This window comes from Tenacibaculum ovolyticum DSM 18103, assembly GCF_000430545.1.
Taxonomy (GTDB): Bacteria; Bacteroidota; Bacteroidia; order Flavobacteriales; family Flavobacteriaceae; genus Polaribacter; species Polaribacter ovolyticus.
Genome location: NZ_KE387164.1, coordinates 32,807 through 148,149 on the forward strand (window position 1 = coordinate 32,807; position 115,343 = coordinate 148,149).

At 29.9% G+C, this 115,343-nt stretch carries 105 protein-coding genes and 1 tRNA gene (1 of these 106 cut by a window edge); 61 read left to right on the forward strand and 45 right to left on the reverse strand.

All coding sequences use genetic code 11. The features are described 5' to 3' along the window. Window positions 1–712: 712 nt before the first annotated feature. The 4 genes from H518_RS0114875 to H518_RS0114890 form a co-directional block, all read right to left on the reverse strand. Window positions 713–1,390, reverse strand: a complete 678-nt coding sequence (locus tag H518_RS0114875; protein ID WP_028889803.1) for a response regulator transcription factor — start codon at window positions 1,388–1,390, stop codon at window positions 713–715. Continuing rightward, window positions 1,356–3,326: a tetratricopeptide repeat-containing sensor histidine kinase gene (locus H518_RS0114880; protein ID WP_028889804.1), complete on the reverse strand. Its 1,971-nt coding sequence runs from the start codon at window positions 3,324–3,326 to the stop codon at window positions 1,356–1,358. The genes H518_RS0114875 and H518_RS0114880 overlap by 35 nt, the downstream gene beginning before the upstream one ends. Window positions 3,327–3,372: 46 nt before the next feature. Then, complete coding sequence (locus H518_RS21180) at window positions 3,373–3,525, reverse strand: hypothetical protein (protein ID WP_155995244.1); 153 nt, start codon at window positions 3,523–3,525, stop codon at window positions 3,373–3,375. Between the two features lie 239 nt (window positions 3,526–3,764). Continuing rightward, window positions 3,765–4,295, reverse strand: a complete 531-nt coding sequence (locus tag H518_RS0114890; protein WP_028889805.1) for an RNA methyltransferase — start codon at window positions 4,293–4,295, stop codon at window positions 3,765–3,767. Between the two features lie 214 nt (window positions 4,296–4,509). Here H518_RS0114890 and mutS point away from each other — a divergent pair, with 214 nt between their 5' ends. The 5 genes from mutS to H518_RS0114920 all read left to right on the forward strand — a co-directional run bounded on the left by mutS (window position 4,510) and on the right by H518_RS0114920 (window position 10,058). Then, window positions 4,510–7,119 carry a DNA mismatch repair protein MutS gene (gene mutS / locus H518_RS0114895; protein WP_028889806.1) on the forward strand — a complete coding sequence of 870 codons (2,610 nt, stop codon included), beginning with the start codon at window positions 4,510–4,512 and terminating at the stop codon, window positions 7,117–7,119. A 79-nt stretch (window positions 7,120–7,198) separates the two neighbouring features. Continuing rightward, window positions 7,199–8,524: an MATE family efflux transporter gene (locus tag H518_RS0114900; protein ID WP_028889807.1), complete on the forward strand. Its 1,326-nt coding sequence runs from the start codon at window positions 7,199–7,201 to the stop codon at window positions 8,522–8,524. A gap of 32 nt (window positions 8,525–8,556) precedes the next feature. Then, window positions 8,557–9,324 carry an enoyl-CoA hydratase/isomerase family protein gene (locus tag H518_RS0114905; protein WP_028889808.1) on the forward strand — a complete coding sequence of 256 codons (768 nt, stop codon included), beginning with the start codon at window positions 8,557–8,559 and terminating at the stop codon, window positions 9,322–9,324. A gap of 2 nt (window positions 9,325–9,326) precedes the next feature. Beyond that, a complete protein-coding gene (locus tag H518_RS21185) occupies window positions 9,327–9,500 on the forward strand; it encodes a hypothetical protein (RefSeq protein WP_155995245.1) in 174 nt (57 codons plus the stop codon). Window positions 9,501–9,608: 108 nt separating this feature from the next. Continuing rightward, entirely contained in the window at window positions 9,609–10,058 is a 450-nt protein-coding gene (locus tag H518_RS0114920) for a 6-pyruvoyl trahydropterin synthase family protein (RefSeq protein ID WP_028889809.1), read from the forward strand. Between the two features lie 163 nt (window positions 10,059–10,221). On the opposite strand, the gene pth is transcribed toward H518_RS0114920, so the two are convergent. From pth to H518_RS0114935, 3 genes are all read right to left on the reverse strand, one after another. Continuing rightward, window positions 10,222–10,788: an aminoacyl-tRNA hydrolase gene (gene pth, locus H518_RS0114925; RefSeq protein ID WP_028889810.1), complete on the reverse strand. Its 567-nt coding sequence runs from the start codon at window positions 10,786–10,788 to the stop codon at window positions 10,222–10,224. Window positions 10,789–10,875: 87 nt separating this feature from the next. Continuing rightward, window positions 10,876–11,472: a 50S ribosomal protein L25/general stress protein Ctc gene (locus tag H518_RS0114930; RefSeq protein ID WP_028889811.1), complete on the reverse strand. Its 597-nt coding sequence runs from the start codon at window positions 11,470–11,472 to the stop codon at window positions 10,876–10,878. 26 nt (window positions 11,473–11,498) lie between these two features. Continuing rightward, window positions 11,499–12,440, reverse strand: coding sequence for a ribose-phosphate pyrophosphokinase (locus H518_RS0114935; protein WP_028889812.1), 942 nt, complete (start codon window positions 12,438–12,440; stop codon window positions 11,499–11,501). Between the two features lie 123 nt (window positions 12,441–12,563). Between H518_RS0114935 and H518_RS0114940 the strand changes: the two genes are divergently transcribed. After that, window positions 12,564–12,645, forward strand: a tRNA-Leu gene (locus tag H518_RS0114940). Window positions 12,646–12,916: 271 nt separating this feature from the next. Then, window positions 12,917–15,199: a catalase/peroxidase HPI gene (gene katG, locus H518_RS0114945; RefSeq protein ID WP_028889813.1), complete on the forward strand. Its 2,283-nt coding sequence runs from the start codon at window positions 12,917–12,919 to the stop codon at window positions 15,197–15,199. A gap of 95 nt (window positions 15,200–15,294) precedes the next feature. Here katG and H518_RS0114950 read toward each other — a convergent pair whose 3' ends face one another. The 6 genes from H518_RS0114950 to H518_RS0114975 form a co-directional block, all read right to left on the reverse strand. Beyond that, a complete protein-coding gene (locus H518_RS0114950; RefSeq protein ID WP_028889814.1) occupies window positions 15,295–16,407 on the reverse strand; it encodes an NTP transferase domain-containing protein in 1,113 nt (370 codons plus the stop codon). A gap of 54 nt (window positions 16,408–16,461) precedes the next feature. Continuing rightward, window positions 16,462–16,935, reverse strand: coding sequence for a cyclic pyranopterin monophosphate synthase MoaC (moaC, locus tag H518_RS0114955; RefSeq protein WP_028889815.1), 474 nt, complete (start codon window positions 16,933–16,935; stop codon window positions 16,462–16,464). Window positions 16,936–17,115: 180 nt separating this feature from the next. Further along, window positions 17,116–17,406 carry a GIY-YIG nuclease family protein gene (locus H518_RS0114960; protein WP_028889816.1) on the reverse strand — a complete coding sequence of 97 codons (291 nt, stop codon included), beginning with the start codon at window positions 17,404–17,406 and terminating at the stop codon, window positions 17,116–17,118. 224 nt (window positions 17,407–17,630) lie between these two features. Beyond that, the gene (locus H518_RS0114965; RefSeq protein WP_028889817.1) at window positions 17,631–18,848 is read right to left on the reverse strand and encodes a molybdopterin molybdotransferase MoeA; all 1,218 of its coding nucleotides are present in this window, start codon (window positions 18,846–18,848) and stop codon (window positions 17,631–17,633) included. A 341-nt stretch (window positions 18,849–19,189) separates the two neighbouring features. Next, entirely contained in the window at window positions 19,190–20,182 is a 993-nt protein-coding gene (moaA, locus tag H518_RS0114970) for a GTP 3',8-cyclase MoaA (RefSeq protein ID WP_028889818.1), read from the reverse strand. 68 nt (window positions 20,183–20,250) lie between these two features. Beyond that, entirely contained in the window at window positions 20,251–22,020 is a 1,770-nt protein-coding gene (locus H518_RS0114975; protein WP_028889819.1) for a MutS-related protein, read from the reverse strand. A gap of 75 nt (window positions 22,021–22,095) precedes the next feature. Here H518_RS0114975 and uvrC point away from each other — a divergent pair, with 75 nt between their 5' ends. Continuing rightward, a complete protein-coding gene (gene uvrC, locus H518_RS0114980) occupies window positions 22,096–23,892 on the forward strand; it encodes an excinuclease ABC subunit UvrC (protein ID WP_028889820.1) in 1,797 nt (598 codons plus the stop codon). Then, a complete protein-coding gene (locus H518_RS0114985; protein ID WP_028889821.1) occupies window positions 23,889–26,078 on the forward strand; it encodes a patatin-like phospholipase family protein in 2,190 nt (729 codons plus the stop codon). The genes uvrC and H518_RS0114985 overlap by 4 nt, the downstream gene beginning before the upstream one ends. Before the next feature lie 56 nt (window positions 26,079–26,134). Here H518_RS0114985 and H518_RS0114990 read toward each other — a convergent pair whose 3' ends face one another. The 6 genes from H518_RS0114990 to H518_RS0115015 all read right to left on the reverse strand — a co-directional run bounded on the left by H518_RS0114990 (window position 26,135) and on the right by H518_RS0115015 (window position 35,539). Continuing rightward, window positions 26,135–27,673, reverse strand: coding sequence for an Rne/Rng family ribonuclease (locus H518_RS0114990; RefSeq protein ID WP_028889822.1), 1,539 nt, complete (start codon window positions 27,671–27,673; stop codon window positions 26,135–26,137). A 297-nt stretch (window positions 27,674–27,970) separates the two neighbouring features. Further along, window positions 27,971–28,279 carry an HU family DNA-binding protein gene (locus H518_RS0114995; protein ID WP_304442567.1) on the reverse strand — a complete coding sequence of 103 codons (309 nt, stop codon included), beginning with the start codon at window positions 28,277–28,279 and terminating at the stop codon, window positions 27,971–27,973. Between the two features lie 195 nt (window positions 28,280–28,474). Further along, complete coding sequence (locus H518_RS0115000; RefSeq protein WP_028889824.1) at window positions 28,475–29,713, reverse strand: DUF4302 domain-containing protein; 1,239 nt, start codon at window positions 29,711–29,713, stop codon at window positions 28,475–28,477. A gap of 5 nt (window positions 29,714–29,718) precedes the next feature. Continuing rightward, window positions 29,719–30,612, reverse strand: a complete 894-nt coding sequence (locus H518_RS0115005) for a zinc-binding metallopeptidase (protein ID WP_043707101.1) — start codon at window positions 30,610–30,612, stop codon at window positions 29,719–29,721. Between the two features lie 18 nt (window positions 30,613–30,630). Next, the gene (locus H518_RS0115010) at window positions 30,631–32,199 is read right to left on the reverse strand and encodes a RagB/SusD family nutrient uptake outer membrane protein (RefSeq protein WP_028889826.1); all 1,569 of its coding nucleotides are present in this window, start codon (window positions 32,197–32,199) and stop codon (window positions 30,631–30,633) included. A 19-nt stretch (window positions 32,200–32,218) separates the two neighbouring features. Continuing rightward, complete coding sequence (locus H518_RS0115015; RefSeq protein WP_028889827.1) at window positions 32,219–35,539, reverse strand: SusC/RagA family TonB-linked outer membrane protein; 3,321 nt, start codon at window positions 35,537–35,539, stop codon at window positions 32,219–32,221. A 230-nt stretch (window positions 35,540–35,769) separates the two neighbouring features. Here H518_RS0115015 and mutY point away from each other — a divergent pair, with 230 nt between their 5' ends. From mutY to gldD, 4 genes are read left to right on the forward strand one after another with little or no spacing between them, the layout of a single operon-like run. After that, complete coding sequence (gene mutY, locus H518_RS0115020; RefSeq protein WP_028889828.1) at window positions 35,770–36,813, forward strand: A/G-specific adenine glycosylase; 1,044 nt, start codon at window positions 35,770–35,772, stop codon at window positions 36,811–36,813. 39 nt (window positions 36,814–36,852) lie between these two features. Beyond that, complete coding sequence (locus H518_RS0115025; RefSeq protein WP_028889829.1) at window positions 36,853–37,284, forward strand: single-stranded DNA-binding protein; 432 nt, start codon at window positions 36,853–36,855, stop codon at window positions 37,282–37,284. A 19-nt stretch (window positions 37,285–37,303) separates the two neighbouring features. Next, on the forward strand, window positions 37,304–38,632 hold the full coding sequence (gene gldE, locus H518_RS0115030; protein ID WP_028889830.1) for a gliding motility-associated protein GldE: 1,329 nt from the start codon (window positions 37,304–37,306) through the stop codon (window positions 38,630–38,632). After that, window positions 38,625–39,176, forward strand: a complete 552-nt coding sequence (gene gldD / locus H518_RS0115035; RefSeq protein ID WP_028889831.1) for a gliding motility lipoprotein GldD — start codon at window positions 38,625–38,627, stop codon at window positions 39,174–39,176. The genes gldE and gldD overlap by 8 nt, the downstream gene beginning before the upstream one ends. A gap of 1 nt (window position 39,177) precedes the next feature. Here the strand turns inward: gldD and H518_RS20000 are convergent, their stop codons facing one another. The 3 genes from H518_RS20000 to H518_RS0115050 all read right to left on the reverse strand — a co-directional run bounded on the left by H518_RS20000 (window position 39,178) and on the right by H518_RS0115050 (window position 41,038). Beyond that, window positions 39,178–39,441, reverse strand: a complete 264-nt coding sequence (locus H518_RS20000; protein ID WP_043707104.1) for a hypothetical protein — start codon at window positions 39,439–39,441, stop codon at window positions 39,178–39,180. A gap of 3 nt (window positions 39,442–39,444) precedes the next feature. Next, window positions 39,445–40,461, reverse strand: a complete 1,017-nt coding sequence (locus tag H518_RS0115045; protein WP_028889832.1) for a COX15/CtaA family protein — start codon at window positions 40,459–40,461, stop codon at window positions 39,445–39,447. Window positions 40,462–40,546: 85 nt separating this feature from the next. Next, window positions 40,547–41,038, reverse strand: coding sequence for a cation transporter (locus H518_RS0115050; RefSeq protein WP_240472527.1), 492 nt, complete (start codon window positions 41,036–41,038; stop codon window positions 40,547–40,549). Window positions 41,039–41,127: 89 nt separating this feature from the next. On the opposite strand from H518_RS0115050, the gene H518_RS0115055 reads away from it, so the two are divergent. Beyond that, window positions 41,128–42,000: a DMT family transporter gene (locus H518_RS0115055; RefSeq protein WP_028889834.1), complete on the forward strand. Its 873-nt coding sequence runs from the start codon at window positions 41,128–41,130 to the stop codon at window positions 41,998–42,000. A 55-nt stretch (window positions 42,001–42,055) separates the two neighbouring features. On the opposite strand, the gene H518_RS0115060 is transcribed toward H518_RS0115055, so the two are convergent. Continuing rightward, window positions 42,056–44,104, reverse strand: coding sequence for a M16 family metallopeptidase (locus H518_RS0115060; protein WP_028889835.1), 2,049 nt, complete (start codon window positions 44,102–44,104; stop codon window positions 42,056–42,058). A gap of 23 nt (window positions 44,105–44,127) precedes the next feature. After that, window positions 44,128–45,441 carry a M16 family metallopeptidase gene (locus H518_RS0115065; protein WP_028889836.1) on the reverse strand — a complete coding sequence of 438 codons (1,314 nt, stop codon included), beginning with the start codon at window positions 45,439–45,441 and terminating at the stop codon, window positions 44,128–44,130. A 207-nt stretch (window positions 45,442–45,648) separates the two neighbouring features. Between H518_RS0115065 and rplU the strand changes: the two genes are divergently transcribed. The 4 genes from rplU to H518_RS0115085 all read left to right on the forward strand — a co-directional run bounded on the left by rplU (window position 45,649) and on the right by H518_RS0115085 (window position 49,603). Continuing rightward, a complete protein-coding gene (rplU, locus tag H518_RS0115070) occupies window positions 45,649–46,134 on the forward strand; it encodes a 50S ribosomal protein L21 (RefSeq protein WP_028889837.1) in 486 nt (161 codons plus the stop codon). A 23-nt stretch (window positions 46,135–46,157) separates the two neighbouring features. Further along, entirely contained in the window at window positions 46,158–46,418 is a 261-nt protein-coding gene (gene rpmA / locus H518_RS0115075; RefSeq protein ID WP_026776612.1) for a 50S ribosomal protein L27, read from the forward strand. Window positions 46,419–46,951: 533 nt separating this feature from the next. Further along, window positions 46,952–47,686 (forward strand): LytR/AlgR family response regulator transcription factor, encoded by a 735-nt coding sequence (locus H518_RS0115080; RefSeq protein ID WP_028889838.1) that lies wholly within the window; start codon window positions 46,952–46,954, stop codon window positions 47,684–47,686. Between the two features lie 3 nt (window positions 47,687–47,689). Further along, window positions 47,690–49,603, forward strand: coding sequence for a tetratricopeptide repeat-containing sensor histidine kinase (locus H518_RS0115085; protein ID WP_028889839.1), 1,914 nt, complete (start codon window positions 47,690–47,692; stop codon window positions 49,601–49,603). Here the strand turns inward: H518_RS0115085 and dinB are convergent. The 4 genes from dinB to trhO are packed head-to-tail and all read right to left on the reverse strand — an operon-like array spanning window position 49,600 to window position 53,248. Next, window positions 49,600–50,682, reverse strand: a complete 1,083-nt coding sequence (dinB, locus tag H518_RS0115090) for a DNA polymerase IV (protein WP_028889840.1) — start codon at window positions 50,680–50,682, stop codon at window positions 49,600–49,602. The two genes, H518_RS0115085 and dinB, sit on opposite strands and share 4 nt — an antisense overlap. Before the next feature lie 52 nt (window positions 50,683–50,734). Next, a complete protein-coding gene (locus H518_RS0115095; protein WP_028889841.1) occupies window positions 50,735–50,965 on the reverse strand; it encodes a ferredoxin in 231 nt (76 codons plus the stop codon). After that, the gene (locus H518_RS0115100; RefSeq protein ID WP_028889842.1) at window positions 50,965–52,212 is read right to left on the reverse strand and encodes a peptidase U32 family protein; all 1,248 of its coding nucleotides are present in this window, start codon (window positions 52,210–52,212) and stop codon (window positions 50,965–50,967) included. The genes H518_RS0115095 and H518_RS0115100 overlap by 1 nt, the downstream gene beginning before the upstream one ends. Before the next feature lie 4 nt (window positions 52,213–52,216). Then, window positions 52,217–53,248 carry an oxygen-dependent tRNA uridine(34) hydroxylase TrhO gene (gene trhO / locus H518_RS0115105; RefSeq protein WP_028889843.1) on the reverse strand — a complete coding sequence of 344 codons (1,032 nt, stop codon included), beginning with the start codon at window positions 53,246–53,248 and terminating at the stop codon, window positions 52,217–52,219. 226 nt (window positions 53,249–53,474) lie between these two features. Here trhO and H518_RS0115110 point away from each other — a divergent pair, with 226 nt between their 5' ends. Further along, window positions 53,475–54,464, forward strand: coding sequence for an aspartate-semialdehyde dehydrogenase (locus H518_RS0115110; RefSeq protein ID WP_028889844.1), 990 nt, complete (start codon window positions 53,475–53,477; stop codon window positions 54,462–54,464). 80 nt (window positions 54,465–54,544) lie between these two features. After that, window positions 54,545–55,198 (forward strand): HD domain-containing protein, encoded by a 654-nt coding sequence (locus H518_RS0115115; RefSeq protein ID WP_028889845.1) that lies wholly within the window; start codon window positions 54,545–54,547, stop codon window positions 55,196–55,198. A 331-nt stretch (window positions 55,199–55,529) separates the two neighbouring features. Here H518_RS0115115 and H518_RS0115120 read toward each other — a convergent pair whose 3' ends face one another. From H518_RS0115120 to H518_RS0115130, 3 genes are read right to left on the reverse strand one after another with little or no spacing between them, the layout of a single operon-like run. Next, window positions 55,530–56,312 (reverse strand): enoyl-CoA hydratase/isomerase family protein, encoded by a 783-nt coding sequence (locus H518_RS0115120; RefSeq protein ID WP_028889846.1) that lies wholly within the window; start codon window positions 56,310–56,312, stop codon window positions 55,530–55,532. 3 nt (window positions 56,313–56,315) lie between these two features. Then, complete coding sequence (locus H518_RS0115125; RefSeq protein ID WP_028889847.1) at window positions 56,316–57,728, reverse strand: sensor histidine kinase; 1,413 nt, start codon at window positions 57,726–57,728, stop codon at window positions 56,316–56,318. A 59-nt stretch (window positions 57,729–57,787) separates the two neighbouring features. Beyond that, window positions 57,788–58,939, reverse strand: a complete 1,152-nt coding sequence (locus H518_RS0115130; RefSeq protein ID WP_028889848.1) for a DNA polymerase III subunit — start codon at window positions 58,937–58,939, stop codon at window positions 57,788–57,790. Between the two features lie 122 nt (window positions 58,940–59,061). Here H518_RS0115130 and H518_RS0115135 point away from each other — a divergent pair, with 122 nt between their 5' ends. The 3 genes from H518_RS0115135 to H518_RS0115145 all read left to right on the forward strand — a co-directional run bounded on the left by H518_RS0115135 (window position 59,062) and on the right by H518_RS0115145 (window position 62,114). Next, window positions 59,062–59,286, forward strand: a complete 225-nt coding sequence (locus tag H518_RS0115135) for a FeoA family protein (RefSeq protein WP_028889849.1) — start codon at window positions 59,062–59,064, stop codon at window positions 59,284–59,286. 3 nt (window positions 59,287–59,289) lie between these two features. After that, window positions 59,290–61,395, forward strand: a complete 2,106-nt coding sequence (feoB, locus tag H518_RS0115140; protein ID WP_028889850.1) for a ferrous iron transport protein B — start codon at window positions 59,290–59,292, stop codon at window positions 61,393–61,395. Window positions 61,396–61,610: 215 nt separating this feature from the next. Then, window positions 61,611–62,114, forward strand: coding sequence for a DUF3575 domain-containing protein (locus H518_RS0115145; RefSeq protein WP_028889851.1), 504 nt, complete (start codon window positions 61,611–61,613; stop codon window positions 62,112–62,114). 61 nt (window positions 62,115–62,175) lie between these two features. Here H518_RS0115145 and brnQ read toward each other — a convergent pair whose 3' ends face one another. Then, window positions 62,176–63,468, reverse strand: coding sequence for a branched-chain amino acid transport system II carrier protein (gene brnQ / locus H518_RS0115150; protein ID WP_028889852.1), 1,293 nt, complete (start codon window positions 63,466–63,468; stop codon window positions 62,176–62,178). A 77-nt stretch (window positions 63,469–63,545) separates the two neighbouring features. On the opposite strand from brnQ, the gene H518_RS0115155 reads away from it, so the two are divergent. Both H518_RS0115155 and upp read left to right on the forward strand, forming a co-directional pair. After that, the gene (locus H518_RS0115155; RefSeq protein WP_028889853.1) at window positions 63,546–64,325 is read left to right on the forward strand and encodes an alpha/beta fold hydrolase; all 780 of its coding nucleotides are present in this window, start codon (window positions 63,546–63,548) and stop codon (window positions 64,323–64,325) included. A 36-nt stretch (window positions 64,326–64,361) separates the two neighbouring features. Beyond that, complete coding sequence (gene upp, locus H518_RS0115160) at window positions 64,362–65,015, forward strand: uracil phosphoribosyltransferase (protein WP_028889854.1); 654 nt, start codon at window positions 64,362–64,364, stop codon at window positions 65,013–65,015. Between the two features lie 2 nt (window positions 65,016–65,017). Here upp and H518_RS0115165 read toward each other — a convergent pair whose 3' ends face one another. After that, entirely contained in the window at window positions 65,018–65,920 is a 903-nt protein-coding gene (locus H518_RS0115165) for a DUF6427 family protein (RefSeq protein ID WP_028889855.1), read from the reverse strand. Between the two features lie 42 nt (window positions 65,921–65,962). Between H518_RS0115165 and H518_RS0115170 the strand changes: the two genes are divergently transcribed. From H518_RS0115170 to H518_RS0115210, 9 genes are all read left to right on the forward strand, one after another. Beyond that, window positions 65,963–66,181 (forward strand): DUF6341 family protein, encoded by a 219-nt coding sequence (locus tag H518_RS0115170; RefSeq protein ID WP_028889856.1) that lies wholly within the window; start codon window positions 65,963–65,965, stop codon window positions 66,179–66,181. Window positions 66,182–66,193: 12 nt separating this feature from the next. Continuing rightward, a complete protein-coding gene (gene trmB, locus H518_RS0115175) occupies window positions 66,194–66,865 on the forward strand; it encodes a tRNA (guanosine(46)-N7)-methyltransferase TrmB (protein WP_028889857.1) in 672 nt (223 codons plus the stop codon). A gap of 515 nt (window positions 66,866–67,380) precedes the next feature. Then, a complete protein-coding gene (locus H518_RS0115180; protein ID WP_028889858.1) occupies window positions 67,381–67,713 on the forward strand; it encodes an MGMT family protein in 333 nt (110 codons plus the stop codon). A 102-nt stretch (window positions 67,714–67,815) separates the two neighbouring features. Continuing rightward, the gene (locus H518_RS0115185) at window positions 67,816–68,946 is read left to right on the forward strand and encodes an Mrp/NBP35 family ATP-binding protein (RefSeq protein ID WP_028889859.1); all 1,131 of its coding nucleotides are present in this window, start codon (window positions 67,816–67,818) and stop codon (window positions 68,944–68,946) included. A gap of 9 nt (window positions 68,947–68,955) precedes the next feature. Continuing rightward, window positions 68,956–69,192, forward strand: a complete 237-nt coding sequence (locus H518_RS0115190; RefSeq protein WP_028889860.1) for a NifU family protein — start codon at window positions 68,956–68,958, stop codon at window positions 69,190–69,192. Between the two features lie 175 nt (window positions 69,193–69,367). Further along, window positions 69,368–70,423: an NAD(P)/FAD-dependent oxidoreductase gene (locus H518_RS0115195; protein WP_028889861.1), complete on the forward strand. Its 1,056-nt coding sequence runs from the start codon at window positions 69,368–69,370 to the stop codon at window positions 70,421–70,423. A 3-nt stretch (window positions 70,424–70,426) separates the two neighbouring features. Next, window positions 70,427–70,768 carry a hypothetical protein gene (locus H518_RS0115200; RefSeq protein WP_028889862.1) on the forward strand — a complete coding sequence of 114 codons (342 nt, stop codon included), beginning with the start codon at window positions 70,427–70,429 and terminating at the stop codon, window positions 70,766–70,768. A 10-nt stretch (window positions 70,769–70,778) separates the two neighbouring features. Continuing rightward, entirely contained in the window at window positions 70,779–71,114 is a 336-nt protein-coding gene (locus H518_RS0115205; protein WP_028889863.1) for a 2Fe-2S iron-sulfur cluster-binding family protein, read from the forward strand. An 11-nt stretch (window positions 71,115–71,125) separates the two neighbouring features. Next, window positions 71,126–71,932 carry a formate/nitrite transporter family protein gene (locus H518_RS0115210; protein ID WP_028889864.1) on the forward strand — a complete coding sequence of 269 codons (807 nt, stop codon included), beginning with the start codon at window positions 71,126–71,128 and terminating at the stop codon, window positions 71,930–71,932. A 194-nt stretch (window positions 71,933–72,126) separates the two neighbouring features. On the opposite strand, the gene H518_RS0115215 is transcribed toward H518_RS0115210, so the two are convergent. The 5 genes from H518_RS0115215 to H518_RS0115240 form a co-directional block, all read right to left on the reverse strand. Further along, on the reverse strand, window positions 72,127–72,675 hold the full coding sequence (locus tag H518_RS0115215; RefSeq protein ID WP_043707105.1) for a flavodoxin: 549 nt from the start codon (window positions 72,673–72,675) through the stop codon (window positions 72,127–72,129). Between the two features lie 2 nt (window positions 72,676–72,677). Beyond that, window positions 72,678–73,343, reverse strand: a complete 666-nt coding sequence (locus H518_RS0115220; RefSeq protein ID WP_028889866.1) for a class I SAM-dependent methyltransferase — start codon at window positions 73,341–73,343, stop codon at window positions 72,678–72,680. A gap of 15 nt (window positions 73,344–73,358) precedes the next feature. Beyond that, a complete protein-coding gene (locus H518_RS0115225; protein ID WP_028889867.1) occupies window positions 73,359–75,404 on the reverse strand; it encodes a PepSY-associated TM helix domain-containing protein in 2,046 nt (681 codons plus the stop codon). Continuing rightward, complete coding sequence (locus H518_RS0115230; RefSeq protein ID WP_028889868.1) at window positions 75,404–75,706, reverse strand: hypothetical protein; 303 nt, start codon at window positions 75,704–75,706, stop codon at window positions 75,404–75,406. The genes H518_RS0115225 and H518_RS0115230 overlap by 1 nt, the downstream gene beginning before the upstream one ends. Window positions 75,707–76,156: 450 nt before the next feature. After that, on the reverse strand, window positions 76,157–78,562 hold the full coding sequence (locus H518_RS0115240) for a TonB-dependent receptor (RefSeq protein WP_028889870.1): 2,406 nt from the start codon (window positions 78,560–78,562) through the stop codon (window positions 76,157–76,159). 390 nt (window positions 78,563–78,952) lie between these two features. Here H518_RS0115240 and H518_RS0115245 point away from each other — a divergent pair, with 390 nt between their 5' ends. The 12 genes from H518_RS0115245 (at window position 78,953) to H518_RS0115300 (ending at window position 95,284) form a co-directional block, all read left to right on the forward strand. Continuing rightward, entirely contained in the window at window positions 78,953–81,283 is a 2,331-nt protein-coding gene (locus tag H518_RS0115245) for a TonB-dependent receptor (protein WP_028889871.1), read from the forward strand. A gap of 31 nt (window positions 81,284–81,314) precedes the next feature. Then, on the forward strand, window positions 81,315–82,532 hold the full coding sequence (locus tag H518_RS0115250) for a DUF4374 domain-containing protein (protein WP_028889872.1): 1,218 nt from the start codon (window positions 81,315–81,317) through the stop codon (window positions 82,530–82,532). Window positions 82,533–82,774: 242 nt separating this feature from the next. Next, window positions 82,775–83,932, forward strand: a complete 1,158-nt coding sequence (locus H518_RS0115255; protein WP_028889873.1) for a homogentisate 1,2-dioxygenase — start codon at window positions 82,775–82,777, stop codon at window positions 83,930–83,932. Window positions 83,933–84,187: 255 nt separating this feature from the next. Further along, window positions 84,188–85,351 (forward strand): 4-hydroxyphenylpyruvate dioxygenase, encoded by a 1,164-nt coding sequence (gene hppD, locus H518_RS0115260; protein ID WP_028889874.1) that lies wholly within the window; start codon window positions 84,188–84,190, stop codon window positions 85,349–85,351. Window positions 85,352–85,519: 168 nt separating this feature from the next. Then, window positions 85,520–86,440 carry a tryptophan 2,3-dioxygenase family protein gene (locus tag H518_RS0115265; protein WP_028889875.1) on the forward strand — a complete coding sequence of 307 codons (921 nt, stop codon included), beginning with the start codon at window positions 85,520–85,522 and terminating at the stop codon, window positions 86,438–86,440. 103 nt (window positions 86,441–86,543) lie between these two features. After that, on the forward strand, window positions 86,544–87,317 hold the full coding sequence (locus H518_RS0115270; protein WP_028889876.1) for a DUF3108 domain-containing protein: 774 nt from the start codon (window positions 86,544–86,546) through the stop codon (window positions 87,315–87,317). Between the two features lie 99 nt (window positions 87,318–87,416). Then, complete coding sequence (locus H518_RS0115275) at window positions 87,417–88,700, forward strand: peptidoglycan DD-metalloendopeptidase family protein (RefSeq protein ID WP_028889877.1); 1,284 nt, start codon at window positions 87,417–87,419, stop codon at window positions 88,698–88,700. A 2-nt stretch (window positions 88,701–88,702) separates the two neighbouring features. Next, window positions 88,703–90,271, forward strand: coding sequence for a glucose-6-phosphate isomerase (gene pgi, locus H518_RS0115280; RefSeq protein WP_028889878.1), 1,569 nt, complete (start codon window positions 88,703–88,705; stop codon window positions 90,269–90,271). Window positions 90,272–90,407: 136 nt separating this feature from the next. After that, window positions 90,408–92,975 (forward strand): TonB-dependent receptor, encoded by a 2,568-nt coding sequence (locus tag H518_RS0115285; RefSeq protein WP_028889879.1) that lies wholly within the window; start codon window positions 90,408–90,410, stop codon window positions 92,973–92,975. A 98-nt stretch (window positions 92,976–93,073) separates the two neighbouring features. Further along, entirely contained in the window at window positions 93,074–93,484 is a 411-nt protein-coding gene (locus H518_RS0115290; RefSeq protein WP_197474526.1) for a hypothetical protein, read from the forward strand. Window positions 93,485–93,547: 63 nt separating this feature from the next. Beyond that, window positions 93,548–94,276, forward strand: a complete 729-nt coding sequence (locus tag H518_RS0115295) for a lysophospholipid acyltransferase family protein (RefSeq protein WP_028889881.1) — start codon at window positions 93,548–93,550, stop codon at window positions 94,274–94,276. A gap of 27 nt (window positions 94,277–94,303) precedes the next feature. Then, complete coding sequence (locus H518_RS0115300; protein ID WP_028889882.1) at window positions 94,304–95,284, forward strand: acyl-ACP desaturase; 981 nt, start codon at window positions 94,304–94,306, stop codon at window positions 95,282–95,284. A gap of 85 nt (window positions 95,285–95,369) precedes the next feature. On the opposite strand, the gene H518_RS0115305 is transcribed toward H518_RS0115300, so the two are convergent. Next, on the reverse strand, window positions 95,370–96,182 hold the full coding sequence (locus H518_RS0115305) for an amidohydrolase (RefSeq protein ID WP_051263802.1): 813 nt from the start codon (window positions 96,180–96,182) through the stop codon (window positions 95,370–95,372). 48 nt (window positions 96,183–96,230) lie between these two features. Here H518_RS0115305 and H518_RS0115310 point away from each other — a divergent pair, with 48 nt between their 5' ends. Further along, the gene (locus H518_RS0115310) at window positions 96,231–98,987 is read left to right on the forward strand and encodes a PD-(D/E)XK nuclease family protein (RefSeq protein ID WP_028889884.1); all 2,757 of its coding nucleotides are present in this window, start codon (window positions 96,231–96,233) and stop codon (window positions 98,985–98,987) included. A 189-nt stretch (window positions 98,988–99,176) separates the two neighbouring features. Here the strand turns inward: H518_RS0115310 and H518_RS0115315 are convergent, their stop codons facing one another. From H518_RS0115315 to H518_RS0115330, 4 genes are all read right to left on the reverse strand, one after another. Next, window positions 99,177–100,052, reverse strand: a complete 876-nt coding sequence (locus H518_RS0115315) for a nuclear transport factor 2 family protein (RefSeq protein WP_051263803.1) — start codon at window positions 100,050–100,052, stop codon at window positions 99,177–99,179. A 107-nt stretch (window positions 100,053–100,159) separates the two neighbouring features. Next, window positions 100,160–100,732: a Crp/Fnr family transcriptional regulator gene (locus H518_RS0115320; RefSeq protein ID WP_028889886.1), complete on the reverse strand. Its 573-nt coding sequence runs from the start codon at window positions 100,730–100,732 to the stop codon at window positions 100,160–100,162. 229 nt (window positions 100,733–100,961) lie between these two features. Then, window positions 100,962–101,498: a GNAT family N-acetyltransferase gene (locus tag H518_RS0115325; protein ID WP_028889887.1), complete on the reverse strand. Its 537-nt coding sequence runs from the start codon at window positions 101,496–101,498 to the stop codon at window positions 100,962–100,964. 47 nt (window positions 101,499–101,545) lie between these two features. Then, the gene (locus H518_RS0115330) at window positions 101,546–101,968 is read right to left on the reverse strand and encodes a molybdenum cofactor biosynthesis protein MoaE (protein ID WP_028889888.1); all 423 of its coding nucleotides are present in this window, start codon (window positions 101,966–101,968) and stop codon (window positions 101,546–101,548) included. 119 nt (window positions 101,969–102,087) lie between these two features. Here H518_RS0115330 and H518_RS0115335 point away from each other — a divergent pair, with 119 nt between their 5' ends. From H518_RS0115335 to H518_RS0115345, 3 genes are read left to right on the forward strand one after another with little or no spacing between them, the layout of a single operon-like run. Continuing rightward, window positions 102,088–103,275 carry a phosphoglycerate kinase gene (locus H518_RS0115335; RefSeq protein WP_028889889.1) on the forward strand — a complete coding sequence of 396 codons (1,188 nt, stop codon included), beginning with the start codon at window positions 102,088–102,090 and terminating at the stop codon, window positions 103,273–103,275. Window positions 103,276–103,298: 23 nt separating this feature from the next. Continuing rightward, complete coding sequence (locus H518_RS0115340; protein ID WP_028889890.1) at window positions 103,299–103,901, forward strand: hypothetical protein; 603 nt, start codon at window positions 103,299–103,301, stop codon at window positions 103,899–103,901. Between the two features lie 19 nt (window positions 103,902–103,920). Further along, window positions 103,921–104,961 carry an NADP(H)-dependent aldo-keto reductase gene (locus H518_RS0115345; protein WP_028889891.1) on the forward strand — a complete coding sequence of 347 codons (1,041 nt, stop codon included), beginning with the start codon at window positions 103,921–103,923 and terminating at the stop codon, window positions 104,959–104,961. 123 nt (window positions 104,962–105,084) lie between these two features. Here the strand turns inward: H518_RS0115345 and trpS are convergent, their stop codons facing one another. Then, window positions 105,085–106,053, reverse strand: coding sequence for a tryptophan--tRNA ligase (gene trpS / locus H518_RS0115350; protein ID WP_028889892.1), 969 nt, complete (start codon window positions 106,051–106,053; stop codon window positions 105,085–105,087). Between the two features lie 104 nt (window positions 106,054–106,157). On the opposite strand from trpS, the gene H518_RS0115355 reads away from it, so the two are divergent. Beyond that, window positions 106,158–106,949 (forward strand): lysophospholipid acyltransferase family protein, encoded by a 792-nt coding sequence (locus H518_RS0115355; RefSeq protein ID WP_028889893.1) that lies wholly within the window; start codon window positions 106,158–106,160, stop codon window positions 106,947–106,949. Then, entirely contained in the window at window positions 106,921–107,562 is a 642-nt protein-coding gene (gene trhA / locus H518_RS0115360; protein ID WP_028889894.1) for a PAQR family membrane homeostasis protein TrhA, read from the forward strand. The genes H518_RS0115355 and trhA overlap by 29 nt, the downstream gene beginning before the upstream one ends. A 2-nt stretch (window positions 107,563–107,564) precedes the next feature. On the opposite strand, the gene H518_RS0115365 is transcribed toward trhA, so the two are convergent. Beyond that, window positions 107,565–108,035, reverse strand: a complete 471-nt coding sequence (locus H518_RS0115365; RefSeq protein WP_028889895.1) for a CYTH domain-containing protein — start codon at window positions 108,033–108,035, stop codon at window positions 107,565–107,567. Between the two features lie 91 nt (window positions 108,036–108,126). Between H518_RS0115365 and recO the strand changes: the two genes are divergently transcribed. The 9 genes from recO to H518_RS20615 form a co-directional block, all read left to right on the forward strand. Next, window positions 108,127–108,849, forward strand: coding sequence for a DNA repair protein RecO (gene recO, locus H518_RS0115370; RefSeq protein ID WP_028889896.1), 723 nt, complete (start codon window positions 108,127–108,129; stop codon window positions 108,847–108,849). A 3-nt stretch (window positions 108,850–108,852) separates the two neighbouring features. Further along, on the forward strand, window positions 108,853–111,315 hold the full coding sequence (locus tag H518_RS0115375; protein WP_028889897.1) for a TonB-dependent receptor: 2,463 nt from the start codon (window positions 108,853–108,855) through the stop codon (window positions 111,313–111,315). A gap of 11 nt (window positions 111,316–111,326) precedes the next feature. Beyond that, window positions 111,327–111,599 (forward strand): DUF3817 domain-containing protein, encoded by a 273-nt coding sequence (locus H518_RS0115380; protein ID WP_028889898.1) that lies wholly within the window; start codon window positions 111,327–111,329, stop codon window positions 111,597–111,599. 167 nt (window positions 111,600–111,766) lie between these two features. After that, complete coding sequence (locus tag H518_RS0115385; protein ID WP_028889899.1) at window positions 111,767–111,961, forward strand: hypothetical protein; 195 nt, start codon at window positions 111,767–111,769, stop codon at window positions 111,959–111,961. Between the two features lie 48 nt (window positions 111,962–112,009). Then, window positions 112,010–112,720 carry a GLPGLI family protein gene (locus H518_RS0115390; protein ID WP_028889900.1) on the forward strand — a complete coding sequence of 237 codons (711 nt, stop codon included), beginning with the start codon at window positions 112,010–112,012 and terminating at the stop codon, window positions 112,718–112,720. A 258-nt stretch (window positions 112,721–112,978) separates the two neighbouring features. After that, window positions 112,979–113,692 (forward strand): GLPGLI family protein, encoded by a 714-nt coding sequence (locus H518_RS20610; RefSeq protein WP_051263804.1) that lies wholly within the window; start codon window positions 112,979–112,981, stop codon window positions 113,690–113,692. A 274-nt stretch (window positions 113,693–113,966) separates the two neighbouring features. Next, the gene (locus tag H518_RS0115400; RefSeq protein WP_028889901.1) at window positions 113,967–114,212 is read left to right on the forward strand and encodes a hypothetical protein; all 246 of its coding nucleotides are present in this window, start codon (window positions 113,967–113,969) and stop codon (window positions 114,210–114,212) included. Between the two features lie 68 nt (window positions 114,213–114,280). After that, window positions 114,281–114,931: a GLPGLI family protein gene (locus H518_RS20010; RefSeq protein ID WP_262509226.1), complete on the forward strand. Its 651-nt coding sequence runs from the start codon at window positions 114,281–114,283 to the stop codon at window positions 114,929–114,931. Between the two features lie 11 nt (window positions 114,932–114,942). Further along, window positions 114,943–115,343, forward strand: the 5' portion of a protein-coding gene (locus H518_RS20615) for a GLPGLI family protein (RefSeq protein WP_051263806.1). Its footprint extends 349 nt past the window's final position; the window shows 401 of its 750 coding nt (coding positions 1–401); it begins with the start codon at window positions 114,943–114,945; its stop codon lies off the right edge, out of view.

Here is a 115,343-nt window from a genome sequence, read left to right on the forward strand (position 1 = left end):
TTTTTAAATAAAAAAAACCTTCTAGAAATGTCTAGAAGGTTAATTTTCCCTTAAATATCATTTTCGTTATATCCCCATATCTTCGAAACTTGATGCTACAAATGTATAATAGACTTTTTATTCAGAAAAGGGGATTACCGCAAAAAAACATGTGGATTACCGCATAATGCCTTGTTTGTTAATTTTCTAAATAAAAAAAACCTTCTAGAAATGTCTAGAAGGTTGATTTTCCCTTAAATATCATTTTTCGTTATATCCCCATATCTTCGAAACTTGATGTTACAAATATATAATAGACCTTTTGTTTTAAAAAGGGGATTACCGCAAAAAAAAGTGTAGATTACCGCATAACGTATTGTTTATTAGTTTTTTAAATAAAAAAACCTTCTAGAAATGTCTAGAAGGTTAATTTTCCCCTTAAATATCATTTTTCGTTATATCCCCATATTTTCGAAAACTTGATGCTACAAATGTATAGTAGGGTTTTCGTTTTAAAAAAGGGATTACCGCAAAAAAAAGTGTGGTTTTCTGTATTTTGATAAGTATTCATAAAGTAAATAAACCTTCCAGAATTAACTGAAAGGTTTATTTTAATTTCTCTTTTTTTTTAGAATTTCCCCAGAATGTTTTAGCATTCTTAGGCAAAGATATAGCTAGGTTTTCGGGTAGGAAAAGGGATTACCGCAAAAAAAAGTGTGGTTTTCCGCAAAAATTAATCTAAAATACCTAACTCCTTGGCTTTTAGAACCAAGTCTGTATTGTTATGTGCTTGTAAATCGGTACGAAGTTTTGCAAGTTTACCTTCTATAGATCGTACCTTAACTAAAGTTCCATCTGCTTTTTTTATAAATCCTTCTAAGTTGTTTATTTTAGCGTGTTTAGGTAGTTCTTTTAATATCTGAATAGCAATGTCATCCATTTGAATTTCTACCAAAGCTCTTTTTAAAAGTTTTTGATGTATTTTATGTGTGTAATACACTTCACCTTTTAGCATTTTTTGTATTGCAAACGTTAATTCGTCTGTATTACAATTTCCTTTTAAAATATAAGCAGAAGGGTTTAAATTGTGTATAACATTAAACACACGGTTAGTTTCTGAATGACCAGTAATTACCCCTGTTTTAATATCAATTCCCTCTTGTTGAATTGCTTTTATTAAGGCTTCACCACTGTCTAAAATTACATTACCATCATTATTATCGAAACTTAAATCGGTAAAAAGAATATGAAATGGCGTGTCGGCAAGATTTGATTTTATTTTTGATAGTGCTTCATCACAAGAATTTACTGTTTCTATGTGTAAATTGTCAATATCTTTCAGGTAAGAAAGAATACCTTCAAGAATTAACTGATGGTCATCGACTAATAGTATTTTTGTTTGTCCAGGCATTTAAGGGGATTTGAATACTGGTTTTAGTTCCGTTACCTACCTCACTTTTAATATCTAAAGAGCCGCTTAGCTCTTCAACACGTTCTTGCAGGTTCTGTAAACCAATTCCTTTTTTACTAATATTGGCGTCGAAACCGATGCCATTATCTGTAATGCTCAAAAGTACATAATTTTTCTGTATAGCAAAATCGATGACTATTTTACTAGCTTTAGCGTGTTTTTTACAGTTTTGTACACTCTCACGAGTGCTTAAGTATAATAATCGTTTAATGGAATCATTTATGGTAATCCAATTATATTCTTGTAAACCACTTACTTTTATTCTAAAATCGAGTTCAAAATAATCACTCACTAAATTAATTATTTGATCTCTAAAAGAAACTTTATCAAAACTAATACTACTTAATTGATGTGATAGGTTACGAACATTCTCTTTAACAGCATCTAATTTTTGAGCCTCTTCTAATAAATTCGATTTTTCTAATTTTTGATGTAATAAACGTAAGTCTCCAGCTACTTCATCATGTAGTGATTTAGCAATCTGTTGACGTTCATGTTCTCTAGCCTCAATTCTTTCTAACTGTGCTCGGTATAATAATTTTTTTCTTCTGAAAAAGAAAAACAAAACACTTACTCCAAATAATAGTAACCCACTTGCGGCTGCTAGCCATCCAATAGTTTGTTGTTGTTTATGATACACTATTTCTACTTGTTTTTTTTCGTTTTCAGATTTTAAAACAACGTTCTCTTTTTCTTTTTTATCAGTTTCATACCTAATTTTAGCAAACTGATTTTTTAATTGACGCTCTTTATCAAATAAGCTATCATTAAGTTTAATGTATTGTTGTAAATATTTTTTTGATTGCTCTCCTTTCGTTAATTCTGAAAGATTTTCTAAAGCTTCTAGCCATTTTTTATTGTTATGGGTTTGTTTGGCGTATTTTAAAGCCTCGTTTGAATGAAAAAGTGCTTTTTTATTTTGATTTAGATCTTTGTAGTAATCTGAAATGTTTATATGTGTAAGGCTTCCATCGCTAATGTTGTTTATTTTTTCTCTAATTTTTAAAACTTCATTATATTGTTTTAAAACATTTGTTTTATTGCCTAGTAAAAAATTACTAGCGGCTAAATTTTCTAATAAAAAAGCATATTGTATTGGGTATTTTTCTTTAATACTGTCAAAAGTTAACCCTTTAAGGAAATATTGAATAGCTTTTTTGTGTTGGTTTGAGTTTTGGTAAAGAAACCCTAAATTATTTATAATATATAAATAACCAATGTCATTTTTGTTTAAGTTGTTATATTTTAGTGATTTATTGTAGTACTCTAAAGCAGTATTTTTTTGTTTCAATTCTTCAGAAACAATGCCTAAAATGTTATATGTTATTTCTAGATATTTAAAAGACTTTATAGGTTCTAAATATTTAAGTGCTTCTATTGAACTAATTTCACTTCCTAAATAATCTTTTGCTTCTCGTTGTAAATTTGCAATACTTAATAAGCGACGCCCAACTGCTAACGAATCATTAAGTTGTCTAGAGATATTTTTAGATTGATGATAATAATAAAAAGCACTATCAACGTTTACTAAAATTTTTTGTTCTAAAGCTTTGAAATGTAGGTGTTTTGCTAATAAAGTTGAGTCCTTCGTTTTTATATAGAGCTTACTAATATTTTTGTTAACAAAACTAAGGTCATCTATTAGATTGTTATAAAAGGAGTGAACACCTAATTGAATATTAGTTTTTCTTATTAAAGAGTCGACATTAGATTTTTTTGCAAAAAAAACAGCTTTTTTAAGGAAAGTGGTTTTTTTAGTATTATAAAAATTGTCTGATTTTTTTAAATAAAAGAAAACAGAATCTATATCTTCATTTTGTGAATAAGAAGATTGTAAAAAGAAACATAAGAAAGAGGAAAGAAAAAATTTAAGCATAAAAATAAAAACACCTTGTTTTTAAACAAGGTGTTATAGTGTAAGTTTATTTACCATCACCGCCTTGACTTCCAGTACCACCACCAGTATTTGGATCGTCAACGATAATGGTAGGGTCATCACCATCATCATTTAGGTTGATTGGACTTGGATTAGTTGGTTCAGGATTGTTTGGTTCAGGAGTTAGTGACATTTCCACTTTTTGTAATTTTTTGTCTTCCATAGTTAATAGAGTTTTAATTAAAATTTTTAGTGGGGGAGTTAATTTAGATCCCTAAAATAAAGGGTTTATCGGAGAACAACAAAAAATTAGCTAAATTTTATATTAATTTAATGTCGTAATATTTTTTTTATCATAACTAAAATGAAGGTAAATTACTTGCTTTATAGTTATAAATGAATAGGTTGCTTGGCTCATTTTTTACTTCAAATAGTTACTTACGAAGTGATTTTATTAAATAAATCCCAAAGCACGATTCCACAACTTACTGATATATTTAAAGAATGTTTGGTACCTAATTGAGGTATTTCAATACAATAATTAGCAGCTGAAACTATTTCTTGTTGTACACCTTTTACCTCGTTTCCCATAACTACTGCATATTTTTGGTTCGGTTCTGGAATGAAATTATTTAGCATAGTACTATTTTCTGCTTGTTCGATCGCTAAAACTTTAACGTTATCTTTTTGTAGTTTTTCAACCAAATCAATTGTGTTTTTGATATGTTCCCAAGCAACAGACTCTGTAGCACCTAAAGCTGTTTTATGAATTTCTTTATTTGGTGGCGTAGCAGTAATTCCGCACAAATATATTTTTTCAATTAAAAAAGCATCCGAAGTTCTAAAAACTGATCCTACATTATTTAAACTACGAATGTTATCTAGTATTACAATAATGGGTGTTTTTTTAGTTTCTTTAAACTCGTTAACTGTAATTCTACCTAACTCATTATTCTTTAGTTTTCTCATAATACTTCAAATTTCAGTTTTATTTTGTCATTGAAAGGCACTAAGAAAGTTGTTGTTATTCTAAATAAATAAATTATTTCGTGACTTTTCCTCGTAATGACGAGTCTTTTGTGCTTTTATTTAAAAAAACAAACAGTGCTACCGTTTATTAAAAACAGTAAATGACTAACTACTTTTTTCTATCTTCGCAAAACTAATTTAAAAATCTTAAAAATTGGCAAAAACAAAGGCAAAAAAGGTAACTCCATTGATGCAACAATACAACGGAATTAAAGCGAAATATCCGGATGCAATGTTGCTTTTTAGGGTAGGTGATTTTTATGAAACCTTTGGAGAAGATGCGGTAAAAGCATCTGAGATTTTAGGAATTGTTTTAACAAAAAGAGGTGCTGGTAGTGAAAGTGAAACTGCTTTGGCAGGTTTTCCGCATCATTCACTAAATACCTATTTACCTAAGTTAGTAAAGTCTGGTTTACGAGTTGCTATTTGCGATCAGTTAGAAGACCCTAAAATGACAAAAACGATTGTAAAACGAGGAGTTACTGAGCTAGTTACTCCAGGTGTTGCCTTAAATGATGAGGTATTACAATCGAAATCTAATAATTTTTTAGCCGCAGTACATTTTGGTAAAAAAATAGTAGGAGTTTCATTTTTAGATGTTTCAACCGGTGAGTTTTTAATTGCCCAAGGAAACGAAGAGTATATAGATAAGCTTTTACAAAATTTTTCACCTACTGAAGTTTTAGTTGAAAAGAAAAATAAACAACGATTTTTAGAATTGTTCACAAATCGTTTTCATACATTTTATTTAGAAGATTGGGTTTTTCAAAAAGAGTATGGAAATGAATTACTGAGTAATCATTTTAAGGTTAAAAACTTAAAAGGGTTCGGTGTTGAAGAGTTAGAACAAGGTATTGTTGCGGGTGGTGCAGCGATGCATTATTTATCAGAAACGCAACATAATAAAATTGAACACATACAATCGATAAGCAGAATTGCCGAAGATAACTATGTGTGGATGGATCGTTTTACGGTTAAAAACCTAGAATTATACGGAGGTAACTCAGTAAATTCAGTGTCTTTATTAAATATTATTGATAAAACAATTTCTCCTATGGGAGGAAGGTTGTTAAAACGTTGGTTGGCCTTACCGTTAAAAAACTTAGAGGAGATTCAACAGCGTCATGAATTGGTAAAGTTTTTAATAGATAACGATGCTTTTTTAGAAACAGTAATTTATCAATTAAAACAAATTTCTGATATTGAGCGATTAATATCGAAAGTGGCAACGGGTAAAGTTTCACCAAGAGAAGTAGTTTTACTAAAAAACTCATTAAAAGCAATTCTTCCAATAAAAGAAGCGGCCGGGAAAAGTAAAAATAAAACAGTAAAAGAAATAGGAAAGCAATTACATGATTGTAAATTATTAATTGATAAAATTATTGAATCTGTTTTAGAAGAAGCGCCTGTTAATATAAATAAAGGAAATGCTATTGCGGCTGGAGTTTCTACTGAGCTTGATGAATTAAGAAATATTTCTAATTCAGGAAAAGAATATTTAGATAATATGTTAGCTCGTGAAATTGAGCGCACAGGGATATCAAGTTTAAAAATTGCTTTTAACAATGTGTTTGGTTATTATATTGAGGTTAGAAACAGGTATAAAGAAAGCGTTCCTGAAGAATGGATTCGTAAACAGACATTGGTGAATGCCGAACGTTATATTACTGAAGAGTTAAAAGAGTACGAAACTAAAATTTTAGGAGCAGAAGAGAAAATTCAACAATTAGAAGCTGATATTTTTGCAAAATTAGTCCAGTTTATTATTGGTTTTGTAAAACCAGTACAAGAGAATGCTCAGAATGTTGCTAAAATAGATGTGCTATTATCGTTTGCAACTTTGGCGATGGATAATAATTATGTGCGTCCGATAATGGATGATAGTACAGATATAGAAATTAAAAACGGACGTCACCCAGTAATAGAAAAACAATTACCAATTGGCGAAGAGTATATTGCGAATGATGTTGTTTTAAACCGTAATCAGCAACAGATAATTATGATTACAGGACCCAACATGTCTGGTAAATCAGCAATTTTGCGTCAAACTGCATTAATTGTTTTATTAGCACAAATGGGAAGTTACATACCAGCACAGAATGCAAGAATTGGTATTGTGGATAAAATTTTTACTAGAGTTGGTGCGAGTGATAATATTTCGATGGGAGAATCTACTTTTATGGTAGAAATGAATGAAACTGCTTCTATTTTAAATAATATTTCAGAACGTAGTTTGGTGTTGTTAGATGAAATTGGTCGTGGTACTTCTACTTACGATGGTATTTCTATTGCTTGGGCTATTGCTGAGTATTTACATGAACATCCATCAAAAGGAAAAACATTATTTGCAACACATTATCATGAGTTAAATGAAATGACAACTACATTTAAGCGAATAAAAAACTTTAATGTATCTGTGAAGGAATTAAAAGATAGTATTATTTTCTTACGTAAGTTAGTTGCAGGAGGTAGTAATCATAGTTTTGGTATTCATGTAGCAAAATTAGCAGGAATGCCAAATATGGTAATTCATAGAGCACAAAAAATTTTAAAACAATTAGAAAAAAATAATGCTCAGAAAGAGGTTAAAGAAGTTTTAAAAGAAACACAGCATGAAGAAATGCAAATGAGCTTTTTTCAATTAGATGATCCTTTGTTAGAAGATATTAAAGAAGAAATTTTAGCTACAAATATTGATACACTTACGCCTATTGAAGCTTTAATGAAGTTGAACGAAATTAAGCGAATGTTAGTGAAAAAATAATAGATTTCTTGTTGTGAGCAAGAGTGAATTATTGTTAATAAATTTCGACACCTAATCGAATTATTATAAAGCTTGTTATATGCTACAAGATATAAGTTTTAAAAAAATTAATAAACTAGCTTTTCCTGCTTTAATCGCAGGAGTTGCAGAGCCTTTATTATCTACTACAGATTTAGCGATTGTAGGTAATGTAAATGTGAATGCCACCGAAAGTATTGCTGCAATTGGTATTGTTGGCGCTTTTTTGTCGATGCTTATTTGGGTGTTTGGGCAAACACGTAGCGGAATTTCATCTATTATTTCTCAATATATAGGAGCTAATAAATTAGATGAAGTTAAAAATTTACCAGCTCAGGCTATTGTAATTGTATTAATAACGAGTTTGTTTATTTTAGGGATTAGTTACCCTTTTACAAAAGAAATATTTCAGTTTTATAATGCTTCTGGTACTATTTTAGAATATTCGATTGAGTATTATAAAATACGTGTTTTTGGTTTTCCGTTTACACTATTTGTAATTGCAGTTTTTGGTACTTTTAGAGGATTGCAAAACACCATGTATCCAATGTTAATTGCTATTATTGGTACTGTTGTAAATATCTTGTTAGATATTGTTTTAGTATATGGTGTTGAGGGGTATATTACAGCAATGAATATTAAAGGAGCTGCTTATGCGAGTGTAATTGCACAAGTTGTTATGGCAATTGTAGCAGGATATTTATTATTAACTAAAACACAAATATCATTAAAATTTACTTTGCCTTTTAATAAAGAAATTCGAAGGTTTATAACAATGATTTTAAACTTATTTGTGCGTACCATAGCTTTAAATACTGCATTGTATTTTGCAACGTCTTATGCGGCATCTTACGGAAAAGAATATATAGCTGCCTATACAATTGGGTTTAACCTATGGTTAATGGGGGCTTTTATGATTGATGGGTATTCATCTGCAGGAAACATATTGTCGGGTAAATTATTAGGGGCAAAGTCATATACTGCTTTAGTGAAACTAGGAAATAACTTAATTATTTACGGACTCGCTTTTGGAGCAGTTTTAGCACTTTTCGGATTTTTGTTTTATGATTATATAGGAAGTATTTTTATAAAGGATCAACAAGTTTTGGAAGAGTTTTATGCTACTTTCTGGATTATCCTTGTAATGCAGCCTATTTGTTCTATTGCCTTTATTTATGATGGAATGTTTAAAGGGATGGGAGAAATGAAATATTTACGAAATGTATTATTGTTATCTACAGCATTCGTATTTATTCCAGTTCTATTAATTTTGGATTCTTTGGGTTATAAGTTATATGCGATTTGGATTGCTTTTTTTGCATGGATAATAGCTAGGGGAATTCCTTTAATTCTTAAATTTAGAAATACGTTTTTATCTCGCTCTTAAAAAGAGTAATTTTGAAAATAAAATAAGTAACAATGAGCACAACCAGAGAAAACGGAAGTTTATACACTCATATTGATAATAAGATTGCGATAGTTGAATTTGGGCATCCAGCAAGTAATTCATTTCCGAGTGAATTGTTAGGACGTTTAGCAAATGAATTTGATGGGTTATCAAATAATGATGATGTAGCTATTGTTGTGTTAAAATCAGAAGGTGATCGTGCCTTTTGTGCAGGAGCTTCTTTTGATGAGTTAGTTGCAATTGATACTCTAGAGGATGGTAAACAGTTTTTCGCTGGTTTTGCAAATGTAATTAATGCAATGCGTCGTTGTTCTAAATTAATTGTTGGTAGGGTACAAGGTAAAACTGTTGGTGGTGGTGTTGGTTTAGCAGCTGCTTGTGATTATGTTTTAGCAACAGAGCACGCTTCTATTAAGCTTTCTGAGCTTACTATAGGTATAGGGCCATTTGTAATTGAACCAGCGGTAAAACGTAAAATTGGTGTTAGTGGTTTAGCGGAATTAACATTAGATGCTACTAGTTGGAAAAATGCGTATTGGGCAAAGGAAAAAGGTTTATATGCACGCGTTTTTGAGTCTATTAGCGATTTAGATAAAGAATTACCTATTTTTACAGAGAAATTAGCCTCTTATAACACAGAAGCATTATCTGAAATGAAAAAAGTGTTGTGGAAAGATACTGAACACTGGCAGAAGTTATTGGCAGAGAGAGCAGAAATATCAGGTAAATTAGTATTGTCTAATGCTACTAAAAAGGCGTTAGCAAAGTTTAAAAAATAAATATGTTTTTAATTCAAGATATAAAAGAGACTCAAAGTTATAAAGCAGGGTATGAAGTCGGGAAATGGATTTATCATAATCCGACACTTTCTATCCTTATAGGAGTTGTTCTTTCTGTAGGTTTCGTTTGGTTATTAACAAAAATTGTAAAACAAATTCGTACTTTCGGCGAATAATAAGATATAAATTATGGGAGGAGATTATTTATTTGCCATTTTAGCAGCAGGAGTAGCAATAGTGTATTTTTATAATAAATATAGAAGTAATAAAAAATTTAAAAGATAGTGAGCAATATTAGAATTACAAAGCAATTTTCTTTTGAAACAGGTCATGCCTTATATGGATATGACGGAAAATGTAAAAATGTTCATGGTCATAGTTACAAACTATCTGTAACTGTTATAGGACAACCTATTGCTGATGCATCAAACGTAAAATATGGGATGGTTATTGATTTTACAGATCTTAAAAAGGTTGTAAAAGAAGAAATTGTTGATGTTTTTGATCATGCAACAGTGTTTAATCAGAATACACCGCATGTTGAGTTGGCTAAAGAGTTAAAAGATAGAGGGCATCATGTTATTTTAGTTGACTATCAGCCAACTAGTGAGATGATGGTAATTGATTTTGTAGAAAAAATTAAGAATAGACTTCCTGAAAATATTAAGCTTCATGCCATTAAACTACAAGAAACAGATTCTAGTTTTGCAGAGTGGTTTGCTTCTGATAATTAAATAATCTTTAATATTTTTTAAATTACTTTGTAATATATAGTTAAGTTTATGTACTTATTAGTGTAAACTATATAATTATGAAAAATCTATTTAAAATATTTGTAAAATTTTACAAATGCGAAATAAGAACGTTTAATAAAATATTGGGGATAAAATAAATATATTATTTTCCATTAAAATCGTTCATTGTATTGGCCATTCCAGCTGTAATAAAAGAAGTAATTGCTTTAACTGATGTTGGAATGCGCTCAATCATTTCACTTTCTTCATCTTTACTCCATTGTCCTAGTACATAATCTACTTGACGACCTCTACCATAATCTGCACCAACACCAAAACGAAAACGAGGGTATGCACCTGTGTTAAATTTATCCTGAATATCTTTTAATCCGTTATGTCCACCAGAACTTCCTTTTGGTTTTATACGTAGTTTACCAAAATCAATATTTAAGTCATCTGTAATTACTAATAAATTTTCTACCTGAATATTTTCTTGCTGCATCCAATACATAACGGCCTTTCCGCTTAAATTCATATAAGTACTAGGTTTTAAAACAATTACAGTTTTTCCTTTAACTTTTAATTTGGCAACGTCTCCTAGCTTTTCAGTTGTAAAGCTAGCATCATGTTCTTTTACAAAAGCATCTACCAGTTTAAAACCTATATTATGGCGTGTATTATCATATTTTTCGCCAATATTACCTAATCCTACAATTAAAAATTTTTTCATAAACTCTTTTTTTGTGATGTTTTAAAATACAAAAATAAAAAAGCGTTACAAAAAATGTAACGCTTTTATAAATTATGTGTGCAAAGATTATTCTGCAGCAGCTTCTGTAGTAGCTTCTTCAGTTTCTTCTTCTGCAGTAGCATTACGAGAAGTTCTTACTTGAACAACAACAGTGTTGTCTGGGTGTAAAAATGTATAGTCATCATTAAATAAAGATGATATAAATAATTTATTTCCAATTTTTAAACCTGAAATATCAGCAGTTAAAAAATCTGGTAAATTAGCTGGTAATGCTTTTACTTTTAATTTACGGTTGGTAAAACGTAAAGCACCTCCATTTAAAACACCAGGAGAAGTTCCTGCTAATTTTACTGGAATATTCATTGTTACCATTTTGTCATCAAATAACTGATAAAAATCTACATGTATAATTCTATCTGTTACTGGGTGAAATTGAATGTCTTGTAAAACAGCACTATATTTTTTACCATCGATTTCAATCGAAGCAGTAAATACGTCTGGAGTAAATACTAAAGGCTTGAACGATTTTTCTTCAGCTGAAAAGTGAACAGGCTTGTCTCCTCCGTATAATACGCAAGGAACCTTTCCAGCATTACGTAAGGCTTTAGTTGCTTTTTTACCTACGCTTTCTCTTTGTGATCCGTTGATTGTAATTGATTTCATTACTTCTTTTATTTATTAAAATTTATTTACATTAAAAATTGTCCGCTAATAGATGTATTGTCATGCACTTTATGCATTACATCAGCGAATAAAGTGGCGCAAGTTACTACTTTTATTTTAGATACACTCTTTTTCAAAGGAATTGTATCTGAAACAATTAGTTCGGTTAATTGCGAATTTTGAATTCTTTCATATGCATCACCAGAAAGTATTGGGTGTGTACAAATTGCGCGTACACTTAAGGCACCTCTTTCTATCATTAAATCGGCAGCTTTGGTAAGAGTTCCTCCTGTGTCAATCATGTCATCAACAAGAATTACATTTTTACCCTTTACATCACCAATTAACTCCATATGAGAAATAATATTGGCTTTTTCACGTTGCTTATAACAAATTACAACATCGCTTTCTAAATATTTAGAATAAGCATATGCTCTTTTTGACCCTCCCATATCAGGAGAAGCAATAGTAAGGTTGTCTAATTTTAAGCTTTTTACATATGGTAGAAAAACTGTAGAGGCAAATAAATGATCTACCGGCTTTTCAAAGAAACCTTGAATTTGATCTGCATGTAAATCCATGGTCATAATTCTAGTTGCTCCCGCAGCTTCTAGTAATTTAGCTACTAATTTAGCTCCAATAGCTACACGTGGTTTATCTTTTCTGTCTTGACGTGCCCATCCGAAATAAGGCATTACAGCTGTAATGTGTCTAGCAGATGCACGTTTTGCAGCATCACACATTAATAGCATTTCCATTAAATTATCTGCTGATGGAAATGTTGAACCAACAAGAAATATTCTTCTTCCTCGTATAGATTCTTCAAAAGCAGGTTGAAATTCACCATCGCTAAAATGTGTTGTTTTTACATTACCAAGTTCTACACCGTATTCTTTAGCAATTTTTTCTGCTAGTTCGATACTTTGGGAACAAGTAAAAATTTTTGGGCTTAATTGATCTATAGCCATTTGTAAAAAAGGTATTTATAGTTAGTGTTGTTGAAAGGGCAAAAGTAAAACTATTTTAAGAGTTTAAAACTTATTTTAATTGAATTAATTAAAATATTTTATAAATTCGCAAACCTAAATTATGCTCGAGTGGTGGAATTGGTAGACACGTTGGATTCAAAATCCAATGTCGCAAGACGTGCGGGTTCGATTCCCGCCTCGAGTACAAGAAAAGCTTCAACAATTAGTTGAGGCTTTTTTATTAGGGTTTAATTATCTAAAGAATCTTATAAGTACCAATAAATTTATTCTACAATTAAAAAGAGTATCACTTTTTTATTTTTCGTAAAAACTATAATCGTTATCGATTTTTTGATACGCATTAAAAAGATAAACGAATATTCACAATATACCGTTATAAGTTATTTCTATTTAAAAAACTATAGTCATCACTTTATCTTATTTAAATTTGTAGCAGAACTTAATCTATTTAAAAAATGAAGAAATTATATTTAGCAGTAGCAGCGGTAAGCTCTTTGCTTTTTTCTTGTAACAGTGAAAAAAATCACATTGAAGGAAAAGAAAAAGGAAAATGTCCATTTGGTTTTGACAAGGGGCATAAAAAAGAACAAATTACACAAACTAAATCTAATAAAGATTGGTGGCCAAACAAACTTGATCTAGATGTTCTAGCACAAAATTCAGCATTGTCAAATCCAATGAAAAAAGACTTTAATTATGCTGATGAGTTTAATAAGTTAGATTATGCCGAATTAAAGAAAGATCTTACAAAGTTAATGACAGAATCTCAAGATTGGTGGCCAGCTGATTATGGTCATTATGGGCCGTTATTCATTCGAATGGCTTGGCACAGTTCAGGAACTTATCGTACGGGAGATGGAAGAGGAGGAACACGTATGGGGTTACAGCGTTTTGCGCCACAAAATAGTTGGCCAGATAATGGTAATTTAGATAAGGCAAGAAGACTATTATGGCCTATAAAGCAAAAATATGGTAAAAAGATTTCTTGGGCAGATTTAATTATTTTAACAGGAAATGTTGCTATTGAATCAATGGGTTTAAAAACAATTGGTTTTGCAGGAGGAAGAGAAGATGTATGGGAGCCTCAAAAAGATATTTACTGGGGTTCTGAAGCAGGATGGTTAGAAAGTAGACGATTAGATAAAGAGGGTAAATTAGATTTAGAAGTTGAAAATCCTTTAGCTGCTGTACAAATGGGATTAATTTATGTAAACCCTGAAGGACCAAACGGAAAACCAGACCCGGTTGCTTCTGCAAAGAATATACGAATATCTTTTTCTAGAATGGGTATGAATGACGAAGAAACGGTAGCTTTAATAGCAGGTGGACATACTTTTGGGAAAACTCATGGTGCAGGCCCAGCAGAAAATGTAGGAGCATCTCCAGAAGCAGCAGGCATTGAAGAGCAGGGATTAGGTTGGAAAAGTAGTTATAAATCTGGTAAAGGAAAAGACGCTATTACTTCAGGTTTAGAAGTTGTTTGGACACCTACACCAACAAGATGGAGTCATGCTTTTTTAAATACATTATTTGATAATGAATGGGAATTAACTAAAAGTCCTGCAGGAGCTCATCAATGGGCTGCAAAAGGTGTAGGGGAAGTTTTTCCAGATGCTTTTGATAAAAATAAAAGACATAGACCAACAATGTTAACTTCTGATTTAGCATTGAAATTTGATCCTGATTATAAAAAAGTATGTCAAAATTTTATAGACAATCCATTATCTTTTGATGAAGCATTTGCAAAAGCTTGGTTTAAGCTTACGCACAGAGATATGGGGCCAAAATCAACATACTTAGGTTCGGCATTTCCACAAGAAAACTTTATTTGGCAAGATCCAATTCCGACACAAAAGGATAAATTAATTACTAAAACGGATATTAAAACACTTAAAAAAGAAATTCTTAATTCAGGAGTTCCTCATAATCAGTTGGTAGAAACAGCATGGGCGTCAGCATCATCTTATAGAGGTTCTGATAGAAGAGGTGGAGCTAATGGCGCACGTATTCGTTTAGAGCCACAAATTAATTGGGAAAGTAATAACCCAACGCAGTTAAAAAAAGTATTAGCTGTTTATGAAGCAATTCAATCTAAATTCAATAATACTTCTAAAGATATAAAGGTTTCTATTGCAGATTTAGTTGTTTTAGGAGGTTCAGCAGTAGTTGAAGAGGCTGCTAAAAAAGCTGGTTTTTCAATAGAGGTACCTTTTAGTCCAGGAAGAATGGATGCAACACAAGAGCAAACAGATGTTGCTTCGTTTGATGTTCTAGAGCCAATGGCAGATGGATTTAGAAATTATCAAAAGAAAAAATATACACTTACAACTGAAGAGTTATTAGTAGATAAAGCACAATTATTAACTTTAACTGCTCCAGAAATGACAGTTTTGGTTGGGGGTATGCGAGCATTAAATGTGAGTTATAATGCTTCTAAAAAAGGTGTTTTTACTACAAAAACAGGTGTTTTAACGAATGATTTCTTTGTAAATCTTTTAGACATGAATACTTATTGGACTCCTATTGCTGAAGATAAAATGGAGTTAGAGGGTAAAGATAGAAAAACAAATGTAGTTAAATGGACAGCTACAAGAGCAGATTTAATTTTTGGGTCTAATTCTGAATTAAGAGGTTTGGCTGAGGTGTATGCAAGTGATGATGCAAAAGAAAAGTTTGTAACAGATTTTGTTACTGCTTGGGTTAAGGTTATGAATTTAGATAGATTTGATTTAAAATAGAAAAGTAGTTAGTGTTTAATACCTATATCATATTAAAAATTTTAATGTGATATAGGTTAATTATTTCTATTAGTTAGAAATATATACGATTAGGTTTATATACTCTTTTTAATTTCTCTAGAAGCAGTTTCAAACTCTTCTGGAGTATTTATATTCCTGATAAAATCATCATCAATTTCTACAATTTTAACGTCAGAATTAATTAGCATTTTACGAGGGCAAGAATAGCCTTGTGCTAAATATTGTAATAATTTTCCGTAAGCTTTAGGTTCGTATATGGTAATTAGTGGTTCTGGAAATTCTTTTCCTTTTCCTTTAATAGTGGTTGCTACTTTACTAGGGTCTCTATTTTCTAATAAAAGTTTAATAATTTCTTCGTTTACAAAAGGAACATCAGTTGCTATTACTAACCATGCAGTATTAGGATTTTGTTGAAAAGCAGAACAAATTCCTCCAAAAGGACCTAGATTTAAAAAGGCATCATGAATTTCATTGTCTTTTTCTGAGGGCTGTTGAATAGAAAAAAAAGTAGGTAATGAACACACCTCTAATAACTCTTTTACGTGCTCTTTTTGAGGTTTACCAAAGTAGTTTAATTCAGATTTGTCAGTTCCCATTCGAGTACTTTTACCTCCAATTAACACTAAACCGTTTATAGGTGCAATATGTTCTTTAATTAAACTTTTTATATGATTTGTGATTTTTTCAACCTGATCAATAGTATAAGAAGTTATGTTTTTAATATTAGGGAATTTCTCTGTTAAACAATCAAAATATGGAGTGTCTTTATTTAATTTTATGACGAACTGAATATTGGTAAGTTGCTCTAAGCGTTTTATTACTGAAGCTTCTTTTTCTTCATCTAAAATTAAAATTTGTTTAGCTCCTTGATAGTGATTCCCGTTAATAAATAGAAAATCATGATTGTAAAATTGTAATCGCTGTTCGTATTTGTTTATAGGTGAATTTGTATTTATTTGAAGATTCCCTTCATGATGAAAGGTGTATTCAGAGAATGTGCTTTGTGAAACATTTTTAGCATGTGAAGCATCAAAATATCCAAGGTTATAATTTGATAATTTACTAGAAACGGTAGTAACTAAATCAGCTATAATACCACATTTTGTTCCTAGAATAGCTACTTCATTAGGCGCAAAATTATCGTTGTGCTTTTTTGAGATGTTTGCGTGTTTTTGATGTTTCTTCATTTTGCTTTTTTTGTGTTTGTAGTATCTTAAATTTCCTTTTTTTGGGTAGTGAAGTTAGATTTTAATATCAGATTTGCCACCAGTTTTTTCTACTAACTTAATGTCTTTAATTACCATTTTTTGACTGATAGCTTTACACATGTCGTAAATAGTTAAACAAGTAGCTGAAGCACCTGTTAAAGCTTCCATTTCTACACCAGTTTTTCCTTCGATAGTTACTTCACAAAACACTTCTACATGTTCGTTGTCAATAATATTTATATCAATATCTACTCCGTTAATTAATAAGGGATGACACATAGGAATAATATCTGAAGTTTTTTTCACTGCTTGGATACCAGCAATAATAGCAGTTTGAAAAACAGGACCTTTTTTAGTTATTAAATCTTCATTCTTAAAGTGAGAAATAATTTCTAAACCTAAAAACATGGTTGCTTTTGCGATTGCAGTTCGTTTCGTGATTTTTTTATCAGAAACATTCACCATTTTAGGCTGGTTTTGTTCGTTTATGTGGGTGAAATTGTTCATTTAATTTTTATATCAAGTGAGTTAAAAATAAATTTTGATAGAATACTAGTTCTTGATACATTTTTATTTCCATTATCATTTCAATAAAACCACTCGAACTGACAAGTTGTATTTTAATATGATATTGTCACATCGAGTGAATTTGATGTCTGGCAGGAAAATCAAATTTGTATCGAGATATTATTTAAACTTCTTCTTTGCTAAATTAGGAAGTTTTTCGAATTCATTATTTATTAAAGCTTCTTTTTTAATTTTTGACCATTTTTTTAGTTGTTTTTCTTTTTCAATAGCTAGTTCTGCATTTGTAAACCCACAATAAAAAACCAATTCTAATGACCTTCTTTTAAAAGTGTAACTCTCTGGGTGTTTTCCTTCTTTATGTTCGATTAATCGTTGTTTAATGTCAGAAGTAAAACCGGTATAATATGAATTATCTGAACATTTTAATATGTAAACGTAATAAAGGTTCATAATTGATTATTAAATAGTTCTCGATACACTTTTATTTCCATTATCATTTCAATAACATTACTCGAATTGACAAGTCATTTTGTTATGCTGTTTATTTTTTATTAAAATGTTTTCAATCTTATTGATTACTTACTATTTGCTTTCGATACAAATTAACAATTCGAATTGTCATTTCGAGTGAATTTGATGTCCGATAGGAAAATTAAATTAGTATCGAGAAGTTATTATTTATATCTTATTACAGGAAAAACAGCTCCTGATTTAAATTCAATTTGTTCTGTTTTGGGGATTTCTATAAAACCATCTGCCTCTACTAAACTAACTAAGTCCCCTGAGCCATTCCCTTTTATTGGAGTTGCTGTTAAATGTCCGAAACGATAACTTAATTTAACTTGTAAAAAGTACGTTAAATTTGATTTAAATATAATATCGTTAGCCAAAATAGCTGTTTCTTCATGTTGTTTTATGCCAACAGATTTATAATACCAAGGGTAAAAATAGGCCAAACAGTTTACAAATGCTGAAACTGGATTCCCAGGAAAAGCAAAAACGATAGCTTTTTTATTTTTCTCACTAATACTTAAAGGCGTTGCGCGCCCGAACCAGAATGGTTTCCCTGGACGTTGTGCTACTTTATGAAATAACTTTTCAACCCCTAATTCAGCTAATACTTCAGGTAAAAAGTCGAACTTTCCTTTGCTTACAGCTCCGCTAAATAAAAGTACATCATATGCTGTTAAGTAACCTGCTATTTTTTCTTTTAGAATAGCTTTATTATCAGTTATGTGAGCAGTTTCTGAAGGAATATTTAATTTATCTAATAACGAAACAAGTGTGTATACATTAGATCTTCTAATTTGAAAATCTAAAGGAATTTCGTTTACAGTTACGAGTTCATCACCAGTAGATACAATCATTACTTTTGGTTGTTTTGCTACTTTTATGGTTGATTTTCCTACAGTAGCAATCACTCCTATTTCTGCAGGAGAAATAACGATATTCTCTTTAATTAAAAGATCACCTTGTTGTTTGTCTTTTCCTTTCGTATGAATATTCTGCTTGTCATTAATGCTGTTAACAGTAATAGTTGCAATTCCGTTTTTTATAGTAACGTCTTCATATCTAATTACAGTATCACAATTATTAGGTAATACTGCACCTGTCATTACCTCAATACAGTTTTCTGAAGTTTGCATAGTTAATTGCTTGCTTCCAGCGGGTTGAATTCCTTCAACCTTAAAACTTCGTTGTCCGTTTTTAAAATGGATGTAGTTAATTGCAATTCCGTCCATAGCAACGCGATCGAAAGGAGGGAAATCTCTATCGGCAACAATAGTTTCTTTTAAAATACGCCCAACAGATTCTATAAATGGAATCTCTTCTACTCCAAAATCCTGTGAATTTTGTAATATTATGTTTTTTGCTTCTTCTACTGAAATCATTATATGAAAAGGTCTAAAAAGTTGTATCTAAAAAAATAAAAAACTAGTAGTAAAAATAGTACAATTAGGTTGTTGATAAACCTATTATTTTTAGAGTGTTTTATTATTATAAATAATAAGTAAATAACTAATAAAATTAAAGGGGAATAATTAAAAGAAAAATCAATATACCATAATTCGGAAACTCTAGAAGCTCCTGCTCCTGACCCCCATATTAAAAAGAAAATAAGTTGGTTTAGAAATAATAAAGCTATTGATAGAATACATAGTAAAATTGTTTTATAAGTGACTATTGACCAATTGATTTTAATTTGTAGTTGTTTCATTATGACTTATAATATTTACCCACCAATAGTACTCATACTTTCACTTACGCTTCCTTTTTTACGATTTGCTTCGGCAATAAAACCATTTTCAGGTTTCTCTTTTATAAGTGATAAAAAGAGTTCTTTTAAGTCGTTATTACTTGCTCCATTACGAATAAAGTCTCGTAAGTTAAAAACTCCATCATCAAACAAACAATTTTTAAAAGTACCTGTTGATGTTACTCTAATACGATTACAATCATTACAAATGGTACGTGTAAAAGCAGGGATAATACCTATAGTTCCTTGATGGTTTTTTATTGAGAAATTACGTGATGTAGATGATTTTTCTGAGATTATATTTTCTACGTTATATTTAGATTTTATTTCTGCTATAATTTTGTTGTAATTCCAGTTTTCTTGAATTTCTCGTTGCCCTTTTCCGTTAAAAGGCATTTCTTCAATAAAACGAACGGCAATTTTTTTGTTTTTTGTTAAACCAACAAAATCATTAATTTCATTGGTGTTAAACCCAGATTGTACAACTACATTTAGTTTTAAATTCAGTGAACTTTGTTCTAATAATTCAAATGTTTTATATACTTCAGGAAAAACATCGCGACGTGTAATTTTAGCAAACTTATCAGCATGTAAACTATCAATACTTAAATTGATATTTTTAACTTTTTCTAGTTTTTCTAACGTTTGTATATGTTTAGAAACTAATGCTCCGTTTGTAGTTATATTAATTTCATCTAACAAATCGTTATATGATAACATTTCTAAAAACGACATAAAATCTTTACGAGCAAAAGGTTCGCCACCTGTTAAGCGGACTTTGTTAACTCCTAGTTCGGTAAGTACGCGAATAAGGCGATACATTTCTTTGTAGGTAAGTAATTCTTTTCTAGGGACAATATCAATACCATGGGCAGGCATACAATACTGACAACGAAGGTTGCAGCGATCGGTTACAGCTAGTCGAACATAACTGATTTGTCTACCAAAATTATCAATAAGTTTACTCATATAACAAAGATACGGTTTAATGAATCAACTATTTCCTGCCATTTATCATAGTTTGCTAAAAATAAAACCTAAATAATTTCCATTTTTTGTAGTAAAAAGGAAGCATTCATATTTTTACAAACCCCGTTTTTCATTTTATAATCAAAATGCAATTCATTATCTATAATTTCGGCATCAAAATAATAGTTTTCAATGGTCGAATATTCTGTTGCTAAATCGCATAAACTTACATCGTGCGTAGCAATAATTCCTGTAGATTGTGATTTATTGAGTTTTTCAATGAATTTTTTTGAACCAATTGCTTTATCCTTGCTGTTTGTACCTTTTAAAATTTCATCTAAAATGATAAAATAATTTTCAGTTTTAATTTCGTTTACAATAAATTTTAAGCGTTTTAATTCAGCATAAAAATAAGATTCATCATCGCTCAACGAGTCTGAAGTTCTCATGCTTGTAATTAGTTTTGTAGGATTGTATATTGCTTTTTCAGTACAAATTGGTAATCCAGTATTCGACATTACAATTGCTAATGAAATAGCTCTTAAAAAAGTACTTTTCCCAGCCATATTTGCTCCTGTAACGATAAAAAAATGTTCATTATCTATTACAAAATCGTTATCTATTCTTTTTGTAGCATCTAATAAAGGGTGTCCTAGGTTTACAGCATTTAAAACTGCTTTTTCTTTGGTTATCGTAGGGAAAATATAGTTGGGCTTGTTAAATACAAAATTTGCTAATGAATTTTGTGCGTCAAAATATGAAACAACACTAAACCATTCTTCAATAGTATTTCTATAAGTGGTAATCCATTTTTCTATTTTAATCGTATTGCGAATATCCCAAAGAAAAAGGCCGTTACCGAAAACAGCAATAATTACATTATTACGTTGATCGAAAGCATCTAGGTTTTTTGAAAATTCTTTAAATATTGTTGATGCTTTCTTATTTTTTTGTTTAATTTTTTCTTGCTTATTTTTTAATGTTGAATTTGTGAACGTTTCATTTTCTATTTGAGCTAGTAACTGATAATATTGATTAAACGTTTCTTTAGCCCTTGTTGTTTCTGTAGCTAATTCTTGTATGTTTTTAATATAGAAAGCAGTAATAAATAAGCCAATAATAAACCAAATTAATACAACTGAAAAAGGAATAATACTAAAAGTAAGTAAGCCAATTAAAACAAGTGATATTACAGAAAAAACATACGAAAACAGTATTAAAAAAGAAGGGAGTTTTTGTTGGTATGTGTGTACCCATTTTACAATAATAGGAATCGCCGTTTTTGTTTGTATTAAACTAGCGACTGCAGAAAAATGTTGACGCCACTTTGCTTTTAAAGAAAGCTCTTTTATAACTTCTTGTCTTTCTTCTATAGTATGAATACCGTTGCTTGTTAAAATATTAGCTAATAATTTTTTTCCTTCGCTTGTAGCAGTTCTGTTTATATATTGAAAGAATGAACCAATACCAAACAAGTCTATATCATTACTAAAATAATGTTCTGGGTTTATAAATTCTTTACCGCTATCTAAATGCGTATATTTTCCTTTTAAAACATCAATTTCAGTTTTATTAATAGCCAGTTTTGCATCCGTAAGTCTTTTTTGTTGCTGTAATTGCGTGTGTTTTGTTATTAAATAAACAAACAATACTATTAAAATAAAGCTGGCGCCAAAAAACAAATTGCTATTTGTAATAGCAAAATATATTGAAAGTGAAATGCTTAAAAAAGTTAAAAGACGTAGAATACTTGTTGTTCTTAATTGTCTTTTAAGGTTAATTAATTCGCTATTTAAGCTGTTTATTTCTTTTTTATAAAAAGGAAAAGGTTGTTGCATTATGTAGTAAATAAATATTCTTGTAAATGTACATATAGCAACTGAAATATCTGTATAAAATTGTATTTTCGTTGTATGCCAACATCATTAGAACTTCAAATAAAAACCTTACCTAATTCACCAGGAGTTTATCAATATTTTGATAAGGAAGATGTGATTATTTATGTAGGTAAAGCTAAAAACTTAAAGAAGCGAGTTTCGTCTTATTTTACGAAAACTCATGAGAATGGAAAAACGAGGATTTTAGTAAAAAAAATTGTTCGAATAGAACATGTAGTAGTTGATACTGAAACTGATGCTTTGTTACTTGAGAATAATTTAATTAAGAAGTACAAACCACGTTACAATGTTTTATTAAAGGATGATAAATCGTATCCATGGATATGCATTAAAAAGGAACGTTTTCCACGTGTATTTTCTACTCGAAGAGTTGTTAAAGATGGTTCTGAGTATTTTGGGCCTTATACAAATATGAAAACAGTACATGCACTCTTGGGGTTAATAAAAGAACTCTATCCATTACGGACATGTACATACGATTTAAGTCAGCCAAAAATAAATGCCGATAAATATAAAGTTTGTTTAGAGTATCATATTGGTAATTGTAAAGGGCCATGTGAAGGATATCAGCATGAAGATAATTATTATGAAGATATTCGAGCAATTAGGGGTATCATTAAAGGTAATTTTAAAGAAAGTTTAGAGCGATTAAAAAATATAATGCTCGATTTTGCTTCTGAAATGAAATTTGAAGAAGCACAAAAAATAAAAGATAAACTAGCGTCTTTACAAAATTATCAAGCTAAATCAACAATTGTAAATCCATCAATTAATAATGTAGATGTATTTTCTATTATTTCTGATGATAGTCATGGTTATGCTAATTTTTTTAAAGTAATGAACGGATCAATAGTGCAATCATATACTACCGAAATAAAAAAGAAATTAGAAGAAACGGATAAGCAATTGTTAGAGTTGTTTATTATAGAAACACGTAATCGATTTAATTCATTATCAAGAGAAGTATATGTTCCTTTTAAAGTAAATTTAGGAGAAAGTATTAAAGTTACAATTCCGAAATTAGGTGATAAAAAAAGAATTGTTGACTTGTCTGAACGTAATGCGAAGTATTACCGAATGGAGCAATTTAAACAAATAAAAATTGTTGATCCAGAACGGCATGTAAAACGAATTATGAGTCAGATGCAAAAAGATTTGCGCTTACATGAAGAACCTCGTCATATTGAATGTTTTGATAATTCTAACATTCAAGGAACACACCCTGTGGCAGCTTGTGTCGTTTTTAAAGACGGTAAACCTAGTAAAAAAGAGTACCGCCATTATAATATTAAAACAGTCGAGGGGCCTAATGATTTTGCTTCTATGGAAGAGGTTGTTTTTCGACGTTACAAACGATTGTTAGAAGAAAAAGAACCATTACCTCAATTAATTGTAATTGATGGGGGAAAAGGGCAATTGTCGTCGGCATTAAAGAGTTTAGATATTTTAGGTTTACGAGGAAAAATAGCGATTATCGGTATTGCTAAGCGTTTAGAAGAAATTTACTATCCAGGAGACTCTGTTCCTTTATACTTAGATAAAAAATCAGAGAGTTTAAAAATAATTCAATTTTTACGTAATGAAGCCCACCGATTCGGAATTACGTTTCATAGAAATAAGCGAAGTAAAAGTGCTATTCAGTCAGAATTAGAGCAAATTCCAGATATTGGTAAACAGACAATAACTAATTTATTGCGTAAATTTAAATCAGCTAAAAGAGTTAAAGAAGCTACCTTTGAAGAGTTAAAAGAAATAGTTGGGTTTTCAAGAGCTCAAAAAATACATAAATTTTATCAAAAAGAAAAAGAATGAAAAAGTTGCTAATTATATTGTTTTTTCCAGCCATAATATTGGCGCAAAGTCAACCCAAAGTTGGACTTGTTTTAAGTGGAGGAGGTGCTAAAGGTTTTGCGCACATAGGTATATTAAAAGAATTAGAAAAAGCAGGAGTTCAGGTTGATTATGTGGGAGGAACAAGTATGGGGGCAATAGTTGGTGGATTGTATGCGTCTGGGTATTCTGCTGATCAAATTGAAAGCATTATTAGAAAGGTTGATTTTAAGAACTTGATGATTGATAAAGTGTCGAGAAATCAACGACCTTTCTTTAGTAAGGAACATAGTGAAAAATATGCATTTACTTTACCTATAAAAGAAGGTGAATTAGGACTGCCATTAGGTTTGTCTAAAGGGCAGAATGTATTAAATTTTTTAACAGAATTATTAGCTCCTGTTGATGAAGTTCGGGATTTTAAGAAGCTTCCAATTCCTTTTTATTGTGTTGCTACAGATATTGAAACAGGTAAGGAGGTTATTTTAGAAAAAGGGTCATTACCTTTAGCTTTAAGGGCTAGTGCAGCTTTTCCTTCATTATTAAATCCTGTTGAAATTGATGGGAAATTATTGGTTGACGGAGGAGTTGTCAATAATTTTCCGGTTGACATCATGAGGAAAAAAAAGATTGATTTAATAATTGGAGTAAGTGTTCAGGGGCAGTTATTAAAAAGAGAAGAGTTATCTTCTATCGCTTCTTTATTACTACAGATTGTGAATTTTCAGATGTATAAAAAATCAGATGAACAAATTGGTTTGTTAAATTTTTATATTCGACCTGATATAATTGAGTATAGTGTAATCTCTTTTGATAAAAAAGATGAAATCATACAAGAGGGAATCAAAGCTGCTAAGCCTTTCCGAATTGTATTTGATAGCATTGCTAAGCTTCAAAAAAACAAAAAGAAATCTCAAGTGTTAAATCTAAGAAAAGGAAAGTTCTTGGTAGACAGAATCGTAATAAAAGGGAATAAAAATTATACAGATAATTATATTTTAGGTAAGTTACAGTTACGTGAAGGTGATAGTGTATCCTATAAAGATATTTCGAAAAAAATAAATACACTAACGGCCACAAAAAATTTTAGAAGGATTGATTATCATTTTATGAAATCGTTTGAAGGAAAAAAACTTGAGTTAATTGTAAAAGAAGAGTCAATAAAATCTTATTTAAGGTTTGGGTTGCATTATGATTTGTTATATAAGTCTGGTGTATTATTAAATTATAATCATAAAAAAATAATAACTCAAAATGATGAATTGTCTTTTGATATCGCTATTGGAGATAGAATTCGGTATGATTTTCAGTATTTCATTGATCATGGAATAAAACCGAGTTATGGTTTTAGGTCACGATATAATTCTTTTAAAAGTGAATTTTTATTCGATAGTAATCTTATTAACATAAAATATAATGATTTTACGAATTCATTATACTTAAAGACAACGTTTGATAAAAAATTCGCATTAGGGATAGGTGTAGAGCATAAAATGCTGCATGCTTCTTCAGAAAATATTTTAACGAATGGAGTAGAAACTTTTTTTGATAAGAGTAATTATCTAAATATTTATTCTTTTTTAAAATTAGATACTTATGATAAAAAAATGTTTCCTACAAAAGGGTTTTATGCAAACTTAGACTTTAAATGGTTTCTTTGGTCAGATAGGAATAATAAGTTGTCTCAGTTAGCTCAAATGAGTGAGCCTTTTCAGCAGTTTTCTCAAATAAAAGGTACAATAGGTTTTGCTAGTACTTTTTATAAAAAATTAACACTTCAGTATACAGGAGAAGCGGGGTATACGTTAGGAAAAAAATTATCAGAAATGTTTGATTATCGTTTAGGAGGCTATAATAAAAATTACATTAATAATTTTACTTCTTTTTATGGGTATGATACAGGTAGCTTAAATGATCAATCTTATTTAAAGTCAGAAATTAATTTAAGATACCAATTTTTAGAGAAGCAATATGCAACATTTATTGCTAATTATGCTAGGGTAGAAGAGAACGTTTTTACGGTAGAAAATTTATTTGATAATATTAAGTCTGGATATGCTTTAGGTTATGGAATGGAGAGTTTTTTAGGGCCAATTGAGATAAAATATTCTTGGTCTCCAAACCATAATGATAAATATTGGTTATTCAATTTAGGTTTTTGGTTTTAGAGCATAAAAAAACCCGTTTCGATAGAAACGGGTTTTTATTTCATAATAAGATTGCCTTACTTACTTTTCTTTTTTAAAAAGAATTTATATTGTAGGTATTGATAAGCGTCTCTAGGTAATATTTTAATCCACTTTTTGTGTTGTACAAACCATTTAAAACGAATAGAATTTACACCTTTTGTTAAATAAGCAGCTATAAAAGGATGTACATTTAATGTAATTTCTTTATAATTTTTACCGCTATTAATTAGGCGTTCAAGTTCAGCTTCTATTTTGTCTATTAAAACAATAGGAGCTTCAACTTCTCCATTCTTATTCGGGTTTGGTTCACGTGTTTTTATTTCTAACTCAGGTCTTACACGTTGTCTTGTAATCTGTACTAAACCAAACTTACTCGGAGGTAATATTTTATGTTTTGTACGATCTAAAGACATTGCATCTTTTAAATGTTGATATAATTTTTGTCTGTTTTCAGTTGTTTTCATATCAATAAAATCAACAACAATAATTCCACCCATATCGCGTAGTTGTAACTGACGTGCTATTTCGGTGGCAGAAATTAGGTTGACTTCTAAAGCAGTTTCTTCTTGGCTTAAAGCTTTATTTGAGCGATTACCACTGTTAACATCAATAACATGCAAAGCTTCGGTGTGTTCAATAACTAAATACGCACCTTTACTCATAGAAACTGTTTTACCAAACGATGTTTTTATCTGACGTTCGATACCGTATTTCTCAAAAATAGGAGTGTCAGTCTTATGAAGTTTTACAATACTTTCCTTTTCAGGGTATATTTCTTGTAAATACTCTTTAATTTCAATCATTAAAGTTTCATCATTGGTTATGATACTTGTAAAAGAATCGTTCATTACATCTCTTAAAATCGAAGATGCTCTGTTTAACTCACTTAATATTTTTGTTGGCGTGTTTTGATTGGCAATGCTATTGCACATTTTTTTCCAACGTTCAAGTGAATTTTGTAAATCTTTATCTAGTTCTGCTACCTTTTTGTCTTGGGCAACAGTACGTAAAATAAGTCCAAACCCTTTTGGTTTGATGCTTTTTGCTAATTTTTTTAAACGTTCTTTTTCTTTTGGATCTGCTATTTTTTGAGATACAGAAACTCTATTAGAAAAAGGAACTAAAACTAAAAATCTACCAGCTATTGATAGTTCCGAGCTGATCCTCGGTCCTTTGGTAGAAATAGGTTCTTTTACAATTTGTACTAATAAATTTTGACCTGATTTTAGTACTTGGTTAATGCTTCCGTCTTTATTGATGTCGTTTTCAGAGCGAAAGTTTTTTAAAGTGAATTCTTTATAATTACCTGTGCTTACCTTCTTAATGAATTTATTTAAGGATTGTACTTGTGGTCCTAAGTCGTGGTAATGTAAAAAACCATCTTTAGGATATCCAACATTTACAAAAGCGGCATTTAAACCAGTCATTACTTTTCCTATTTTAGCTAGGAAAATATCTCCGACTGAGAATTTGTTGTCGCTTGTTTCTTTGTTTAATTCAATAAGTCTACCATCTCTTAGTAGGGCGAAATCAATATCAGAAGAATTTGAACGAATTATTAATTCTGTTTTCATTCTGAATATAGTTTTGTGCCTACGTAAAATTTTACGAAGACGGATTAAAATTTGTAAACAGGTATTTTGTATACCGGTTTTAAGGTGTTAAAACCTTAATGTCAATGAACTTAATAAGCTATAAAAGCAACGAAAAAGTAAGCGTTAGCTTACTTTTTCTTATGACGATTTGCTCTTGCTCTTTTCTTTCTTTTGTGTGTAGAGATTTTAGCTCTCTTTCTTTTTTTACCACTTGGCATAATTTGAAATGTTTTGTAAAACCTTTATTATAAAGGTTTCTGATTAATACTTTTTTAATTACTTTACAGCTACTTTGGTTTTAACACCTTCAGTAAATACTTTTGATGGTTTAAAAGCAGGTATATTGTGAGCAGGTATTTTGATAGTCGTATTTTTTGAAATATTTCTACCTGTTTTTTCTGCTCTTGTTTTAATAATAAAACTACCGAAACCTCTTAAATATACATTGTCTCCACTCTCTAACGCATCTTTTACCTCGTCCATAAAGGCTTCAACAGTCGCTAATACATCCATTTTTTCAATTCCGCTCTTATCTGAAATTTTAGATACGATATCTGCTTTTGTCATTCTATATGTATTTTGAATTTAATTTTTGAAATGAGGCTGCAAATATAAGATAATTATATATAACCCAAAAGGTTAAAATTACAAAAATCTATTATTCTTTTAAAAGCACAAAAACTCTAAGAGATAATCCTTAGAGTTTTTGCATTAACTTTATTATAAATTAATAGTTAGTCTTAAAAATTAAATTATTAAGACTAACTATTATGAAAAATGTTATTTTAGAATATAAAACCAAACAGTTGGATCTGTTGCACTTGTTAATTGTATTTGTGTTGCAGCAGGATCAGTAGTACTCAGTGTATAAGGTGAGTTATCAGCGATAAAATCAACTAATGGTTGTAAATGAGTATAATATTGCCAATTATAGGCACCTTCACCTTTAATAATACTAAGTTGTTCAGCTTCTCCAGGAACTCCTCCAAAACCTAATAAATGCTGTGCTACATACGGGCCCGGATCTGAGATAAAAAGAATACCAGGTTTTGTTTCACCGCTAACAGTTGTATTACCAAATATTAAGAAGTCTCTCAACGTTTCTGAATATACAGTAGTATTAGCGTCTTTTACTTGATTAAACTTGGTAAGAAAAGCAGGAGAAATAGCTCCAGGGATACTAGTGACTATTTGCCAATCTTGATTAATGTTAATTGGTGAAAAAAGAACATATATTATAACATTACCATCTATAGAAATGAGTTGATTAGTATCTTTATTTAAAATAAACTCTAATGCTTCGCTACCTCCTAATGTAATAGGTTCATATAACTTTATTCCTTTGCTAGTATAGTTGTAAGATATTTCAATTGGTTCTTTTCCAGTACCTTGAGGGAAAATTAATTTTGCACCAGTATCAGGTAGCGGTAAATCATTACCATCTAAAGTGACAGCATAAGAAGCAGAAGCTAAATAATCTTTAATACCAAGTACTTTAGTTAAGTACTCTTCAGGTGTTTCATTTAACCTGATCATTCGCATGTTGTTGCGTGATTGTGATCCTTTTAAAGTTATAAGATCATCTGTTTTAGAAATTAAGGCAAATTCGTAATCACCTTCAAGACCATCTGCTAAATTTGAATTTGGTGTTGAAAAAAAGTGAGTTATGGCATTGTAAGTATTAAAAGTTAATAGAGGTCCACCATTAGCAATAACATTGTAAGAGTTTGATTGTCTCGTTGAAAAATCAAATAACTCCATAACAATTTCTGCAGTTAAATCATTATTAAACTTTACTCCATAGTTAAAACCGCCATATTTTTGTGTCTTTTCTGGGTAATATTCTATAATCCAACCATTGTCTGATGAAATTAATAGATCTTTATATTCAGAAATTGATTTTTGTAGCCTTTCTGAAGTAGATTCTTCGAATATTGTTTCCTCTTTATTGGTTTCACATGATGTAGTGATACCAACAAAAAGTAATAGCAATAATGTTTTGTATATAATTTTTTTCATTTTTTTTAGTTTATATTATCTAAATCTTGTGAGCTTAAGTTATCGTATCTATTTTGTATTTCAGCACGTAATACATCGATATCTATTTCCCAACTGTCTTTTAAGTAGCTTTTTACTATTATCATTTTGCTGTTAATAATTCCAGCTCCTGTTGTACCAGCAGTAGTAAGGGTAGTGGCCCAGTCAGCTTCTTTAGCAAGAATGTAATGAGAAATTAACTCAACGAAATCTTCACTTTCTGACTTACTAGCATACCTTGTAATGAATCCAGCTTGTAGTGCTGCTAGATCAGATGGGTATCCATCAGCCGTACTCCAACTACCTCCTACGTACTCCTCACCAGCACTTAATGTTAATTGTTCGAAATCAGTAGAGAAAGCTATGTTTTGATGTAAGACATGTGCAAATTCGTGGTGTATTGTGTTAAAGAACAATTCATTTAATTGATCAACATTGTTAACATCTAATGAATTTATGTTGTAAAGAGAAACTTTAAGCCCCCCTTCAGCAGTTCCTAAAAGAATTGTACCATTTGAGTTGTATCCAGGTGAGCCGACAAATACTAATTGTTTTGGAAAAGTTTTCTTTAGAAAACTTGTAGGGGCAATAGCGTTATAAGCATCTAAACATAAATACTTAATAAGGTTTGCTAGCTTTACTGATTTCGCATATTCAGCAGGCACCAATTTATAAGCGTAGTCAGTTTCAACATCAGGTAATTTATATAATACTTCGATGTTATAAGGAGCTACAAATTCTCTTTTTAAGAATTTATCAAATTGGTTCTGATGTCCAAAATCAGTACTAATAGCACTTTTATCAGGATTAGGTATATCAGTCTCTTCACAATTACTAAGAGTAATGGTAAGAGCTAGTAATAAATATTTTATATTTTTCATAATTATGATATTTTTAAATTATCTTGGGTTAGGGGCTAAGCCAGCAGAAATAACATCTTGAGGTAATTGTACTGCTTTACGGGGGTCATTAGCCGTTAATACATCTGCTACAATTGTTGATGTATAACCATTACTTCCTTTATATCTAGGTATTACCATACCGTAACGTTTATTGTCAAACCATCTTAATCCTTCATGTATTGTAACTATTCTTCTTAATTGAAGTGTATAGTGTAACATGTTTTCTTGTGTACCCGATTCTATTGTAAACTTAGGTGTTAAAGTTTTCTTTTGAGTTGGAGAAGCTTCTGTAGAGTAGTTAACAGCATCGTAAAATGTATTTACCTCTACCAAATTTGTTTCTGGAAGAGCTGATGCAGGTTGTTGATTATAATTCATTGTAAAAGCATTTAAATCTGCTAATGCTGCATCGTATTGCTTTAACATAATATTCGCTTCTGCTCTAACTAGTAATGTTTCGTCAGTAGTGAACGGGTTTCTAACAGCTTTTCTAAATCCAATAAGGGCAACTGGATCAGTGTATTCAAATAAATCTGGTATTTTTAAAGATAAAGACTTCTGAAAATTAGCAACTGCTGCTGTCCATGGCCTAAAATAAGGATATAAACGAGCGTTAGAAGCCCATGGTAAGGCAACATTTAATGATTCTCTATTAGCAATAGTATTGGTGTGGTTAAAACGAGCACCTGTATAATAACGACCAAAAATATATCCTGCGTTAGAGCTAGTTGCTTGCGTAAGTAAACTTGCATTACCTACTGTATAAGCAAGTGACTTATCTGCAGTTGGAAGTTGACCTAAAGCTTCCCAGTCTCTTAATACACTAGATGGGTTTGATGTTACTACAATTGAAGCGTATTCTTTTGCTTTTTCCCAATTCTCATAGTATAAATTAAATCTTGCAGCGAAGGCATAAGCAGCTTTTACATTAAAGTGATATTTTGGAACATCATAAATGTCATCACGAATAAGAGGTAAAGCTTCTTCAATATCTTTATTTATTTTTTCATATACATCCTTAACATTACCTCTTTTATACTTTGGGTCTAGAGTTGTTTCAGGAGTTTCTAAGTATGGAACACCTAAATCAGTATCACTAGTTTGAGTATTATAATGCATACTAAACATGTTAATCAATACAAAATGGCTATAAGCTCTAGCTATTAGAGCTTCTCCTCTTTCAGCAGATAGTGATTCTGGGTTGCCTTGCTCATTAATACCAGCTAAAGCTTGGTTTGCGTTTGCAATAGCACTATAGCAACCACTCCAAAGAGAAGCAGGCCCGTCATTTGCAGTTTCGGTAATGTCTTCCCAATATGCATTCTGTTCATAAAATCTATCAAACCAAGGATTATCTTCTCCATAATCATCAGTATTATCTGAAGATATTTCAGCAATTATACCAAAACTTGTTGTTGGGTATGCAGAAACTAGTATTTTTCTAATTTTTGTATTGTTGTCTATTTCTGTTCTGTTATCAGGTAATTCATCTAAAAATTCATCACAAGAAATAACAATAAAAGACACAAGAAATAGTACAAATAATTTGTTTATATTATTTTTCATTTTATTATTTTTTTATAAATTATAATCCTAATTTTAAAGTTAAAGTTAATTGCTTAGCTAAAGGACTTGCAACCCCACCAGAGTTAAAAAATTCAGGATCTTGACCATTTAACTTTTTATCAGAATACAATAAAAATAAATTTGTAGCTTGTAATTTCATTGAGAAACTATTAAGACTTAATTTACTTACTAATTCAGTTGGAAGTTTATATGTTAAAGAAACTTCTTTAAGACGTATGAAGTCTCCTCTAGCAACTCTAACATCAGAATAATTATAAGCATTATACGCAGTACGTAAATCAAATCGTCCAATTCTATCTTCTTGTCTTGTTGTAGCAATTACGGGTACGTTAGTGTGATTCTCATCACCTGGTAAAACCCATCTGTTTTCAAATTCCCTTGGATGTGCAACTAGATCTGAGTAAGAAGAGTTAAATACTGGGTTTAATCTTACAACATTACCAAATGAATAGGTTGTGAATATATTTAAACGTAAGTTTTTATATATGAAAATATTACCAAAACTACCTACATCTGTTGGTTCAGTAGTACCAGAATACTTTAAGAAATCTAACTTATCTCTTTCTTGAAAATATACATCTCCAATAGATCTATTACCATCTTGATCGAAGAAAGTAGGTAGTCCTTCTTCGTTTAAGCCAGCAAAAGGAATTGAGAAAATAGCACCTTTAGCATAACCTTCTCTTGCGAAACCATAGCCAGTTACTAAATCGATAACTCTTTCATTAGATTCTAGTTTTGTAACTTTATTTCTTGTTTTAGAGTATACAAAGCTTGATTGCCAAGAAAAGTTTTCTGTTTTTATAGGTGTTCCTGAAATTGAAAGTTCTAAACCACTTGATTCCATTTCTGCAACATTACCAAATTTTCTAATTTCACCACCAATACCTTGAGTATTTATTGGGCCAATAAGGTCAAAGTTTTGTCTTTGATACCAATCAGCACCAATACTTAAACGACTATTTAACAGACTTGTATCAAAACCAATATTTAATTCATGTTTCTTTTCATAAGTTAATTCGCTGTTTTCTAAAGAGCTTACAAATAAAGCACTTTCTTTTACTCCTGAAGACGGTCTCCATGGGTTAAAACTTCTAATGTCAACTAATGAGTTTGTTACGAAGTCAGGACCTCTATCAGCAGTTAAACTATAAGACCCCCTAAATGTAAGGGTTTCTAGTGGGCCTAAGCTATCGAAGAAATCTTCTTCATGTACATTCCAGCTACCAGATATATTCCATGTAGGTAACCATCTTGAACTTCTAGATTTACCTAGTTTGTTAGATCCTTCATAACGGTAAGTACCATTAAGGGTGTAACGCCTTTTCCAAGAATATGTAGCATTTCCAAAGAAAGCTAAGTTTCTATATTTCGTATTGTTTAAACCATAGTAAAGGTTATTCTCCTCAACTCCTTTCTTAAATAACTCATATCCATAAAAAGGAACTTCTCCTAGTGAGTATTGTAGTCCCCATCCTGTAAAGTTAGTTCTACTTCTATCAGCAGCATTAAGTTCAGCACCTGCAGTAAAATTTACAGTATGATCGTCTTTAATAACATCTTTATATGTGAAAATTCCTCTTGCATCATACCCTAACATTGTATAATCAGTTTTTCTATAAATTCCACCTTCAGGTAAAACGCTAACTGGTACTGCTAAAGGATTGTCTGGGTCCGTATATAAACGTGGATTAGCATTTCTAATTATTTCATTATCAGCTGCTCGGAAAGCGTTGGCTTGGTTTGAAAATTCGGTAGTATTATGCTCTAAAGAAGAAGTTTGGTATTTTAAAGCACCTAAGAAGCTTACATTTATTTTAGAATTTACTTTGTATTGTAATTCTCCTTGAAATTTTAAGTCTGCTACGTTAATATTTATATAGTTTTCTTGTAGTTCCTTAGAAATGTTAAAATCTGTATAATTTCTAGTGTAGTATTTGTCTGGGTCTAAACCTCTAGAGGAGTTTAATGCAAATGAATATGGGTTAATGTCAAAATCTCTTTTTACTTTACCAGTAACAACATCAACATCTTGGGATAATGTTCCAGGGGCTTTTTGTTTTCTAAAAGAACCAGTACTTATTGTATTTAAAGTTAATTTATCCGAAACTTTAAATATTGATTTAAAATTAGCAGTATAGCGACTAACTCCACTTGATTTAGTCCATCCTGGATCTGATAAAGCACTTAAAGAAGCGTAGTAAGTAGCTCTATCTGTACCTGAAGACATGTTTACTGCATGACTTTGCATTGCGTTAACGTTAAATAATTCGTTAAACCAGTTGGTGTTTCTAAGTTCTGCTTTTTTTAAAAAAGCAGCTTTAGCTTGGGGAGTATTTTCTAAAAGAAAATTTCCGTTCGTATCTAATTGATTAAAGGACTTGTACATCTCCCCATATACACCGCTTTCACTTGCATTAGCAACGTCACTGTAATTTAACCATCCTCCTGCTCGCATTTCTTCATAGACAGACATTTGTTCTTGAGAATTCATAATGTTAAAATCATTGTATGAAGGTCTCATTCTAAAAGTAGTTTCTGAAGTATAGTTTATACTACTAATTCCTGCTTTACCCTTTTTAGTTGTAATAACAATAACCCCTGCCATTGCTCTTGCACCATAGATTGAGGTTGCAGAACCATCTTTTAAAACATCAAAGCTTTCTATATCATCAGCATTTAAACCAGCAATAGAAGAACTGATTAAAGTAGTAGCATCACCTGAAGCTAAATCTCCTGCTGAAAGATCAATAGCATCTTCTAAAATAATACCATCAACTACCCATAAAGGTTTTGAATTACCATAAATTGAAGTAGCACCACGTACTCTAATTCTTGGTGCGGCTCCGAATGTACCAGATACATTTTGTACTGTAACTCCAGCAGCACGACCTTCAAGTGCTCTACTTATTTCAGGAATACCGTCTAGTTTTACTTCAGCTGCTTTTATAGAAGTAGAAGCACCTGTAAATAATCTTTTGTCAGTAACTGTTATACCTGTAATAACAACTTCTTCTAAGACGTTACGATCTTCAGTCATTTTAATATTAATCGGTGTAGCTGAGTTAACTGTTTTTTCAGTAGTTACCATTCCTACAAAACTAAAAGATAGTACGTCTTTTAGTTTTACAGAGATAGAATAATTTCCGTCAAAGTCTGTTTCAGTACCTTTAGTAGTACCCTTTACTAAAACGGTAACACCAGGCAATGGGCCTGATTGGTCAGAAACTGTACCTGTAATAATTGTGTTTTCCTGCCCATGTATGAGTTGGAAAGCTAAAATAAAAAACAGTATCAGTGTTTTTGTAATTTTGTGCATAAAATTAAATATTTGAATTAGTATTTGTAAATTCCCACTTTTTTTATTGAACAGCAATAGGGGGGTTTTACTGATATTCTTGCTGATGATGATATCTTATTAACATTTTTAAGCTTGTTTACCCTACTTTAAATCTTAATATTTTATTAAAATTTTTTTTATTTGTTAATGAAACATTAAGGTTGATGAATAATTAATGATAAAAAGTATAGAAAAATAAAATTTCCACAATGTTTATGAATGAGTATCTTTTAACATGGTATTTTAATAATAAAAGGGATTTGCCTTGGCGTAAAACTAAGGATCCATACTTTGTTTGGTTGAGTGAAATTATGCTTCAGCAAACGAGAGTGGCACAAGGTTTACCTTATTTTTTAACGTTTACCACAGTATTTGAAACTGTATTTGATTTGGCAAAGGCTGATGAAAGTAAAGTGCTTAAATTATGGCAAGGGTTAGGGTATTATTCAAGGGCTAGAAACTTGCATTTTACAGCAAAGCATATTGCAAATGAATTTAATGGCGTTTTTCCGAAGAGTTATAAAGAATTATTGAAGTTAAAAGGAGTGGGGGATTATACAGCTTCTGCGATAGCATCAATTTGTTATGATGAGCCAGTTGCTGTTGTTGATGGTAATGTATATAGAGTCTTGTCTCGTTATTTTGGAATTAGCACGCCAATTAATTCAATAAAAGGAATAAAAGAATTTAAAGAGTTGGCACAAACATTAATTGATGAATCTCAACCAGGTATCTATAATCAGGCTATTATGGATTTTGGTGCATTACAATGTAAGCCTCAAAATCCGTTATGCGATTGTTGCCCGTTATCTAATGGTTGTGTTGCTTTAGAAAAAAAACAAGTAAAAGAACTTCCTGTAAAAGAGAAAAAAGTTAAAATTAAAAAAAGATATTTTAATTTTTTAGTTACGGTTACAGCTAATAATAAAACAATTATTGAAGAAAGAGAGGGGAAAGGTATTTGGCAAGGTTTATATCAATTTCCGCTTATAGAAACTCAAGAGTCAATTTCTGAAATGGATTTGGTTTCTAAAGAGCAATTTTCTTTACTTTTTCCTGAAGATACATTGGTGTCGCTATTTAATACAAAAGAGATAGTTCATAAACTTTCACATCAACATTTGTTTACAAAATTTTGGGTTGTGAAAATTAAAAATGTTCAACGGAAAACTGTTTATTGGGATGTTATTAAGGAATTTCCAGTGCCAGTATTAATTGATAATTTTTTAAACAATTTTTTAAATAAGAGATAGTAAAATTTGTATATTTGATTTTACACAAATATGTAAGCTATGGCGGGAACAATAAATAAAGTTATTTTAATAGGTCATTTAGGTGATGAATTAAAAATGCATTATTTTGAAGGAGGTAACTCAGTTGGGCGTTTTCCTTTAGCTACTAACGAAACATATACTAATCGTCAAACAGGAGAAAAAATAACGAATGTAGAGTGGCATAATATTGTGGTGCGTAATAAATTAGCTGAGATTTGTGAGAAATATTTGACAAAAGGAGATAAAGTTTATTGTGAAGGTCGGATAAAAACACGTCAATATGAGGTAGATGGGCAAAAACGATATGCAACAGAAATTCAGGTGCAAGAAATGACTTTTTTATCAACAAAAAAAGATCCTAATAATACACCATCCAATATTAATCCTATTGAAAAGAATGCCGAAACACCTAATGTTATTCCTCAGAAAGAAGATGATTTACCATTTTAGTTTATTTAAAATTTAACAATTGGATACAGACCCCAACTCCTTGTTTTTAGCATTACCAAACATTGATTTATTGACTATGATCAACAGCTTGGTATTACTTTTTTTATTAGTTTTATCTGCTTTAGTTTCTGGAGCTGAAGTAGCTTTTTTTTCCATTTCAAAAACCCAGTTAGATGCGCTTTCATCTTCATCAAAAGAAGAAAATACAGTTGTAAAACTCCTTGATAATCCTAAAAAATTATTAGGCACAATTTTAATAACAAATAACTTTATTAATATTCTTATTGTATTGCTTTTTTCTAGCATTGGTAAAGTGTTGTTTTCTAGCTTAGATTACCAATTAGATTTATACCTGTTTAAAGTACCTGTACTTTTTTTAATTGAAATTGTATTAATTACTTTTTTAATTTTATTATTCGGAGAAGTGTTACCAAAAGTATATGCAACAAGAAAATCGATGCAATTTGCTAGCTTTATGGCAAAGCCTATAAAAGCGTTAAATTTTTTTTTAACCCCCTTAAGTACACCGCTTATAAAGTTAACAAGTGTTGTTGAAAATAAGCTAGGGAATAAAAATAATAATCTTTCAGTAGAGCGTTTATCACAAGCATTAGAATTAACTTCTAGTGGAGCAACAACAAAAGAAGAACAGAAAATTTTAGAGGGAATTGTAAGTTTTGGAAATACTGAAACTGTACAGATTATGAAGCCAAGAACAGATGTTTGTGCTATTTCAGACGATACGTCATATAATGAGGTTTTAAAAATAATCTTAAAAAACGGATATTCAAGAATTCCTGTGTATCACGAAAATGTAGATAATATTAGAGGTGTTTTATATGCAAAAGATTTGTTAGCTTATTTAAGTGAGAAGAATTTTCAATGGCAAAAATTATTACGAGAAGCCTTTTTTGTGCCTGAAAACAAAAAATTAGACGATTTGTTAAGTGAATTTCAAGAGATGAAAAAGCACTTGGCAATTGTTGTTGATGAATATGGTGGAACTAGTGGGATTGTGACCTTAGAAGATGTTATTGAGGAGATTGTGGGGGATATAAATGATGAGTTTGATGATGATGATTTAACATATTCTAAGATTGATGGGAATAATTATATTTTTGAAGGAAAAATTACTATTAGAGATTTTTGCCGTGTGTTAGAAGATAATGACGAGGAAAAGTTCGAAGAGACAAAAGGGGAAAGTGAAACTTTGGCGGGTTTTATTTTAGAAGTGTTTGGTAAGTTTCCAAAAAAGGGAGATAAAATAAACTTTAGTATTTATACGTTCACTATTGAAGCGTTAGATAAAAAACGTATAAAACAAATAAAAGCAACAAGGAATGCGTAAATTTTTATTACTGATATCAGTAGTGTTATTAGTAGGTTGTGGTGAAGATGTTTTACCAAAACCTAAGGGTTATTTAAGTTTAGAATATCCTGAGTTAGGTTATAATAAATTAAATAAAAGTAGACCTTATCGTTTTGATGTGTCAAAAAACACTACAATTAAAAGTTTACCTAAAAATTGGTTGAAAATTCAATATCCAAAATTAAAAGCTTCTGTTCATATTACCTACCGACCTGTAACTAATAATTTAAGAGAATTGTTAATTGAGGCTGAAAAACTGGTGTTAGAACATACAGTGAAAGCAGATAATATTTCCTGGAGAGATTATGCTGATACTGATAAAAAGGTATATGGTAAAATGTGTGAAATTTCTGGTAATGCAGCATCTCAAATACAGTTTCATGTTACTGATAGTACAAAGCACTTTTTAAAAGGATCATTGTTCTTTTATACCAAACCTAATTACGATTCTATTTTACCAGCAGTTGAATATATTAAGAAAGATATGATTCAAATGCTAGAAACCTTGGAGTGGGAGAAATAATTTAATACAGTATTATTACAAAGATAAAAATCAAAACAAAGTAGAAAAAAACGCCTAAAACTCTAGCTAGGTAAGATTGTTTTAGTTTTTTATCGAAATTAAATTTTCTAAATCTATTTTCTTCAGTGGTGTTAAAATCATTTGTAGGAAAAACATCGATTATTCCTTTTGATATGTTAAGAGGTACAAAGAAAAAGCCTAACCATTCTTCAGTAGTTAAAGAAGTTGCTCTTCGTTTGTTTCTATTTATTTCTTTTTCTGTCATAAATTATAACCTTCTACTCTGTAGCCATAAATAAAACTGTAGCCCAAATAAGATAGCTCCAGAAAGTAAGTGTATTGCTTGTGTTCCTAAAGGGAATTCAGCATAATACATTAAAATACCGGTAATGGTTTCTAGTGAAATTAAGAGAGCAATCCAATTTACTAACTTGTAGCCTAAGTTTTTTATTTGATTTAAATAAAAGATCGCTAGGTTTATCAATACAATTGCAATGGTAAATGAACGATGAAAGTAAAATTTAAAGTTAGGATTCATTAAACTATAGTGTTTATTATCGAAACCAAATAGCTTTACTTGCTCATCTATAAATTGACGAACTTGAGTTCCTAGGGCAATTTGAATCAATGAAAAAACAGCAGAAATAATTATTAATTTACTAAATAGAGAATTGTGTTTATAGGTTGTTTTCTTACGGTTAGAGACAATAAATAGAAGCCATAATAATAAGGCAACAATAACCAAGCCTGCAACCATGTGAATGGTTATAATTGTTGGTTTTAAATTCGTGTCAACAACAGTTTTCCCTAACCAAGCTTCAAAAAGCATTAAAAAGAAAGCGCCGAATGATAATAGTGTAATTAGCTTTTTCTCTCTCCAAAATTTAGTAGAAACAAAAATTAGAAACAAAAAAGGAATTCCTGCTAAGGCAGATGATAACCTGTTGATATATTCCGTCCAAGTATGCAATTTATTAAACTTAGCATAACTGTGTTTTTTGTATGTTGTCCAATTACTACTATTAAACTCATTTTCGGTTTTTAGATCATTTTCCGCAACAAATAATTTTTTGTTTTTAACGATAATCATTCCTTCCTCATAGTCAGTATTGGCTTGCCAAGTAATTTGTTCTTCAGAGGTTGGCGGAATATAATACCCAAAACACTTTGGCCAATCAGGACACCCCATTCCAGAGCCTGTCATACGAACTACTGAACCTGCTAAAAAAATAAGGTACACAGAAATTAAGCTGATTTTTACTATGAGCGGAAAGTGTTTTTTCATTAGAAGAAAAGTTTTTACAAAGATAAGATAAACGCATAAAAAAAGCCCCTCATTTGAGGAGCTTGATTTTTATTTTAAAAGTAAATTATGCTTTAGTTGTTTCAGCACAACACTCCATTTTGCAATTACTTGCACAAGCTTTTTCGTCAGTTTTTCCTTTTTTACATGTTGCTTTCTTTTTACATGCTTCTTTTTCAGCATCAGTTTTTGCCGTACACTCTTTTTTACTTGTTTCAGAAGCTTTATACATGTCACCACTACCAATTCCTTCAACAAAAGCAATTAAATCAGCTTTATTAGTAATATTACTATCGTATTTTACGGTAGCAACGCTATCGTTAAATATAACTTTAGCATCTAAAACTCCTTCTTTTTTTGATAAATCAGAAGCTATCTTTTTAGCACAACCTATTTCGCAAGTCATTCCTGAAATGTTTAAAGAAAGTTCTTTTGTGTTAGCAGCAACTTCGGTTTTTTGCTCTTTATTAATATCTTCTTTTTTTGCTTCGTTTTTACAACTAATAGCTAAAAAACTAACAAATGCTAAGGCTAATACTATTTTTTGAATTTTCATCATTTTGGGTTATTGGGTTATCAAGCAAATTTATTAATAAAATTGAGTTTATATATAAAAATAAACGAATTTTGTACTTAATTCAATTGAAAATGAGTAATCAACAGCGAAAATGGTTGTATTTAATAATACTTTCACTAGTTTGGGGAAGTTCTTTTATTTTAATAAAAAAAGCATTAGTTGGGTTAACACCTATTCAGTTAGGTGCTTTAAGAATATTAATTACAGCAGTGTTTTTATTATTAATAGGTTTTAAGAGTCTCAAAAAAATTCAAAAAAAACATTGGCTTTATATTTTATATACTGCTTTGTTAGGAACTTTTTTTCCTGCCTTTATGTTTGCTTTCGCAATTAACGGAATAGATAGTTCTATTTCAGCTATTTTAAGTTCATTAACTCCCTTTAATACTTTTATTTTAGGAGCTTTAATTTTTGGTTTTACTTTTAAAAAGAAGCAATTTTTAGGGATTTTAGTAGGGTTAGTTGGTACGCTTATTTTAATTTTAAAAGGAGCGGAATTAAACCCTAATCAAAATTATTGGTATGCTCTTTTAGTTGTTTTTTCATCAGTAGGTTATGCTTTTAATGTAAATATTATTAAAAAGTATTTATATGATTTAGACGCGTTAGCGATAACAACTGGTAACTTTTTATTATTAATTGTTCCAGCCTCATTAGTTTTGTTGTTTTCAGGTTTCTTCTCAACGTTTGAAATAAATGATCAAACCACTACTGCTTTGGGGTATATTACTGTTTTATCGGTTGTTGGTACTGGAATAGCAAAAGTATTGTTTAATAAAATGGTACATCTATCATCTCCTATTTTTGCATCGTCAGTAACTTATTTGATTCCAATTGTTGCAGTCATGTGGGGGCTGATTGATGGAGAACGATTAAGTGTTATTCAACTGTTTGCTGGTGGTATTATTTTATTTGGAGTTTGGTTAGTAAATAAAGCAAAATAAAAAAGAGTCAAAACTTTCATTTTGACTCTTCAATATAGTTTAGGTGAAAAATTATCTACTGAAAATCAGCATCACTAACACCTTCGTTAATTTTTATTTCTTTTACCTCAAAATTCAATTTCATTGGTCCCATAGATCTAACCATTAAATAAGGAAATTTAACTCCGTTTACTTCTTTATAATTAGAGAATTCTACAGGGTCTTTAACTTCTCCTTGTGGTCCTTTTACTGTTGAAACTTCTTTAAGTTTTAAGCCAGATTCCATGTCATAAAAAATCTCTTTTTTATCAAGCTTAATTACATATGTTTTTTTGCCGTTAATTGGCTCTATTCTATCTAAAGTTCCTTTACGATATGCTTCATCAGAAAAAAGAGAAATGTTCTTCTTTGCAGCTTCTAATTCTTTTCCTGCCAATTCTTTCTTTTGTCCACGAGCTTCTTGATAGCCTTTTGTTCCATCAAAAATAATTTTTTGCATAACATTACCTGCCATAGAAATAACTATTGAAGATTTATTAGGAGCAGCACTTTTTTGAACTAAGTTTAGTTGCATTCCTTGAACTTTCGCTTCAGAACTAATCTTTACAGATTTTACAGCTGCAACCTTATTTTTGCCTCCAATTGCATCAAAATATTTGTCAACTACAGAAGATGCAGTAATCCCTGCAGGAATAGGTAATGTCATTGCGGGTTTAGAAGTCGCATTTCCTTCCTTATCAAAATACTTAATTACATAGTCAGAATTTTTTTCTAAATTTTTTAATACATCAATTCCTTTACCAGTAATTATAATACGAGCTTTATCAGCTTTAAAATATTTAATTGCTGCGTTTTGAACGTCATCTAAAGTTACAGAATTAATATTTTTTAAATAGTTTTCATAAAAGTTTGAAGGCAAATTATAACGAGCAATATTTAAAGCGTAACGTGCAGCTGTTGCAGGTTTTTGAACTTCCATTACAAAGTTTCCAACATATTTTGCTTTTGCATTTTTTAATTCTTCAGCTGTTGCTTTTTTGTAGCGGATTTTATTGATTTCTTTTTGTATTTCTACAACAGAACTATCAGTAACTATATTACGAACACTAGCAGTTGCTCTAAAGGTTGCCGCGTGCTTGTTTTGTCTAACGCTAGAGTATGAACCATAGGTATATCCTTTATCTTCACGTAAATTCATGAATAAACGAGCAGTACCACCGCCTCCTAAAATGCTGTTTGCTAATATAGCAGCATAATAATCTTTATCACCTAATTTTAGATCGATGTTATTTGCAACTACAATTTCTGATTGAACTGCATTTGACATGTTGATAAAGTTTATTTCTGTAGTACTTACGTTTTCTGGTTTTCCAAAAGTAACTGAAGGAACATTTCCTTTTTTCCAGTCACCAAATAATTTAGTCACCATTTTTTTAGTTGCTGACGGATTAATATCTCCAACAATTACTAAATAAGCATTATTTGGTTTGTAGTAAGTATTAAAGTTATTTTGTACATCTGTTAATGTAATGTTACTAACAGTAGCTTTGGTTGTAAATTCTCCATAAGGATGATTTTTACCATAAATTAAAGCACTTTCTACTCTTCTTGCGATAGCAGTTACACTTTTTTCGTTAGATTTTAATCCATCTAATGTAACTTTTACTTCTTTATCGAATTCTTCTTGAGTGAATTGAGAATTTTTAACTCCATCAGCCATTAAACCTAATACTTCTGGAAAGTATTTTTTTAATGATCTTGCAGATGCTCCAGAACTATAGAAATTAACATTTGCTCCAAGATAATCTACTTTTTCGTTAAACTCATCTTTTGTGATATTGGCAGTTCCTCTTCCTAGCAAACTTCCCATCATGTTAGAAAGACCTGTTTTTTTACCTTCAATAACTGGCATGTTTTCAATTGATAAACTTGCTGAAGCTCTAGGAAGCTTATGGTTTTCTACCATAATTACTTGTAAACCATTTGGTAAAGTAAATTTATCTACTTTTCCTAACTGTACTTTTGGCGCAGGTCCTGGTTTGGGCTGTACGCTTCTATCTATTTGTGCAGTTGTAGCAAAAGACATTGCTAAAATTGCGATAAGTGATACTATTTTTGTTTTCATAATATATTATATGTCTTTTTAACTTATTTCTTTTTTGGTAAATATTCTAAAACTAATCGTTGATTAGGGTTTAAGAATTTTTTTGCAGCAGCTTTAATTTCCTCACGAGTAATAGAGCGGTAAATATTAATTTCAGTATTTACTAAATTAGTATCTCCATATAATACATTGTAACGAGCTAATGAGTTTGCAATTCCTTCTACACTCGAATTAGAATTAACAAAGTTGTTTTCGAATTTATTTTGTAGTTTCTGATATGCTTTTTCTGAAATTAAATTAGTTTGAAGTTTTACTATTTCTTCATCAATTTCTTTTGTTAAGTCAGCTAAAGATGTTTTTCCTAAAGGAAGACCATAAACAATATATGTTCCATAATCTTCTTGACTTAAGTTAATAGCACCAGCTTGTAAAGCCATTTTCTTTTGATCTACTAATTTTTTGTATAAAACAGAACTTTTACCATCACTTAAGTAAGTTGAAATCATATCTAAAACTCTTGCTTCTCTTGTTTTCATAGAAGGAGTTCTGTATGCGTTAATTACTGCAGGTATTTGAATGTTAGCATCATATGCTTTTGCATTTATTTGCTTAGTAATTGGATCTTCTTTTATAATTGTTCTTTTAATATAAGCACCTCTAGGAATTGCTCCAAAATAATCTTGTACCATTTTTTTAGTGGTAGGTATATCAATATCTCCAGCAACAACTAAGGTTGCGTTATTTGGAACGTAGAATTTTTTATTAAAAGCTAAAAACTCCGCTAAGGTAGCATCATCTAAATGTTTCATTTTTCCGATAGTAGTTCCTTTATAAGGGTGTTTCTTAAAAATGTTCTTTTTAACATTTTCTAGAAAACTTCCATAAGGTTGGTTATCTACACGCAATCTTTTTTCTTCTTTAACAACTTCATTTTGCGTATCAACACCTCCTTGGTTAATTACGGGGTGTAGTAAACGTTCAGATTCCATCCATAAACCTAACTCTAAGTTGTTAGAAGGAAATACTTCGTAGTAATATGTTCTGTCATCAGTAGTATTAGCATTGTTCTTTCCTCCGTTTGAAGAAACAATTTTAAACCACTCTCCTTTTTTAATATTTTTTGTTCCTTCAAACAATAAATGTTCAAAAAAGTGAGCCATACCTGTTCTGTTTGGTTGCTCATCTTTTGCACCAACATGGTACATTACTGCTGTTGTTACTACAGGTGCAGATTTGTCTTGATGTAAAATTACATGCATTCCGTTGTTTAAATCGTACTCTTCAAACTCAACCTTTTGTGCATTCGCTGAAAAGCCAATAAACAAAGCAGCAGCAAGAGTTGTAATACTTTTTTTCATTGATAAATTTTTAGTTTTAACTGATAATTGGTGTATATGACGTGAAGTTAAGCGGTTTGTTACATTTTTTAATATACTTTTAAAAATTTATTAAAAATAGCAGTAAATTTCTGAGTTATAGGTTGTTTGTTGATTTAAACAAACGTATATTTGCACCCGCATTTTCATGAAGAAAGTGTGAATTAAGTATAACGCAAAACAAAAAGTATGTACGCAATCGTAGAGATAGCAGGGCAGCAATTTAAAGTAGCAAAAGACCAAAAAGTATACGTACACCGTTTACAAGAGGCAGAAGGATCAGAAGTAATTTTTGATAACGTAATGCTAATTGAAGACAAAGGGAACGTAACTATTGGCGCCCCAGCTATAGCAGGTGCAGGAGTAACTGCAAAAGTATTAGGTCACTTAAAAGGTGATAAAGTAATCGTTTTCAAGAAGAAAAGAAGAAAAGGTTACAAGAAGAAAAACGGACACAGACAGTATTTAACTGAGATTCAAATCGAAGGAATTTCTGCATCTGGTGTTAAAAAAACAGCGGCTAAAAAAGAAGCTCCTAAGACTGAGGTAAAATCAGAAGCTAAGGATTTAAGTTCTATGACTGTTGCTGAATTAAAAGCTTTAGCTAAAGAATCTGGTGTTACTGGGTATACTTCTTTAAAGAAAGCTGAATTAATTGAAGCGTTAAGCAAATAATTTAACTTTAAAAACTTACAGAGATGGCTCATAAAAAAGGTGTCGGTAGTTCGAAGAATGGTAGAGAATCAGAATCGAAACGACTAGGAGTAAAGATTTTTGGAGGACAAGCTGCAATTGCAGGTAATATAATTGTTCGTCAAAGAGGAACAACTCACAACCCAGGTGAAAATGTTTACATGGGTAAAGATCATACTTTACATGCTAAAGTTGATGGTGTAGTTGAGTTTAGAAAGAAAAGAGATAACAGATCATATGTTTCTGTAACTCCTTTCGAAGCTTAATAAAAATATTTTATTAAATTAAAAGCTTAAACAATTTATTGTTTAAGCTTTTTTTTATGTCTTTAAATTAAATAATATTTAAGAGTCAGTAAGTGGTTATTAAGGTTTGTAAGTGTTGTGCATTGGGGCTTTGTAGGTAGAGTGCTATTTTATTTGTTTGAATAGCATTTAGGCTTTTAACGTTAAACGTGTTTGTTGGCAAGTGGCTAGAGTTTGTAGTCTAATATTTATCAATTAAACTTCTAAAATTATTATAAAATAAAAAAGCATTACTAGAAGTAATGCTTTTTTTAATATCATTATTGAATAATTCCCCAATTTATCAATATGATTCCCCTTGTGTATTATACTGCAAATATGCGTCTAAAATATATTTTATTAAACTACTTATGTGTAAACAGTATGGAATTATGTATAAATGGTTCTTGTTTTCTTTTTTTAGGTTAATTTAAGGTTACTATAGTGTTTGAAGTGGCTTTTTTAGATTTTAATTTTACGTTAATATCAGTTACATTTGATATAAATCGAACTTTATGTTAAAAGCTGTAATCGTAGATGATGAACCAAAAGCCATACAAGGTCTATCTTGGGAGTTATCTAATTTTAATAATGATTTAGAAATCATACAAACATTTACAGTAGCTGAAGAGGCTATTAAATATATTAATGAGAATTCTATTGATTGTCTTTTTTTAGATATTGAGATGCCAACAATGGATGGTTTTCAGCTACTTGAAAAGTTAGATAGAAAAGACTTTGCTGTAGTTATTACTACAGCTTATAATGAATATGCTATTAAGGCATTAAAAAGCGAAGCGATTGATTACCTTTTAAAACCTATTGATTCTGACGATTTAGAAGAAACGCTTGGTAGAGTTAAAAATCATTATATTAAAAATAATAATAATGAGAAGTTTGAAAAAATACTATCAAATTTTAACGAGAAGTTTAATAGGAAGAAAATAACTATAAATACAGATGGGAAACTTGTTTTTTTAGAACAATCAGAAATTTTATTTGTAGAGTCTGATGGTAATTATTGTTCAATACATATTATTAACAATAAAAAAATTGTTGTAACAAAAAAACTTAAGGAGATAAATCAATTACTGCCCGAAGATCATTTTTTTAGAATCCATAATTCATTTATTATTAATTTAAATAAGATTAAAGAATTTTTAAAATCAGATGGTTATGTTATCTTAGAGGATAACCATAAAATACCTGTTTCACGCCAACGGAAATCTGATTTCTTAGAAAAATTTTAAAAAATGAAAACTTTCTTAATAGCAATTGTTTCTTTAATAATTACAGGTACCTGTTTTTCACAAAAAAATGTTGATAGTTTAATTATAAACGCATTAGAAAATAAAGAGCTTGATTACTATAAACTTCAAAAGTATTTTAAAAGAAATCAATTTACAGATAAGCAAATCAACTTACTATTAGTTAATAGTGGAAAGAATGAGTATTATTTAGGGGAAATTTTTGCTAAAAATTTAAAAGGAAGGTTATTAAGAAAGTCTAAAGAATATGACATCGCTGTAGATCTTTATAGAGAGGCGTTAGCGCTTTCAATTAAAGCAAAGAGTAAAGAGGCGGAAGTTGTAACATTAAACCAGCTAGGGATCATTTATCAGCGACAAGATAAAATTAGAATGGCATTAAACTATCATCAGTCGGCTTTAAGTATTATATCTAAAATAGAGGATCCTAGTGATTCTTTTAAGATTAGTAAAATTATTTCGATTAATAGTTTAGGTAATATTTATTTAAGTTTAAAACAATATGAAAGAGCTCTAAATAAGTTTAATGAATCAATTGCAATACAATTAGAGCTAAACCATGTTAAGGGATTAGCTATTAATAATCAAAATATTGGGTTTGCTTATAAAAATATTGGGTATTTAGACTTAGCTTTAGGTAGTTATCAAAAAGCATTAAGATATAATACGGTAAATAAAGATAAATTAGGGGAAGTAATTTGTCATAATAATATTTCTGATATTTTAATAAAAAAGGGTAGGTATGAAGATGCTTATAAATCTATTATAAAAGTAGTTGACATTGCAGAAAAAATAGGAAGTAATTATCATTTATCTGAGACTTATAATACATTAGGGCTGGTTTTTTTAAAAATGAATAAGCTAGAGGAATCTCAGATTTATTTGGAAAAATCCCTCGAAATTGGGTTAGAAAAGAATACTTCATTAAGCTTAGGTAGGTCATATAGTTATATGTCTGAATTATATATAAAAAAGGAAGATTATAATAAAGCTTTAATATTTTACAAAAAGTCTATTGAAATAGAAAAAAAAGCATTTACAAATAAGAATATTCGTTATGTAAATAGTCTTATTAGTGTGTATGATACTGAGGTTATTAGTAATAAAATAAAAAATTTAGCAAGAGAAAATGAAATAGCTAAATTAAAATTAACAAGAAATCGTAATATTTTAATCATTGCGTTGATTTCAATAGCTTTATTTGGAGTGTTATTATATTCAGTTTATAGACAGCGTTTATTAAAAAATGACAAACAAATCTTGCTTTTAGAGCAAGAAGCTTTAAGGATTCAGATGAATCCACATTTTGTGTTTAATGCATTGAATTCTATTAAGTTATATATTATTAATAATGAGCAAAAAAATGCGGTTCATTACTTGAATAAATTTTCTAAGTTAATCCGAAATATATTAGAGTCTACTACGGTAAAAGAGGTGACTCTTGCAGAGGAACTTAAAACAATGAACTTGTATATGAGTATTGAAAACATACGTTTTTCAAACGAAATAAGTTATAGAGAAATTTTAGATGAAAATTTGAGTTCAGAAACAATTAAAGTACCTCCGTTAATTTTGCAACCTTTTTTAGAAAATTCGATTTGGCATGGATTGTCTTCAAAAAAAGGAGAAAAAAAAGTTCAATTATCTGTTAATAAAATTTCAGATGAATTTATTCAGATTAATATAGAAGATAATGGTATAGGACGTAAACAGGCCTTTATAATTAAAAGCAATAAGTCGTTAAATAGAAAATCTATAGGTATTGATTTAACTAAAGAGAGATTAAAGAATTTTTCTACACAGTTTCAAAATAACTATTCATTAGTTTATACCGATTTAGTTGATGAGAGTGGAGATGTAGAAGGAACAAGGGTGTCTTTGAAAATACCAATAATTTAAAATTTAAATTTTAATTGTACCCAAATCGGTTCTTTTTTTTCGGTATCTAAATTGCTAAAAGATATACCTAGAAGTCTAACGGAATTTTTTAATGATTCCTGAAATAAGAGATCTTTAATAATTGGGTAAAATGCTTCTTTTTCTTGAATGTAATGGTTAATCGTTTTGCTTCTGGTTTGTTGAGTGAAATCGCTATATTTTATTTTTAAAGTAATGGTTTTTCCTTTAGTATTGGATTTTTTCATTCTTTGCTCTAGTTCATTAGCAATTCCATCAAGTCGTTCTAGCATGAAAATTTCAGAAGATAAATTTTCATTAAAGGTAGTTTCTGCTGCAATTGACTTTCTAACACGATTTGGTTTTACTTTACTATTGTGAATTCCTCTTACAATATTGTAATAATGTAAACCTGATTTACCGAATAGAAGAGATAGTTCATCTAGTGATTTTTTCTTTAAATCTAAGCCTGTAAAGATGCCTAAATTATACATTTTAGCAGCAGTAACTTTACCAACACCATAAAATTTATTTACAGAAAGCTGTTCTAAAAAAGGGATTACTTCATTAGGGTTAATTGTTTTTTGACCATTAGGCTTGTTAATGTCAGAGGCAACTTTAGCTATAAATTTATTTATTGATATTCCGGCAGAGGCTCTTAGTTTTAATTCATCCCATATGCGTTGACGGATTTCTTGTGCAATTAAACTAGCTGATAGGTTGCTTTTTTTATTTTCGGTAACATCTAGGTATGCTTCATCTAAAGAAAGCGGTTCAACTAAATCGGTATAATCATAAAATATAGCTCTGATTTTAGAGGATATTTCTTTGTAGCGATGAAATCTAGGAGGAACAAAAATTAAATGTGGGCACTTTTGTTTTGCTAATGCTCCACTCATTGCCGATTTTACGCCAAATTTACGAGCTTCATAACTAGCAGCAGAAACTACACCACGTACTTCATTACCACCAACAGCAAGAGGTTTATTTCTTAAGCTGGGGTCATCTAATTGCTCTACCGAGGCATAAAAGGCATCCATGTCAACATGAATAATTTTTCGATAAGGCGGTTGTGGTTCCATTGGTTAAAAATAAAAAAAAGCGCTCTCTTAGAGCGCTTTTTAAAGTAGTAAATTATAATTGTTTTACTTCAATGATTTTAACAGGACAAGCTTTTTTTGCTTCGAGTGAGGTTTCAAAAATAGTGTCATCGTGTGTTTTTATGGTAAAAAAACCTTTTTTTTCAGTTGCATGTAGTAACACTGATTTTCCGTCTTTTTTAGACATTTGAAATTGAGCTGGTGCTACTTCAACACAGTAATTACAACCAATACATTTGTTTCTTTGTAGGGTAATTACAATCATTAGTTTTTAGAAAATTCTGTTTTCACAATTTTATATAATTTATCTGAAGGGCGAATTTTGAAATCTAATTTCATCGTTACTTCGTCTCCTTTCGATGCTATTTGGGCTTCTTTGTCGTTTACAAACATATTTTTCAGCTCCATTTCTTTAGCTCCTGTTGTTGGGCCTGTAATTAAAATAGTATCACCAATAGTTAAGTCGTACGCTTCAATTTTAAACTCGCCAATTTCTGCCTTAGAAAAATAATGAACACCTTTACCTAAATATACTTTTTTCTGTGTAGCATGTGATCCTGGTTCCTTACTCCATTCACCTAGTTTTTGCCCTAAGTAATACCCGTTCCAAAAACCACGATTATAAACCTTTTCGAGTTCTAGCATCCAAGAAATTACTTTATCTTTATCGTAAGTTCCATTAGCCAAGCTATCAATAGCATCTCTATAACATTTAATTACTTTAGCTACATATTCTGGAGCACGACCTCTTCCTTCAATTTTTAATACTTTAATATCTGCATCTGCAACTTGATCTAAAAAATCAATAGTACATAAATCTTTAGGAGACATTATATACTCATTGTCTAATTCCATTTCAAAACCAGATTCTTGATCGATTACGGTATATTTTTTACGACAATTTTGTTTACAAGCACCTCGATTTGCGGATGAATTATGTGAGTGTAAGCTCATGTAGCACTTTCCTGAAACAGCCATACATAAAGCACCGTGACCAAAAATTTCGACTTCTAATAGTCGTCCAGAAGGTCCTTTTATTTCTTCTTTTTCAATCTGTTCAGTAATCTTTTTTACTTGACGTAAACTTAATTCTCTACTTAATACAATTGTATCAGCAAACATTGCATAAAACTTTGCTGTTTCAATATTCGTAATGTTAATTTGAGTAGAGATATGAACTTCCATTTCTTCTGACCGTGCTATAGAAATGACAGCCTGATCCATTGCTATTACAGCGGTAATATTAGCTTGTTTTGCTCTTTTTATTAAAGTTTTTACAATTGATAAGTCATGATCATATACAATTGTATTTAAAGTTAAGTAGGTTCTAACATTTTTTTTAGCACAGCGTTCCGAAATTTCTTCTAAATCATCTAAAGTGAAATTAACTGTGGCTCTAGCTCGCATATTTAATTGTTCGACGCCGAAATATATTGAATCACAACCGTTGTCTAAAGCAGCCTGTAATGATTCAAAATTACCAGCTGGCGCCATTAGTTCAATCTTCTGCATGTGTTTATTTTTTAAACTTTAATGCTTCAGATCTCCCTTTTTTAAAAATCTTGTTGCTATTTCCTTTACCTCTACGTAGTTCTTTTTGTTCTTCAAAAGGTAACGCAGCTATTTCCTTGCATTCATCAGAACAACAAGTGTTCATTTTTTCAGAACAAGATGTACACTGAATAAACAAAAGATGACAAGCCTGATTATCACAATTTACGTGATCATCACAAGGCTCCCCACATTGATGGCAGTTAGAAACTACATGGTCGGTAATACGTTCTGCTCTTCGGTGATCGAAAACAAAATTTTTACCAATAAACTTATTTTCAATATCCTCAGATTTTACTTGGCGAGTATATTCTATGATCCCTCCCTCTAACTGAAAAACATTTTTAAAACCTTTATGTTTGTAGTAGGCAGAGGCCTTTTCGCAACGAATTCCACCAGTGCAATACATTAATAAGTTTTTATCTTCTTTATTGTCTTTTAAATCTTCCTCGATAATATCTAAAGAATCACGAAATGTATCTACATCAGGGGTTACAGCTCCATCAAAATGGCCGATTTCGCTTTCGTAATGATTACGCATATCTACACAAATTGTGTTTGGATCTGCTAACATATCGTTAAATTCTTTTGCATTTAAATGAACTCCTTTATTGGTAACATCAAATGTGTCATCATTTAATCCATCAGCAACAATCTTGTTACGAACCTTTACTTTTAGTTTTAAAAATGATTTATTGTCTTGCTCAACAGCAACATTTAAACGAATGTCTTTTAAAAAAGAAATTGCATCTAATTGTTCTTTTAGTTTTAAAAAAAATTCTGCGGGTACAGATATTTGAGCATTTATTCCTTCGTGTGAAACATAAGTACGTCCTAATACTTCTAAAGCGTTCCATTCTAGGAATAATTTATTTCTAAATAAAGTTGGGTTTTCTATCTTAAAGTATTGATAGAATGAAATAGTTAAACGATCCTTTCCGGCTTCGTCAATTAATGCAGCGCGTTCTTTTGCGCTTAACTTGTTGTACAGTTGCATGCTATACTTTTTTTAAGTTATACAAAATGTTACGATTTTATCTGAAAATCGATGCAAATGTACTGATTTTTTGAGGTTTAATGTTTAAAACAATACTTTTTGCTTTAATTTGATGATTTTTTCAATTTTAGTTAAAGTTTTCACTAAAAAGAGATGCAACCAATTCTTTTTTTTAAATCTTTGTAACAGTTAAATAAATATTTTCACATCATAAAATAAATAAAAAATGAGAGTAGCAGTCGTTGGAGCTACCGGAATGGTAGGTAATGTAATGTTACAAGTATTAGCGGAACGTAATTTTTCTATAACAGAGTTAATTCCTGTAGCATCAGAGCGTTCAGTTGGAAAACAAATTGAGTATAAAGGAACAAATTATACTATTGTAGGTTTAGAAACAGCGGTTTCTATGAAACCAGATATTGCTTTATTTTCAGCAGGAGGTGAAACATCATTAGAATGGGCTCCAAAATTTGCTGAAGTTGGTACTACGGTAATAGATAATTCATCTGCATGGAGAATGGATACAACTAAGAAATTAGTGGTTCCAGAAATTAATGGAAGTGTTTTAACTAAAGAAGATAAAATTATAGCAAACCCAAACTGTTCTACAATTCAACTAGTAATGGCGTTAGGTCCGTTACATAATGAATATAAAATGAAACGGGTAGTAATTTCAACTTATCAGTCAGTTTCAGGAACAGGTGTTAAAGCTGTTCAGCAATTAGATAACGAAGAAGCTGGAATTGAAGGAGAAATGGTATATCCTCATCCAATAGGAAGAAATGCTTTACCACATTGTGATGTGTTTTTAGAAAATGGATACACTAAAGAAGAAATGAAACTGGTAAAAGAACCAAAGAAAATCTTAGGTGATGATTCTTTCTCTGTAACAGCTACAGCTGTTAGAATACCCACAGCAGGTGGACATTCAGAAGCAGTAAATGTTCAATTTGAGAACGATTTTGATTTAAATAAAGTACGTGAGTTGTTAGGTAAAACGGATGGTGTTATTGTACAAGACAATGTACAAGAGAATGTATATCCTATGCCAATTCTAGCACACAATAAAGATGAAGTTTTTGTAGGTAGAATTAGAAGGGATGAATCTCAACCAAATACTTTAAATATGTGGATTGTTGCTGATAATTTACGTAAAGGAGCAGCAACAAATACGATACAAATTGCTGAGTATTTAGTTGCTAATAGTTTGGTTTAAAAAAAATATTATAACGTTAGAAACTATATTAATAAAATCCTGTGCTAATTGGCATGGGATTTTTTTATTTTTGAAGAATGATGGATAAAGAGCAAATAATAAATAGTACGAAAACGTTCGTAAAAGAAACACTAAAAGGAGCAGAAGGAGGCCATGATTACTTTCATATAGAAAGAGTATATAAAAATGCGATGTTAATTGCTAAGAATGAAAAAGTAGATGGTTTTGTTGTAGCTTTAGGAGCATTGTTACATGACATAGCAGATAGTAAGTTTTATGAAGGAGATGAAACTGTTGGACCTAAAAAAGCGCGTTATTTTTTAGAGAGTGAAAGTGTTAGTGAAGCTGTGATTATTCATATTGAAAATATAATTAAAAATATATCTTTTAAAGGTGGTAATTTTAAGCAAGAGTTTAATTCATTAGAATTAGATGTTATTCAAGATGCAGATAGGTTAGATGCAATTGGAGCAATAGGAATTGCACGTTGCTTTAATTATGGAGGGTTTAAAAATAGAGAATTATACAATCCTGATATTCCTCCAAAATTGAATATGACCAAGGAAGAGTATAAAAATTCTACAGCTCCTACTTTAAATCATTTTTATGAAAAACTGTTATTATTAAAAGATAAATTTAATACTAATACAGGAAAAGAGCTTGCAAAACAGCGACATGAATTTATGGAGGATTTTGTAAATAAATTCCTTGATGAATACAATGGGGTTAATTAATTGTTTTTCTGATGATTATGTAATTTTATCTTTTTTTGTTTAAAATATTTTCAGTAAAACCTAGTGTTTGTTGAATTTTAATGATATATTGTACTTGTTAATAATCCCCTTATTAATTAAATTCCCCTAAATCTTTTAAAGATAGCACTATATGTAAATATGGTGCTATTTTTGTTTATAAGGTTGGTTCTTATTAGGTTCTTTTTGATGTATTAAATTATTTCTAATTAAGGTGTTTATTTAGAGTTAATAAAAAAAGCAAACCCAAAACATATATGTTTTGGGTTTGCTTTTTTTTAATAGAAATTTAGTTTACAAGATGAGTTTAGTATTAAGCTCCTGGGAAATTTGGCTTTCTTTTTTCTAAAAAAGCAGTTGTCCCTTCTTTAAAGTCATCAGTGCCAAAACAATCACCAAATTCAACTATTTCAGTTTCATAGCCATTTATACCGTCTTTAAAGTTATCATTTATAGCTCTTATTGCCGCGCTAATTGCAACAGAAGAGTTACGCATTATTTTGCTGGTTAGTTTCTCTGCTAATGGTAATAATTCATCTTGAGATACTACGTGGTTTACTAAGCCACATTGTTTAGCTTCATCTGCTGAAATCATACCAGCTGTCATAATTAATTCCATTGCTTTTCCTTTACCTACAAGCTGAGGTAGACGCTGCGTTCCACCATAACCTGGTATTACACCTAATGAAACTTCTGGTAATCCCATTTTAGCATTTTCTGAAGCAATTCTAAAATGACAAGCCATTGCCAACTCTAATCCACCACCTAAAGCAAAACCATTTATTGCGGCAATTACAGGTGTAGATAAGTTTTCTACTAAATCAAATAAAGATTCTTGACCTAATTTAGCTAATTTACCACCTTCTTCTATAGAGAAATTTGCAAATTCAGAGATGTCTGCGCCAGCAACAAAAGCTTTTTCTCCGCTTCCCGTGATAATAATTGCATTAACGTTCTTATCATCCTCTAAGGTTTCAAAAGCTGTACCTAATTCTTTAATTGTTGCGCTATTTAATGCATTAAGTTTTTTTGGTCTGTTGATTGTAATTGTTGATAATCCGTTAGTAGTATCAACTAAAATGTTTTCGAAATTCATTTATTAAATTTTAGGTAAAATTACAGTAAAGACAGTTCCAATACCTTCTTTTGAGGTAAAGTTTATAGAACCATCATAAGCTTCAATTATATTTTTAATCATTGGTAATCCTAGTCCCATACCACTTGTTTTAGTAGTGAATTTAGGTTCGAAAATTAGTTTTTTATTTTCGTTAGCAATACCTTTTCCATTGTCAGAAACGATGATTTTTACATTGTTTCCGCTAGAAGTTACTTTTACTTCGATTCTAGGGTTTTGCTCATTTTCTTTAATTGACTGCGTAGCGTTTTTAACTAGATTGGTTACAATTCTAATTAATTGAGTTTTGTCTAAGTTGGCAAATAACTCTTTTTCTTCGGTTATGTAATGAATATAATCTTCAGAGAAAATATCTAATGAGTGTTTTACAACATCAACAACATCTAACTCTTCTCGACGCTGATTTGGCATTTTTGCGAAATTTGAAAAAGCAGAAGCAATAGAGTCCATTACATCTATTTGTTGAATAAGGGTTTCGCTATATTCCGACATTTTTTCTCTAATCTTTGGGTCTTCAGGGTTGAATCTTCTATCAAAACTTTGTACCGAAAGGCGCATTGGTGTTAGTGGGTTTTTAATTTCATGAGCAACTTGTTTTGCCATTTCCCTCCAAGCTTGCTCACGTTCGCTCTGAGCTAATTTTACAGCACTTTCTTCTAGTTGATCAATCATGTTATTATAAGAATTAACCAAAGAGTTTATTTCTGAACTAGCAGAATTTAGTGTTATTTTTTCATTTCGTTTGTTTAAATGAGTTTCTTTTATTTTTTCAGAAATTGTTTGAATAGATCGTGTAATGTAACTTGATAAAAAGTAAGCTAATGAAATAGCGATTATGAACATTAGTAAGTAAACAAGGAGTAAACTTGAAATAAATTCACGTAATTCTTGTTTTTGTTTTTCGTTGTCTTGTGCTATTTTTAATTCTAAAACACCAATTCTTTTAAAACGAGTATCATTTATGTAAGTGTATGATGATTGATAAGTTATTCCTTTATCAGTTCTATTTTTTAAAATTTTATGATCAGAATTATTCGCAAGTTCAGTAACGGTTGCAGCGGTTAAATTGACACCTTTTTTCTTGTCAAAATTATATGGAATAGATGATTTTAAAAGTTCCCCGTTCATATCATACATAGATATGGTAAGTTTATGAACATAAGCAATGTCACTTATACGATCTTGAAAAATCTTAGATAGATTATCTGTAGTAACAGGATAGGTAGTTTTACGTTTTAATTCTATTTCAATGTCATGTTTTGTAGCACTTTCTTTTCTGTTGAAACGTTGTATATTGTATTCATCAGTTTGTTCACCATATTGAAGAATGGTAACACTCACGATTAAAATAGATGCCAATAATACAAGTAGTATCATTGATAAGAAAATTCTAATTCGTAACGATATGTTGTTAATGTTTAGCAATATTTTAGGTTTTATGATTTAACTTTTTCTTCTTTGGTGTGTAAAAGGCGAGTTAATTTAATTGATAAATCTAATAAAATTATTTTAGCATTTCCGTTTCGTTCAATATGATATTGAGCATCACTTACTTCTTTTTCAATAGTTAAGATATTTGTGCTATGTATAAAAGGTGCAAATTTTGATAGTTGAAAATTAGCTGATTTCGTTTCTAAAAAAACTAAATCAGGAGCGCCATAGTTTAATAATAATGCTTGTCTGAAAAATTGCAAACAATATTGTAGAAATTGTTTTTGTGTTTCACGACCAGATTTGGCAATAGCTTCAGACCAGCCAATTAAATCTTGAATAACAGCTGCATTTCCTTTGGCTTTAAATGCTGCACGAATCCATGTAATAAACCACTCTTCATAAATTAAATCATTTGAATTGTTATTTAAGATATGAAGTGCTTTATTGTAATTTCCTTCAGATTGGTGCGCTATTTTAGCAGCCTCATTTTCTGATATTTTTTCGTTTTTAACTAAAGCGTTAGTAATATCTGTGTCTCCCAAAGAAGGTAGATATAAAGCTTGGCAACGAGATTTTATAGTATTTATAATCTGCTCTTCATCTTCTGTGATTAATAAGAAAATAGTTTTACTAGGTGGTTCTTCGATAAGTTTTAATAATTTATTTGAAGCTGCAATGTTCATTTTTTCAGCCATCCAAATAATCATAACCTTAAAACCTCCTTCGTAAGATTTTAATTGTAGTTTTTTAACAATATCTTGAGCTTCATCTACTCCAATTTGACCTTGTTTGTTTTCTACACCAATATGTTGAGACCAATTAAATAAACTACCATAAGGTTGTTCTTCTATAAAGCGTCTCCAGTCGTTTAAAAACAAATTACTTACAGGATGTTTTTTTACCGAATCATTAGTCGTAACAGGAAAAGCAAAATGCAAATCTGGATGCTGTAATTTAGCGCATTTTATGTTACACGCTTCGCTGTTGTTTGATGTACTGCACAATAAATATTGGGCATAAGCAATAGCCATAGGTAATGTACCACTACCTTCTTTGCCAACAAAAAGCTGTGCATGTGGTATTCGGTTGTTTTCGGCCGATTGTTGTAAATGTTTTTTTATGTGGTCTTGTCCTATGATTTGATCGAAAGTCATGCAACAAATATAAGATTTCAAATACAGAGAACAACAAATATAAGAAACTAGAGATTATTAGGGTTCTATTGTTTAGAATGGTTCTATTTTAGTATCTTTGCAAGCCAATTTATACATGTCATTTGAACTCAATAGCAACTTTACATATCGGAGAAAGAGGTATTATATCGGAAGAAAGTTTAGATATAATTCCACTAAAATTATTAGAAATGGGGTGTTTGCCAGGAACAGAAGTTGAGCTATTACAGCTTGCTCCTTTAAAAGACCCTATGTATATATGTGTAAATGGAAGTCATTTAGCAATAAGAAAAGAAATTGCCTGTCAAATTGTAATTACCAAAATATAACTGATGAATAAGCGTATTAAAGTAGCTTTAATAGGAAACCCGAATACAGGAAAAACATCATTATTTAATCAATTAACAGGTTTAAACCAAAAAGTTGGTAATTACCCAGGAGTAACGGTCGATAAAAAACAAGGAGTTTGTAAGTTGCCAAAGAATAAATCAGCAATTATAACTGATTTACCTGGAACGTATAGTATAAACCCAACTTCAATAGATGAAAGTATTGTTTTAAAAACGTTATTAAACTCTAAAAAAGATGAGCAACCTGATGTAATTGTTATCGTTGCTGACGTAGAGAACTTGAAACGAAACTTATTACTGTTTTCTCAAATTCAAGATTTAGAAATACCTATGATTTTAGCCATAAACATGGCAGATCAATTAGAGCGTAAAGGAATTTCTATTGATATTGAAAATTTAGAAAAAGAATTACAAACAAAAGTAGTTTTAATTTCTGCTAGAAATAATCAAGGGATTGCAGATTTAAAAGAAGAAATTATTAATTACAAAACATTAAAAAAGTATTCTAATTTTAAAGAGATTTCGAATAAAATTGATGCTGAATATTTTAATGCATTATCAAAAAAGAGCGCTAATTTTTCGTCATACGAATTATGGATGATGCTCACCAAGAAAGACACATCAATGCTTTCTGAAGATGAAATAAAACAATTACAAGCGTTTAAAGATACTGATTCTAAACAAAAAAAATATCAGCATAAAGAAACAATTTATCGGTACCAAAAAATCAATTCAATTTTAAAGAAGACATATAAAATTGATGCTTCTAAAGCAACAGATTTACGATCGAAGTTAGATAAAGTTTTTACGCATAGAATATTTGGTTACGTTATTTTCTTTGGATTATTATTATTGATTTTTCAATCAGTTTTTGATTGGGCATCTACCCCAATGGATTTAATTGATGGTTTGTTTGCTAATATTGCAGAAATTACGAAATCGAATTTACCAACAGGTATGTTTACTGATTTGTTAACCGAAGGAATTATTCCAGGTATAGGAGGAGTTATTATCTTTATTCCACAAATAGCAATCTTATTTTTTTTCATAGCCATTCTTGAAGAGACGGGGTATATGAGTAGAGTTGTATTTTTGATGGATAAAATCATGAGACGTTTTGGTATGAGTGGTAAAAGTGTGATTCCGTTAATTTCAGGAACTGCATGTTCTATTCCTGCAATAATGGCAACACGTACCATTTCTAGCTGGAAAGAGCGTTTAATCACAATTTTGGTTGTGCCGTTTACAACTTGTTCTGCACGCTTACCAGTGTATGCAATTTTAATAGCTTTAATAATTCCAGATACCAAAATATTCGGACTTTTAAGTTTGCAAGGATTTACTTTACTAGGGCTGTATATTCTTGGTTTTGGTGCAGCAATTATAGGAGCTTATATTTTACATAAAACATTAAAAATTAAAAATACTTCATTTTTTGTGATGGAAATGCCTAATTACAAGCTTCCGTCAGCTAAAAATGTATTTTTAGATGTGTTAGAGAAAACAAAAGCTTTTGTCTTTGGGGCAGGAAAAATAATTTTAGCAATATCAATTGTATTGTGGTTCTTAGCATCTAATGGACCTTCTTCTTATAAAAATGCAGAAAAAAATGTAATTGAAAATGTTGCAAATAAACAATTGTCAGAAGCAGAATTATCGCAGAAAATAGCCTCAGCTAAACTAGAAAATTCTTACATAGGAATAGCAGGTAAGGTAATAGAGCCAGTTGTAAAACCCTTAGGTTATGATTGGAAAATTGGAGTTGGATTAATAGCATCATTTGCAGCAAGAGAAGTATTTATAGGAACTTTAGCTACAATTTATAGTGTTGAGAATAACGATGATGATATTACAACAATTAAAGAGAAAATGGCTTCAGAGATAAATTTAGAAACTGGAGAAAAACGTTTTAATTTTGCGACAGGAATGTCTTTATTATTGTTTTATGCTTTTGCTATGCAATGTATGGCTACTTTAGCTATTGTAAAAAGAGAAACTAAAAGTTGGAAATGGCCAATTGTACAGTTAGTTGGTATGGGAGGTTTGGCTTATTTATCAGCTTTTATAGCTTATCAAATTTTACGTTAATGCAAGAGATATTTACTTATGTGGCAGTAGTTTTAGCGATGTTGTTTTTAATAAAGAAATTTTTTATTAAAAATAGTAAAAGTAATGGCTGTGATACTGATTGCAATTGTTCTTAATAAAATAGTTAGAATTTATAAGATGTTTTACAATTAACGTATTTTTGTGGTATTATAATTGATAATTAATTCAAACTATAATTGATTTAAAATTTAAATATGAAAAAAATATTTTTGATAGCTGTGCTTTTTATCAGTTCATTCGCACAAGCACAACAAGAAGTAAAAGTTGATATTTTAGATGCACTGGCATTTAAGACAGTAGAACTTTCTTATGAATACTATACAAGTAGTCGTTCATCGGTAGGAGTATCAGCATTATTTAATTTTGAAAAAAGATCAGCGGATTTTAAATACAATGAAAAACGAATGATTACTCCATATTTCCGTCATTATTTTACAGATAGTAGTAATTGGAATTATTTTGGAGAAGTTTTCTTAGGTATTAATACAGGAGAAAATGAAGTTAAGGTTGCAGGAAGTATGGTAAAACAATATAAAGAGTATACAGATGGTGCCTTAGGTATAGCTATAGGTTCTAAATATATATCTTCAGGAGGTTTTGTTGTTGATGTTTATGCTGGTTTAGGAAGAAATATGTTTACTTCAGAGTCTCGTTCAGTTGTACCAAGAGTTGGTATTAACTTAGGATATAGGTTTTAATAATAGAAGTGTATTTAAAAGAATAATTTTTAGAAGTTCTCTTAAAACGAAAAAGCTTGCTTTATGCAAGCTTGTTCGTTTTTATAATATTAGCGATTATAAAACTTAAAATTGCAGGTAGTACCCATCCTAAATGTTGATTTGCTAAAGGAATAATGTTTTTAATAGAAGTTAAGTGTTCTTTATTAATAATAAACTCTAAGAAATCAGGAATACTAAAAATGAAGGTAACCAAAACAACAACTTTAAAAACAATAGAAGTGGCTAAGTTTTTAGGCGCTATGTTTAGTAAAATTAAGACTATAGTTATAGGGTAAATAAACATTAATATAGGTAATGCAATTATAATGATAGAATGAAAATTCAATTGTCCAACTAAAACACCTATCAAGCATCCAATAACAGCTGTAATTATATATGCTTTTTGAGAATTTTTAAACAATCCTTTAAAATAATCTGCAGTTCCTGTAATTATTCCAATAGCAGTTGTAAAACATGCTAAAGCAATAAGTGTGCTTAAAAAAACATTACCAATATTTCCTAATGTAGCTATGCTAATTCCTCGTAGTAAATTAGCTCTTTGCATATCGCTACTTAAAGTACCGTCAACTAATATTTCTGAACCATAAAAAGCACCTACAGAAATTAAACCCGCATAAATTACGAAAAGGCCAGAACCAGCAATAAATCCAGCTTTTTTAATTAATTCTTTTTTATCAGTGAATGAAGTATAGCCTTTTAAATTTAAAGAAATAATAATAACACCACCAACAACTACAGCTCCAATAGCGTCAAAAGTTTGATAACCTTCTAGTATACCATTAACAATAGGTGTTTTAAAGATGCTAGGATTCATAACCATTTCACTAGAAAATAAACCTACACCAATAACTAATACTAAAATGATAACCATTAGTGGTGTTAGATATTTACCAAGAAGGTTTAAAACTTTAGACCTGTTTAAAACAAAAATTAAAACCAAGGTAAAGTATACACAACTTGTTATTAAGGGACTTGTACCAAAAAATGGATGAATCGCAATTTCATGTGTTGCAGATGCTGTTCTTGGTGAGGGAATTGTGATAGATATTATATAAATAATAATACAGTATAATAAGCTAAATGTTGGCGATACTTTTTTTCCTAAATCATATAAGGTTCCTTGTAGTTTTGCATGTGCTAAAATCCCTAGAATAGGAATTATAACTGCGGTAATCATAAACCCAAGCGTTACCCAAATCCAATTGTCTCCTGCATTATAACCTAAAAGAGGAGGTAGGAGTAAATTACCCGCACCAAAGAAGAGTGAAAACAATGCAAAACTGGTAACAAGTATTTCTTTTGTTTTATTCATGTTTTCAATATTAATAAAAGGTTGGTTAATCTTATTTTTTTAGAAAAATACTAGCGAAAGATACATATTTTTGCAATATGAAAGACTTCATCATTTATAAAAATAGTAAAGTAGCTTATTCAGATGTTGGAAAAGGTAACGCTATTGTTTTACTTCATGGTTTTCTTGAGAATTCTAGCATGTGGAATGAAGTTTCAGAAGAGTTATCAAAAAAAAATCGTGTAATTTGTGTAGATTTATTAGGTCATGGAAAGACCAATTGTATTGGTTACTTACATACAATGAATGATATGGCTGAAGCTGTTAAAGAGGTTTTAAAATCATTACGACTTAGAAAATTTTTTGTTATAGGGCACTCAATGGGAGGATATGTATCTTTGGCATTAGCGGAGAAATATTCAATAAACATAAAAGGATTATGTTTATTGAATTCAACTACTCAGGCAGATACAGTTGAGCGTAAAGAGTTACGATTAAGAGCGTGTAAAATGGCACAAACGAATTACGATAATTTAGTGAAATTATCTATTTCTAATTTGTTTACTATTAAAACTAGGAAGCAATTTGGCTTTGAATTAGCGGAGATTAAAAAAGAAGCTTTAAAAACACCCATTCAAGGGTATATCGGAGCAACAAAAGGGATGATGTTAAGAGAAAATAAGGAAGCTGTTTTAGAATCTATAGATAAAAGATTGATAATTACTGGTAAAAATGATCCTTTGTTAAAATATCAGTCAATTTTAGAAGAGTCTGAAAGAACAAACACTCCTTTAATTGAACTTCCAGATGGGCATATGAGTCATATTGAAAATAGAGATGAATTAATAGACTGTTTAAAGAAATTTATTAAACGCTAAATATTTTTGTTTCTTTGTAATACCAAAAAATTAAACATGAAAATTAATCATTTAGCAAAAGAGAAATCTATTTTAAATAAATTTTTAGCAGAAATAAGAAATGTAGATGTTCAAAAAGATTCTATGCGTTTTCGTAGGAATATTGAGAGAATAGGTGAAGTTTTAGGGTATGAATTAAGTAAAGATTTATCTTTTGAAAATAAAATGATTGAAACTCCTTTAGGGATTAAAGGTACAGAGCTTCCTGTTAACGATGTTATTTTGTGCTCAATTCTTAGAGCTGGATTACCTTTACATAACGGATTGTTAAATTATTTTGATGATGCAGAAAATGCATTTATATCTGCCTATCGTCACCATCCAAATAACGATGAAGAGTTTGAAATAGTTGTAGAGTATTTCGCTTCGCCTTCAATAGATGGCAAAACATTATTGCTAGTAGATCCAATGTTAGCTACAGGTCGTTCATTAGTGGCTGTTTATGAGGCTATAAAAAAATATGGAACACCGAAAGAAATTAAAATAGTATCGGTTATTGGTTCTGTAGAAGGTGTTGAATATATAGCAAAATTCTTTCCTGAAAATACAGATTTGTGGATTGCTGATATAGATAATGAGCTTAGCGATAAAGGCTACATAGTACCAGGTTTAGGAGATGCAGGAGATTTAGCTTTTGGCACGAAAATGTAGTATTATATAAAGTTTATTACTACAGAACAAATCAAGAATACAATTAAAACTATATCAGCAAACCATTTTTTTTGAAAAAACTCTAAACCATTTGCTAATACAATTGAGGTAGGAAAAAAGATGAATAATAATTCGCTCCCTGTTTTATTATTGGTTAAAAGTATAATTGATGAAGAAATTATAAGTTGTATAACAATTAAGATCCAATTTTTTCTAAAGGTATTAAGTACAGCTAATACTTTCGGGGTTTTTAAAAAGATGGTAAATAGTGCAAAGCCCCCTATAAACACTATTGGAAATAAATAATTAGTATTTAAGTACAAATATATATCATAAGAAAAATTCCAATTAAAATGAGCATAAAATAAGGCTGTGTTTTCATACCAAAAACAATATGTAAAAAACAAAAAAACTACACTTCCAAATCCAATTATTGGAATTAATATAGTTTGGTATGTAAGATGTTGGTGTAAATAAATTGAAATGTATAATAATATCGCAAGTATTACTGTATAAGGCTCTATTAAAAAAGAAACGCCTAACCATAACCCTCCATCAAATAATTTATGAAACGTTTTTTTGGGAGATTGCAAGCTGTAAACTTTGCGTAAAAAAAGCAAAACAGTTAAGGATGCATAAAAAGTATTGTTGATATTTATGGTATTTGGAAAAAAACCAAGTAGTATTATAAAAAATAAAAAACCAAAAGAGTTGTCAAGTGTTAATTTATTCTTTGCAATAATAAAATTAAAAACAGCAAAAAGTACAATAAACCAAAGTAATTCTTTGAGAGTATTAAGAGATAATTCTTTAAAAAATAGACTTAAAGAAAAGTAAACTAAAAACAGTGCAAAGAGCACTATGAAATTAACAGGTTTAGATTTACCGAAAAAATTGGCTAACATGGTTTCTTTTTATACTTTTGCAAACGTAAAGATAATCAAGTTATGTTAGGATTAAATATTTTTAGATTAATTGGAGATTTTTTTGAATTTATATTACAACCATTTAAATGGTTGCGATTAGAAGTTGCAAAAGGAGACTTAGGATGGTGGACTTCAAACGCTGTTAACTGGTTATTTGTATTAGTCTTAATCGTATTATTTGCTTACTGGATGTGGCAATCAGCTACTTTCTTAAAAGAAGGAACTGAAGATAAAGCTTAATTTACAGAAATATTGGGAAGCAAAAATAAATTAAAACGTTTCAAAGAAAATGAAACGTTTGCTAATGTACTTCAACCAACAAGGGAAGAAGTAGTTGGGGATTTTTCTTTAAAAGGAAAATGGAATACTTTTTTTAAAAACGACAATCCTATTGTTTTAGAATTAGGGTGCGGTAAAGGAGAGTATACAATCGCGTTAGCTGAAAAAAATCCAAATAAAAATTTTATAGGTATAGATATTAAAGGTGCTCGCTTTTGGCGAGGAGCAAAAACTGCTATTGAAAATGATATGCAAAATGTTGCCTTTATTAGAACGCAAATAGAATTGGTGGATTATATTTTTGCGGAAAATGAAATAGATGAGATTTGGATTACTTTTCCAGATCCACAAATAAAATACCAACGTACAAAGCATAGAATGACAAATACTGCGTTCTTAAAGCGATATCATCATATCCTGAAAGAAGAAGGTATAATGAATCTAAAAACCGATAGTGAGTTCATGCACGGTTATACGTTAGGTTTAATACATGGTGAAGGTCACGAAATTATACATGCTAATCATAATGTGTATAAAAACGAAGGAGCACCAGAAGAAGTAACTTCTACTCAAACTTTTTATGAAAAACAATATCTAGAAGTTGGGAAACCAATTACTTATATTCGTTTCAAATTGAATTACTAATTTTATTTTGTAGTAAGGATTAATTATTACAAATTTGAGTTAAATCAATTAAGTTTTAACTGAAGCCCGTTTTTACGGGCTTTTTGTTTATAAAAATATATCAAATGTTTTTATAAGAACGTGAATCAAATTTGTCGTTTTAAAAAAGAATAATACTCTGTTATAACAATTTTCTAAGAGTTTATTAAGCATTACTATGTTATGGTGAGATAGGTATGTTTTTTATTACTTAATGATTTTTGAATTATGATTTTCTTTATTCTCTACAAAGATGTTCTTAATTCCATTTTTCACAGTTGTACATTCATTTTCTATAATAGTACAATATTGTGGTCCATATATACTTTTTGTTTGGAATTACTACAGTATTTAGGGTTTCATTTCTGAATAGCTATTTTTTTAATCCAAAAGATAGACATGGGATTTACTTTTTATCAAAGGGACTTTAATTTATTGATTGGAATAATTATGGAGTATTCGGAGTTTATTTGGTTATAAAATTATATTTTTAGTCTATGGAAAAAAAATCTGATAATTTTTTCGAAAGAGTTTACGAAATAGCAAGACTAATACCATACGGGAGAGTAACTAGTTACGGTGCAATAGCAACGTATTTAGGAGCTGCTCGGTCTGCACGAATGGTAGGTTGGGCAATGAATAATTCTAGTGCTAAAGAAGTTCCTGCACACAGAGTTGTTAATCGTGTAGGCTTACTTACTGGAAAGCAACATTTTGAAGGAACAAATTTAATGCAGCAATTATTAGAAAGTGAAGGAATAATTGTTGTTGAAAATAAGATTCAAAACTTCGAAACTGTTTTTTGGAATCCAACTAAAGAATTACAATAGCTTACACTTATCCCTTTATAAATTTTCATAATCTAAACACTTTATTTTCTGCGCCCTAAAACGTATCTTTGTATCTTACAATTAATTTAATTAAACACTCTAATGAGTTTTAAAAAACAAGATATATACAAGGCGTTAGAAACTATTACTGCACCAGGAGAAGGTAAAAGTTTAGTTGAAAACGAAAACATAAAAAATGTTGTTACTTTCGGAGAAGAAGTAATCGTTGATGTAACTATCTCAAACCCTACTTTACAAGCAAAAAAGAAAGTAGAAGTTGAAATAGCAAAAGCGATTCACCAACACGTTGATGAAAAAATTGATGTAAAAGTGAATGTGAAGGTAGAGGTTAAGGAGAAGGAAAATTCAAATGAAATAAAAGGGAAAAAGATTCCTAATATTCAAAATATTATAGCAATCGCTTCAGGAAAAGGAGGAGTAGGAAAATCTACAATAACCTCTAATATGGCAGTTTCTTTAGCTAAAATGGGATTTAAAGTAGGTGTTTTAGATGCCGATGTTTACGGGCCATCTCAACATTTGATGTTTGACGTAGAAAAAGAAAAACCATTAGCTGTAAAGGTAGACGGGCGTTCTAAAATGAAACCTGTTGAAAATTACGGAGTTAAATTATTGTCTTTAGGTTTTTTTACAGATCCAAACCAAGCTGTAATTTGGCGTGGACCAATGGCTTCTAAAGCATTAAATCAATTAATTTTTGATGCAGATTGGGGAGAGCTAGATTTCTTATTAATTGATTTACCTCCAGGAACAGGAGATATACACTTATCAATAGTACAAGCAGTTCCTATTAGTGGAGCAGTTGTTGTAAGTACACCACAAAACATTGCGCTAGCAGATGCTAAAAAAGGAGTAGCAATGTTTAAACAAGAAAGTATTAACGTACCTGTATTAGGTATTGTAGAAAACATGGCGTACTTTACTCCTGAAGAATTACCAAACAATAAATACTATATTTTTGGTAAAGGAGGAGCTAAGAATTTAGCAGAAGATATCGATACAAGTTTTTTAGGTGAAATACCATTAGTACAAAGTATTCGTGAAGCAGGAGATGTAGGACATCCAGTAGCTTTACAAGAAAATACACCTTTAGAAGAAGCGTTTAAAGATGTAACTAAAGAAATGGTTTCACAGTTATTAAAAAGAAATGCAAATTTACCTGCAACCGAAGTAGTTCGTATTACTACAATGAGTGGTTGTAGTACTAAATAATTAAAGACTATGACAACAACAGAAGTAAAGAATAAAGTAGAAGAAGCATTAGAAGAAATCCGCCCTTTTTTAATTAGTGATGGAGGGAATATTAAACTATTATCTATTGAAGATAATACGGTAAAAGTTCAATTAGAAGGTGCTTGTAGTGGTTGTTCAGTAAATCAAATGACATTAAAAAATGGTGTTGAAGCGACTATAAAAAAATATGTTCCACATATAGAAGAAGTAATTAATATTGGATAACTGATAAAAATCAGTTTTTAAACAATATGAACTTATTATTTTTGGACGTTAGAGCACTTTATTTAAAACGATTGTAAAAAAAATAATTTATATAAGTCGCTCAATTATTAATGCATAATTTTCAAAAAAAGACCTCACAATTTTTATAAAATTGTGAGGTCTAAAAACATAAAAAATGATACAAACTGATATATTAATTATAGGGGCAGGACCAACAGGCTTGTTTACTGTATTTGAAGCAGGATTATTAAAGTTACGTTGCCATTTAATTGATGCTTTACCACAACAAGGAGGGCAATGTTCAGAAATATATCCTAAAAAACCTATTTACGACATACCAGCTTATCCAGAAATATTGGCAGGAGATTTAACTGATAAATTAATGGAACAAATTAAACAATTTGAACCTGGATTTACCTTAGGAGAGCGTGCTGATACTATCGAAAAGCAAGAAGATGGTAGTTTTATTGTTACGACTAACAAAGGAACAAAACACCAAGCTCCTGTGGTAGCAATTGCTGGAGGTTTAGGGAGTTTTGAACCACGTAAACCACCAATTCCTGGTATTGCAGATTATGAAGATAAGGGAGTTGAGTACATGATAAAAGAACCAGAATTATATCGAGATAAAGATGTGGTTATTGCTGGAGGAGGTGACTCGGCTTTAGATTGGTCTATTTTCTTAACAGATGTTGCTAAATCGGTAACTTTAGTGCACCGTAGAAATGAATTTAGAGGAGCGTTAGATTCTGTAGATAAAGTTCAAGAATTAAAAGATGCAGGTAAAATTAATTTAATTACACCTGCTGAGGTTAAAGGAATTGTTGGAGACAATAAAGTTGAAGGTGTTTTAATAGAACAAAAAGATAAAGAGGCGTTTACTTTAAAGTGTGATCACCTTATTCCTCTTTTTGGTCTGTCACCAAAATTAGGACCTATTGGTAATTGGGGATTAGAGATAGAGAAAAATGCTATTAAAGTAAATAATGCTTTAGATTATCAAACGAACATTCCTGGAATTTATGCTATTGGAGATGTAAATACATATCCTGGAAAGTTAAAGTTAATTTTATGCGGATTCCACGAAGCTACTTTAATGTGTCAAAGTGCATTTCAACGAATTTATCCAGATAAAAAATACGTAATGAAATACACAACTGTTGGAGGTGTAGATGGTTTTGACGGAACTAGAAAGGAAGCTCCGAAAGCTGTTGTTAAAAAGATAGAGTAAAATATGAGTTTATCAAGTAGTATAACTTGTTGTTTTGGACCATGTCCCGAACCTGTTTTATCAGGATTTGATTTGCTTATTTTCGGTTTAGGTTCATTTGTATTGGTTTCTATTTTAAGTTTGTGTTACAGTAGAATTCCTAAAAATAGTTACTCAACGAATGATTTAGAAAGATCTATTTATCAATCAAAAGATATCCTTTTACAAGGGTACAAAGTTCAAGTAGAATATGTACCTACAGCACAAACGACTTCCGTTTGGGTAAAAACTATTGTTTATATTTTAGTTTTATTAGTGGCTATTACTCCTTTATTTGAGCTTTTTGGAATGCAAAATATATATTAATTATTGAATAATGGATAATCAAGATATAACCATAAAAATTACAGATCGAGATGGCGTAACACACGAAGTTGTTGCGCCAACTGATATGGCTATGAATTTAATGGAAGTTGTTCGTTCGTACGAATTAGCGCCTGAGGGAACTATTGGTATTTGTGGAGGAATGGCAATGTGTGCCTCTTGTCAATGTTACGTGAAATCTGATCACGAGTTACCAGAAATGACCGATGATGAAGATGCTATGCTGGCAGAGGCGTTTGACGTGCAAGATAATAGCCGATTGGGCTGCCAATTACAAATGAAACCAGAAATGGATGGATTAGAGGTTGAATTAGCTCCTGAAAGTTAAAAAAATAAATTATGTCTGTAGCCTATGCTCCTGAAGAAATAGTAAAAGAAACACTAAATGCAAGTGTGAAAAAAGTTAAAAAGCCATTTTTGACTAGTTTCTTATTAGGTATTTTAGCAGGCGCATTTATTGGTTTTGGAGCTTTGTTTTATACAATAGTAAAATCAGATCCTACTTATAGTTTTGCAACAAAACAAATTTTTGGTGGCTTTGTGTTTTCGCTAGGACTAATATTGGTTGTTGTGGCAGGAGCTGAACTTTTTACAGGTAATAACCTAATTGCTATTGCTTGGGCAGAAGGAAAAGTTTCCTACAAACAAATGATTAGAAACTGGGGTATTATTTTTATTAGTAATATGCTAGGCGCAGTTAGTTTAGCGATTATGGTTTATTTTTCTGGGCATTTAGATATGAACAATGGAGAAATAGCTAAAATGTATATAAAAATGGCTGATGCTAAATGTGCATTACCCTTCTTTACCGCTTTTTTTAGAGGGCTTTTATGTAATATTTTGGTCTGTTTAGGTGTTTGGATGGCTATGGGAGGAAAAACGCTAACAGATAAAGTTTTAGTAATTGTTTTTCCAATTACACTTTTTGTTGCAGCTGGTTTTGAACATAGTATAGCAAATTTATTTATAATACCACTTGGGTTAATGCTTCAAGAATTTTCAACGATTGAGGTTAGTACTACTGCTTTAAGTGTATCAGGAATGATTTCTAATATAATTCCAGTTTTACTTGGTAACATTATTGGAGGTAGCGTTTTAGTAGGCTTAATGTATCATTTCATTTTTTTAAGAAATAAAATAAAATAATAGTTCTTTCTCAATTCATTTTAATCGCTTAGTTGATTTTATTATTCCGGTCTAAATCTAAGCCATAAAGCAATCCTTTATATGCTATTTTAGTTTTGTGTAATGACAACTAGGCTATCTTGATGTAACCAGAAAAGAAGCAAAGCCGTTGTTAAGAGGATAGCATTATAGAGTATGAATTAGTTGAATTAGCTCTAGAGAGCTAATTCAACTAATTCAGGTGAAACCTTTTTATATTCTTCTTGTAAAATGGCTAGCCAGTTTTTAAGACGGTCAGTAGTTAACTCAGGTTCATTGTCTTCATCAAGCGCTAAACCATAAAATAGATTTTCATCTACTATTTCAGCTTTAGATTCTGTATAATCATAACCACTAGTAGACCATTTCCCTACGATTTTTCCACCATTTTCTAGTACTACTTCAGCAAGCATACCTACACCATCGATAAAATATTCTCCGTAACCATATTGATCACCTAAACCAAAAATAGCAACTGTTTTGTTTGTGAAATCTATAGTTTTAAATTCATCAAAATAACTTTCCCAATCACTTTGTAAGTCACCATCATACCAGGTTGATAACCCTAAGATTAAAAAATCAAATCTTTGAAAATCTGAAGACTCCACATTAGTAACTTCTATAACTTCAACCTCACTTGTATTCCACTCATCAACAATACTATGAGTAACCTCTTCTGTCATGCCGGTATCTGAACCGTAAATTAAACCTATTTTGTTGTCCATATTTATTGTTTTAATATAATTAAAGTGTATTCTCTATTTACATAATCCCCTATTTTACTCTCTATACTTTCAGATTTATGTATTGTATTGACAATTTTAAGTGTATTACTTGTTAATAATGAATCTATATCATCATTCGTATACAAGTTAAATTTCGTGTTTACAAAAGGAAGTGTTTGCATAAAATCTTTTTTAGCAAAAGTAATAATACAGATTCCTTCTTTTTTTAATACTCTTGATATTTCAGCTAAAAAAGCTGTAGGGTTTTTCCAAAAATACAGTGTATTTACAGTAAAAACTTTATCTACAGAATTGTTTTCAAAAGGGAGTTTTTCTCCATCATATAACTCAAAAGATATGTTCTTCGAATTTTGTTGTTTATTGAGTTGTAATAATGCTTCTTGCTGCATTGTTTTAGAAATTTCTAAACCAATGTAGTTAATGTTGTTTGCTTTATTTATGACGTACTCTAAGTGCCCACAATTTCCATGACCAATTTCTAAAATAACATCATTATTAGAAATGTTTAAAGCATCAATAGAAGCCTTAGTCATACTAATGTTAGTTAAATTCATAGAAGTTGCTATTTCTATTCCTTTAGTACCAGTAGGGCAACTTAATTGAGTTTCAATTTCTTTTAAATGTGCTGTTGTAAGTTCTTTTTTCATGAGGTTAAAGGGGGATTAAGCAGTTTCTTTTCTCCAAATATTAATATTTTTAATCAAGAAGACATTTGCTATTACAAGTAGTAATAATATTAAAATTTCAGAAATATTTGATGCTTCATATATTACAGCAGTAATAATATGATACACATTAAATAATCCTAAAATAATAGCCCAAACAAATGATGTTAGTATGAACCATTTTTTAGAAACCTCAAGGGTTAATAAACCAAAAGTTAGCGCCAGACCTTCCATTAAAATACGCCATTGATGTGCCCAAAAAGGTGTTTCTCCTGTTGAGCCTTCTATAAGAACAGATTCGTTAAAAAATACTGTTGCTAGGCCATATATGTGATGAAAAATAAATCCGATGGCGATAAATATCCATAAAAGTGAAATTTTTGTTCTCATTGGTATCGTGTTTTTTGTGTTGTTTATTTTTGAAACGTTATTGTTTAAATTTTCTTTTAAAGCAGTTAAATTCTTGTAATCTATTGGTGCTTTACTAAAAGCACTTTGGTTTTTAATGGTAGGTTTTGTTTTAATGTAAAAAAGTAATGAAAATGATGCAATACCAATCCATAACAAATCAATAAAGAGAATTTCATATTGTTGATTAAGGTAGGTAGTCCAAATCCAATTACCAGAAACTACACCATTACTAAAAGGAATTAGAAAACCGAAAATAGCACCAAGTAATAATGATGCTTTATTGGTGTAATAATTATCTCTTTTAAACCTGAAGTATAAAATAAATAGTAACCATGTAATAAAGTAAAAGTAGTAGATAATGGTTTGTTTATTTATAAAGTAACCGTTGGCAAATTTTACAAATAAAAATGCCAAAGCGGTTACTGGCAGCATTGATAAACAAATAGAAAGATAAATATGTCCAACTTTGGCAGTATATAACCGTTGACGCAAGGTCATGCTTTTTTTGTTACGTGATTCAATCCAAATAAGAACACCTGTAATTATTACAAAACATGTAATTAAAGATAAAATTAGGTATATAATTTTCATAAAAGTACCACCATAATCACCAAAATGTAAACGGGTTAAAAGCCGTTGTGTATCTTCATTATAATTTAAAGTATATGGATCTTTTATAGCCGCTACTTTATTAGAATAAACATCATAAACCATTCGTCCTAAACCAACAAAACGTTTATGATCTTCTAACTCTCCAGTAATTACGTATTTCATGTTAACACCACCGTAGTTTTTTATATTTGCTTTGGTGACATGAAAGTTATCCCACTCGTTTTGGGTTTTTTTCACAAATGAATTAAAACTGGGAATTTTTTCATTTGATGTAGCCACCCATTCATAACTCTTACGGGCAGGACGTAAATCTTCTAATAATTTGGTTTGATTACCGTTGTATAAAAAATTTGCGGGAAGCAATACTAATACACTAAGAGCAAAATAAGCCCCAGTAACTGCAAAAATAAATTGAAAAGGTAGCCCTATAATACCAAGTGCAGTATGAGCATTTGTCCATACTTTTTGTAAAACTGTTTTCGGATTAAAAGCATAAAATTTTGGAATAATTTTTTTCCAATGAACAATAACACCTGTAACGATTGCAAATAGGAAAAAGAAAGAGACGAGCCCTGCTAAATAAACACCTATGACAGGAAATTGTTGAAAAAAGTGCAGGCGAAATAAAAACTCTCCTAAACTATATTGTTCTATATAGGATTTTGTTTTTGTAGAGTTTATATCGGCATAAAAGTAATTTGCAGTTTTTCCTTTTTCTGTAGCTAAGGTATCTTTACTTGCGGTCATATTTATAAATATACGATCGCTTTTTTCTTCAAATGTTATTCGTAAATCTCTACCTGTTAATTCATGTTTTTCGTCTAAAGATGATAAGATTTTGTCGTAATTTATATCTTTTCTTTCGGTATGACTAATTGATTTGCCTTCTTCCCAAAATTGAATTTCTTGCTTAAATAACGAGAAAGCACCTGCAAAGAAAATTATATATAAGGCTACGCTAATAACAATTCCACTAACAGTATGTGTATTAAAAAATATATTGTAATTTTTCTTACTCATTATATAAATGGATTATTTTGATTTCCGAAATAATATGCTGTGTATAATAGCAAAGTAATAAGTAAATATAACGCCCAAACTTTCCATCCATTTTTAAATAGATATGGTATGATTAATAATACACACCAAAGTATAAAAAGAGTAAAAATAGACGAGATTATAATTTCCTTATGTATTGGGAGCCATAATGCCAATACCATGTGAAATAAAGCACTTATGATGTAGCCACCAAGAATACCAGCTGAAATTTTAGCAAATTGCTGCCAAGGAGATTTTGTTAGATATTTTGTATTTGCAGGCATATTTATAGTATTAATAATTCTAATAGAAGACTTATTATAAAAAAGAGTATTACAATCTTATAATTAATTACATTTAAAGGATTAAAAAGAATAATTAAGCTCAGTGTTATTGATAAAAAAAATAAGTTTATAAGTATACCTGTAGTTATGCCATGTAATAGCGTACTTGTAAAAAAAGATAGTACAATTATTAAAAGACCAACTATTTTAATTTTTTTGATGTTTTTTTGCATCAATTTTTCTACAATACCGTTATTAAGTATTGCCTCCTTAGAGGTGTTTAATAGCAGGAAAACGCTTATAAAATTTAGGAGTATTATAACTGTATTCATCTTTATTTATTAACCTAGTTTTTTTAAAATAGCATAACTCAAGGCTTTACAACATTGAGTTATGCGGGTATTCAACAAACTAACAATTCAAATTACAATAGGAACAAAATTTATAAGATTAAAACTTATAAGTAAGCGTTCCTAAGAATGCTCTCGGAGCTTGTATGTTTACAGTACTCCATCCTTTATAATATTCTTTATCTGTTAAATTGTTTCCTTTTACACTAATTCTAAATTTATCAACTTCATAATAAACTGAAGCATTAAAAATTGAGTATGCTGGTAAGATAAAGTCACCAGCTGATGGGTAACCAACCATAGTGTTATAATCACTAGCACCGTTAACACCAAAACCTAAACCGAAGTTTTTAGCAATTCCATCTTGAAATTTATAATCTGCCCAAAAGTTATAAGATGTTTCTGGACCAGCCTCTGCTAAACGTTTTCCTATTAAATGTGGACTTGAAACAGACTTTGTTACTTTGGCATTATTATAACTAAAACCTCCTCTTAAATTTAAACCATTTATAGGATTGGCATTTAGTTCTAATTCGGTTCCTATACTATTAACAGTACCATCCTGTTGTTTATTTGCTCCGAATCCCATTACTTTATTTCTTACAGTAATATCGTAGTAGCTTAAAGAAACTTCAAATTTATTATTAAATAAATTTGTTTTTACACCAAACTCTATTTGATTTGCTTGTTCCAAATCATATGATTGTATTTTAGTTTGACCTGTTGGGTTTGCAATGTCAACAGGTACTCTTTCTGGATTTACGTAAGAAAAACCGTTTTGAAAGTTAGCAAACATTGACACTTTGTTTAGGATAGGTTGATAAACAACCCCAAATTTAGGCGATAATGTTGATTTTGTATATGCTTTATCATCATCAGAAATGTCGTTTGCATCACCTTTATATTGAAATCTATCATAACGAACACCAGCCATAACAGATAATTCAGGTAAAATATTTATTACATCAGAAACATATCCACTAAAAATATTTTGATTAAGATCAGAATTTGTTCTTGGTGAATTTGCTAAAACTGTTTCTAAATTTGCACGATTGGTAGGTAAATTTGCAAAACCAAAATTTGCAGGTACAGGTATAAGTTGACCTTGTGGATTTGTAACGTTAATTCTGCTAAAGCCAGAACCATTGTCTTGGATTTGTAATTTTAAATAATCTACACCAACAACAATTCTGTTTCTCATAGTACCTAATTTAAAATCTCCTGTGAAGTTCTGTTGTATATCTAAAGTATTGGTTTCTGCGTCTGTTTTTTGAGCAAATAAACCAAATAAATTATCTTGAAGATTGTATAAATAAGTATAATGACCTTTTGATTTTGTATTACCTCCAGCAATTATTGTTTGAGATGACCAATTATCAGAAATTTTATAAGCAATTTCACCTCTATAATTTTGAGTAGGATTTTTAATTGAAATATCGTTATTTGTTAACGATTTACTTGTGTCATAATTTAATTCATCTAAATTATTAAAAGTTAATGGAGCTCTATTTAAAAACAAGAAAGGTTGATTTGTTTGATCAGTAGATGATAACTCGTAATTAAAGTTTAATGTTAACCTGTTGTTTATTTTATAAGAAATAGATGGAGCTAAGAATAAAGATTTTCTAAAACCAGCATCCTGAAAGCTATCTTGTGTTTGATATCCTGCATTAAAACGTAAAGATATATCTTCATTATCTTCAAGATTGGTGTTAACATCTACCGTTAATTTTTTATAACCAAAAGAACCACCAGCAACAGTAATGTTTCCACCAGTACCTTTGTAAGGTTTTTTAGTAACAATATTAATTAAACCACCATAAGAAGTTACTGTACTACCAAATAAAGTTGCTGAAGGACCTTTAATAACTTCAATTCTTTCTACATTATCAGGATTAACAAAACCGTTTGTAATTCCAGGAACTCCATTTACTAATTGAGGTTGAATAGAGAATCCACGAATTGAATAATAACCAGCTCCATCACCACTTCTTCCTGTTGATGCCCATAATTGTTCAACACCTGTTGTGTTTTTTAAAGCCTCCTCAAAACTAACTACAGATTGTGAGATTAATAATTGATTTGTAACTGTGCTATATACCTGAGCATTTTCAATATTCTTTAAAGGTAGTTTTGCTACATAAGCAGATTTTTTTCTAGAAAATTTGTTTTTTCTATTCGTATCAACTATTATCTCATTTAATAACTCATTTCCTTCGTAAAGTGTAATTGCAAGGTTATTTTCATTGGGAGTTATAGTAATCGCTTTTGTTTTAAAACCAACGTATGATATAATTAAAGTTTGGTCATTTTTAAGATTGTTTTTAATAGCAAAACGACCATTAAGGTCAGTTTGTGCTCCTTTATCTGTGCCTTTAATAAGTACATTAACACCAATTAATGGTTTATCACTATTATCAGTTACGATACCATTAATGGATTTTTCTTGAGCTATTGAATTTGCAGCTATTATGGATAATAAAATAGCTATTATTACTTTTCTCATTTGTTTTATTTAGATTTAATAATTTTAAATGACAAAAGTATTTACTTGTTGCTAATTTTCAAAACTTATTTAGATTAATTTTAAATAAAATTTAAAATTATTTCAATTATAAAAAGTCTGATTTTTTAATATTATGTTTTCAGACGAAGTTATATGTGTGTAATATTTAATAAATAGTTGATTGTATTGGTTTTAATGTATTTATATTGATGTTTAAGTGTTTTATTTTTATTTATAAAGTCTTTTTAATTTCATTTTTTCATTTCTTTAAAAAAAAGAGAGAACAGAACTAACTAAGAAGAATATTATTCTATTTTTGTTGTTATATTTATTGAATCTAAATAAGATTAATTTAAAATGAAATGTATAATAATATTCTTACTGTTTTTTTTGCAAATAGTAACATTAAACGCTCAAAACGATAGAATTTCAGGGTGTGTTTATAATGAATTTAAAGAACCGTTAGAGAATGCACATGTAACTATTTTAGATCAAAACAAAACTATTGCTGCTGGAGGTAAAGGTTGTTTTGAATTATCATTTTCTAATTTAAATAGTTTTACATTAAAAATACAGTATATAGGTTATAAGCCTTTTTATAAAAAATTCACAAAAGTTTCTAAAAAGACAAACCTCTCTTTTTATTTAAAAGAGAATGAAAGTGCTTTGGATGAAATTATAATTCAAGGGAAATCTAAAGCAGAAAAAATAAGAGATAAAGCATATGCAGTAAATGTTATAGAAACGGAAGTGTTTAAAAACACGGCAACAAATATAAGTCAGGTTTTAAATAGAGTACCTGGTATTGTTATTAGAGAAGAAGGAGGTTTGGGTTCTGATTTTAACCTTTCCTTAAATGGGCTTTCTGGAAAGCAGATAAAAACATTTATAGATGGTATTCCGATGAGTTATTTTGGGCGATCATTAACTTTAAATAATTTTCCGTCTAATATTATAGAATCTATAGAGATTTATAAAGGAGTAGTGCCTATTTATTTGTCTTCAGATGCCTTAGGAGGCGCTATTAATATCCGCACAAAAAAACTAACAAATAATTATTTAGATGCGTCATACTCAATAGAATCATTTAATACACATAAAGCTTCCTTAAATACCCAATATTATGATAAAAATAGTGGGTTTACAGCACGGTTAAAATCATTTTACAACTATTCTGATAATGACTATGAAATAGATATTATTGTGCCAGGAAAAGGAGGTAAAATAACAGATGAAACAACTAAAGTAAAAAGATTTCACAATGCATATACATCAAAAATGGGGCAACTAGAAGTAGGGGTTACAAATAAAAAATATGCAGACGAATTATTGGTAGGTATTTTGTTTTCTGATAATTATAAAGAAATACAACATGCAAGTCTTCCAAGTAAAATTATTAACCCTTTTGGGGAAGTATTTGAAAAAAATAAAAGCAGAATTAGTACTTTAAAATATGCTAAAAAAAATATTTTTAAAAACTTTGATGTTCGTTCTTTTTTAGCAGTTATTGATAATGAGCGTAGATATGAAGATAGAAGTAATCATAGGTATGGCTGGAATGGAGAAATAGAATATGATGCGCATTTAGCAACGGGAGAACAAGGTAGAAAAACAGCGTTAACACTAAGTCAGGAGAATATATTATTAAATTTTAATTTACAATACCAGCTTCCAAAAGAACAAATTATTGCTGTGAATTTTTCTACAGATTATTTTAAAATGGAAGGTAATGATCCTTTGCATCCTAGAAATAACACGCAGTTTGGAACTCCTAGTACGGTTAATAAAAAAGTAGCGGGATTATCATATTCATTTAATCTTTTTGATAAAAAAATAAAAGGGATTTTATTCGGGAAAAGATACAATTACAATATCAACTCTCTAGTTACTAATTTTTCAGGAAGCTTAAAAGAAGACAAAAATATAACATCTAATTTTACAGGTTATGGAGGTGCGTTAACTTATTTATTTACAAAAAACACACAAATAAAAACTTCTTTTGAAAACGCAATTCGCTTTCCCGAAAACTCAGAAATTTTAGGAAACGGAATGGCTATTTTAACAAATATTAATTTAAAGCCAGAAACGAGTACCAATATTAACCTTGGTTTTAGAACAAAGCAATATTTAGGGGATAAACATAAAATTCATTTTGAAACCAATACCTTTTTAAGAAGCTCTAAAAACTTTATTTATTTACGTCCAGAATTAATTTTTCAAGTAAATGATAATTTAAAAAAAGTAGTAACTAAAGGTATTGAGGGTGAACTTGAATATACATTCAATGATTCATATAGTATTGGTGTAAGCGCAACATACTTAGATATTAGGGATAAAAATAAATTTGCAGGGAATACAACACGATCTAATCTATTTTTAGATGCTAGAATACCAAATACGCCTTATTTATTCGGAAACATAAAATTAAACTACAATACTAAAAATGTATTTAGCAAGGGGGATCGATTTTCTGTAACCTCATTTCAAAATTATGTGCATGGTTATTCGCTGTTTTTTGCGAAAATAGGAAGTGAAGATCAAAAATTAATAAAAAACCAATTAGCACAAAATATTGAAGCTGTTTATTCCTTTAAAAAAGGAACCTATAATATTTCCGTTGCAGCAAATAATATTTTTAATGCAAATATTACCGATAATTATAACCTTCAAAAACCTGGAAGAAATTTCAGTTTAAAGTTAAGATACTACTTATCAAAATAAATATAAACACAATTAATAAATAAAAGGAATTATGAAACAATCAATTTTATCAATAGGTTTACTACTAACAATGAGTTTTTTTGTCTCTTGTAGTGATGATACTCCAGTAAAGCAACCTAAGAGTGATACGAAATTAGCAGTTGCTGTTCAAGTAGGTGAAAAAACGGAAGCTACGAATGTGGTTTTGGGGGTAGAGAATTTTATGGAGTCAGTAATATCACCAATAAATAATGGTATTCAGCAAGACGGTAAGCGAAACTATTATTTTGTAAACAATACTATTATTAGCTCAGGGTATAAAACCACCAATTGTATAGGGTACGATATTAAAGATGGAAAACTTACAAAGAAAGGTGAATTTGCTTTTCCAGCTTCTTTCGATTTATTAGGAAAAGGAGATGATAAAACAATGATTGCAGTAGAGAGCCCTAGAGCTGGTTTTGAAAACAGAACAATATTTTTAGTAGATACAGATAATTTAGTTATTACTAAAGAGCTAGCAACAAAAATAGATGAACGACAAGATGAGAACTTAATGTCTTGGCCAACTGGTATTGCTGTAAAAGGAGGTAAGCTGTTTTTATCTTATTATTTAACGAGTGCTACAGGTGATGCTTGGAAAACACCAAACTCTAATGAAGCAAGAATAGCAGTATATAGTTACCCTGAATTAATTTTTGAGAAATTGATAAAAGATACTCGTGGGTCTGATATCGGATTTTATGGAAACTATAATGGATTAGTAAAAGATGAAAATAACAATATTTATACAGCATCTACTTCTTCTTCAGCTTGTGGATTTGATCCTGCTCCAGCAAATAAATCTGCAATTTTAAAAATTAAAAGCGGGGATACTGATTTTGATAAAGATTATTATTTTGATTTTGAAACTGCTTCAGGAGGAAATAAAATTAATTTTTTACATTATGTAGGAAATAACAAAGCGGTTGTAAGAATGATTACCGATGATTCGAAAAAATGGGACGCATTTGCTCCAGTAGGAAAAACTCCTATTTGTAAAATTGCTATTGTAGATTTAGAAGCTAAAACGGTAAAAGAGGTTACAGATATTCCATTACATGGAGGACAGTGGGCTACACCTGCTTTAAATCACAACGGAAAAGTATATATGAATATAAGTGATAATAATGGTGCTTATATTTATGAAATTGATGTAAATACAGCAACTGCTAAAAAAAGCCAACAAGTTGAAGCGGCTGTTGTAAAAGGAATTTTTGCTATGAATTAATCATTTTTTTTGCTTTTTTTAAAGAGACGTCATAAGGGATTATACCTTATGACGTCTTTTCGCGTTTAAATTGTTTTTAAAATTTTGGTATATTTGTAAGGAGACAATAAAAAAAACAGATAAATATGCATTGGCAAGATCTTTTAGCTCATTTAAAATATATGATAAAACGCAAACCAGAGTAACTGTTTTGTGTAGTAAGCTAAGAGTTAAAAAAAAGATTTTAATTAAATCATTTAAATATGCCATTTTATCATAAATTAGGAGAAATTCCACCAAAACGCCATACGCAGTTTCGTAAAGAAGACGGAAGCTTGTATTACGAACAGCTTTTTGGGACTGTAGGTTTTGACGGAATGTCTACCAATAGTTACCACGAACAAAGACCAACACAGGTTAAAGAAATAAGAAACCAATATAGTGTTGCTCCAAAAGTTGCAAAAGAAAATAATATTCAATCATATAGGTTAAGAGGGTTTCAAGTAGCACCAGAAGATGACTATCTAGAAAGCCGAAAAATTGTATTAACAAATTCAGATTGTCATATTGCTTTAGCAGCTCCAAGAAAGTCTACAACAGAATATTTTTATAAGAATACAGATTCTGATGAAATGATTTTCGTTCATAAAGGAACAGGAAAACTTAGAACAATATATGGAAATTTAGATTTCAAATATGGAGATTATCTAATTATACCAAGAGGAATTATTTACAAAATAGATTTCGATACAGAAGATAATCGTTTATTTATTGTAGAATCTCATTCACCAATTTATACACCAAAACAATATAGAAATTGGTTTGGACAATTATTAGAACATTCACCATATTGTGAGCGAGACATTCGTCGTCCTTACGAATTAGAAACTAATAATGAGAAAGGAGAATTCATTATAAAAGTAAAAAAGAAAGATGAGATTTTTGATATGGTATATGCAACACATCCTTTTGATGTAGTTGGGTATGATGGATTTAATTATCCGTATGCATTATCGATACATGACTTTGAGCCAATTACAGGTAGAATTCATTTACCTCCTCCAATCCATCAAACTTTTGAAACAAATGCTTTTGTAATTTGTTCATTCGTACCTCGATTGTATGATTATCATCCTGATTCAATTCCAGCGCCTTATAACCATAGTAATATAGATGCTGATGAGGTTTTGTATTATGTAGATGGCGATTTTATGAGTAGAAATGATGTTGAAGCAGGTCATATTTCATTGCACCCTGCCGGAATACCTCATGGTCCCCACCCAGGAGCTGCAGAAAGAAGTATTGGTAAAACAGAAACTGAAGAATTAGCTGTAATGGTTGATACTTTTAAACCTTTAATGGTTACAGAAGAAGCAATGAAAATTGCTGACGAAGATTATTTTAAATCTTGGTTAGGTTAATATATCATTAAATACGTTCATTAAAGTAATTAGAAGCTGTTTCCTGCTTTTCGCTATATCTTTTTAATCGGTTATCAATACAAATTTGTTCATTCTTCACAAATTCACTTGAACTGATAATTAAAAAGGATGCCGCTTCAATCAGGGCTAAGCTTACTTATAAAGTTTCTTTCTTTTATTTAGGTAAAAGATAATTTAAAAAGACAAAATATCTTGTAGGTATTTAATACCTATGGAGTTTATAAAATATAAAGTATGAGTAAAAAAGAAGTAAAGTCAGTAAACTACGGTTTAGAAAAAATATTTGCAGGGGCACAAGATTTTCTTCCGTTATTAGGAACAGATTATGTAGAGTTTTATGTAGGTAATGCAAAACAAGCAGCCCATTTTTATAAAACGGCTTTCGGTTTTAAATCATTAGCATATAAAGGGTTAGAAACAGGATCTAGAGATTCTGTAAGCTATGTACTAGTTCAAGACAAAATTAAATTAGTATTAACAACACCATTAAATAGTAAGTCGCCAATTAACGATCATATTGTAAAACATGGTGATGGTGTAAAAGTGGTTGCTCTTTGGGTAGATGATGCTAGAAGTGCGTATGAAGAAACAACCAAACGTGGAGCGAAATCATATTTAGAACCAACTGTTGAAACAGATGAGCATGGTGAAATTGTAAAAGCAGGAATTTACACTTATGGCGAAACAGTGCATATGTTTGTTGAGCGTAAAAACTATAAAGGTACATTTATGCCAGGTTTTCAAAAATGGGAATCTGATTATAATCCAACTTCAGTTGGTTTAAAATACATTGACCACATGGTTGGTAATGTAGGTTGGAATCAAATGGATGTTTGGGTAAAGTGGTATGAAGATGTTATGGGATTCGAAAATTTCTTATCGTTTGATGATAAGCAAATTCATACTGAGTATTCTGCATTAATGAGTAAGGTTATGTCTAACGGAAATGGTCGTATTAAATTTCCAATTAACGAACCTGCAAAAGCTGCAAAAAAATCTCAAATTGAAGAGTACCTAGATTTCTATGAAGGATCAGGAGTACAACATATTGCTGTTGCAACTGATGATATTATTAAAACGGTAAGTCAGTTAAAAGCACGTGGAGTAGAGTTTTTACCGCCGCCTCCACAGTCATATTACGATATGATTCCTGAAAGGTTAGGAGAGCATAGAGATATGATGAAGGAAGATATCAAAGAACTTCAGAAGTTATCTATTATGATAGATGCTGATGAAGAAGGTTATTTACTACAAATTTTTACAAAGCCTGTTGAAGATAGACCTACCTTATTCTTTGAAATTATTCAAAGAATGGGAGCTCGTGGTTTCGGAGCGGGGAATTTTAAAGCATTGTTTGAATCAATTGAAAGAGAACAGGCTAATAGAGGAACACTATAAGCTAATATATTAGATAAAAGAACCAAGATTACAGATGTTATATCTTCTCTCTTGGTTCTCTTTTTATTTTTAAAAAATGAATCAGAATTTTAAGAATATAAAATCACCTTTCTCATAAAATTTATTTTATATCAAAAAAAAGTAAATTTTAAATTTAAAAGTATAAAAATGAGTAAAGAAGATATTTTAAAAGCATTAGAAGAAAAGTACGATAAATTAGGAGTTCCTTTAAATACAATGTTAGAAGGATTGCTTCATAGTACGCCAATAACTTATTGGGATTATATTCAAACAGATGCGTTATTGGGATTGCAAATTCCTAGAACAACAGAAAAAGATGAAATGGTATTTATCATGTATCATCAAGTAAACGAACTGTTATTTAAAATGATTTTGTGGGAAATTGATCAAATTTCTCTTTCTAAAGAAGCAATAACTGCAGAGAAGTTCTCTAAGCATTTAATGAGAATTAGTAGGTATTTTGATATGTTATGTAGTTCTTTTGATGTTATGGGTGATGGTATGGATGTAGATCAATATCTCAAATTTAGAAATACATTAGCTCCAGCAAGTGGTTTTCAAAGTGCTCAATATAGAAAAATAGAATTTGCATCAACAGAATTGATTAATTTAATAGATGTTAGATATAGAGATACTATAGATAGGGATTCATCTTTAAAAAATGCATTTGATCATTTATATTGGCAGGCTGCTGGTAAAGATCATAAAACAGGTAAGAAATCGACTTTAATCAATTTATTTGAAGAAAAGTATATGGGAGATTTTATTGATTTTATGGAGGATTATAATGAATGTAATCTTTCTAGAAAATTTCAAGAACTACCCAAAGAGTTTCAAGAAAACGAAGAGTTAATAGCTGCAATGCGTCATTACGATTATACAGTAAATGTAAAATGGGTACTAGCACATTATGATGCTGCAGGTAAATATTTAGGAGGAGGTGATAAAGATTTAGAAGCTACTGGTGGAAGTAATTGGCGTAAATATATGCATCCAAAGTATCAAAGAAGAATTTTTTTTCCGTATTTATGGAACGAAGAAGAGCTTAAAAATTGGGGTACATTTTAATTTTAACTAATGAAAAATATAAAGCTGTTTGATTTTTAATATCAAACAGCTTTTTTTAGTTTGGAACAATAATTGTTTAATTTTTTTCATAAGTTTGAACATCATGAAGAAAAAGATATTATTTATTGCGCTGTTATTTATTAGTATAATTGCTTTTGGTCAAAAAAAAACAACTGTATTTAAAGGAGGCGAATGGCTTAAGTTTAAAATGAGTTATAGTGGGTTTTTAAAAGCAGGAAATGCTACCTTATCATTAAAAGAGGAAAATTTAAAAGGAAAAAAAGTATTGCACGCTACAGGAAAGGGGTGGACTACGGGAATGATTAAATGGTTTTTTAAGGTAAAAGACGATTATCAATCTTATTTTGATATAGAAACTGGAAAACCTTATTTATTTAAAAGAAAAATTAATGAAGGAGGTTATAAAAAAAATAGACACATAACTTTTGATCAAGAAAATAACACAGCATATGTTCAAGATTTTATAAAAAAGAAAGAGAGTACTATTTCAGTAACTGGCCCTCAAGATATGATTTCTACATTCTATTTTTTAAGAAGTTATAATACGAAGGGAATGAAAAAGGGTGAGGAGATAAAGGTAAATATGTTTTTTGATAATAAAAGTTATCCTTTTAGATTACGTTTTTTAGGGAATGAAACATTAAAAACGAAATTTGGAAAAGTTAAAACTCAAAAATTTAGACCATTAGTTCAGTCTGGAAGAGTTTTTAAAGCAAAAGAAAGTGTAACGGTATGGATTACAGCCGATGATAATAAAATACCAATAAAAATGAAAGCATCTTTAGCTGTAGGTTCTCTTCGTGCAGATTTAGAAGCATATAAAGGATTAGCAAATCCTTTTGAAGTAATTTTTTAATACAACAATTTAATAAATTGTTTACTTATTGTTAAAGTGTAATAGAGAATAGTTTTTATTTGTACTTTTGCAAGTAAACTCAATTTTAAATAATTTTTTTTGAAAAAATATATTCTCTTACTCTTTATTTTTGGCATTTTTTTATCTTGTAAAGAAGAAAAAAAAGAAGAAATAAAGATTCCTGTAAAGATAGAAAAACCAAAGCCTATTTATGCTTTTGGATTTAACTTAGATAATTATAAAGTAATAAATGACACCATTAAAAATGGTGAAAGTTTTGGCGTTATTTTAGATAGATATCATGTAGGGTATCCAAAAATAAATAAAATAGCAACAGTAATTAAAGATACTTTTGATGTAAGGCGAATTAGATCAGGAAAGGCATTTACTATTTTAACATCTAGAGACTCTCTTGAAAAGGCACAAGTTTTTATTTATAAACACAATAAGGTAAATGCGACAATTATTAATTTTAAAGATTCTGTTGTATCATCATATAAGTTTAAGAAAAAAATTAAAACAATAGAAAAAGAAATCGCAGGAGAAATTTTTTCAAACTTATCAGTTACAATGGATAGTTTAAATCTTAGTGCTTCATTAACAAATACTGTAGCTGATATTTATGCCTGGACACTTGACTTTTATCGATTACAAAAAGGAGATAAGTTTAAATTAATTTATGAAGAGAAATTTATTAATGATACTGTTTTTGTTGGGTATGGAGAAGTGAAAGCAGCGGTTTTTAATCATAAAGGAGAAGATTTGTATGCTTATAAATTTATAGGTGATTCAATTAAGAACATTCCAGAATTTTATAATGAAAAAGGAAATATGCTGAGAAGGGCATTTCTAAAATCACCAATTAAATTTCAATACCGTATATCATCACGTTATAATTTAAGAAGAAAAATTGCATTATATGGAAGAGTTCGTCCTCATAGAGGGACAGATTTTGCTGCAAAATATGGAACTCCAATTATGACGACAGCTAGTGGTACAGTTGTAGAAGCTGCAAGAAAAGGAGGGAATGGGAATTATGTAAAAGTAATGCATAATAGCACATATACAACTCAGTATTTACATATGAAACGAAGAAATGTTAGAGTTGGAGATTATGTAAAACAAGGAGATATTATAGGTTGGGTAGGTATGACAGGAAATACCAGTGGACCACATGTATGTTATCGTTTTTGGAAATATGGAAAACAAGTGGATCCTTTTCGAGAAAAACTGCCATCAGCAGAACCATTAGATTCTTTGGTTAAGCCAGCATATTTTAAATTTATAAAACCATTAAAAATTCGATTAGATAGTATAAAATTAGCTGTAAAGGACACTGTTTCTGTTCCTTTAATTAAAAAAGAAACATTAGCAACACATTAACTATGCCGTTACAAAACATTAATCCAACTCAAACTAAGGCTTGGGAAGAATTAACTGATCATTATAGAAAAGCAAAAGAATATGACTTAAAAGAGCTTTTTCGTAAAGATAAAAACAGAAAAGAACGATTTTCTATTCAACTAGAAGAACTGAACGTTGATTTTTCAAAAAACCTTATTACACAAGAGACAATTGATTTGTTGGCTTCTTTAGCTAATCAAACTCACTTAAAAGATGCTATTGATAAGTATTTTTCAGGAGATAAAATTAATGAAACAGAGAATAGAGCTGTTTTACATACGGCTTTGAGAAGTAATTCGGGAACTCCCGTTTTAATTGATGGCAAAGATGTTAAGCCTCAAGTGCAAACAGCTTTAAGGAAGATCAAAGGCTTTAGTAATAAAGTTATTTCAGGGAAGTGGAAAGGGTTTACAGGTAAGGTAATTACGGATGTTGTTAATATAGGGGTAGGAGGATCTGATCTTGGACCAAGCATGGTTGTTGAATCTTTACAGTTTTATAGAAATAAGTTAAAAGCGCATTTTGTATCTAATATAGATGGAGACCACGTTGCAGAAGTATTAAATAAATTAAATCCTGAAACGACATTATTTGTAATCGTATCTAAATCATTCGCTACAGACGAAACGTTAACGAATGCAAATACTATTAGAGATTGGTTTTTAAATTCAGCAACGGTTTTTGATGTTTCAAAACATTTTGTAGCTGTTTCTTCTAATGTAGATAAAGCTATAAACTTTGGAATAGATAAAAAAAATATCTTTCCTATGTGGAATTGGGTTGGAGGAAGGTTTTCTTTATGGTCATCAGTAGGTTTGTCAATTTGTTTATCTATAGGTTTTGGTAAATTTAAAGAGTTATTAGATGGAGCAGAAAAGATGGATAATCATTTTCGTGAAACATCTTTTGATAGAAACATACCAGTAATGCAAGCATTGTTAAGTGTTTGGTATAATAATTTTTTTAAAAGTGAAACAGAAGCAGTTTTACCGTATAGTGAATACCTAGCAAAAGTACCAGCTTATTTACAGCAATCAGTTATGGAAAGTAATGGTAAAGGAGCTGATAGAAATGGAGAGGAAGTAAATTACCAAACAGGAGGAATTATTTGGGGTGCAACTGGTGCAAATATGCAACATGCTTTTATGCAGTTAATTCATCAAGGAACAAAATTAATTCCAACAGATTTTATAGGATTTGAAGAATCATTACATGGTTTAACAGATCATCACAAAAAATTAATGGCTAATTATTATGCTCAAATGGAAGCTTTAGCCTATGGTAAAACAAAAGAAGAAATTCATTTAGAGTTAAAATTTGAAAACAGATTAGATGAAATAAATCAATTATTACCATACAAAATATTTAAAGGAAATCGGCCAAGTACCTCATTCCTCTTTAATAAATTGACTCCAGAAACTTTTGGGATGTTAATTTCTGCTTACGAGCATAAAATCTTTACACAAGGAATTATATGGAATATATTCTCCTTTGATCAGTTTGGTGTTGAATTAGGTAAAGAACTCGCAAGAAAAATGTTAAATAATTAACTTTATTTGTTTTTTGTCTCCATTATGGAAAGGGTGTTTGTTAAATACGTGTTAAAAAGCTTAACATTAACTTAATATTAGCAGCATAGAAAAGTAAGACCTTTGCTACTGCATTTAATAACAAATAGATTTAATAATGAGAAATTTTAAAAATGTCTTACTGGCAGCATTGTTCTTTGTATCGGCTACAGTTTTAGGACAAACAAAACTTACTGGTATAGTTGTCGATGAAATGGGCGAGCCATTACCAGGGGCTAGTATTGTAGTTAAAGGGACTGCAAACGGAACATCAGCAGATTTTGATGGGAAGTTTATGTTAAAATCAAAATCAAATTCAGGAACTGTTGTTGTTTCCTTTGTTGGTTACTTAAAAAAAGAAATAACTTTTTCAACTTCAAACTTAGGGACTATTAAGTTAGAACCTTCAAATGTTTTGGATGAGATTGTTATAGTTGGTTCTGGAATTATCGATTTAGCAGAAGATAGAAAGACGCCAGTAGCTGTATCTACAATTAGAGCTGCTGAAATTCAAGCTAAAGCCGGAGCATGGGATTTACCAGAGGTTTTAAAATCAACTCCATCAGTACAGGCAGTTAAAGGAGGAGCTTTTGGAGAAGGGCAAATGTATTTACGTGGTTTCGATCAAACAAATACAGCTTTCTTATTAAATGGACAACCAATTAATGGTATGGAAGATGGTAAAATGTATTGGTCTAATTGGCAAGGAGTTATGGATGTAGCTAATGCGGTACAAGTACAGCGTGGTTTAGGTTCTTCTAAATTGGCAATTTCATCAGTAGGTGGTACAGTAAATATTGTAACAAAAACGATTGATAATAAAGAAGGTGGTTTTGTACAACAAATGGTTGGAAATAACGGGTATACTAAATCTACTGTTTCTTATTCAACTGGAGTTAGTGAAAAAGGATGGTCTTTTACTGGTTTATTTGGTCACTGGCAAGGAAATGGTTATGTAGATAACACTCATGGAGCAGGGCAAACATATTTTTTATCTTTTGGGTATCAACCAAATGAGAATAATACGTTTAACTTTATGTTAACGGGAGCTCCTCAATCACATGCTGTAGCAGGTAGAGGAGATGTTAAGGATTTTTTAGATAACGGTATTCGTTTTAACGACTGGAATACATCAGGAGTAAATAGTCCTAATACTTTAGGTAACTCAAATGTGTATCCTGGAGGTAGAAACGTTTATCATAAACCTGTAGCAAACTTATCTTGGGACTGGACAATAAATGATAAATCATCTTTATCTACAGTGTTATATGGTTCTTTAGGTAGAGGAGCATTTGTTTCTTTACAAACTGATAGAGATTCAGGGGCAGCCTTATATGGTAGAGGATCTAACAACAATCACAACTGGTTTGGGTTAGTATCTAATTATAATAATAAGTTAAATGAAAACTTTAACCTAAATGTAGGTGCAGATATAAGAACATATAATGGTATTCACTTTAGAAGTGCTAACGATTTTATCGGAGTTAGTTCTGTTGATGTAAATACAAATTCTACACGTAGTGATTATAGTACTTTTATTGGGGAACCTTATACTTTGAATAATACTTTTGGAGGGGTTAATGCTTGGGATTTATTATTTAATTCGAACAATGATCATAAACAACGTTTTGGATATGATTACGAAGAAGTAATAACATACTACGGAACTTTTGCGCAATTAGAGTATTCTAAAGATGCTTTATCAGCATTTTTTCAAGGTGCAATATCTAATCAAGAACATCAAAGAGAAGAATTTTTAAGAACTCAAAATGTTGGTAAATCTGAAAAGTCTAAAAAAGTATCTAATTTAGGATACAACTTAAAAGCTGGTTTGGCTTACGAACTTAATGAAAATAATAAGGTATTTGCTAACGCTGGTTATTATTCTCGTCAACCATATCATGAGGATTTATTTTTGACTGATAGATTAGCTAATGATTTCGCACCAGGAGTTGAAAATCAAAAAGTTTTAGGTTTAGAAGCTGGTTACCAATTTAAAAGTGAATTTGTTTCTGCTAATTTAAATATTTACAATACTGAATGGAGTAATAGAACAATAAGTAATGTAAACAGAGATAATTTTGATACTCCTGAATTTAGATCTTTTAAAACACAAGGTGTAAAGCAAATTCATAGAGGTGCTGAATTAGAGTTGTTTACTAAGCCATTACCAGGGTTTAAATTAAACGGATTTATATCTTATGGAGATTGGAAGTATGATGGTAATGGAACAGAATTTGCATACGATAATTCAGGAGCATTATTAGGAACTTCTGAAGTAAGTGTTGATGGGTTTGAAGTTGGTGGTGGAGCACAAACCAGTGCTGGTATTTCAGGTAGCTATAAAATTTTAAGCAGCTTAACAGTTGATGCTAATTGGAACTATTATGATAGATTATTCTCTGATGCTCAAATTAAGTTTGCACCAGTTGAGTTACCTAGTTATAATTTAACCGATATAGGGTTAACTTTTAAACCAAAATTAAAGGAGGGAACTTTTATTAAAGGATTACAGTTTAGAGTTAATGTAAACAATGTATTTGATACTCTTTATCTTGAAAGATTACAAGAAAGTAGAGAAGCTTCTTCTGATCCATCAGAAAATTGGAATGGAATTAATATTAATAATAGAGGACGTTTTGGTTACGGAAGAACTTGGAATGGGTCTATTAGATTCAATTTCTAATTCTTAATAAAGAAAAAATAAAAACCACCTCAATTGAGGTGGTTTTTTTATGCATAAAATTCAGTAAGTTTGTAACCAACAAAACTAACAGACAAATAATGATTAAAACATTACACTCTTATTGGGCATATATAGTAGTAGCGGTATTACTTTTTACTGTTATAAACGCAATTATTGGATTAGTGCAAAAAAAAGAATTTACTCATAAAGAATTTCGTTTAGGGTTGTTCGGTTTAATCACTACTCATATTCAATTATTACTAGGGTTCTTAGTATATTTCGTTGGAGGCTTTCAAAGTGGATTAGGTGACATGAAAGATTCAGCAGTTAGATTACTAGCTTTAGAACACCCTTTAATGATGATAATAGCAATTGTTTTAATAACAATTGGATGGTCAAAACATAAGAAACAAGTAAAAAGCGAAACAAAGTTTAAAACTTTTACAATTTTTTACGGATTAGCATTAGTGCTAATCTTATCAAGAATTCCTTGGAATAATTGGTTTTAATTTAAAAATATAGTCCCGCTTTCGCGGGATTTTTTATTTTTGCTTACTATTAAAAATATAATAATGAAATTTTTAAGTTATATAGTATCATCAATATTTGCCTTAGCGTTTTTTTCACTGCTACTAATATTTCATCCTTTACAGTGGTTGGGCTTAAAATTATTTGGTCAAAATGGGCACCAATATGTCGTAAATATTATGAATTGGTTTTTAATTAAATCATTATTAATCTTAGGAATTCGTGTTCAAGTAGAAAATGAACAAGATTTACCTGAAGATACTACGTTAATATTTGTGTCAAACCATCAGAGTACTTTTGATATCTCACCAATTATTTGGCATTTTAGAAAACATAATCCCAAATTTGTATCTAAAAAAGAACTCGCAAAAGGAATACCAAGTATTTCTTTTAATTTAAGACATGGTGGAGCTGCTTTAATAGATAGAAAAGATGCAAGACAGGCATTAACAGAATTGGCAAGTTTTTCTAAAAAAATAAAAAAGAATAAATGGTCTGCCGCTATTTTTCCGGAAGGAACAAGGAGTAGAACAGGAAAACCTAAGTCATTTTCAATAAATGGCTTAAAAATGATAGCTAAATACAATCCAGAGGCATATGTTGTCCCGTTAACAATTAATAACTCTTGGAAGGTGTTTAAGTACGGGAAATTTCCATTAGGGTTAGGTAGTCCAATAAAAATAAAAACACACGCACCAATAAAAGTGGATAGTTTACCGTTTAATGAGTTGATTACTAGCGTAGAAAAAACCGTTAAAGAATCAATTTTATAATTATTTATAAAATATAATTAATAGATTATGTCAATACAAAATATCCGAAAGGAAGTTATGAAAACTCTCGAAAAGAATATCGATAGTTTCGTAGATAAATTTTTAATACCAGCTGAGAAGATTTGGCAACCAACTGATTTTTTACCAAATTCGCAAAAAGATAGTTTTATATCAGAAGTTGAAGAAATTAGAGAATTATCTAAAGAATTAGATGATGATTTTTGGGTAGTATTAGTAGGTGATACAATTACCGAGGAAGCTTTACCTACTTATGAATCGTGGTTGTTAGATTTAGATGGAATTACCCAGCAACCTGATAATGGTTGGGCAAAATGGATTCGTGCTTGGACAGCAGAAGAAAACCGTCATGGAGATGTATTAAATAAGTATTTATACCTTTCAGGTAGGGTAAATATGCGTGAAGTAGAAATATCGACACAGCATTTGATTGCTGATGGTTTTGATATAGGTACGGCAACTGATCCTTATAAAAACTTTATTTACACAAGTTTTCAGGAGTTAGCAACTTATATTTCACATAACAATGTAGCCAAAATTGCTAAAAAGAAGGGGCATAAAGCGTTAGCTAAAATGTCTAAAATAATTGCTGGAGATGAAATGCGTCACCATATCGCTTATGCCGATTTTGTAAAGGAAATTTTTAAAATCGACCCTAGTGAAATGATGTTAGCTTTTCAACATATGATGAAGCATAAAATAGTAATGCCAGCGATGCATTTAAGAGAGTCTTTTGCTACTAAAGGTAGTTTGTTTGATGATTTTTCAGCAGTAGCGCAAAGAGTAGGTGTGTATACAGGTTTTGATTATGTAGATATTTTAAGGAAACTAAATACTACATGGGAAATTGATAAAATAACAGGTTTAACGCCAGAAGCAGAGAAAGCACGTGATTATTTAATGAAGTTGCCAGATAGAATGTATAGAATTACAGAACGCATTGTTGTTCCTGATACAAAATTTGAATTTAAATGGATGATTCCATCATAATTATATAATTAAGTAGCGTCATTACGAATTAAAATAAGGGATCTTTATTCAGGTTTTTCATTATCTATCGTAATGACGTTATTTTTTATTGAAAAGTAAAAAGATCTTTATCGTTTAAAAAACCAAATTTACTACGAACCTTATTTTGTTTTTCTTTATTTAATTCAATAGTTAAAGAGATTTCTTTTCCATTATCGTTTTTCCCTAAACAGTTTCCTAATATGTCGTATGCAACAGAATTTCCGTTGTATTCATAACCATTCGCATCAGTTCCAACTCTATTTACACCGATTGTGTAAGCCATGTTTTCTATAGCACGAGCTTTTAATAGCGTATTCCACGCATTAATTCTTGGTGTAGGCCAACTAGCTACATATAGTAGTAGATCGTAATGATCGGTGTTTCTGGCCCAGGCAGGGAAACGTAAATCATAACAAATTAAAGGGGAAATTTTCCATCCTTTGTAATTAATTAAAATGTGTTTATTACCCGGTGAAAATGTTTTATGTTCATTAGCGAGCGTAAATAAATGTTTTTTGTCATAAAAGTCAATTTTGCCGCATGGATGTACAAAGAGTAATCGATTAAAGTAGTTACCATTTTCTGTAATAATGATACTTCCTGTAATTGCACTTTCTTTTTGCGAAGCTAATTGTTGCATCCAAACTATAGTTTTACCCTCCATTGTTTCAGCTAAATTACTTGCTTGCATGGTAAATCCTGTTGTAAACATTTCAGGTAAAATTATCAAATCAATATTAGAATCAAGTTCATTTATTTTATCTTCAAAATGCTTTCTGTTTTCTGTTGGGTTTTCCCATACTAAATCAGATTGAATAAGTGCTACTTTAAGTTTATTACTGGTTTTCATAATTAAAGAAATGAAATTGTTATTCATATCAAAAATAAGATAAAATTTGTATTTTGGGTTAATTAAAACATAGTTATGAACTCGTTTATCTCTGAGACTTTAGATACTATTTTACAAACAACGAAAACATTTGAAAATGTTGTGTTTATCCTACCATCTCAAAGAGCAGGGGTGTTTGTGAAACAAGAATTTAAAAATAAAATTTTAGCAGGTTTTTTACCTCAGGTTCTTAATATTGGAGATTTTGTTGAAGAAATTTCAGGAATTAATAAAGCAGATGCAGTACAGTTGTTATTCCATTTTTATACGATATATAAAGAAGTTGAAGAGAAACCAGATACGTTTGATGTGTTTTCTTCATGGGCTTTTACTGTTTTACAAGATTTTAATGAAATAGATCAGCATTTAATTAATCCGAGAGATATTTTTGTGTACTTACGAGATATTCATCGTTTACAAAAATGGTCGGTAAAAGGGGAGTTTAAAGAAACTGAATTAATGAAAGATCATTTCTCTTTTGTGGAGAAGTTAGAACAGTTTTATACAGCTTTCTATCAATTTTTGATTAAAAATAAAATAGGATATCAAGGAGTTTTATATCGGGAAGCAATTAAAAAAGTTGAAGACTTTATCAGTAGAAATAAAACAAAAAAATATTATTTTATAGGATTCAATGCTTTAAATACAGCTGAAGAATTATTGTTTCAAGAGTTTTTATCAGCAGGAAATACAGAAGTTTATTGGGATATTGAGAAGACATTTTATGAAGCTAATCATCAAGCTGGTAGTTTTCTTAGAAAATATAAAAAACATTGGAAATATTATGAAAAAAATTCAATACAAACGATAAAAGAATATTTTTCTGAACCTAAAAATATTCAGGTAATAGGAGCATCAAAAAATATCACACAAATAAAATATGCTGGTGAAATTTTATCAAAATTACCGAATCAAAATAATACAGCATTGGTGCTTGCAGATGAAACATTGTTACCTATAACACTGAATTCATTACCAAAAAATGTAGAAGCAATAAATATTACTATGGGATATCCATTAAAAGATATTCCTACAACGAGTTTAGTACTGGCTATTTTTCAGCTATTTAATAATCAAGAAAAGTTAAAAAAACAAAAAGTAAACCAGTTTTACCATAAAGATGTTGTTCGGTTCTTAAAAGATGCATCTATATATAGATTACTGCAAATAGATGCTATTAATAATGTAGCAGAGACTATTTCAAAAGTTATTGTTAAAGAAAATAATACATTTATTAGTCAAGAATATATTAATGTGTTTATTTCTCCTTTAGAAGCAGGATTAAAAGATACTATTAACGCTATTTTTAACCCGTTTTCTACGATAGCTGAATTTTTATCGAGAATACTACAGTTAATTGATGTTTTAAAAGATAATGCAAACGATTTAGAAAAGGAGTATTTATTTCGTTTTTATACAGCGTTTACACAATTACAAAACTTACATATTGAGTTTAATTATGTACAGGATTTAAAAACATTACATCAATTTTTTAGACAGTTAATACAATCTGAAAGTTTATCGTTTCAGGGAGAACCATTACAAGGTTTACAGTTAATGGGAGTATTAGAAACACGTATGTTAGATTTTGAAAACGTAATTATAACATCGGTAAATGAAGGAGTATTACCAGCAAGTAGCCAACAAAATACTTTTATTCCGTTTGATGTAAAAATAGTTTTTGGTTTACCTACTTATAAAGAAAAAGATGCGCTTTTTTCTTATCATTTTTTTAGGTTGTTACAAAGAGCTAAAAACATTTTTATCTTATATAATACAGAGCATGATGTTTTCGGGAGCGGAGAAAAAAGTCGTTTTGTTACACAGTTAGAAATGATGCGAAATGATATTACTGAAAAAATAATTAGTCCGAAAGTAGTAACATCATCAACTAAGTTAAAAGAAATTCAGAAAGGTGAAAAGGTTTTAGAAAGTTTAAAAAGACTAGCTGAAAAAGGAATTTCACCATCGGCGCTAACCAATTATTTATACAACCCAATTGCGTTTTATAAGCAAAAAGTGTTAAAAATAAATGAGTTTGAAAATGTTGAAGAAACGGTAGCGGCAAATACAATGGGTACTGTTGTTCACGATACTTTAGAAGCATTGTATAAACCATTTATCGGAACCTTTTTATTATTTGATGACGTTGTAGAAATGCAAAAAAAGACAAAAGAGTTGGTAACTTTTTATTTTTCCGAGCATTTTAAAAACGGAGATATTACTACAGGAAAAAATAGATTGGTTTTTGAAGTAGCAAATCGTTTCGTCGAAAATTTTTTAGCGAACGAAAAGCAATTGTTAAAAGATGAGAGTAATAAATTAAAAATTATTGGAACAGAACAAAACTTAGCTACTGAAATTACTGTTGATGGAATTGATTTTCCTATAAAAATACACGGACAAGTAGATAGAATAGATGAGTTAAATGGGGTAACTAGAATTATAGATTATAAAACAGGAATGGTTGATGCTAATAAATTAAAAGTGGTTGATTTTACAAGCATTCGAGATTTAAAACATCACAAAGCAATTCAGGTAATGTTGTATGCTTTTTTGTATACTAAAAACAATAGGTTTGATTTTTCTAATAGCTTAGAAGCTGGAATTATTTCATTTAAAAATCTAAAGAATGGGTTTCTAAAAATGAATTTTTCTTCTAATTACCGAACTCCAGATAATGAAGTAACTGAAGAGAAGTTAACTGAGTTTATGGATGAAATAAAAGAGTTTTTAAAAGAGTTATATAATCCTGAAATCGATTTTATTGAACCTGCAGATTTGCCTTACTAATTGATAGCATTGATAATATTTTTCTGATGCCTTAAAGAATAATTAAAAGGCGATAAAGACTAATTTAGATAATCAGAATATAGGTTATATCTGACTAATAATTATTTCTATTATAGAGACGTATGGGATTCTGAAAAGAGATAATAAGTGTAAACCCACCCGAAATACCTCGGGTAGGTTTTGGAAGGGTTATTTATTTGGGTATTCAAATGGATTATTGTTGTTTAATGATTGTCCTGTCATGGTTTCAATAACATCCCAATGCTCTATAATCATTCCGTTATCATCAAATCTAAATATATCAACAACACCTGAAATAGCGTTTTCTTTTGCGTCTAAATCTTCTACTTTGGAATGTATTACCACCATATCACCTTGAGCTATCACTTTTGCAATTGTGGTCTTTGATTGATAGTTAATACCTTTTAAAAATTTTAATAAATCGATTAAGCCTGATTTTTTATCAGTCGCAGTTGGATTATGCTGTATGTAATCATCAGTAACAAAATTTTCAACTGCAGATAAATCTTCCAAATTATCGAAGGTTTTTAAAACTGCAACAGCTCTTTCTTTGTTTTGTGTTAAGTTCTTCTTAGCATTAATATCAGTATCTGGTCCAGCATGCATTGTATTATCATTTTTCACTTCACTTGGTGGAGACTGGTATTGATCCCAATGCTCTACTAACTTACCATTTTCAACACGCCAGATGTCAACATAAATATACTGTTCTGAACCTACTGTCCATAAAGAATGTAATGCCGCATAATCTTTTTCACCGATTACTCTTAAAATTTCTATTTTATTCTTACTATCAGCATTCGCTTGTAGCTCTTCCTTTAAAGGCGCAACTCCATCAGCGTAAGCGGGGGCGTGTTGTATATATGTATTACCAATATATTTATTGAATTTATTCATGTTTTTTTCAACAATAACTTCCTGGTAAAAGCCTCTGGCAATTTCTGCAGAAGTCAGTTCGTTAGAAACATCATCATCATTTTGATTACAACTAGCAAAAAGTAAAATTGTTGCTATTACAAATAAGGGGTTTAAAAAATACTTCATTTTTAAAGTTTTATAAATTAGAGAACAAAGATGAAGTGCGTAAAATCGATAAACATTGAACTAGTACAATAAATTGAAAAGATGCGCTTTTTTAATCCTTAAGTAAATTATTTTACTATTTTTCTTCGAATCTTACTTAAAAACTCGTGAGATATACCTAAATAAGATGCTATTTGGATATTGGTAAGACGCTCAGAAATTTGAGGGTATTTGGTTATAAACTCAAGGTAACGTTGATCTGCAGTAGTGCTAATATTTCTTATCATTCGTTGTTCCAATGCGACATTAGATTTTTGAGTCATGATTCGGAACATTTTTTCAATTTCAGGTATTTCTTGGTAAGCTTTAGTCTTGTTTTCTGTGTTTATGATTAAAACCTCGCTGTCTTCAAGGGCTTGAATGGTAAGTTTGGCAGGAGTTTTGTCTAAAAAACTATTTAAATCTGTTACCCACCAATTTTTTATGGCGAAGTATGAGGTATGTTCATTACCTTTTTCATCAATTGTATATAGTCTAAAGCAACCTTTGATAACAAAGCCTTCGAATTCACATATATCATCTTGCTTTAGTAAATACTCTTTTTTCTTTATTGAAGTTAAACTAAAAAGGTTAAGGAATTTGTTTAAGTTTTTATCTGAGATCTTTACTAGTTTTTTTACGTACTGAGCTAATAAATCCATATGTTTACGGGGGGTATATGATAATTATTGAAAAATATTAATATATTTAATACTAATTGAATGGTCTGCTAAAGTATTATGAGAATGATTTGATATTGAGTTTTTTTAATGATACGAAACAATTTTGCTGATAAGTTATATTAGGATAATTCTCTTCAAATTAAAAATATTTTTCATGTAGTGAAAAATAAAATTTATAGAAAGTATTTATGAAACCTGTTGTTTTTTATTATGTATTCATATAAACAACAAGCCAAGTTTGATTGTTAAAATCATAACGTACTAATTCTTTAAAACCAATAGCTTTATGAGCATTTATTGAACGGATATTTAAGATGTCTATTTCTGTAATTATACAGTCATATTTAGATTTAAAAGTATCTCTCATTTTTGTATATAAACCTCTAAAAATGCCTTTACCTCTATAATTTTTATCAATACAAATCTGTCCCATAATAATATAATTACTATTAGATTTAATAGATGCATCTATTTCAGTAAACATAGGGGCTAGTACTGGAATTTCTTCTCTAAATTTTTTAGACATCGATAAAGCGTATCCAATAACATTACCGTTATGTGTGGCAATACTATGTGAATGAAATTCATGCATGTTTTTTAACATTGCTAAATCGTGTTGAACGGTAACAAAACCCTGCTCTTTTTTATCAATTTCAGTTAAATTAATAGGAGTGTTTTTAGCTTGTAAGGCTAGTATTTGCTCTAACTCTAAAAGGGTTTTAGTTGTTTTAAATTCAATCATCATTTCACATTTTTGTTGAAAGATAACGAATAGCGTAGCATTATAGTATTTTATGGATGTGCATTTACCCAAACTTCACCATCTTCAAAATATTCTTTTTTCCAGACAGGAACAGTTTCTTTTAAGGTATCGATCGCAAATTGACAAGCATCAAAAGCAGCTTTTCTGTGAGGTGAAGAAACTGCAATAATTACAGGAACATCTTTTATTTGTAATAAACCTTCAGCATGATGAATCGCAATTTTTTTAATGCTAAATTTCTCCAAAGCTAAGTCTGCAATTTTTTGCATTTCTTTAATAGCCATTGGTTTGTAAGTAGAAAAATCTAATTGTGTAACGCTTTTATTTTGAGTTGTATCTCTAACTGTACCAACAAAAACGGAAATTCCGCCACAAGCAGCATCCAGTACAAAATCGTAGCATTCTTGTAAGTCTAGTTTTTCAGATGTTACCTTTATGTAGGTTGTATTCATAATTATGATAATAAACTTTAACAAAGATATATATTTGTTAAAGCAAATAGTATAAACGAATTAGATTTAAATAATTATTTTTGTAAATAACATAAACAAACACATCTTTTTAAAAATATATGAAAACATTGAACGATTTTAATTTCGAAAACAAAAAAGCATTAATTCGTGTAGATTTTAATGTGCCTTTAAATGATAAATTTGAAGTAACAGACACAACAAGAATTCAAGCAGCAAAATCAACAATTATAAAAGTTTTAGAAGATGGAGGTAGTTGTGTGTTAATGTCACATTTAGGGAGACCTAAAGGAAAAGAAGATCAGTTTTCATTACGACATATTATTGCAAAAGTATCCGATGTAATTGGAGTACAAGTTAAGTTTGTTGATGATTGTATTGGAAATGAAGCTACAGAAGCAGTTGCTAATTTAAAAAGCGGAGAAATTTTATTGCTAGAAAATTTACGTTTTCATTCAGAAGAGAAGGCTGGAGATATTGCTTTTGCAGAACAATTATCTAAATTAGGTGATGTATATGTAAATGATGCTTTTGGTACTGCACACAGAGCGCATGCATCTACAGCAGTTATAGCACAGTTTTTTACAGAAAACAAATGCTTTGGAAACTTATTAGCTACCGAAATAGAAAGTATTAATAAAGTTTTAAACGATTCTGAAAAACCAGTAACTGCAATTTTAGGAGGCGCAAAGGTATCGTCTAAAATTGGAGTGATAGAAAATATTATAGAAAAAGTAGATCATATTATCGTTGGAGGAGGAATGACCTTTACTTTTATAAAGGCTTTAGGCGGAACCATCGGAAACTCGTTAGTAGAAGACGATAAACTAGAATTAGCATTGTCAATTTTAAAACTAGCAAAAGAGAAAAATACAGAAATTCATTTACCTGTAGATGCTATTATTGCTGATGCTTTTTCGAATGATGCAAATACGCAAACGGTAGATACTACTAAAATTCCTGATGGATGGATGGGGCTTGACTGCGGACCAGAAACTTCTACGAAATTTGCAGAAGTAATAGCAAAATCTAAAACTATTTTATGGAATGGGCCTTTAGGAGTTTTTGAACTAGAAAACTTTGCAACAGGTACTATTGAACTTGGAAATGCAATTTCTAAAGCAACCGAAAATGGAGCATTCTCTTTAGTTGGAGGAGGAGACTCTGTAGCAGCCGTAAAGCAATTTGGTTTTGGAGATAAGGTAAGTTATGTTTCTACTGGTGGAGGAGCGATGTTAGAAATGTTAGAAGGAAAAACATTGCCGGGAATTGAAGCTGTTTTGAAATAGAACTTTAAAACCTAAATAAAGCTATGGAAAAGTACTGGTTAATTAAAGAAGATGAAAGTCATTTGTTGGTAATAACAGGAGATGCTGTATATACAGGAAATGTTAAAAAGTATATTAAATCGGAATTAATTAATAATCTAGATAAAGGAACAATCCCACAAGATATTTTTAGTATCCCGTTTTCTTATATAAAAAGTATTGAAAATCCAGAAAGTAAAAATGTAATAACGGTATATTATGGTGAAAGTTCAGAAGAAGAAATAAGTATAAATAATTTAGAGATAAAAAAAGAATTTTTCAATAATTTAAAAGACCGTCTCCCTAAGTTTATATATAATAAAAATGAACCATCAATAATAAAACATTCTAAACCTCAGTTGTTTGCAATTTTAATTGTTACAGGGTTATTTGTTTGGACTTTTTATCTAGCTAATGAAATAGCAAAAGGTTTTGAATATGAAGTTGTTGGAGGAAGACAGGGGATAACTGGTTTAATACTAGGGCTAGCTCAGTTCGGAACAACTAAAGTAATATTTGGGTATCTAGCAATTATATCAATTGCTTTGTTTACTTTAATTAAAAGACTAAAAAATAGGGTTCCAGTTGAATATTTAATACGAAACTAATGTTTTAATTTAGATTAAAATGAAATACACGAAATTACCAAATACAGACATAAAGGTTTCTAAAATATGTTTAGGAACAATGACATGGGGAAATCAGAATACAGAGGCTGATGGACATAAGCAAATGGATTATGCTTTAGAGCAAGGTGTAAATTTTTGGGATACAGCTGAATTGTATTCAGTTCCTGCAACACCAGAAACATACGGAGCAACAGAGAAAATTATAGGTTCTTGGTTTAAAAAAACAGGAAATCGTGATAAAGTTGTATTAGCAAGTAAAATAGCTGGAGGCGGAGATTATACAAAACATATTCGTACTGGTGGGTTTACAAAGCAAAATATTATAGATGCGGTTGAAGGAAGTTTAAGTCGCTTACAAACCGATTATATTGATTTGTATCAATTGCATTGGCCGTCTCGTGGAGTAAATTGTTTTGGTGTGCGTGATTATCCGTATCAAACAGCAACTAAAGAAGCTGAAAATCATTTAGAGATTTTAGAAACAATGAATCAATTAGTAAAACAAGGAAAGATAAAACACGTTGGCTTATCTAACGAAACTCCTTGGGGAACTATGAAATATCTGCAAACCGCTAAACAACATAATTTGCCAGTAATGAGTACTATTCAAAATTCATATTCTTTAATTCATAGAGGATATGAAGTAGGAATGAGTGAGGTTTCTATGAGGGAAAATATTGGATTACTAGCGTATTCACCATTAGCACAAGGTGTTTTATCAGGGAAATATTTAAACGGAAAAGCACCTGAAGGAGCACGTGGAACTTTGTTTCCAAGGTTTATAGCTCGTTATATGTCTGAAAGTTCTTTAAAAGCTGTAACTGAATATCTGAAAATAGCAGAAAAACATGGGTTAACATTGGCTGAATTATCATTAGCCTATATTAATCAGTTGCCATTTGTAACTAGTAATATTATTGGAGCAACAAAAATGAGTCAGTTAAAAGAGAATATTAACTCTATTAATATTGATTTATCAGATGAAATTTTAAAGGAAATAGAAGCAGTGCATAGTTTGATTCCGAATCCTGCACCATAGTATTTATTCTTTTTTAAAAAGAAGTTTATAAAAATCAAAAGCCTCGAAGAAATTCAAGGCTTTTTTTAGTTCTGAATATTTAAATTATTCAAGTAGATTTTTATTTATAATGAAATAGTTAATCTAATAACCAATTTTTCCACGAACTCTTTGTAAAACATCTGTAGCTACAGTACGTGCTTTTTCAGCACCAACGGCTAAGGCTTCATCTATTTCATGACGGTTTTCCATATAATGGTTGTATTTGGCACGAACATCAGTGAATTTTTCAAGAATAAGTTCATATAAAGCTTGTTTTGCATGACCATATCCGTAATTTCCGCCTTCATAATTAGTTCTCATTTCTAAAATTTGCTCATCAGAAGCTAATAATTTGTAAAGAGCAAATACATTATCAGTATCAGGATTTTTAGGATCTTCAAGACCTAAACTATCCGTTTGAATACCCATAATTTGTTTTCTTAACTTTTTTTCAGGTAAAAAAATATCAATAAAATTGTTTCTTGATTTACTCATTTTTTCTCCATCAGTACCTGGAACTAACTTTGTGTTTTCGTTAATTTTTGCTTGAGGTAAAATTAAAGTATCTCCAATAATATTGTTCATTCTACTAGCAACATCACGGGTCATTTCAAGATGTTGTAATTGATCTTTTCCTACAGGAACAATTTCGGCGTCATATAATAAAATATCGGCTGCCATTAACATTGGATATGTAAATAACCCAGAGTTCACATCAGCTAAACGATCAGACTTATCTTTAAAACCATGTGCGAGTGTTAAACGTTGATATGGAAAGTAACAGCTTAAATACCAGCTTAATTCTGCTACTTGAGGAATATCACTTTGACGGTAAAAAACAGTTTTATTAATATCAATTCCACATGCAAGCCAAGTAGCAGCAACACTATAGGTGTTTTCTCTTAGTTTATTACCATCTTTAATTTGTGTTAAAGAATGCATATCGGCAATAAAAATAAAAGCTTCATTTTTAGAGTCATTAGCCATCTCAATAGCAGGTAAAATAGCTCCTAATAAATTACCTAAGTGTGGAGTTCCTGTACTTTGTACTCCTGTTAATATTCTAGACATATATCTGTTTTGAAAAATTATGTAAGCGATGCTTACTACTACTTAATTGTAGCAAAAATAAGCTTAAAATTGTTCAAACAAAAGAAATTACTACATTCGCATTTATGAAATATTTACTTTTCCCTTTTCGATTAATTTGGAGAATTTGGTTCTACTTGCTCATGATTATTTCAGTAATAGCAATGTCTCCTTTTATATTGGTGCTATTATCTGATGAAAAGTATTACGGTACTTTCTGGAAATTAATGAGAGTATGGGCTTTTTTCTTAATCTATGCAATGGGTTTTAGATTAAAATTTGAAAGAGAGCAAGAACTTGATCCTGAAAAAAGTTATGTATTTATAGCAAATCATGCTTCTTTATTAGACCCTTGGATGATGATTGCATCAAGTAAAAACCCTATTCTATTTGTGGGAAAAAAAGAATTAGTAAAATTACCGTTGTTTGGTTTTTTTTATAAGAAAGCTGTTATTATGGTTGATAGGAAAGACCCTAAGAGTAGAAGAAGAGTGTACACTCGTATCAAAAAACGATTAGACGAAGGTTTAAGTATTGCTATTTTTCCAGAAGGATTAGTACCTAATGAAAATGTAGTTTTAGCACCTTTTAATAATGGAGCTTTTAGCTTATCTATACAATACCAAATGCCAATTGTACCACAATTATACTTTGATGGAAAACGATTGTTTTCTTGGGATTTTTTTAAAGGTCACCCAGGAGTATTTAGGATTAAACAACGTAAATTTATTGAAACAGATAATTTAACAATGGACGATAAAAATGCGTTAAAAAAACAAGCTTTTGATTTGTTATACAATGAATTACTGAATGATAAGTTGTATATTAAAGACACAAACAGACCAAATAATGAGCGAGAATTTAAATCACCGTTATAGTAATACCGAAGAGAAATTAAATATTCTAACTCACGGGTTTGGATTATTATTAGCTATAATCGCGCTACCTTTTTTAATTTTAAAATCGTTAACGTATCTAGAGCTTTGGCAAACGATTAGTTTTATTATTTACTCTTTAAGCTTAATTGTTTTATATGCAGCATCAACTTTTTATCATGCCGCCAAAAAACCTAAATTAAGAAGAAAACTTAATATTTTTGATCATGCCGCTATATATGTTCTAATAGCAGGAAGTTATACTCCGTTTTGTTTAGTGGTATTACCAGAGCAAACAGGATGGTATATGTTTGTTTTTGTTTGGTTGTTTGCATTAGCAGGAGTTATCCTAAAATTATTTTTTACAGGAAGGTTTGATAAATTATCAACAGCTTTGTATTTAATAATGGGATGGCAAGTTGTTTTTTTAATAAAACCATTAATGAGTAACCTGTCGTATGATGGCTTATTTTATTTAATGGCTGGTGGCGTTTTTTATACTGTGGGAGCTATTTTGTACTCGATAAAAAAAATACCGTACAACCACGCTATCTTTCATGTTTTTGTGCTTTTAGGGAGTTTTAGTCACTTTTGGGCAATATATAAATATGTGTAGTTTTACCATTTAGAAAAAGGAAGTTTACTTAGGTTAGAATTATAGTATTTAACAATTCCGGTAACCTCTTTACCTAACCAATTAGGTGTTGTGAAATTTTCATTCTCATCTTCCAATTCTATTTCAGCTACAACTAAGCCAATATTCTCTCCTATAAATTCATCAACTTCAAAAGTGTGATTATTTTCTTTTATTAGATATCTATATTTCTCAATAATTCCTTCTTCACATAAATTAAATAAATCTTTTGCTTCTTTTAATTCAATTTCTTTTTCCCATTCGAACCTCGTTGTTCCACTTTTATTTGAAGCACCTTTAATTGTAAGAAAACCAGTGTCATCTTTTATTCGAACCCTTACAACACGTTCTTTTTTAGAATTTAGGAAACCTTGTTTTATGTAACTTTTTTTATAAGCTACTTGTTTGTAGTCAGTAGAATTTACTAGGAATTTTCGTTCTATTTCAAAAGTCATAAGAAGTTGTATCAAATTTTTACGAATGTATCATTTTTGTTGTTATTATTAAATATCTTTGGAGCTAATAAATATTTAAAAACTTAATTTAATGGCATTAATTACAACAAAAGCAATTGTTATTAGTGTTCTTAAATATGGTGATACAAGTTTAATTGTAAAATGTTTTACTTTAGAAGACGGTATTCGCTCTTATATGATAAGAGGTGTATTAAAATCAAGAAAAGGAAAATTAAAAGCAGCCTATTTTCAACCACTAACACAGTTGGTTATTGAGGCAAAGCATAACAATAAAAACTCACTAAACTCTATCAGAGAAGCACATGTTATTCATCCATATGAAAATATTTATAGCTCGATTGTAAAACAGTCAATTGTATTATTCTTATCGGAAATACTTTCAAGTATTATAAAAGAAGAAGAAAAAAATGAGGTGTTATATGAATATATTGAAACAGGTTTAATCTGGTTAGATACTCATGATAATATTGCTAATTTTCATTTGCTTTTTTTATTAAATTTATCTAAGTTTTTAGGTTTTTATCCAGATGTATCAGAATCTTATAAAACAGCTTTTAATTTATTAGAAGGAAGATTTATGGATGCTGAGTATGAGAAACTGTCGGTAACAGGGAATAAATTAATTTTATTTAAGAAGTTGTTAGGCATAAATTTTGATGTGTTAGATTCAGTTTCGTACAATAAAAACGAAAGACAAGTAATTCTTAGAGTTATAATTCGATATTTTGAATTACATTTGGAGGGCTTTAGAAAGCCAAAATCATTAGATATTTTAGAAACCGTGTTTAGTTGATATATGAAGCAAATTGTAACTGCATTTTTTTTACTGATAATTACTACTGTTTTTTCACAAAATCTTACCATAATTGATGCTGAAACAGGCAAGTTAATTGAAGGAGTTGCTGTGTATAATAAAAATAAAACAGCATCAGCAATAAGTAATATTGATGGACTAGTAAATGCTTCTAGTTTTAAGAGTCATGAAATACTTGTTTTTTCACATGTTGCTTATGCTGAATTTCAAGAAAAAAAAATAAACTTAAAGCAAAATAATTATGAAATCTTCTTATCTAAACATTCTGAACAATTAGATGAGGTTGTTGTTTCTGTTTTTAAAAACAAAGAGAAAACGAATAGAATTGCAGAACAAATAGCTGTAGTTTCATTAAGAGATATTCAAAAAGTATCACCACAAACTTCTGCTGATTTATTAGCAAGTATTCCTGGAATAAAAGTGCAAAAATCACAGTTTGGAGGAGGAAGTCCTGTACTTAGAGGAATGGAAAGTAATCGTGTTTTACTAGTGGTTGATGGTGTTAGAATGAATAATGCAATTTATAGAAAAGGACATTTACAAAGTTCAATAACTGTTAGTCCCAATTTACTTGAAAGAACAGAAGTTATTTTTGGACCGTCATCAGTTATTTATGGTTCTGATGCTCTTGGAGGAGTGATTCATTATTATACAAAGACACCAAAATTATCAGATAAGAATAGAATTAAAGGAAGTAGTTTTTTACGCTACAGTTCTGTAAACAACGAAATAACTAATACTGTTTCTGCTGAGCTTCAATTTAAAAAATGGGCATCGTTTACAAGTGTGTCTCATAGTAATTTTGGAGATTTAAAGATGGGGGAAAATAGATCTCATGGTTTTAAAGATTGGGGTAAAGTATTTTCTTATTCCGATAATTTAAATGGAAATTATAGTGAGAATCCATTAGCAAACAAGGATGTTAATTTACAGAGAAATACGGGGTTTAGTCAAACAGATGTTCTTCAAAAATTATTTATTCCATTATCAAAAAGAACAGATTTAAAGTTTAATATTCAATATTCAACATCATCTGATGTACCTCGTTTTGATAAGTTAATGGAATTGAAGTCAGGAAGTTTAAAGTTTGCTGAATGGTATTATGGGCCACAAAATCGATTCTTAATTTCATCTCAATTAGAAATAAACCCAAATAAAAAGTGGTTAAAAGAAGGAGTTTTTACAGTGGCATATCAAAATGTTTCAGAAAGCCGTATTCAAAGAAAATTTGGAAGCTTAGAAAGGTCTCATAGAGAGGAAACAGTAGATGTGTATAGTATAAATGGTGATTTTACGGTGCCCTTAGCAAGAAAGCGCAATTTAGGATACGGTTTTGAAGTTGCTTATAATGATGTGAAATCGAATTCTTATGGTAAAACATTAAGAGTGAAAAATAATGAAGTTGTTGGGTATGATGATGATTTTACAGTTCAGTCTCGATATCCTGATGGAGGAAGTAGTTATTTTAGTTCAGCAATGTATTTAGATTATAGACAGGATATATCTTCTAATTCAACCTTAAATACAGGGATTCGATTAACCAATACGCAATTAGAAGCCAAATGGATTGATGAAACTTTTATAGAGTTGCCTAGTAATGATATAGATTTAAACAATATTGCTGTAACAGCAACTATTGGTTATGTTTACAAACCTGTTAAGAACTTGCAATTAAATGCAGTGTTATCATCAGGGTTTCGATCACCAAATATTGATGATGTAGGTAAAGTTAGAGAAAAAAATGGTAAGGTAACAGTACCAAATATTACTTTAAAACCAGAACATGCTTATAACGCAGAAATAGGAGTGCAAAAATATTTTAATAATCGAAAATTTAGAGTAGGTGCCAATGTATATTACACGCTATTAAATAATTATATTTATCGTGAAGCTTTTCAGTTAAACGGAGATAATACTGTTACTTATGATGGAGAGGAAGGAGATATTGTGGCAAATGTAAATAAAGGCAGGGCATATATTACAGGAGCAACAATTAGCTACCAAGGTAAATTATTAAAAAACTGGAGTACTTCAGGTTTTTTAACCTATACAAAAGGAAAAGCGTATGATACAAATTTACCAATGTCTTCTATTCCTCCTTTATTTGGACGTTTTGAGCTAAATTATTCAAACAAAAAATTTGAAGGTGGAGCGAATTTAGTATTTAATGCTAAAAAAAATATTACAGATTATAATTTAGATGAGGGTATAGATAATCATACTCAAACACCAATTGTAAACGAGAATGCATCAGAAGATGTTGATAAATATTTTGGTACACCAAGTTGGGTAACTGTTGGCCTATTTGTTAAATACACTGTAAATCCTAATGTTTCAATACAAACACAGTTTGCTAATTTATTTGATAAGCATTATAAAGAATTTGCCTCTGGAGTTTCAGCTCCAGGGCGTAATATTTCAGTATCATTAGTAACCAATTTTTAGAAAAAAAAGACATGATTAATATCTTTAAAATAGTAAGTTTATTAGAAGGAGTTTCTTATTTGTTATTACTTTTTATAGCAACACCTATTAAGTATTTACAAGGTAATCCAGAATATGTGAAAATGTTAGGAATGCCTCACGGATTATTATTTGTAGCCTACATAATTATTGCAATTATGTTAAAGTTTGAATTGAACTGGAGTGGTAAAACCTTCGGAATTGTTTGTCTATTATCTATTCTTCCTTTCGGAACTTTCTTTGTTGGAAAGTATTTAAAAGAATAATGTAATTACAAGAAGAAAAGACGAAGTAATTATTCATTTTTTTGCTACGATTAGATGACTTTTCTAGTTTTTATATTAGCTCCGTTGCCCTTCTCTATATATTAGGAGTAGAAATTAATTAACAAAACTTAATTTTTTAAAAAATAAAAAAAGTAATTTTAGTAATAATGTTTGCTACGAGTAATTTAGTGAATGCAGGTAATAACCTTAAAGAATCTGAAGAAATAAGTTGTTTTACACATGCTTTTGAAGCTGTGGAAGCTGTTGAAAGCCTGGGTGATAGGGGGTATCGAATGAAGATTTTAATAATGTTTTTAGGTATATGTTCAGTAAATGTCTTGATGCTACATTCTAGAAAGTAAATATTGAGCTGATCATTTGGTCAGTTCATTCTTTTAAAAACAGAAAAAATGAACAAAAGAAAGTTGATATTAATATCTTTATTAATGTTTTTTAAATTATCTTTTTCACAGGTTAATAGTGGGAAAGTTATATATATAGCTAGTTTAGATAAGAGCAAATTTTTAAAAAAGAAAACATCAAATCGGTTGTTAGGAAATTTTTTAAAAAAACTTAAAAAAGAGTCGAATATTTTTTATGTATTGACTTTTAATAATAAAAAAGCATTATTTAAGAAAGATGATGTTCTTGAAAAGGAAAATAGTGGTAACCCATTAACCGCTATTTTCACAGGAAGTGGAATATATTACTATGATATTCATTTAAATGAATCTTTAATTCAAAAAGAATCTTTAGGAGAAAATTTTATTATAGATAATGATGTTAAGTATGAATGGAAATATACACAAGAAACAAAGAAGATAGGAGACTATTTATGTTATAAAGCTAAAACCATAAAGAGGACAATAGGTAGAAAAGGAAATTTGGTAGAAAAAGATATAGTAGCATGGTATACTTTAGACATACCAATAAAATTTGGAATAAAAGATTACCAAGGCTTACCCGGAGCAACTATACTTCTAGAAGATGGAAAAATAACCTATAGTGCATCGAAAATTATTTTAAATAAAACATATAAAATAACCAAGCCAAATAAAGGTAAAAAAATTACACAGAAACAATTCGATGAATATTTACAGAAAAACTTTAAAAATTTTTAACGGGTTGATATATTATTAGGAGGTAATTATTTCTATTCCTTTATATTAACTTCATCGCTCTTTTTAACATTATTTTTTTGAAAAAAAAATACTTTTGAAGTTTTGATATAAAAATTGATCATTTTTATTACATGCTAGCTAGTGAAAAAGAAGAAGAATGTTTATAAATTGCGTGCATTTCTCTTTTTTAATGTACTTCTCTTATTTATAGAATGATAGTGATAGGTAAGAAGAGATGTGATATTTAAAAAGATAAAAATGATTTATAAAAAAATAATATTACTGTTAACTTTAGCTGTATTTAATATCGCTTTTTCTCAAACTCAGGGTGAAATAGTATATAGAGCTAGTTTAAATAAAGCTAGTTTCGAAAAAAAAGATAAAAAGAATAGGTTTCATCAAAAACTGACAAAAATATTAAAGGATCAAAAAGATAAATATTGTTTATTAGTTTTCAATAATAAAGAGTCTGTTTTTGAAAGAAAGAAAGAAATGATAAATGATAGTGAGAGTAAATTCGATTTTACGTCAACTTATGTTGGTAATGGAGTTTATTATTATAATTTATCAATAAAAGAGTCTTTAATACAAAAAGAAGTTTTAGGTGATAATTTTATTATTGTTAATAGCCCAAAGTACAAATGGAATTTGTCTCAAGAAAGACGAAAAATTGGTGAGTATAATTGTTACAAAGCTACAACTACTAAAAAAATAACAAATATACGAGGGAAAGAATTTAATAAAAATGTTACTGTTTGGTATACTTTAGACGTACCAATAAAATTTGGAATAAAAGATTACCATGGTTTACCTGGGGCTATTATTGCGTTAGAGGAAGAAAAAATAACATACCTTGCTACTAAGGTTGTTTTAAAGTCAGATAAAGTTAATATAATTAAACCTACTAAGGGAAAAAAGATCACTCAGAAACAATTCGATGAATATTTGCTAAAAAACTTTAAAAATATTTAACGTGTTGATATATTGTTAGATAGTAGTTGTTTCTTTCCTTTTATATTAACTCGGTTGCTCTTTTTAACATCATTTTTTTTTTGTGAAAAAAAAATCCTATTTTTGAAATTGTGATATAAAAATTGATCGTTTTTTATTACATGCTAGCTAGTAAAAAGAAGAAGAATGTTTATAAATTGCGCGCATTTCTCTTTTTATTTTTTTAATGTACTGCCTTTATTTATAGAAAGATAGAGGAGGGTAATCAATTAATAATATTTAAATTTTTTTAAAAATGAAAAAAGTAATTTTAATGGTAGCAATGGTATTTGCTACAAGTGGTTTAGTGAATGCAAATTCAAGTGTAGAAAAAATGTCAGTAATAGAAGATGGTGGTGCTAGTGAATGTGCTCAATACGCAAGAGGAGTTATTTTAAAGGCGTCAGAAGAGTACAATATTGATATTTCAAGAGAAAGCAGCCATTTTAGAGTAATGATGGATGCATACCATGCTATTTATTTAGATTGTTATAATAATTAAACCTAAAATACCCAGTAATATTAATTATGTTACTGGGTAATATATATAATATTATGGAGCTAAAAGGAATGTTATTTTTTACGACATTATTTTTTTCAATGACTGTTATGTTTAGTCAAAAAACAGGAACTGTTTTATATAAAGTTGTAGGTAATAATGAGAAAATTAGAAATTATCAATCAAAAAAATTAGAAGCATTTTTTAAATCAACTGCTAGTTTTGAATTAGTATTTAAAGAAGATAAATCACTATATAAAAGAAAGGTTAAGTTTAATAAAGTTGGTGAAAGGGAAAAAATTAATTTTTTTGAGATTGTTGGAGGTGGTGACGGTGTTTTTTATAGTGAAAAAGGAAAAGTTCTTGAATCTGTAAATAAATATGATGAACTTTTTTTAATAGAATACCCACCTATTAAATGGGATATAACTCAAGAGAAGAAGAAAATAGGAAATTACCTTTGTTATAAAGCAATATCGAAAGATAAAACAATAGCATGGTTTACATCTCAAATTCCCTTAAGTATTGGCCCTAAGAAATATAATGGGTTACCAGGATTAATATTGGAAGTGGAAATTGGAAAAATAAGTATTATAGCTTCAAAAATAAAACTTAAAGAAATTTCTAGAGTTGATATAGAAAAGCCCACTAAAGGGGTGTCTATTACTGAAAAAGAATATTTAGATAAATTAAAAAAAATGGCTAAAGAGTTAGGTTTTTAATACTACTTTTTATGAATAAAACAAAATTCCTACTATTTAGTTTACTATTCACAACAATACTTTCAGCTCAAAACACTTTACAAGGTAAAGTGTTTTATACAGTTTCACTAAAGCCATTTAGTGAGCAACAAGTAGATTCGTTATTAAAAAAAGGAAATACTCCAAAATCGACACATTCATATGTTAGAAAAATATTAATGAATAGTAAAGATGTTATTGGTGTTTTAGAATTATCTAAAAATGAATCGCTGTACCAAGTTGAAGATAAAATGAAAAAAGATGTCAATAAAGGTCTAAATATGACATCAATATTTGCTGGAGGTAATAATAAGTACTACATAAACTCTGTAAAAAAGGATTACTTTAAACAAATTAATTTAGGTGAATTTTTAAGAGTAAATTTATTGCAACC

Excerpts from the sequence above, each read along its gene's own strand:
- katG (WP_028889813.1), top strand. The coding sequence starts at position 12,917 with ATGAAGAAATTATATTTAGCAGTAGCAGCGGTAAGCTCTTTGCTTTTT.
- H518_RS0115240 (WP_028889870.1), bottom strand. The coding sequence starts at position 78,562 with ATGAGAAAAGTAATAATAGCTATTTTATTATCCATAATAGCTGCAAAT.
- moaC (WP_028889815.1), bottom strand. The coding sequence starts at position 16,935 with ATGAACAATTTCACCCACATAAACGAACAAAACCAGCCTAAAATGGTG.
- H518_RS0115365 (WP_028889895.1), bottom strand. The coding sequence starts at position 108,035 with ATGACTTTTGAAATAGAACGAAAATTCCTAGTAAATTCTACTGACTAC.
- H518_RS0115010 (WP_028889826.1), bottom strand. The coding sequence starts at position 32,199 with ATGAAAAATAATATAAACAAATTATTTGTACTATTTCTTGTGTCTTTT.
- H518_RS0115155 (WP_028889853.1), top strand. The coding sequence starts at position 63,546 with ATGAAAGACTTCATCATTTATAAAAATAGTAAAGTAGCTTATTCAGAT.
- rpmA (WP_026776612.1), top strand. The coding sequence starts at position 46,158 with ATGGCTCATAAAAAAGGTGTCGGTAGTTCGAAGAATGGTAGAGAATCA.
- H518_RS0115335 (WP_028889889.1), top strand. The coding sequence starts at position 102,088 with ATGAAAACATTGAACGATTTTAATTTCGAAAACAAAAAAGCATTAATT.
- gldD (WP_028889831.1), top strand. The coding sequence starts at position 38,625 with ATGCGTAAATTTTTATTACTGATATCAGTAGTGTTATTAGTAGGTTGT.
- H518_RS0114880 (WP_028889804.1), bottom strand. The coding sequence starts at position 3,326 with ATGCTTAAATTTTTTCTTTCCTCTTTCTTATGTTTCTTTTTACAATCT.
- trhO (WP_028889843.1), bottom strand. The coding sequence starts at position 53,248 with ATGCAACTGTACAACAAGTTAAGCGCAAAAGAACGCGCTGCATTAATT.
- H518_RS0115180 (WP_028889858.1), top strand. The coding sequence starts at position 67,381 with ATGGAAAAAAAATCTGATAATTTTTTCGAAAGAGTTTACGAAATAGCA.
- H518_RS0115330 (WP_028889888.1), bottom strand. The coding sequence starts at position 101,968 with ATGAATACAACCTACATAAAGGTAACATCTGAAAAACTAGACTTACAA.
- H518_RS20010 (WP_262509226.1), top strand. The coding sequence starts at position 114,281 with ATGTTATTTTTTACGACATTATTTTTTTCAATGACTGTTATGTTTAGT.
- H518_RS0115050 (WP_240472527.1), bottom strand. The coding sequence starts at position 41,038 with ATGATGAAAATTCAAAAAATAGTATTAGCCTTAGCATTTGTTAGTTTT.
- pth (WP_028889810.1), bottom strand. The coding sequence starts at position 10,788 with ATGAAAAAATTTTTAATTGTAGGATTAGGTAATATTGGCGAAAAATAT.
- H518_RS0115205 (WP_028889863.1), top strand. The coding sequence starts at position 70,779 with ATGGATAATCAAGATATAACCATAAAAATTACAGATCGAGATGGCGTA.
- H518_RS0115375 (WP_028889897.1), top strand. The coding sequence starts at position 108,853 with ATGAAGCAAATTGTAACTGCATTTTTTTTACTGATAATTACTACTGTT.
- H518_RS0115215 (WP_043707105.1), bottom strand. The coding sequence starts at position 72,675 with ATGGACAACAAAATAGGTTTAATTTACGGTTCAGATACCGGCATGACA.
- H518_RS0114930 (WP_028889811.1), bottom strand. The coding sequence starts at position 11,472 with ATGAAATCAATTACAATCAACGGATCACAAAGAGAAAGCGTAGGTAAA.
- H518_RS0115190 (WP_028889860.1), top strand. The coding sequence starts at position 68,956 with ATGACAACAACAGAAGTAAAGAATAAAGTAGAAGAAGCATTAGAAGAA.
- H518_RS0115130 (WP_028889848.1), bottom strand. The coding sequence starts at position 58,939 with ATGACTTTCGATCAAATCATAGGACAAGACCACATAAAAAAACATTTA.
- H518_RS0115210 (WP_028889864.1), top strand. The coding sequence starts at position 71,126 with ATGTCTGTAGCCTATGCTCCTGAAGAAATAGTAAAAGAAACACTAAAT.
- H518_RS0115055 (WP_028889834.1), top strand. The coding sequence starts at position 41,128 with ATGAGTAATCAACAGCGAAAATGGTTGTATTTAATAATACTTTCACTA.
- H518_RS0115390 (WP_028889900.1), top strand. The coding sequence starts at position 112,010 with ATGAACAAAAGAAAGTTGATATTAATATCTTTATTAATGTTTTTTAAA.
- upp (WP_028889854.1), top strand. The coding sequence starts at position 64,362 with ATGAAAATTAATCATTTAGCAAAAGAGAAATCTATTTTAAATAAATTT.
- H518_RS0115270 (WP_028889876.1), top strand. The coding sequence starts at position 86,544 with ATGAAGAAAAAGATATTATTTATTGCGCTGTTATTTATTAGTATAATT.
- H518_RS0114935 (WP_028889812.1), bottom strand. The coding sequence starts at position 12,440 with ATGGCTATAGATCAATTAAGCCCAAAAATTTTTACTTGTTCCCAAAGT.
- H518_RS0115300 (WP_028889882.1), top strand. The coding sequence starts at position 94,304 with ATGTCAATACAAAATATCCGAAAGGAAGTTATGAAAACTCTCGAAAAG.
- H518_RS0115295 (WP_028889881.1), top strand. The coding sequence starts at position 93,548 with ATGAAATTTTTAAGTTATATAGTATCATCAATATTTGCCTTAGCGTTT.
- H518_RS0115325 (WP_028889887.1), bottom strand. The coding sequence starts at position 101,498 with ATGATGATTGAATTTAAAACAACTAAAACCCTTTTAGAGTTAGAGCAA.
- H518_RS0115385 (WP_028889899.1), top strand. The coding sequence starts at position 111,767 with ATGTTTGCTACGAGTAATTTAGTGAATGCAGGTAATAACCTTAAAGAA.
- H518_RS0115400 (WP_028889901.1), top strand. The coding sequence starts at position 113,967 with ATGAAAAAAGTAATTTTAATGGTAGCAATGGTATTTGCTACAAGTGGT.
- hppD (WP_028889874.1), top strand. The coding sequence starts at position 84,188 with ATGAGTAAAAAAGAAGTAAAGTCAGTAAACTACGGTTTAGAAAAAATA.
- uvrC (WP_028889820.1), top strand. The coding sequence starts at position 22,096 with ATGCCAACATCATTAGAACTTCAAATAAAAACCTTACCTAATTCACCA.
- H518_RS0115250 (WP_028889872.1), top strand. The coding sequence starts at position 81,315 with ATGAAACAATCAATTTTATCAATAGGTTTACTACTAACAATGAGTTTT.
- H518_RS0115170 (WP_028889856.1), top strand. The coding sequence starts at position 65,963 with ATGTTAGGATTAAATATTTTTAGATTAATTGGAGATTTTTTTGAATTT.
- H518_RS20610 (WP_051263804.1), top strand. The coding sequence starts at position 112,979 with ATGATTTATAAAAAAATAATATTACTGTTAACTTTAGCTGTATTTAAT.
- H518_RS0114985 (WP_028889821.1), top strand. The coding sequence starts at position 23,889 with ATGAAAAAGTTGCTAATTATATTGTTTTTTCCAGCCATAATATTGGCG.
- H518_RS0115025 (WP_028889829.1), top strand. The coding sequence starts at position 36,853 with ATGGCGGGAACAATAAATAAAGTTATTTTAATAGGTCATTTAGGTGAT.
- H518_RS0115195 (WP_028889861.1), top strand. The coding sequence starts at position 69,368 with ATGATACAAACTGATATATTAATTATAGGGGCAGGACCAACAGGCTTG.
- H518_RS0115165 (WP_028889855.1), bottom strand. The coding sequence starts at position 65,920 with ATGTTAGCCAATTTTTTCGGTAAATCTAAACCTGTTAATTTCATAGTG.
- H518_RS0115265 (WP_028889875.1), top strand. The coding sequence starts at position 85,520 with ATGAGTAAAGAAGATATTTTAAAAGCATTAGAAGAAAAGTACGATAAA.
- trpS (WP_028889892.1), bottom strand. The coding sequence starts at position 106,053 with ATGTCTAGAATATTAACAGGAGTACAAAGTACAGGAACTCCACACTTA.
- H518_RS20000 (WP_043707104.1), bottom strand. The coding sequence starts at position 39,441 with ATGACAGAAAAAGAAATAAATAGAAACAAACGAAGAGCAACTTCTTTA.
- moaA (WP_028889818.1), bottom strand. The coding sequence starts at position 20,182 with ATGAGTAAACTTATTGATAATTTTGGTAGACAAATCAGTTATGTTCGA.
- H518_RS0115345 (WP_028889891.1), top strand. The coding sequence starts at position 103,921 with ATGAAATACACGAAATTACCAAATACAGACATAAAGGTTTCTAAAATA.
- H518_RS0115100 (WP_028889842.1), bottom strand. The coding sequence starts at position 52,212 with ATGCAGAAGATTGAACTAATGGCGCCAGCTGGTAATTTTGAATCATTA.
- trhA (WP_028889894.1), top strand. The coding sequence starts at position 106,921 with ATGAGCGAGAATTTAAATCACCGTTATAGTAATACCGAAGAGAAATTA.
- H518_RS0115120 (WP_028889846.1), bottom strand. The coding sequence starts at position 56,312 with ATGAATTTCGAAAACATTTTAGTTGATACTACTAACGGATTATCAACA.
- H518_RS0114965 (WP_028889817.1), bottom strand. The coding sequence starts at position 18,848 with ATGATTTCAGTAGAAGAAGCAAAAAACATAATATTACAAAATTCACAG.
- H518_RS0115355 (WP_028889893.1), top strand. The coding sequence starts at position 106,158 with ATGAAATATTTACTTTTCCCTTTTCGATTAATTTGGAGAATTTGGTTC.
- H518_RS0115125 (WP_028889847.1), bottom strand. The coding sequence starts at position 57,728 with ATGATACTACTTGTATTATTGGCATCTATTTTAATCGTGAGTGTTACC.
- H518_RS0114890 (WP_028889805.1), bottom strand. The coding sequence starts at position 4,295 with ATGAGAAAACTAAAGAATAATGAGTTAGGTAGAATTACAGTTAACGAG.
- H518_RS0115110 (WP_028889844.1), top strand. The coding sequence starts at position 53,475 with ATGAGAGTAGCAGTCGTTGGAGCTACCGGAATGGTAGGTAATGTAATG.
- dinB (WP_028889840.1), bottom strand. The coding sequence starts at position 50,682 with ATGGAACCACAACCGCCTTATCGAAAAATTATTCATGTTGACATGGAT.
- pgi (WP_028889878.1), top strand. The coding sequence starts at position 88,703 with ATGCCGTTACAAAACATTAATCCAACTCAAACTAAGGCTTGGGAAGAA.
- H518_RS0115060 (WP_028889835.1), bottom strand. The coding sequence starts at position 44,104 with ATGAAAACAAAAATAGTATCACTTATCGCAATTTTAGCAATGTCTTTT.
- H518_RS0114975 (WP_028889819.1), bottom strand. The coding sequence starts at position 22,020 with ATGCAACAACCTTTTCCTTTTTATAAAAAAGAAATAAACAGCTTAAAT.
- H518_RS0115080 (WP_028889838.1), top strand. The coding sequence starts at position 46,952 with ATGTTAAAAGCTGTAATCGTAGATGATGAACCAAAAGCCATACAAGGT.
- H518_RS0115225 (WP_028889867.1), bottom strand. The coding sequence starts at position 75,404 with ATGAGTAAGAAAAATTACAATATATTTTTTAATACACATACTGTTAGT.
- H518_RS0115320 (WP_028889886.1), bottom strand. The coding sequence starts at position 100,732 with ATGGATTTATTAGCTCAGTACGTAAAAAAACTAGTAAAGATCTCAGAT.
- H518_RS0115255 (WP_028889873.1), top strand. The coding sequence starts at position 82,775 with ATGCCATTTTATCATAAATTAGGAGAAATTCCACCAAAACGCCATACG.
- H518_RS0114960 (WP_028889816.1), bottom strand. The coding sequence starts at position 17,406 with ATGAACCTTTATTACGTTTACATATTAAAATGTTCAGATAATTCATAT.
- H518_RS0115005 (WP_043707101.1), bottom strand. The coding sequence starts at position 30,612 with ATGAAAAATATAAAATATTTATTACTAGCTCTTACCATTACTCTTAGT.
- H518_RS0115315 (WP_051263803.1), bottom strand. The coding sequence starts at position 100,052 with ATGAAGTATTTTTTAAACCCCTTATTTGTAATAGCAACAATTTTACTT.
- H518_RS0115310 (WP_028889884.1), top strand. The coding sequence starts at position 96,231 with ATGAACTCGTTTATCTCTGAGACTTTAGATACTATTTTACAAACAACG.
- brnQ (WP_028889852.1), bottom strand. The coding sequence starts at position 63,468 with ATGAATAAAACAAAAGAAATACTTGTTACCAGTTTTGCATTGTTTTCA.
- H518_RS0115065 (WP_028889836.1), bottom strand. The coding sequence starts at position 45,441 with ATGAAAAAAAGTATTACAACTCTTGCTGCTGCTTTGTTTATTGGCTTT.
- H518_RS0115095 (WP_028889841.1), bottom strand. The coding sequence starts at position 50,965 with ATGATTGTAATTACCCTACAAAGAAACAAATGTATTGGTTGTAATTAC.
- H518_RS0114905 (WP_028889808.1), top strand. The coding sequence starts at position 8,557 with ATGAGCACAACCAGAGAAAACGGAAGTTTATACACTCATATTGATAAT.
- H518_RS21185 (WP_155995245.1), top strand. The coding sequence starts at position 9,327 with ATGTTTTTAATTCAAGATATAAAAGAGACTCAAAGTTATAAAGCAGGG.
- H518_RS0115145 (WP_028889851.1), top strand. The coding sequence starts at position 61,611 with ATGAAAAAAATATTTTTGATAGCTGTGCTTTTTATCAGTTCATTCGCA.
- H518_RS0114950 (WP_028889814.1), bottom strand. The coding sequence starts at position 16,407 with ATGAAGAAACATCAAAAACACGCAAACATCTCAAAAAAGCACAACGAT.
- H518_RS0114990 (WP_028889822.1), bottom strand. The coding sequence starts at position 27,673 with ATGAAAACAGAATTAATAATTCGTTCAAATTCTTCTGATATTGATTTC.
- feoB (WP_028889850.1), top strand. The coding sequence starts at position 59,290 with ATGAATAAGCGTATTAAAGTAGCTTTAATAGGAAACCCGAATACAGGA.
- rplU (WP_028889837.1), top strand. The coding sequence starts at position 45,649 with ATGTACGCAATCGTAGAGATAGCAGGGCAGCAATTTAAAGTAGCAAAA.
- H518_RS0114900 (WP_028889807.1), top strand. The coding sequence starts at position 7,199 with ATGCTACAAGATATAAGTTTTAAAAAAATTAATAAACTAGCTTTTCCT.
- H518_RS0115000 (WP_028889824.1), bottom strand. The coding sequence starts at position 29,713 with ATGAAAAAAATTATATACAAAACATTATTGCTATTACTTTTTGTTGGT.
- H518_RS0115340 (WP_028889890.1), top strand. The coding sequence starts at position 103,299 with ATGGAAAAGTACTGGTTAATTAAAGAAGATGAAAGTCATTTGTTGGTA.
- H518_RS0115290 (WP_197474526.1), top strand. The coding sequence starts at position 93,074 with ATGATTAAAACATTACACTCTTATTGGGCATATATAGTAGTAGCGGTA.
- H518_RS0115185 (WP_028889859.1), top strand. The coding sequence starts at position 67,816 with ATGAGTTTTAAAAAACAAGATATATACAAGGCGTTAGAAACTATTACT.
- recO (WP_028889896.1), top strand. The coding sequence starts at position 108,127 with ATGGCATTAATTACAACAAAAGCAATTGTTATTAGTGTTCTTAAATAT.
- H518_RS0115200 (WP_028889862.1), top strand. The coding sequence starts at position 70,427 with ATGAGTTTATCAAGTAGTATAACTTGTTGTTTTGGACCATGTCCCGAA.
- H518_RS0114875 (WP_028889803.1), bottom strand. The coding sequence starts at position 1,390 with ATGCCTGGACAAACAAAAATACTATTAGTCGATGACCATCAGTTAATT.
- H518_RS0115115 (WP_028889845.1), top strand. The coding sequence starts at position 54,545 with ATGGATAAAGAGCAAATAATAAATAGTACGAAAACGTTCGTAAAAGAA.
- mutY (WP_028889828.1), top strand. The coding sequence starts at position 35,770 with ATGTTTATGAATGAGTATCTTTTAACATGGTATTTTAATAATAAAAGG.
- H518_RS0115230 (WP_028889868.1), bottom strand. The coding sequence starts at position 75,706 with ATGCCTGCAAATACAAAATATCTAACAAAATCTCCTTGGCAGCAATTT.
- H518_RS0115015 (WP_028889827.1), bottom strand. The coding sequence starts at position 35,539 with ATGCACAAAATTACAAAAACACTGATACTGTTTTTTATTTTAGCTTTC.
- H518_RS0115045 (WP_028889832.1), bottom strand. The coding sequence starts at position 40,461 with ATGAAAAAACACTTTCCGCTCATAGTAAAAATCAGCTTAATTTCTGTG.
- H518_RS0115305 (WP_051263802.1), bottom strand. The coding sequence starts at position 96,182 with ATGAATAACAATTTCATTTCTTTAATTATGAAAACCAGTAATAAACTT.
- H518_RS0115285 (WP_028889879.1), top strand. The coding sequence starts at position 90,408 with ATGAGAAATTTTAAAAATGTCTTACTGGCAGCATTGTTCTTTGTATCG.
- H518_RS0115085 (WP_028889839.1), top strand. The coding sequence starts at position 47,690 with ATGAAAACTTTCTTAATAGCAATTGTTTCTTTAATAATTACAGGTACC.
- H518_RS0115220 (WP_028889866.1), bottom strand. The coding sequence starts at position 73,343 with ATGAAAAAAGAACTTACAACAGCACATTTAAAAGAAATTGAAACTCAA.
- H518_RS0115380 (WP_028889898.1), top strand. The coding sequence starts at position 111,327 with ATGATTAATATCTTTAAAATAGTAAGTTTATTAGAAGGAGTTTCTTAT.